Genomic DNA, 86,332 nt, shown 5'->3' with positions numbered 1-86,332 from the left:
CTGCTCCCGTTGCGCCTGTCGCTCCTGCTGCTCCCGTTGCGCCTGTCGCTCCTGCTGCTCCCGTTGCGCCTGTCGCTCCTGCTGCTCCCGTTGCGCCTGTCGCTCCTGCTGCTCCCGTTGCGCCTGTCGCTCCTGCTGCTCCCGTTGCGCCTGTCGCTCCTGCTGCTCCCGTTGCGCCTGTCGCTCCTGCTGCTCCCGTTGCGCCTGTTGCTCCTGCTGCTCCCGTTGCGCCTGTCGCTCCTGCTGCTCCCGTTGCGCCTGTCGCTCCTGCTGCTCCGGTCGCTCCTGTAATTCCTACAGGCCCTACTGGATTAAGTTCTGCGGGTACCAGTCTGTGCGCGGCAACCAATGCCCCAGCAGCATTTTTCCCCCATACGGATATCTCCACAGCATCGGAACTGGTTACGAATTCAAATTCGAATTCATCGAATTGCGCGAAGTAAACTCTTGTAACAACATCCCCCGGTGCCAAAGCCAGCAATTCTTGAACATAAAGTGCCTTTGTGGTTCCCGTCACGTGAAACCCTAAAATTTCTACGTTCGCAGGAGCTGTATTATCGTTAGTAATTTTCACAGTAACTGTTACCGTCGGTCTCACACCGGCAACCGGTGTATTTTCGATGATTCCAGTGGTCAATAAAGCCACTCTCTCCATCTCCTTTCATCAGTTTAAATTCTTTAGTAGTTTTTAAAATCGCGTCTAAAAGGGATTAACCTCCTGAGCGACCAAGCGCTGCGCTGTTGTAAGGTTTCCTGCTGAATCTTTTCCCCAAGCCGATACATTGACGGCTGAAGAACTTACGATAAACTGAAATTCAAAAGCATCAAATTGAACATTGTAATTTCTTGAAGCTACGCCCCCCGCAGGCAGTAAAAAGAGTTCTTGGACATACTGTACTTTAGTACTTCCGCTTTGGAAAAATCCTTCAATTTGAATTGAAGCACTTGTAATATCGTCGTTTGATATTAATACCGAAAGCGTTGTACTTGGTCTGACACCCGATACCGCAGTGTTATCTATCACACCAGTTGTTAATGAAGCCATTCCCAGCACCTCCTTGTTTGCGGTACTTTATATTACGCAGCTTGTACACAATTTGTTACAGATGCCCCTCAACTTCATCTATTGATGATCTTTTAATCGAATTCAATTCCGAAGAAATCAGGGGCAAGACCGGTGTAACCTGTCCGTTTGCTTCCTTTCCCCGGATGGAAACATGGGCATCACAAGAACTTACAAATACCTGAAATTCGATGGCATCATAAATGCTGTTGAAACTTCTTTGGTCCACAATTCCTGCAGAAATGACAAAGAATTCATCAACATACTTGAATTTTTGTTGTCCTTTATAAAATGAACCATCAATTTGAACTGCCACAATCGATGTATCCTCATTAGAAATTTCTATAATGAGGCTTACAGTCTTTTTTCCGGGACCAGTCCAGGAATTATTAATTAATCCTGTTGTAAAATAAGGCAAGCAATTTCACCTCCTGGTTTAGTAAGCTTCTTTATTATATTGATTTTGTCCGCTTTTGGTTACAACTTATGGTTAGATTAGCTTATTATCCCAAATGCGAATTACTATTGGCTCCAAAGTCAGAAGACAACAAAGGTTGGCGAAGAAGAAAAGCCAGCTTTTGCGAAATTAACTTATCTGCAAATAAAGCATCGACTGCTAACAGCAGCCGATGCTTCAATATTTTATAATTTCCCCCACTCTCTGCCCTCGTTCCGAACAACTTTACCAACTCTGGTAAAATAGAGATTCTTGTTATAATCCCATTCCGGAGGACCTCCGCCTTCATAATAGCCCTCTGCTCTCGGATGGTACAAATGCACCGTTACCGCATCCGTCGGACAATATCTACAGCCATTCAGCAATAAGCGATCGATCAAATCCCGATCATCGTAGGCAACCCCTACAAAGTCCTCATCGTAGCCCCCTATTTCTATAAATTGACTGCGGTGGAGAGCCATCAAAAATGGCATCCTTGTATCTAACCCGACGCAGCCGGCGAAAACTTCCGGTTCAAAGATTCCATTATTTCTGTCGACACTTGCCAATAAAGCGCCCGTACGGTCATCTTTTCCCACAGGAATACCTAACAGTTTCGGATTATCCAAGATCCGCTTGGTGAGCTTAGCAATAGTTCCATTGACATGAAACATTTCAGCGCAGCACATAACCAAAATGTCTCCGGTAGCTTGCTTTACCCCGATATTTATCGCGAAACCGGGCACTCTCCAAACCGGATCATTGCCAACATTTCTTTGCCCGGTAAAAATATACTTCAAGTTAAGCTTTTCCTTAAACTCGCTGCAGATCGTTTCCGTTTCGTCCTCTATACCGTCATTTACTACGATGGTTTCAAACTCATAAGGTATTTTCTGGAGGGATAAGGAATAAAGCCCCCACCTTAACAAATGGGTTCTCTGGAAGGTAGTAATTATGATGGACACCTTATGCCCCGGGGCTTTCCTTTGTGAGTTGACCTTTTTTATCATAAGTTCTTTAAAAACAGCCTGCAGTAACTGCCGCCATTTTGGGGTCGCATCAACACCATCGGAAATAATTTCGAAGTCATACTCCGGATAAGCTAAGGCCGTCTGGATAGAATTCGTCACAAGTCTATCGGCCCGCCTCAGATTTTCCTCTTGCTGCTCATTGTCTATATTCTGGGATCGAACATTATCTTGCAGGAAGGCAATTGTATAACGTGATTTATCAATGGTATTAATAAATGTTGCATTTTGGAGAATCACTTCGACTTCCGGATGATGTTGATTAATATAGTTACGACTATTGTCTGTATAGTTTCCCTTTAGCCCGGTAATTTGCTGGTGAACATCAACTGAAGCAGGCAGGGATTTTTGCAAAGCGGTCCAGAAAACTTTTTCCTGCATCGATCCTAAGGATAAATCATTGCAGACGGCAATTTTAATCTCTCCCGGTACTGCCGACGCGGTTTTCAGACTGTCAATTTCCCCCCATTGAAAATGGTAGACGATGCTGTCAAAGGCTGTTTGATGTTTTATTCCCAGTACCTTAAGTTTTAACGTTAAAACGGTATCTCCGGATATACAAGCTTCTCCCCGTCGGGCAATAACCGGATGATTTAAATCACTGCCCATCAGAACCTGCCCCTCCGGATAGCCCCCGACACCTTCGAAATGTTCCTTACGGATTAAAAGGGGCATAAACAGACCGCCATCCATCACTCTTGATTCCGAGAGTTCTCGGGCAAATTTTAAAAATTCATCTTCCCGATACGTGGAATAATCTCGGCCGTAGTCTCTTTCCACCCCGAACTGACCGCTGGGCAATTTCCCGGATTCCACTAAACGCGAGGCAACACAATTCTTTCCGTCATATGCCTGCCAAAGATGATCAAACCAACCTGGTGAAAAGGCCATATCTGTATTGATAAAAATAACAAAATCCCCCTGAGCTTTGGCAGCTGCAAAATTGTAGGCACGATAAACATTATTGACATACCATTCCTTTTGCTGCTCGGGAGTATTGGTAAAAACATAATGGGGAATGTAATGGTCGGCTAAATAATTCAGCACGGAGGCGTTGGCATCATTGGCCACAAAGAAAAATTCTTTGTCACTCATATCAGTAAACTTAAAGACCTGTTCATAAACAAATTTCAACCATTCTACACTCTTATAGACCAAACAAACAATAGAAAATCTCGGCCGGAACACTTCTTCCCGATAGTTTTCCACATAGGCAAGGGATTCCTCAAAGGTCAAGGGCTGCGGTTTTTCATCATCGATCCACAAACCTTCCGGAAAGAGTTCCTGAGGGACTCTTTCCGTGACAAGTTTTTCTTCGCTGATTAAACGGTCCAGCATATCATAGCCCCGTTGTCCATGGGACTTATAAATAAGATACTTATAAGCCAGACGCTGCTCTGAAGAAAAACCGTAGTGCAAAACTTGAACGTCAAGGGTCCATTTTACACTCCGGATCGTTGAAGGGAAAAGCGGTTGATGAAGTCCAGGCTTAGTGTCGTGAAAACAGATTCCGGGGACAACCCGCCAGAGTCGGCAAAACCAGCCTTGATCATACAAACTGTCCAGCCTTTGCCAGGAATTGCTGCGCCAGATATTTATCTCGTGCATATTGACAGCATCGATCTGATTTTCAGCACACTCTCGGCATAACTCTTGAAGTTTCTCAGCGGCGTTAGCAGTCAGCACTTCATCCGCATCCAACCACAAGATAAAATCCGGGTCCAGCTTTAAGGCCTCCTCCAAGAGGAGCTGCTTGTGGCTTCGCTCGTTAACAAAGTCATTCTTTGTACCTCTAATGACATAGGGTGTTCGTTGAAGCAAATATTCGTAGCTGCCATCCGTACTGCCGTCATCGTAAACCACCAAATGATTCACCAAAGGGAGAACATAGTTCACAAACCGTTCCAGGTTGTCCTTGCACAGTTCATTATAGATTTGGCATATACAAACGATGCTGTAGTTCTTCAACGTAAAAATTCTCCTTCTTCTTGAGATTGATCAACCAAAAGTTGTTGCTTTCTCAGCAAAGCAACCGTTTCTTCGAAGGTCATGAGAAAATCTCCGGAACTATACTCCTTTACTAAAGCCTGTTGATCCGGTTCAGGGACAAAGAGTTCAGGAAGCATCGGCTTGATGGCATAATAAGCGCCTCGATCATAGGCCCTCCAGGCCTCTTCTTCAGAAATTAGGACTTCATGGACTTTTTCCCCTGGCCGAATTCCCGTATAGCTTATAGAGACTGGCCGTTTTTCTATGAGTGCTTTTGCAACATCTTCAATCCGCGCGGCAGGGATTTTGGGAATATAGATTTCACCGGCTTTTGCCCCGGCAAGAGCCGCGAAAATGGTATCCACAGCACTTTCTAAGGGCAATAAAAATCTGGTCATTTCTTTAGTCGTAATCGTAACCGGACCGCCATGCTTAATCTGCTCATGGAATAAAGGAATTACCGAACCTCTGGAAGCCAGGACATTGCCATAGCGCACACATATAAATTTTGTCTTAGGAATTACAACATTGGCAGTGATAAAAATTCTTTCCTGCATGGCTTTGGAAATTCCCATGGCATTTACCGGTTTACAAGCCTTATCCGTCGATACTCCGACAACTGTTTCCACTGAAAGATTATTTTCGGCAATTCCTCGTACGATATTTTCCGCTCCAAGGATATTAGTTCGCACTGCCTCAAAGGGAAAATACTCACAAGACGGAACCTGCTTTAAAGCTGCCGCGTTAATAACAATGTCTGCATCCTTTAACACTGAACAAACAGAGGAATAGTCCCGAATATCCCCAATGCGAAATTCAATTAAACGAGCGAAATTGTCATAGATCACTTCATCCGTGACCTTCTTTTTGTTCTGGTACTCAACTCTCATAGTATGCTGCTTGGCTTCATCCCGCGAAAAAATAACAATTTTCTTTGGAGAGCCAAGTTCCTTCTTTAATAACCGTCGGGTTAACACCTTTCCAAGTGAACCTGTCCCCCCGGTAATAACAATAACTTTATTATCAAAAAGCTTCATATTTATCCCCCTAAAACCTATTACCGAATTTGATATGGGCCTTGCAAATAATGGTTATACATCTCACGAACCAGTTCAGTCCATCCAGGCGGATTATACCCCGTAAGAGAACGGAATTTTGAAGAGTCCAATGATCGGTCGACCCGAACGCTATTGTCGGGTTCAATATCGATGGTTTTGTTGTACTGGGCGGCTATTAATTTAAGCAACTCATATTTTGAGATAGGATTCGCTGATACATGATAAAGACCGTTCATTTCCGGATTCGGAATTACATAATCACGAATAATTCGTGAAAATTCTATGGTTGGAAACCCGGAATAATTGACTTTCCTAAAACCCCGGACCTTTTCTTTTTGACTCAAAAACCATCCAACCAGTCCATAATTTCCTTTTAACTCATGACCAATAATTGAAGTACGAAGCGTTATACAATGAGGATAAGTGACTTCTCCGAGGAATTTAGTCCTTCCGTAAAGATCGGCGGCATTAGAAAAATCATGTTCACCATAATTCCCCTTTGCACCATCGAACACACAATCTGAACTGACATGGATAAATCGTGCACCTGAGACACTACAAAGCCGTGCTATGCGGTGGGGTAAAAGTGCGTTAGCCGTTATCGTCGTGATGGGGTCTTGGGCTTCGGGAAGCTGCTTAATAATTCCAATGCAATTCACAACGATATCAGGGTTAACCTCTGCGAAAACCCTGACCAGACGATCTGTGTGCAGAATATCGATATCAGAGTATACCTTCTTCACTCTGGCAATGGGCAGCCAGCCAGATAATTCCTTTCCTGAACGGACCGTTGCATAAACATCAAACCACGGAACTTCAGAAAGAGAATTGAAGAGGGTATGCCCTAACATCCCTGTTGCCCCTAGGACCAAGACTTTTTTCATACCCTGCTCTCGCTCCTTACTTAAACCTAACAGTGTTCGAATTGTTCCTTGGCTTTTTCCAGATCAGCGAGAGTCCCAATGTCAAACCATAAATCCTGACTTTCATAGCTAACGACATTAGCTTGTTCTAAAAGAAGACGCTGAACCAGATCTGGCATATCAAAACGTTGATTCTCAGGAATCAAGGGGAGAACCCCTTTGTTAATGACATAAATCCCCATACTTGCCCAATAGTCTATGGTTGGTTTTTCCGAGTAAGATATGATTTTACCATCCTTCGTTTCCAGGACTCCAAAGGATGAACTGATAGATTTCTGATGCACAGACACAGTCATATCGGCTTTCATTGCTAAATGGTGTTTATACAAAGCCCCAAAGTCTAAGGTTGTTAGTTCATCCCCGTTGACCACCAAAAAATTATCATCCAGCATATCAACCATTCGTAAGGGACCTGCCGTTCCTAAAGGATCTTTTTCCACCGAATAGCGTATGCTCAAGCCATAATAACTTCCGTCTTGGAAGTAAAGCTTCATTAAATCAGCGAGATACCCTAAACACATGACGATTTCATGAGCACCTGCTAGTTTAAGCTGTTCCACAAGAATCTCTGCAATGGGTTTATCCCCAATCGGAAAAAGAGGTTTGGGTAAAATTCGGGAAAATGGATCCAAACGTATTCCCCGTCCACCTGCTAACATAATGGTTTGCATTGCATTCCCCTCTTCACCTTTATATCTGGTATTTACCGATTTGGAAGCGGTCTAAATGAACGGCAATCCATTCCATGGTCCTTTTTATCCCATCTTCCAAAGGAACACACGGTTCCCACTCGAGTACTTCCCTGGCTAAATGATTATCCGCCAAAAGACGGTTGACCTCACTGCGGCTCGGTCGAATCCTTGACTCATCCACAGCAATGTTTGCCGTACTGCCTAAGGTTTTCTTAATTACGTGAGCTAACTCTCCAATTGATATTTCTTTTCCTGAACCTACATTAATGACCTTGCCAAGAGCTGCCTGCTTCTGAGATGCTCTTATAAAGCCCTGGACCGTATCAGTAACATACGTAAAGTCGCGTAACGTCTCTATATTGCCCAGACGTATTTCTTTACTGGCCATAGCCTGAGTAATTAATGTTGGAATGACAGCCCTCGCAGACTGCCGCGGCCCGTAACAATTAAACGGTCTTACAGTAACGACAGGTAACTCATAGGAAGCGTAAAAACTTTCGGCTAATTTATCCGCTCCGATCTTACTGGCGGAATACGGTGACTGGCCTTGAAGGGGATGATTTTCGTCAATGGGCACATAGCGTGCAGACCCATAGACTTCACTGGTTGATGTATGAACAATTCGGCTTACACCAAGATCCCGGGCAGCCGTCAGAACGTTAAATGTCCCCATGATATTCGTCTCAACGACCTCGCGAGGATTTTTATAAGAATAAGGAATTCCCACTAACGCCCCTAAATGAAATACTGTGTCGCAGCCTTTCAGCGAACGTTCAATGACATCTGCATCGCGCAGATCACCGGCAACAATTTCAATTTCATCAAGAACTTTTGGATCCAAATCCTCTAAATTTCCTCGGCCATCACGGGAATTATAGCGAATAAAGACGCGAACCTTAGCCCCATTTTTAACTAATGTTTCAGTCAGGTGACTGCCAATAAACCCACCTGCACCTGTGACCAAAACCTGCTTCTGTTCCAACACGTTCCCCCATTCCCCCTTCAACAATGATTGCTATATCCTATGTCATCCTCCGTATATCTGACACACGTTGTACAATGAAGATAATAATAACTTGTCATCATACAATAACTGATTGCCTGTAAGCTGCATTCCCTTCGCACTTAATTCATTCCATAGGAAAGGAGCCCTCTGAATCAGCCAAAGGACTCCCTTTGAACGTTATTTAAGTTTCAGCATTTGTTATGGGCTAGGCGCTCGGCGAAAGTGTCCGCAGGACACTTTCGTCACCGAAGCCCCGATGTTCAGCTTTAGCTGAACATGTTCACTCACTTCTTGGCTTGTTCCAAAAGCATCATATATTTGGGAGCAAGCCGTCCCCATTCCAGACTCGTTGCCTTCTCCTGGCCTTTGGCAGCGAGATGCCGCAGTATTGCAGGATTGTCAATAGCTTTTTGTAAAGTGTTTGCCAGTTGTTTGATATTCCCCGGTTCAAAGGTAAGAGCACAAGAATCAGAAACCAATTCTGCAAGCCCCCCGGCACTGGAAGTAATTACTGGAACACCAATGGCCATGCCCTCCAAAGCCACGAGGCCAAAAGCCTCACGTCTGCTGGGAACCACCAGTCCCGCAGCCCTGCTCATCCAGCCCCATACTTCTGAACTACTTGGCAGCCAACCCTGAAATTTGACCAAAGCTCCTAGTTTTCTTGCCTCAACAAGTCTTCTCAAATGGGATTCATAAGTGTAATCCGGTGCCTTTCCGATAATATTAAGCCGAACTTGCCGTCCTTTTTGTCTTACCAGGTGGACCGCCTGAATTAAATCTTCAATTCCTTTATAAGCCAACAATCTGCCGACAAAGAGAAACTCATTGGTGTTTTTCGGTTCCCAGCGTTTGGTAGGCCAGGAAATGCCGAGAGGCAGAACTTCCGTTTTCGATAAATATTGAGGAAAATTTTCCTGTAAATAATTCCTTTCGTTCTGACTTATTAGATGAAGCTGTCGGCAGCGCAGCAAAAGATCTTCTTGAATTTTAAATTGCGCCTGCAGCTCAGGCTCCGCAATATCTCCTAATTCCTGACGCAAAAAGGAATAAACAGAATAAATAATTGGGATTATTCCGCCCGAAAGTGTATAAGCCAAAGACGTGAAATTAATGGCATGGCAATGAATTAAGTCCCATTCCTGATGAAGCTCAGGAAATTCCCGAACTACCGTCTCCGCTTTGATCATACCTAAATTACCAATATAATGACCGTTACGAGGCAAGCCTAAAACTTTAATCTGTAATCCTCTTAGATCCCATCTAGGTTCAGCTAAATCACTGCGCGGTACAATAATGGTCTGACGCACTCCTGAACGATCAAGCATATGAACCATACCACTGACCGCTGTACCGGCTCCGCCAAAACTCTCTGCTTCAAATTCATTGGTTAAGGATAACACATCCATAACAGTTACCTCCACACTCCATCCTATGCGACAAGCCTGGGCGGGTGCCGAAACAGAGAACAGGAACCACTCCCACTTGTAAAAGTGGGGTCTCACGATTGGATGAAAATTAAGAATTGAATTTAGTACTTACAAGTTTTTACAAGCTTTTATCTCGTTTCAATGATATAGTATTAACTTTATTATAATAATTTTACTATTTTTAGACGCTTATCCTATTTATTGGTTAGTTTTAATTAAACTAGTTCAAATTATTTCCAAAAAACAAACTTCTTTCTGTTTAAACTTAAGTTTTATGTTATAATATGCAAAAAGAAGACGAATTGGTCAATTTATTAAAACTATTATAATAAGGACTTTGAGAGGAATGTGTGTATGAGCGCAGCTAAAGTAATGATCGTCGATGACTCATTTTTTTCTCGAACGCTTATTGCCGAAACTTTGCAGCTTGGGGGATGTGAAGTTGTAGGAGAAGCGGATTCATTCGATTCCTTAATTGAAACTTATAACAATTGCCAACCTGACATTGTAACTATGGACATTGTCATGCCCGGAACTGACGGATTCGAATGCAGCAGAGCACTTCTGATGAATGACCCCTCAGCTAAAATAATACTTGTAAGTTCAATGAAGGATGAAGAGACAGAGGCGGAGGCCAGACGGATAGGCATTGCCGGATATGTCCAAAAGCCCATTGACGGCGAGCATCTTATGAATATCATTAAGAACATACTGTCACCGGACACTCTTTATGAAGAACTTATTGAATCAGCTCCCGGAATTTTCAATGAAGCGCTTTCGCAAAATATTACACGTATGACTAAGACACCGGTATCTTTCGAATCTATGGACACCTTCGATGACACTTATGTATCCCAAGGGATTACAACAGTTATCGGTATCATTGGACGATATTCCGGATCTATGATTTTGGATTTATCCAGTGAAGCTGCCGAGCAAATTGTTGAAATCCTTTTACATCGTCCCAGCAAGAACCACGAAGAAGTATTGGCAATGGTTGCAGAACTCGCCAATATCATTGCTGGCGTCGCTTGCTCAATGCTCAATAAAAAGGATAAATCCTACAGCTTACGCGTATCTCCTCCCAGCGTCTTTTTTAGCTCAAATTCGGAAATTGCCAGTCCAAATTTAAAAATTCAAGCCGCCTATGCCCAAACGACCTTTGGATCTATATTTCTTGGAATTGGTTTTAAAAAAGGAGCTGCATCATGGATATAAATCTCATTAACCCACTTATCCTTTCATTTATAGACATCCTTCCGCAAATCGGTTTTCAATCGGTGGAACGCAAAGGTCTCTCCTTAGTCGCGTCAACCTTGGATTACGATGGAGTTCTGGTAAATATTTCTTTGGTCGGAGTGTTAAAAGGTGCCGTTTTAATTGGTATGAGTTTGGATTCCGCCAAACTATTTGCATCTAAAATGATGATGGGGATGCCTGTAGAGGACTTTGATTCCCTGGCCCAAAGCGCAATCTCCGAAATGGGGAATATGATATGTGCGAATACTTGTACTCAATTTAGCAAAATAGGCATTAACGGGCTTGATATTTCTCCGCCGGTCCTGCTTATTGGCCATAACGGACAAGCTACTTTACCGGTCCCTCAAACAATAGCGGTTCAATTTCTCGTTGATGGTATTGAAGTTAATGTTTATGTTGGATTGATTGAAGTTAATGGTTAATATCCCTCGAAAAGAGCATTATGCCCAAGTATTTTTTAGAATGAAGTATAGGAAAAGCCCGAAAGGCGTTCTCAAAGACGGCCTCTCGGGCTATTTTTTTTGGGGCGAATTTATTTAGAAGTCTGTAACATACCTTTATTTCTAAACTTTAACTACACTAGACCCAGACTTGGGAGCTGTACTCCGCCCCCAAAGTCTCCTTTGATACCTATGCCCATTTAATAATAACCAGCATATCCTAAATAAATAGTTAATATTTTTAGCCAAACCATGAGGAGGTAACTCATGCCGACCTTTATCTATCCTCCCTCAATCCCTTGGAACTGGATGTTTCAACGTCCGCAACAGCTTCTAAGCCAGTTTTCCTTATCTGGCCATACGGTTCTTTATGAAGACCTGGGTAACTTCCCTCAACCCAAAATCAAAACACTATTTCCAAATCTGCATCTTTGTCAGGGAATTCCCGCCATGAATATTCCTCATCCCCGACCTCGCCTTCTTTGGTTAACGGTTCCCTCACATATCAACTCAATAGCCGATTATAATCCGGATTTAATTATATATGATGCTGTTGATGAGCCCAAAGATGAGTTTGCCAGCTGGGCACCCTACTATCCCTCAATTATTCAAAAGGCGAACCTTATCTTCTGCAGCAGTCAAAGCATCTATGATTATTTTTCTCCAAGACATCCCAGAGTTTATCTCGTCCCCAACGGCGTCGATTATGTTCATTTTTCGCCGAAACCCTCGCTGCGACCCAAGGATCTCCCCGAAGGCAAGCCAATCATTGGATACAGCGGAGCAATAGCTCCCTGGATCGACTGGGAATTGCTAAAGGCTGTGATTAAACAGAATCCCGGTATTAACTTTGTATTTATCGGGGCCTTTTTTCAACTTCATAAATTTCCCTTAAGAAATTACAAAAATGTTTATTATTTAGGCTTGAAATCCTATTATGACCTTCCGGCATATCTCCATCACTTCGACGTAGGACTAATTCCATTTCTGCAAACGGATATGACAAAAGGGTGTAACCCCATCAAACTTTTCGAATATTATGCCTCAGGGATCCCAGTTCTGGCAACACCGCTGCCTGAATTGCTGTCCATCCCGAAAATTAATCTGGAAAGTGACACTTATCGTTTCTCTCTCCGTATACAACATTTATTGGAAACAAAAGACTCCGACAAGGCAGAACGAATGGCCTATGCTCAAGCTAATGACTGGGCAGAACGAAGCGGGAGAATCCTTCAGCAAATTTTAATCAAGGACAGCCGAAATCAAGAAAGCGTGTAACACCCTACGCGGCGACAGAATACAATACCTTGAAAGTCCACAGTCTAACTATTTCTCGATTCAAATAAGGGGGGGAATACACAGATGCTATTTGAAACCCATGCTTGGGTAACTCTAGACAACGCAGTCGCCATATACAACGTATATAGCGATGCGCTCGTCGCTACCATCCCTGTCGGCATTGCACCAGCTTTCCCACAACGGACACCGGATGGTACGAGAGTTCTAGTCCCTAATCAAGGGAGTAACACCGTCTCAATCTTATGTACTTCCAGTAATCGGGTCCTTGCTACTATTCCTGTAGGAATTGCTCCTACGGCAGTGGCCATTGACCCAACCAGCACAACAGCTTATGTGACAAACTCTGGAAGCGGAACGGTTTCTGTCATCAGCATTCCAACAGATACTGTTGTTGCGACCATCACCGTCGGCACGAACCCAGTGGATGTCGCTGTTGCCCGTGACGGCAGCCGTGTTTACGTCAGTAATGCCGGAAGCAACTCGGTTTCCGTAATTAATCCTATTACAAACACTGTAATCGCTACAATTCCCGTCGGTACTTCACCGAACGGTTTAGCTCTTAGCTTAGACAATTCCAAGCTCTTTGTCGTCAACAGCGGAGATAATACGGTCAGTGTTATCAACACATCGAACAATACCTTAATCAGCACAATCCCGGTCGGTACAAATCCACAAAAAATTGCAGCCAACCCGGTAAATCCAGTCTTCATGTACGTTACTAACTTCGGTTCTAACAGTGTCAGTGTTATCTCAACCACAGGACTTAACGTTGTTACAACTGTTCCTGTTGGTGTTAATCCTCTGGGTATTGCCGTTACTGGAGATGGGACTCAAGTTTGGGTTACTAATGAAGGCGACAGCTCTATCAGCATTATTAATACCACAACCAATACAATTGCAGCTGCGCTCCCCACATCCTTCCCTCCTCGCGGAGTAACTGTGGGCAGGGTAGGATCGGCTCTATCTCCAAGTGAGCCTATTGATTTAACAGACCCATATCAGTTGGAAGAAATCACGGAATCAGTTTGTATCATTGTAGAAAAAGTATATGCCAGCTGTGTGCAAAGGGAATGCTTCCCGGCCTTTACCGTCACTTTGCCAACAGGAGTACCTCCATTTACCTTTGTTAGTATGACGTTCACTAACGGAGTAATTGTTCCCGGAAGCATCGTTATTACACCGATTCCTTCCCGCCCGAACTTCTCCAGAGTACAATTTACAATTCAGATTCCTTACACCTTGACCTTACGGGATTCAACAGGAGCTCTCTTCACGGTTACGGGAAATCTTCCAGATATTAACAAAGACATTGTTATGTACTTCCCACCGACGCGACCGGAATTCGACTTTAATTTAAGGGTTGAAACGAGAACAGAGGTTTTAACAAGTCCTGTGTTTACGACGGCTTCAATCCAATTGGCCATCGGCAGTTTCGTCATCACCAAGGTTACTGGAGTTGTTCAGCTCCTCGTTCCAGCGTTCGGCTTCTGCCCAGAACCTCCGGCTTGTGAGGAGTTCCCTGTTATTCCAGAAAATCCTTGTCTCAACTTCTTTGACTCCACTCTCACACCTTTCCCGAGCGACTTCTTCCCTCCGCAACAGGATAATTGCTAATCTTCTAAAATCTCATCTTATGAATAAACAATTTGCCCTTCTAGTTAAGAAAAGGGCCGTCTTCACGGCCTTTTCTTTACATACCTAAAACAAGGAAGTGATACTATGGCTCACTTAAGCAAGCCCGCGAACACCCCTCGTCTCCTTACCTATGAGGATGAATCCGTCTATCTGCATATGGCTTCCCAAGGATGTGCCCTATTCAAACAAGAAAGTACAGAACCGTTTTACAGCATTCAAGAACCCTTGATTTTGGCCGAAGGAATTATGACCGATTATAAAACTGTTCATCTTGTCATTCTCAAAACGAGCGGAGAATTGTGCTATACTCTGATTTCCGGATTTTCCAATGCCCAAACAACACTGATCGCTAAGTTAGATGTTCGTACAGCTAAATACCGCCGCTTCTTTATCTTCCCACAAGGCAAGATGGTACATATTTTTTATGCTTATTCTCATCAGGCCATTCGCGATCTTTGGCGCATTGAACATCGTTTTTGGAACGGAAGTACCTGGAACAGTGTTCATATGGGAGAGGTCGTTCATCCTCGTGAACCTCTTTATCACGTTAATCTCGACCAGCAGGGCAACCTTCATTTTTTAACAATGACCTTCCAAGGGCGACATTCTCTTCTATTAACCAATCGTTTTAATGGAACATTTCACATCTGGGGTTCTCCCACTGAGACATTGAAAATTCCAGGTGAAGTAATCGATATGACAGCACTTATGACCACTGACAATGTTCATCATCTCTTTTGGGTCATAAAGACCTCTAATGGTCAATATGAAGTGCGCTGGGCCCAGCAAACTAATGCCTTGGAATTAACAAGCAACTGGCAGCCCTCACCGGCACCCATTAAGACCTTTTCTCCTCCATGGAAAAATTTAGGCACTATGGAGATCAACGGAGTCCTTTGGCTGCTTGCTCATACGGGAGAGGAGACATTGTTATTAAACGATGGCACTGGTTGGAAGTCTGTTCTCAGCAACAACCTAACACAACAGCCAATGAAATGGATTTTTAAAAACAAACGAAATTTCCAGCAGAGCTACTGGCTTGAAGACAGAATAGTTCCGCGGTCTCCTGCCTATTGCCAGGAGTTAGGTATTACTTTGACCCAGACGATTGCCCTAATACAAAATACGCCTTATATCACGCCGAATAATCCGGCACCGCTCCCACCACCTGTTCCTGCTTTTCATCCTGAGGTTATTTCTTTATCATCAAATCCCTATCCGCTGTCACCTTCTGGACAAGAGCAAACTATTCCTCCGCCCCTTTCTTTTGAAGAAAGCGAAAAACCCCAAATTGCCCTTGAAGCAACGGCTATCAGCCAAAATAATGATGATAGTTCCGTTGAAATAGTGGAAGACCAAACTCCTGCAATCTCCGAATTGCCGGCAGAGGAGTCCGAGTCCTCACCACCTCCTCCCCTACAAGAAAATCCGGAACTTGATCGTCTAATTGCCACCGTTGCTAACCTGGAACAAGAAAATTCCAATTTAAATCTTGCTCTTCAGACCATGATCTCAAAGTTTGATCAAATCCTGGATGCTCTTGCCGAAAATACTCGCCAAAGTAAGCAAGCAGCAAATCCCTTGCCGCAAATACCTGAAGAGCAATCCACAGCAGAAATTCCGCTCGAGGAGCTTGAACCCGTTATAGAAGCTATGGCCAATCTGGAAAAGGAAACTCAAAGCATATCCCAAGTTTTGCAAACAGTGCTTGTCAAACAAGAAGAAAGTGACTCTTCACTCGAAACCTTAGGCCAGCAACTAAATCAACTCCAAGAAGAGAAACGATCTGAGCGCTCTAAAGGAGGCTTTTGGAACAAATGGATCACCTAAATTTAAAAACAAATATAGGAGAAATTATGTCCTTATATCCTCAAGCCGTAACTGTTTTACGAAAATTTGGTATTTCAGCCTATGGCTGAGGTGCTAAAAGTTTACTCAATATGAGTGTTGAGCAGGCTGCTCAACGATATCATCTCAATACAGCATCTTTGCTTAAATCCCTGGAGGTTGTGATCGAACAAACCAATCATCAATGGAGATCCGAGTAATGAAATTATTGCTTCTTAACGATTCCCCTCTGCTAAACTATGGATTGGCCTCAGGATTTTCGGCCAACGATGATATCCGCTTTTTACCTGTGCACCTGCCAAACTGGGATAACCTATTTGAAGACCTAATGAGAACCTGGAAGCCAGACTATGCTTTAGCGGAAGGAGTTTCCATATCCACCGTGGCCCGAAATCTCTTTCCGCTGCTGCGGCGTCACTCGCTGCCCCTGATCTATTGGGCTATTGATGATCCTCCAGACTGGCATCGTATGTCCCGTCCTTTGGCTCGAGGAGCCCGCCTTGTTCTCACTCCTGCAAAAGAATGTCTCCCGCTTTATCAGCGGGAAAAAATACGGGCCTATTACTTTCACTTTGCCTGTAACCCTTCTTTTCACAGCCCTAGGCAGCCTTTGCCTGAATATACTTGTGATTTGCTGTTAGTGGCCAATTACTATACCTCCTACCCTCAACGTAAGGTTGGTATTGAAACAATCCTTACACCCTTATTAAGAGGGGAATTCAAATTAAACGTATTTGGCAACGAGCATTGGCTTTCAAATACTGATCACTATACCCTGTCTCAGAACATTTATCATGGGTATCTGCCCTATGCCCGGCTCCCTTCCGCTTACTCCTCAGCCAAGATCGTTTTAGGCCTTCATTCGGTGACAAACTCTCCCACAATGATGAGCATGCGCACCTTTGAAGTCCTCGGAACCCGTGCCTTTTTTCTGACCCATTGGACTCCGGCCATTGAAGGGCTTTTCAAAAACCATGTCCATTTAGTCTGGAGCCGCCATCCAGATGAAACCTTAGAGCTGGTACGATTTTATTTAAAACGGGACGACCTCAGAGCAAAAATTGCGCGTCAAGGTCAAGAAGAAGTCTACCGAAATCACACCTACCATCAGCGCATAGAGTCAATACGTGCGCTGATCGAAAAGAAATAACCTAGGAGGGGTTTTTTTGAGAGTCCTTTTTCAAGTTCGCCCAGATTTCCTAAAAAACCCTGCGGGAGATTCCGTTCAGATCGTTTCCACCGGGCAAGAGCTCAAAAAACTCGGCGTCGAGGTTCATTTGTCTACAGACCCCAATATCGAGCTTACGCCTTATGACCTTATTCACATTTTCAACATTACCCGTGTCAAGGAAAGCTACATGTACTTTTATAATGCTCAGAAACAAAAAAAGAAGGTCATTATCTCACCCATTTATTGGCCGCCCAATGATTACTTAAAACGCGAAGGAGTCAGTTCGAATGCCCTCGCTGCTTGGAATCACATGCAGCCTATGCGCGAACGACTGGTTGGAGGTGCTGATCTCCTGCTGCCAAACAGCCAGCTCGAAATGGAAGTCCTTCGCCGCGATTTTCCTAAAGCCGCTCCATATCAAGTGGTTGCCAATGGTTTTCCGGATTCCTTCATTGGAGCAACCCCTGATCAGTTCCGAGAACAATTTCCCAATCTGCCCCAAGAATTTGTGCTGTGTGCCGCCCGTATCTCGCCAAGAAAAAACCAGCATTGGTTAGCGGAAATTTGCCAAGGACTCCATCTGCCGCTGCTTCTGCTGGGACCCGTTAATGATCCCCAATACTATAAACGAGTTACCGCTTTTGCCAACGTGCACCATCTTGGTACGCTTCAAGGACCTCTTCTCGCCTCGGCTTATGCAGCGGCTAAAGTCCATGCTTTGCCAAGTTGGTTCGAAACCCCGGGCTTATCGAGCATAGAGGCAGGAGCCTGTGGTTCTGTCGTCATCTCTACTGACCAAGGAAGCCCCAAAGAATACTTCCAGGACATGGCCCTTTATGTGCATCCCCTTGACGATAACAGCTTGCGCAGGGCACTTGAACAATCCTTTGACGCTTACCCAGTCCCGCTGATGAAACATATCCAGCAATGGTTTACTTGGGCCAAGGCTGCGGAAAAAACTTTACAAGCTTACAGAACAATTATCGAGAATAATCCTGAAGAATAATACTTCATAAATTATCTTAAATTATCTTTTTCTATCTTGATTTATCTTAGTCCCCATTAATTCCTCATTCTTCTTATTACCCTTTTCTTTAGAATTAGCTGTTGAGTTGACTCCAGATGATTCCAAGTTTGCTTCTTAAATCATTCTTCATCCGTTCCGCTTGCACACTTATATTCAGAAAATCCAAGACTCCGATCACAGACCCGCAATCTGTGCATTGTACAAAAAGCACGGCTCGTGTGGTTCCTTCCAAATTATTAGCGTGGACAACCTCAAAACGGTCGTTGCCGCATTTCATGCAGCGAGATTGTGCCATACTCACACCACCTTTCCTCTGTACTAACGTATGCCAAGATTGCAAAATTGCTCAAGGAGCCCGGGGCATCCGGACTCCTCACATAATAGTTAATAATATAACGGAAGTCTCTTACGCAGCATTCCTTTTTGGATTTTGTCCAACGGTATGAAAAAAATCATGAGCAAAATTGGCCCCTTTGCCAATGACCAAGCCGGTTATAACGACTCCGGTTATGGGATTGATCGTATTAACATTAAGCAATTGCAAAGCATTAACATTGCTCTGAAAAGCAAGAATTAATCCAAACGTTAAACTCAACAATTCCAGCGTTAACGGTCTGAACTTATTCGGAAAAACCGGAATCGCGTATACGATATCCTTAAAGATCTCAACCAATTTTTCGACCACTACGGCCAAAATAGATATTAAAGCTAAGCCATCCACCGCAAGCACCCCTCTAGATACGAATCTCATGTAATTCAGTATATTTAGAGGGATGACAATCCGTTCTTTTATTACCTAATTTTGGGCCTGAACCCAAACTCTCAGGGAGGTTAAACCTTCGGCCTCAAAGCACAACCTGGCATAGCGCAAAAAATCTTCCGGAGCAACCATAATTACTGCTTCTGGTTCCACGTTTCTTCGTTTACCGATATTCAGCCAATGAAGGCCATCAGGGCTTAGTTGAGCCTGCACATAGGCGAGTTCAGATCCCATATTATATACGGCAAAGGAATAGCGGGAAAGGGCAGAAACATCACGAATGGTTGAATAGCACATAACCTCGCCGACCGAAACTTCTTCGATACTCTCTTGAAATCCATGACCGCTGATTTCGACTTGAGCCCGTCCAGTACTGGTTGTAGCCAAAGGTACTTGATTACTTCCATAGATTTGCACTTTGTCACGTTGTGGTGTTAAATTTCGAATATCTCCATGGACTTGCGCTTGAACATTAACAGGAATGTTTAAAGGAATCGGAGTCGCAAGCTGGACTGGTTTTAAAATTTCCCCAATGGAATGAATATGTTCGATCGAGGGACTTATTGGTTTATTATTGATTATTCTCTTGAAACGTTTAGGGGTAAGTGGGTGGGCCACTAATTTATAGATTGATAATTGGCCAGAGCCCATGATTCCTGTTTCCAGACGCAAACCTTTAATCTCCGGCTCGATGCTTATTAATTTCCTAAATTGCACAATTTCTTTAGTGTTTAACTCTGAATTAAAGCAAAACATCCTGGGCAGTAAAACATTTCCATTCGCAAGAATTGGATAGAGATACATAAATACTTGCAATGCAGGTTCTCGACATTGGAAAGCAACTTTTACCAGCCAATGCTTCTTGCCGTCAACCTCTATGACTTTGTCATTTGCTTGGATAATTCCCGCCTTAACGCTTGCTGAATTAATAATTTCCACCCCAGCCCTGCCTTGAGATTCCCGTATATAATTCCAACTCGAAGCATAATTTCCGCCAATGGGCAGCCAGTCTTGTGGAAAATCTTCATGTTCACAAGCCTTTAGGAAATTGCCATTACAAATTTGATTGGACACTGTCATTTTCATATTTAGCCCCCTGTCTTGGGCAATTGTTTCAATTTATCCTATCGATTAATTGGCATAAATAGCACTTAAACCAGGTCAAACCGTAAAATAATATTTTTTTATCTTTTAAATATCAACAATATTCATTTGTTATCGTGAGATTAATGATCCAAAAAATGGGCATTGATTCCTTTCGTATTTCGTGCTAAATTAGGGTTGTACAAGGGAATTAATAAGAAGATAAAGATAATTGCGCAAAACTAAAACCTCCCGACGGGGAGGTTTCTTTTTTTCTTTTTTTCTTTTTTTCTTTTTTTCTTTCTCTTCTTCTACCTCTTCTACTTCTTTTATTTCTTTTACTTCTTTTATTTCTTTTACTTCTTTTACTTCTTTTACTTCTTCTATTTCTTCTACTTCTTCTACTTCTTCTATTTCTTCTATTTCTTCTACTTCTTTTATTTCTTTCATACTGTCTCGAAACTGGCTGAATCGATAGGTTTAACCTTGCTTAGAAAGTAATTTTGATATATTACACGTTCATTGGCACTAATTTTATAGCGCCCCAGGCAGCTAATTGGTCATTCTTGATTGCCAGACATCCCTTGATTCCTGGAATCTGAGAGGCAAATTCAATAGTTTTTTCTAAATCCTGCTCCGATTGTATTAAATTCCCGCAAGCAGTTGCTACAGCATCCGCCAAAGCTGTGGAAGAAGAAAGAACAACTACGGCATCAGCTTTGCCAAAACTTAACGAAGGACCCACTTTTCCGGAGGACGTACATATTCCTAGGGGGGTTTGTTCCGGATGGATTTCAAGGGCTACTCGGTTGGATAAAGGGGAATCCCCGGCAAAGATTCCAACGTTACGAAAGCGAGTCGTTTTCATAAAAATATCTCCGCCGTTTTCCACGATAACATCCCGGGAGCGTTTAGCTATCGCTTTTCCCACCCACTCAGCTACAGCCCCCGCCACAGCCGCCATAGGTCCTACCCCAGCTAAACGACCGGCTTCAGACATGGTTTTAACGATCAATGGAGCATCCTCGGGTACATCATAAGGAATTAAAGCTTTTTGAAACCCCGGGTCTTTTTGAAGATACTCCTCCAAGGGCTTGCGGCAGGAACGGATCGTATCCTCGATCCATTCCACCAATTCTGGAGAAAAACGTTCTTTACGAATCCCGATATCCAGATCCGTTTCTTGCACCATCACTTGAAAATGCTGCAGGTCATCTTGGCGATGCAACTGCCGGTAAGTACGTTCTAAAAAGTCCACTTAGAGATGAACCTCCATTGCCCGCATCGGGCAAATTTTCGTACATAGCATACAAACGATGCACTGGTCTTCATCAAAATGAACCTCCATAGAGGGACGCTCAATATATAAAGCCCCTGTTGGGCAAAGTCCCGTACAAGCTCCGCACATGACACACTTTTCTTCATTGCGGACAATTCCCTGTTTAAGATCTTGTACGGATACTCCCAACTCACGCAAATAAGCGAGTCCTTTTTCGCTCTGATCTCCCGTGACCTCTAAAACCATTGTTCCCTCTTTTTGAGGATTAACATCTGCTCTAACAATATTAACAACCAAGTCAAAGTCCTTAACGAGACGATAGACGATAGGCTTTACCGAGATATCGGATCCAAAGCGCAAAACAATTCTTTTCGGTGCCATAATCAAACCTCCTTAATACTATGAGCCACAATTCCATCTGCGGGGGACGGGAGGGACTTAACTGGCTCAGTTAATAAGAAGTCACCCTTCTGGATCCATTCTTTGAGCGTCGCGGCAACTTCCCGAGCTCTTGGCATACTTGACAACGGTGAGGTTTGAATTTCTTTGCCCTGTACCGTAATCTTGCCGCTTTTCAGTTCAGCATAACTGACGTACCCCAAGTTACCAGGAGTAAAGGAGGGATATGCTTCTCCGTAGTCTACTATGGGGGCAAACAGATCTTCATCCTTCATGGCAGCATAGCGGGTAATTTCTTCATTGAGCAGCGGAATTGGTATCCCAATTCCCACGCTAAGTGTCGCTCCGTAACCTAGAAAGCTGGTACCAACCAGCCACTTAGGACTCATTTGTTTCAAATCACCAATAACAGCAAGGGTACCCCCTGCGCCGCCAAGCTCTTTTCCGTCGACATTTGTCATGGCCGGAAAATGCTGAGTCCCGTTCCAGGCCACATACCCCACACCGCCGCCGAGGAAAATCTTCGTACCTACACCAATCGTTTTAAAATGAGGATCCTTTAGAAGAGGACTCAGTTCTCCTGAGGTGGAATAGTTTGCATTTCCCAATTGGGGTTTCAACATGCCCATGTAAGTGTAAACTGTCCGATCGGTTAAATTCACCGCACAGTTATAATTCTGATAGGCGTTCCGTGGATTAAAAAGAATAGCCTCATTGATCTCATCAAGCGTTATCATAGTTTCCACGCTCTTGCGGGGATAACAATTCGTTCCATAGGCTATAGCTTTTAGTTTAACAGGTTTGCGAGCTACCAAGTCTTGTATGACATGTCCTCCGCCATAGCGGAACTCACCGGGAAAATTATTATTTAAAGGATCATCCTCAGGCAGCTCTGCTGCCCCAAGGTAAGCATCAACTGCCGCAATTCCAGCATAAGCTGCCACACCGTTGAGCCAGACCTTCTGCATTTTCATGCGCGGCTTCGTATGTCCAAAACTCAAAAAAGCTCCTGAGGAACACATTGGGGCAAAGGTTCCCGTTGTAACAACATCAACCTCGCGGGTTGCCTCTGTAAGCCCTTTTTCTTCTACCAACGCTATTAGTTCCTCTGCTGTCACAACAACAGCTTTCCCAGTCTTGATCTTAGCGTTAATCTCTGCGTATGTTTTCTCAATACTCATAAAAGACCCCACCTCCAGATTTTGTTCCGCTTTATCCTTGTATTCTTTAAGAAATTCCCCTTCTAAATAGAGTGATCTAGAGTCAGGACCTGAAAAATCCCTTTCGAAAACCTTTTCATAGGCATCGAAAAGGCCTCTTCTAGTTCGAAGAGGCCTAATTATTCATCGACACTCCTCTTATCTATCAGAAGAATTCACTCCTGCAAGAATTAGCACCATGCCTTGCGTAGACAACAATGTCACAGCAAAGCGGGTTGCCGGGTTTCATTGGGCTAGTCCCTCCACCACTCCGGATAAGAGCATACTTATTAAATTCACTACGCTGAGTCTAACATGTGTTACATACCATGTCAATACGATCTCTGTATATTAATACAGAAGTTACCTGTTCGATTCTCCGTATAAATTAATGATTTACCAGGGAACTATAAATGCATAAGCGAGGAGGGATACAATGGAACAGCAGGATCAGTCGAAAGCTAAAAAACGGCCATTTCCTAAACGTGAAGATCTACCCTGCGGCCATTCAGCAGACCAGGATGGGCGCACAGATTACGGCAAAGACAAAGAAACTACCTTTCCCCAGTAACTGTTTGATTTAGGATTCGCCTTGCCTTAATGTTGAAAATCCCGGAGCCTCAAAACTCTAACGGCAAGAAACTAATATACAAGGATTAAGGAGGTCTATTTGACATGTCCAATAAAGCGGCAGATTCAACAAAAACAGGAAAACCCGATCGCGGCAAAAATTCACCCTTTAAGAAGAAGACACCACAAAACCGGGTTTAAGACCCGGTTTTCGTTATGATGCAGTCGTTGTGTTAGTTTAACCCATACAGCACACCTAGCCATCACAACGTTAATGAACTTAAGTCTCTATTAAAATCTATGATGCTCGTACCTGAGGATATTATCCCAAATGGCTTTCTGTTATAATAAAGAGGACTGTATCCTCACAGAACCATGAACAGGCGGTGACAATCATGAAAAAAATCGAAGCTATAATTCGTCCAGAAAAACTAAATGATGTTAAAACAGCTCTTTCAGATCTAGGGATCAATGGGATGACGGTCTCAAATGTCTCAGGATTTGGAAACCAAAAAGGGTATACCCAAATTTATCGCGGACAAGAAATTGTCTCTAAGCTCTTGCCGAAAATTAAACTTGAGGTTGTCGTTAGTTCTGCCAGGATTGATGATGTAATCTCATCCATCGTTGAATCTTCTAAAACCGGTAAATTTGGCGATGGTAAAATCTTTGTTTACGACGTAGCTGATGCAATCCGGATCAGGACAGGTGAACATGGCGAAGAAGCTCTCTGACCTTTTGAAACTTTTTAACTTTTTGGGAGAAACTATTTAAGAAGTGTAAAATGTAAAATGGGATTATTATCTTAAACTTAAACTAAAACTTAAATATAAACATTCTCTGTTAGTTCAAAATCAGGATAGGCATTTTCTCGATGTTGAGTTAAATCTAAGCCATTGACTTGTTCATCATCTGTTGCCCTTAGTGATGTAAACAAAGCAACCACTTTTAAAATCGCAAATGTCATAACGCTGGTAAAGGCATAGGTGGCAACTATCGCAAGCAGCTGAATGAGAACAGGATGAATTCCGCCGCCATTGAGCAAACCATTATGGCCTTGGGGATTAAGACGTATATCTGCAAAAATTCCAGTAGCCAGGGTACCCCATGTGCCTCCAATACCATGAATACCAAAAACGTCGAGAGCATCATCGTAACCTAACTTATCCTTAAGTACACTAACCCCTAAATAGCAAACCCCTCCCGCGACAAATCCAATCAGCAGAGAACTCCCGGTGGATACAAATCCTGCAGCAGGCGTAATAGCAACTAATGCAGCAATAATACCGCTGATAGCTCCAAAAACTGTAATTTGACGGCGGTGGAACCATTCCAGGAGCGCCCAGCCAATCATTCCGGCTGCTCCTGCTATTTGGGTTGTGGTCAAAGCTAAAACAGCCAGTCCATTAGCCCCCATAGCCCCTCCGGCATTAAAGCCAAACCAGCCGAACCACAATAGTCCTCCTCCCAAGAGAACATTGGGCATGTTATGAGGAATATTAAACTCGTACCCTACTTTCAGACGTTTCCCGAGGATTAGGGCTGCAACCAGTCCAGATACTCCTGACGCCATTTCTACAACCGTTCCGCCTGCAAAGTCCATGACGCCGAGATTCTTCATCCAGCCTCCTACACCCCAAACCCAATGGGCCAGAGGAATATACACAAATGTACTCCAAAAAAACATGAATAAGAGAAAAGCGGGAAAACGCATTCTTTCTGCAGTAGCGCCACTGACAACCGCTGGAGTAATGATGGCAAACATAAGCTGAAACATAAAGAACAATAGATGAGGGATCGTAGGTGCATAATCAGGGTTAGGAGAAAGTCCCACATTTTTTAAGGCAAACCAATCCAACCCTCCAATGATATGGCCATGATCGGGCCCAAAGGCTAAAGAGTACCCGAATACTACCCAGACAATGGTAACCAGCCCTATTGCAGCAAAACTTTGCATCATTATTGAAAGAACATTTCGTTTTCTGACCATTCCTCCATAAAACAACGCCAATCCTGGAGTCATTAAAAATACTAAGATGGTCGATAAAAAAACAAATGCAATATCCCCAGAGTTTAGAGTCATTAATTATGCCTCCTGCCTAAATATTACTTCTCTATATAAAATGTTGAAAATTGTATGCCAGCAATGGCAAAGAGGCTCTAAAATGGCGTTACTAAGAACGCCGTTTTAGAGCCTCTTTGCTCACTTCTAACGACAAAACTGTATTTCAATTATAACTGTGTTCTCTATAACTGTCTAGCAATTTTAATACTTAATATTGTATACAGTTATCTATAATTTGCTGCTGAGTCTGTATTTCGTTCAAATATGAAATCTTACAGCAATTTTTCACAGGTTTAGCAGTTATTTTGCTATCAACCTGCTAATAAAATGATTGACAGTATTGATAATTGTTATTGCAACAGTCGCAGCCCCAATTACAAAGGTTGCCCACCACCGGCGACTTCTTATTTCCTTCTCCTTATAGGCCTCAAACTCTTTTCTGGTCACATAGTTTTCGACCATAAGCAGATGTAAGCGGGCAACAGCATCTTTGACTTCCTTAACATCACCTTTTATCTCCGTAATATCTTCTTTGAGAGCCTGAATTTCAGCATCCCCCATCGCAACTCCCCCGTGCCTCGCTTTATTTGAGTCTCTATACCTCTCTCTGTATTCTTTTCTTAGTTCAATTTATGCTGCGAAATCAACATATGTTCACAGTTTGTCCCGATCCCTTTTCTAAAGATTAGTTCGGTATGAATATCGGTTAATGAAATAATCCAAATACAAACTATGATATCCCGGAAAAGAAAAAGTCCCCTATCCAGAGGGGATTTAAAAAGGTGGAAAATGAAATGAAAATACTACAAACATAACTGAAGTATTGAGCTAATAGTAAAGTCTATTCAGCAATAAGTCAAATTGATTATAGTAAACATTATTGTGAGTTTATGTCATAGTTAACTATTTCAAAATTATAACCTACATCATTCGTTAAAAGCAAAATTCTTTAATAAGGTAAATAATATTCCACATGATACCAAGGTAATAATTAGTCTCATTGCTCGTTCACCTCATTATTTTTATTTAATAATTATTTTAATTACCATAGTTATATTATTATATTTATAATAATATAACTATAGTAATTTTTCAATATGCAATGAGCAGGTTTTTATGCCCTTATGTCGAATGTGACATTAGAATAGCAAGCCATATACCATATATAAAAGATCATTTTAATTAAGCAATAGTGAACTCGTTCAGCTAAAGCTGATCACCGAGGCTTCAAGACTCAATGGAAATATTGGCTTCTAATAGCCCAAATAGTGGAGTGTTAAAGGAGAGATGCACATTGAGAACTCCATCACTAATTTTAGACTACATAACTATGTTGCTTATAAATGATCTAAATATGTTAACTGTCGAATTAAGACAAGGAATCACCAAAATATCTGATGGGCAAGATCAACGTCTGCCAATAATTGAAATTACCTTTGAGAACATCAATAAGTCCGATTGGTTTGAAACCCTAAATGTTAAACTGAAGGAATTCCTCCAAGGCCAAGAATTTCTGATAACTAAAGGAGAAGAAAACAATATGTTTGTCTTCCTTTTTTAGAATATGGAGCATATGTAGAGTAACGTAATGAAATGAAGCAACATAATATTTAATGTGCTTAATTAAGCGGTCCTTGGACAGCGTCATAATTATCTTATCTCATTAGCCCTCATCGCTTTGGATGAGGGATCTTTTTTTGTAAATTTAAAGTTTTATAAGTAATTGGATAGCCTTAAGGCGAAGATCGGATTAATATTTTCGGATAAAAATTTTTGTCGTAATTTATACTTTTACTCATTGACAATAGTCCTGAATCTTGGTAAAATAATTTTCGTCTCAATGCATATGCCGATGTAGCTCAATTGGTAGAGCAGCTGATTTGTAATCAGCAGGTTACAGGTTCGAGTCCTGCCATCGGCTCCATCTTTATAGATTAAAGGCGCTTGTAGTAAGCGCCTTTTTTGATGCCGTTCTTTAAAAAAATATGTTCATGGCCAAAAACTGCAAGGTTTACTAAAATCGGGACTGAACAATTAGAAAAATACTGCTATCAACGATGATATAATTAACAATACCTTAACTTCAGTAGATGCTGAATAAATTTAACAATACAGATGAAGCAATGAACTGGCTAGAAACAGTAAAAGACTAAAGAGGGCTTCCTCCTTTTTAGTCTTTTTATTTTCATTAATTCTCAGGGGAGTGATGAAAACATTTCAATCCACGCTCCCGTACAGGGAGCGACCCTTGACGGCGAGTGTATTGATTTAGAGATGAAGATATTTCAATCCACGCTCCCGTACAGGGAGCGACACGCGAGCATTAGCACAAACAACGGCAGAAAAACAATTTCAATCCACGCTCCCGTACAGGGAGCGACGTTTAGTATGGGGGACTTGCCGCCGTTGGAGACAATTTCAATCCACGCTCCCGTACAGGGAGCGACCATCGACGGAACAACCTAATGCATGAGCCAAGGCATTTCAATCCACGCTCCCGTACAGGGAGCGACTGGCAGACATCTTTTCAAGTTCCCCATCAGTTTTAATTTCAATCCACGCTCCCGTACAGGGAGCGACGTAGCCATTTGACGCAAGGTCTTTCTGTAATTGAGACATTTCAATCCACGCTCCCGTACAGGGAGCGACTTTCGTAAAGCCAAGTCGCGTGGTAATGCCGGAATTTCAATCCACGCTCCCGTACAGGGAGCGACGTAGAGTTGTTGGGCTTGGGTTTCGGAGAATAGATTTCAATCCACGCTCCCGTACAGGGAGCGACTGATGCGCTCCGCGAACTAGCGGCCACATGGGAAATTTCAATCCACGCTCCCGTACAGGGAGCGACCCTTGTTTATGCACGGATTAAGAGGAATGTTGGATTTCAATCCACGCTCCCGTACAGGGAGCGACCTAACCGAACTGACAAAACAGTTGTTTGATTGTATTTCAATCCACGCTCCCGTACAGGGAGCGACGTAAGGATGACTTACAAGTTCATCATTTCGGTGCAATTTCAATCCACGCTCCCGTACAGGGAGCGACGCTCTTAAGAGGTGAATGGTGGGAAGACACAAGTGATTTCAATCCACGCTCCCGTACAGGGAGCGACGTGCCGCATAATTCCAAATCAGAGCAATTGCGAGAAATTTCAATCCACGCTCCCGTACAGGGAGCGACCCGGTCAGCGAGAAGCACCAGAAAGCTGCTAGGGGAATTTCAATCCACGCTCCCGTACAGGGAGCGACGCTACCCCCGCTACCCCTGCTGCTACCTCTGATATTTCAATCCACGCTCCCGTACAGGGAGCGACGCAAGGATAAGAGTTCATGCAGGTAATTCGTTTATTTCAATCCACGCTCCCGTACAGGGAGCGACGATATTCTCTTTTGCTAGTAGGGAGAGCGTTTCGATTTCAATCCACGCTCCCGTACAGGGAGCGACGGTTACGGGAGGGAGACATATGATCGCAATAGAAATTTCAATCCACGCTCCCGTACAGGGAGCGACGTCCAATCGACTTGGTCAACGTGATCTTTAGCCTATTTCAATCCACGCTCCCGTACAGGGAGCGACGACGGATTCCATGGTCGTTAAAGAATCGGTTACTTATTTCAATCCACGCTCCCGTACAGGGAGCGACTCGATATTAGGAGCTTGAGCCAAAAACCTAAAGAAATTTCAATCCACGCTCCCGTACAGGGAGCGACATGATGGATTACGCAGGGGTTGAGTTAGCGAGGGGATTTCAATCCACGCTCCCGTACAGGGAGCGACGTTCCGAAAGGGGCGCTTTTTCCGCATACAAAAAAATTTCAATCCACGCTCCCGTACAGGGAGCGACAAAAATAATCCCGTTTTATGTTTACTACGATATTATTTCAATCCACGCTCCCGTACAGGGAGCGACCGAACATAAAGGGAACCTTCGTAAAATTGAGCATTTCAATCCACGCTCCCGTACAGGGAGCGACTTTCCGGCCAAAACCATAACCGCATTTAAGGCGCATTTCAATCCACGCTCCCGTACAGGGAGCGACCTCTTTATGGATGCGATTAGTGATTGTTTGTATATTTCAATCCACGCTCCCGTACAGGGAGCGACGTCATCCCGTTGCAACTGTTGCCCCTAAAAAGCTTATTTCAATCCACGCTCCCGTACAGGGAGCGACAAGATAAGAATTCTAATTGTTTAGCCATAAATTTGCATTTCAATCCACGCTCCCGTACAGGGAGCGACCCGACCAGAGAATTACCAGGGATTACCAAATATGTCATTTCAATCCACGCTCCCGTACAGGGAGCGACAGCAAAAATTAACAATAACTAATCTTATACGGAATAATTAACCCTATTTACTTCCATTTAATATACAAAGCAACATACTTACTGCAACATTCTCGCATATTTATTCATATTCCCTTACATTTCGCGGTGCGAATCCCCCAGGGATTTTATGTTCGCTTCACATTCGCACTAAATAATCAAAGTATCCTCAACATCAAAAGAAGCCTTTGCACCTATATGCTCAACCTTGTTCTTGTAATTATTCCCCAAGAAATAAAACCTCAAACTATCTTTCTCTATATCAATAATCTTCTCCAACTTATGCTGAACCTCGCGGAACTTAGCCGCATCCAGCACGCATTCAAAAACTGAATTCTGAACACGCTGCCCATAATTCGCACATTGCTTGGCCACTTGACGCAGCCGCTTTCTCCCTGCCGGTGTTTGCGTATTAACGTCATACGTGATGAGTACTAAAATAACCTTTCACCTACTTCCACATAAAAGCCGGGTACCCGTCCAAGTCCCCCCGGATAAACCTGGCCAACAGCATGGCCTGGGCATAAGGTACCAATCCCCATTCCATTTTTTCCTGCAGAAAGGGATGCCGGATCTCCTCCTGCTTCCTGCTTTGCCAGGCCTTAAGAAGAGCTTTTCTCGTATCATCATCCATAATGACCGCTCCATTTTCCATCCGGGTAAAGCCGCTGCCATTAACCTCCCTTTTGTTAATTAAAGAAATAACAAAACGATCTGCATACACGGCCCGCAACTCTTCCATCAGATCCAGAGCCAAAGAAATTCTTCCCGGTCTATCCCGGTGCAGAAATCCCACATAGGGGTCCAGTCCCACTGTTTCCAAGGCCGCCGCTGCATCATGGGCCAAAAGGGTATAGACAAAAGATAGCATGGCATTGACATTATCCAGGGGAGGTCGTTTATTCCGAGTCTTAAAATAAAAGTCATCCTTTTGCTGCAGAATCAAATCGTCCAATACGCGAAAATATTGAACCGCCGCTTCCCCTTCAAAACCCCGCAGTTGCTCTAAATCAAGGCTTTTTTCAACCAACTTCAAAGCGTTGGCTAGGGTTTGGCAGACCCCTTTCAATTTATCTACATCCAACCTGGCCCCATGATCCCTGGTTGCCCGCTCCACCACCCAGCGGGCGTTATATATTTTCCCTAAGATAAAGGATTGAGCAATTTTATGGCTCGCCGCCGCATCCTCGGATAACTTGTACTGAGCCTTGCGCAAGGTAACATTGCCCCTAACTTCGCCGACCACCCTGCCCAGGAATTTTCCGCTGGGCTTCATAAAACTTAAGGCAATATTGCGCTTTGCGCAAGCGCCCATAAGAGCCGGACTGGCGCCGGTATAACCAAAAGCAATAATACCCTCCAGATTATGCAAGGGAACTCTCAGTAATTCTGCCTCATCCCTTAAAACCACTATGTTTTCGCCATCCAGGGATAAATAAGTATCGGGCGATGTCACATAGAGAGTATTCAATAATTTTCTCATTCATCAACCTCAATTTCCGCAATCGTCTTTTTCATATAGGCTAGAGCCGAAGGATTTTTACACAGCTTAGGCAGGCAAAGCTCACTGAGGGAACAGGCTTTGCAGCCTTTGGTCGGCTTTACTTTGGGTGTATACCTTCGGTCGTACAGCTCATGCATCTCTCTACAAATAGCCTTAACCTGTCCCCGGATCTCCTCATCAAGCACCACTTTAAGCCTACGTTTCGGTTCCCCATAAAACAAAAATCCTTCGGGAATCGTACACAAGAGCATTTCTTCCAAACACAAAGCCTGAGCGCATAATTGCAAGACATCCGCATTGTCCTGCTTAGGCTTGCCCCGTTTATACTCCACGGGAACAGGTATGTAGGTTCCCTCCCGACCATAGAGGGTGACTCCGTCCCGGGACTTGTGGAATTCCACCACATCACAAGCCCCGGTAATACCTAAGTTACGGGAAAAGATTCCCATGCTCCTGGATATGATCAAATCTCCCCGCTTTTCCTTGATGGAACTGTCATGGGTTTTCTCATGCATAATTCCACCCTCAACAGTGCGCAAATTCTCCTGCCACTGCTGTTCAATGTGGATCAAAGCCCACTGGCGCTTGCAAAAGACAAAGTGCTGTATCCCGGATAAGAGCAGGAAGTCGTCTTCTCTATATTCTTTACTCATATCATGCGCAAACACTGTACTTCACCAGGAACTTTTTCGACGTCAACTCTTACGTCATAATCGGCATATGTTCTGGCTGGCATTGTTTTATCTTTGCGTTCAACCGTTATCGTATCAAACAGCTTATAGGCTTGAGTATTGCCAAATTCGCTTTCATGTTTAAAAACGATTAACTCTCTGACATTCATTTTCCCTCTTGCAGCAGAGTGATCATGCTCAAACATATTAATGATGGCTTCCCACAGAAGCTGTAAATCGTCTTCAGAAAATCTAGTTACATTTTTCGCTAGGTTGGCAGATATATAACCTTCTGCCCGATAAAGAGCATAAGGTACAATGTACTTTCTGCCCATTTCCGTTTCTTTCTTCTTAAAATCTTCTTCTGTCGTGATCGCGACCCTGGTTATCGTAACTTCTTGTTGAACGATGGGGTCTATGCTTCTGGCAAATCCGATCTGCACAGGGCCCCTGACTTGCCCGCAGTTTAGTTTGGCCTTGACGAAAGTTGTCATAACAGCGCCAAAAGTCCTGATATCAAAAAAGTTCTCACACATGAAATCCCGAATCTGGTTGTCTTTTTCACCCTTGCTTTTTTGTGCTTCTTCCTCCTTGATGCCCAAATATTCATAAGCCGACTTATCACTGGTGTTCAAGGGGACACCGTCTTTGATGTATATTTTGTAACCTTTACTGTCTCCTTTTACAGTCTCAACATAATTTCTGATTTTTCTTTTAAGGCAGACATCAGTAACAATTCCGTAACCCGTTTCAGCATCAATTCTAGGCATATTACCGGCATCAGGATCTCCGTTTGGATTGCCGTTTTCGACTTCGAATAAAATGACAAATTCATACCTGTTATTAATTGCCTCATTCATTATTCATTCGCCTCACTTTTTTTATTATTTTTTTGATAGAATGCATTTCTTTGGTGGTAGTAACCTAAAACAAACACGCCTTGCTGCTCTAACGACAAATTTGTCGGGAACGGGTTATTGGCTATATCCATTTTTTCTAAAATATCGCCGATTCTTCTATCACTGGTATATCCATAGTCCGATTTTGAAATATGGTGCTGCGTCAATCGCAGCAGAACAGGAAAAACTGAGGCCGGCGTAGCACAAGCCGACGTAAAATACCGATCTTTAATGGTTGCACTTATCCCCGGATTGGCATCCTGCTGTGCCTTTTCCAGCACCGCGAATAATCTTCCCAAGACATAAGCGCTGTTTTCACTTTGCTCATTTAGGGCCATTGTTAATACCTCCTTGAATTCTTCTGTTTTTCTGGATAAATACGCTTTGATTATTGACGCTTTATAATAACTGATCTCTTTTTCTGCTTTAATCCTCAGCAATATGGAATTATACAGACTTACAGGATATTGGGTACCTGTAATAATCGCCTTCAGCACATCACCGGCAAGTAATGGTGAAGCTGCCTTATCCTTGGACATGGGGGATACTGTTTCGTTTAACAATCTCCACAGAGAAAAGACATCCGGATCGGTAGGATATTGTTTTTCTATCCTTAAATCTTGGTAATGTTTTCCGACTTTTTTCACAAATTCCCCAAAAGAATTAGAAAAGAAAAACCTGACCGCTAACCTCGCCGCGTTTGGAGATATTGCCAGGATATAAAAGTTTGTTTCTTGATCAAAGACATCCGATAAATCTCCAATGGGTTTTCCCTGCGCTATTTTTTCAAAGGCAGATTTTATTTCTATTACCGCTGCTTCATCCTGCGCAAGATCCTCTCCGTTATTCACTGTTCCGCCGTTCAGATAGAGAGCCATAAAATCCTGATAAATTCTCTTGGGGCTTTCCGCCCAAAATACAATCGTTGAATCACCTAAATTCAGTTTATGGGCATTGTCCGCCAAGAGGAAATTTAACACGGTGGTGTAGGCAAAGGTTGCGTATTCACTCACCGGAGCATTCAAGCCCTGTTCTTTTTCGCGTCCATAAGACTCATAAGCCCGTTCATTGAACGAAACGAGAGATCCCCCTACTGATTGGGCACCCCGGACCCCCTTGATACTGGGGTGCAATCTGGCAATCGGACTATCTTGGCCGGTTACTAGGCATCGCATAGTATTTTTGTTGTCTGAATTGCTTTTATAGGTTTCCCAAGCTTGTCTGATCTCCGGGTTTTGATGAACAAATTCTCCACCATTAATCTTGAATACAAAGTTGGCACCTGATAAAATTTCATCCAGATATTCGGCAAGTGCAGAATGTTCCAGTGCGTGATCAACATCCCAACAGCTAACGTAATTGACGACCGCCTGTGCCGTTGCATTGTTAATATCCTTCAGTATTTGCAAGTGCAATTGTTTAAAAGCCTCAAAACATGCTTTGGCTCTTTCGGGTTTTCCTTTATTGTCTACGCCGAATACATAGCTTGCGTTTTCACAAAGAAAATTGGATTTTGCTCCAATTCCAGCTTTCTTTTCCTGCTCCGGCACTTCCATGCTTTGCGGAATTTCCACCATTTTTTTGCCGCGCTGGGCACTAATTTTAAGAGGAATAATGTTTAACAGTTCTCCTTTTAAGGAGAGATTAACTGCATAAGATACATTCGCTTTGCCATACCCCAATCTGGGAATACCGCTGTCCTCATCATTAGCTAGGATTTCATAATACTTGACGAGTGATTGTAAAATCATCTAACCACCTCGCAAGCTGACAAATCAATAATACCGTTACGCATTACAGCTCTGAAAAACATAGGCTTGATATTTTCCGGGTCTGTAAAGTCCATATCATAAAGCATATAGCCAAAGTCAGTTTCTCCGGTCAGTCCGAACTCAGGCAACTTGCTCTCAAGAAGTCGGAACCTTGCCGGAAATTCTCTGCAACCAAAGCAAGGCTGATGATAACACTGGCCTTTTCTCATCCTCCGAAGTGCAATATTATAATGTTTTTCGATGGTATCCGTTTCTCCGGCCTTGTCCGTTAATTCAAAGTGCGCTTCAATAATATAATGGACATTCTTGAGAATCACTGAGGCTCTTTGTTGTCTGTCCTCATTCGTGTTGATGTGGAGGGGCTTGGCAGCGCCGTTCATTACTGAATCAACGGATCTTGCCGATATCTTAGAGCTGACTTCATTTCTTCTGATATTGGTAAATTCGATCGGATTGCAAACATGTATCTTGTCTATACGCCAGATAATTGCTGGCTTCCAGTATATGGCATCAATGATGCCACGGGCTGCCGACGGTGTGATGACATCATAACTTACTCGCTCCACTTTCATCTCGGGTCTCGAGAAGAGCGCATAATCGCCCCACGTCTCCAAGCAAATTCCATACCCCATTTCGCCACTCCTTTATTTTTTTATTATAGTTTTTAATAAGTATGTATTGCTAATTTAATCCATATCATTGGCTGCCCGGCGTTTTAGGCGAAGATCGCCACACCGGATTCCGTAGTGAACTCAAGGCCTGTTTTTTTATTGTACTTTTTGATATCCCGCAGAATATAAATGCCGTCATTAACAATTTCTATCAAGCCTGCTCCGTTCATCGCATTAAACTCATTTTCAAAAATATTGACGCTATACGGCTGTATCGCCCTCAAGATGCCCCTAAACTCGCTGACATAACGCAACTTATAAATTAGCTCTTCAGCCTTCTCGTCCAATCCAATAATAAGCGGCACCGTGTTTTCATCAATCAATTTAAACTGACCGGCTACTTGCTTGAAATTGAAATTAAAGTTGCAGCCCTCCGCTCCGCTTTCCATCATTTTAAAAATATTATGTATATCCAGTCCTGCCTCGCCTTCAAAGTCATATAATTCTTCAAAGTAGGACTTTATGGCTTGTGGAGAAAGAATGTCCTCATATCTTGTCATAATGCTTTTCGCTACCTCAATGGGCCGCTTTATTGAACTTGGCATATTTTGGGCATATCTGCTTTCCGGTTCGAAAACATTGACGATGCCGACTTCAAGCTTATTCTCCCTGTTACACCGCCCTGCAGCTTGCACAATGGAATCAATTCCAGCCATTGCGCGGTAGACCACAGGGAAATCCACATCGACACCAGCCTCAATTAACTGAGTGGAAACCACTTTACAAGGCTGCCCGTCTTTCAGCCTTTGTTTTATTTCCTCTAATACGTCGCTCCGATGTTTGGGGCACATTCTAGTTGATAAGTGAAAAATCCCCTCTCCCCGAAGCGCCGAGTATATTTCTCCAGCATGTTTTTTGTTGTTGACGATGCACAACGCCTGATCGCAGCTGTTCAGTTCTGCTGCAATTTGCGTTGTTTCCATTTGTCCTATATAGATAACTTGGGTGCGTCTGAAGAACTCATATAAGGCGTCCGTGTTTTCACATATTTCACTTATAGCTATTTCTTTCGGGAACCTGTCCTTTAAAGAAGGTTGGGTAGCACTGCATAATACACAGGTTGAGCGATAATTCCTGACCAATTCGGAAATTGCCATCAGACAAGGTATAAGAAACGGTGTAGGCAACATTTGGGCTTCATCAAAAATGATGACACTGTTAGCAATGTTATGGATTTTTCTGCACCGTGAAGGCTTATGGGCAAACAAGGATTCGAAAAACTGTACGTTCGTCGTTACAACAACCGGAATATCCCAGTTCTCCGAAGCCAGCTTCAGTTTGTGCAATATCGAGTCTTCATCATCCTTAAAATCAAAGTTCGAATGATGCTCCAGAACATTCCCCTGCCCCAATATTTCTTTAAAGACTTTTCCGGTTTGTTCGATGATACTTGTGTACGGAATCACATAAATAATTCGCTCCATATCATGATTCAGTACATGCTTCATGGCAAATGCCAGAGAGGAAATGGTTTTCCCCCCACCAGTTGGGACAGTAAGGGTGTACAAACCTCTTTCGCTCTGCGCTTTTTCACGGCAACAATTTAATATTTCAGCCCTTTTTTGATTGATTTCACGTTCCATATCTTTGAACTCATTTATATAGGTGTTTAGTTTCTCATTGAAAAACGGATAATCGTAATTCGCGCTTCGAACCACTTTGCCCATGCTCATGAATCTTTCCGTATCGAGGAAATCAGCATCCACCAGGCACGAATAAATCATTCTTGCGAAAAAAGACAGTGAAAAGCCACCCTTATTTAGGGGTTTTATATTAGGAATTCTTCCCGGTAAACATTCACTAATATTAATCTCGTTTTTAAAATACGAATAATCATGAAGCTGCATTGCTCTTTTTAACCGTCCGTTTAATGTTGTTTCAATTGCGGTGTCGCTTTTACTCCCACCGTCCGGAAGGCCGCCATGATGACCGGCAATACAATAGGCCAGCAACTTCCCCAGTGAAACAAAGGCTTTGTTAATTTCAATTGCACCCGCAGTCGAATGGTCTACTCGGGCGTTCGAGTTATTGATAACTTTATCTTGAAATTCCATCGCATACTTTCCTATATCATGCATCATTCCACATGCGTAGGCATAATCGCCATTATGAAAGCAGTTGGCAAACTTCTTGGCCTGATTGGCGGTATTTTCTAAATGAGTTATCAATCTTTGGAATCCCGAATCATCTTCTTTTCGATGAGCAATATGCATGATAGCTTTTCTCCTTTTTCGCTAGGGACACTTTGGGTCCACATTTCATGAAATACTCCATCTTTCCAAGCAACCCACTGATCCCATAGCATAAGTTATCATTTTAATTCAAAGGGATTTCTCAAAAATTTGCCTGATATTTCCTTTATAAAAAAGATAATTTCGCTCCCACGCTGGGAGCGACGACGATTTTGACGCATCAAAAGATCAAATATCACCTATTTCAATCCACGCTCCCACGCTGGGAGCGACCGAAGGAGTTCTTAGAAAATATCCCGAATGGTTGATTTCAATCCACGCTCCCACGCTGGGAGCGACCAGAGTCGTGAATTAAAGAAACTTTTAAGTCATATTTCAATCCACGCTCCCACGCTGGGAGCGACCATAGAGCCGGAGGCATCCTGGCTAATATCGGCATTTCAATCCACGCTCCCACGCTGGGAGCGACAAGGCAATACTCGAAGATCGTAAGTCTATGACGCATTTCAATCCACGCTCCCACGCTGGGAGCGACAATGTAAATAGAATGAACACAGACGTAAAAGATTATTTCAATCCACGCTCCCACGCTGGGAGCGACAATACAGTAGTCTATAACAATGGTCCTAGTGGATGATTTCAATCCACGCTCCCACGCTGGGAGCGACGACTCAATCATAGCATCGTTTATATAAGGGACCTATTTCAATCCACGCTCCCACGCTGGGAGCGACTTGCAACAAACTTTGCTCCTGCTAATCCGTTAGAATTTCAATCCACGCTCCCACGCTGGGAGCGACGGTACCCAGACAAACAAAACTTAGCGACAGGAGAATTTCAATCCACGCTCCCACGCTGGGAGCGACCTCCCTTGGTGTTTCTGGGATTTTACGAACTTAAAGATTTCAATCCACGCTCCCACGCTGGGAGCGACATTGAAACAGGCAAATAAAGATTACTAGGAGTAAATTTCAATCCACGCTCCCACGCTGGGAGCGACCTAGCAGCACCTTAGTTGTTAAAATGTTGGAGGTATTTCAATCCACGCTCCCACGCTGGGAGCGACTAAGTTACATTAACCATCACATAGGTTGTATTTCCGCATTTCAATCCACGCTCCCACGCTGGGAGCGACTATTAACCGGTCAGATTGTTGATTCAGCTGAAAACATTTCAATCCACGCTCCCACGCTGGGAGCGACAGCAAAAAATAATAAAAACAATCTTTTATATAGATAGATTTCATTCATATTCTTCCATTTTCCACAAAATACTCCGTTATCATCCTGGGGATCTTGCAAATTTCGATAAATATCCTCACATCTCGCGGTGCGAATCCTCTAGGAATTTTATGTTTGCTTCACATTCGCACTAAATTATCAAGGTCCCTCAACATCACAAGAAGGCTCCTATATGTTCATCCTTATCCTTATAATTACTTCCCTCTTTAATCTTCGCAAAGGTCCTCCATAGTTGGTACAATAAGAGTGGTATTGTATAGGCTACATAGCTTCACTTTTGCCCCCTTCATTTAATCAGGTGACGATATAAATTACCTACTCTTGTTCTAATTTTTCCTTCCATACAACAAGCGTTACATATGATCATGGAAGTCTTTCCTTAATGCTTTCCACATTATTCCTTAATTTCCTCCCAAGATCGAGAAATTAATCCAATATCAAACACAAGGTCAAACTGTCCTTTGATGGCTTGACTTTTCAACCTTCTAATTGCCTTCCTGATGAGCCAACCTGAACAGAATTTTGGTCGTAAATTTACTTATAACGACTATCTAACTTGGTCAGAAGAAGAACAGTGGGAGCTCATTAACGGTATTCCTTATAATATGACTCCCGCTCCATCGACACAACACCAGAAAATTGTTGCAACGCTCATCGCTCAATTTTACTACGCCCTTAAAGACAGTCCCTGCCAAGTTTTTAGTGCCCCTTTTGATGTAAGGCTAACCGAACCAGAGAACAATAGTGACGATATCTTCACGGTTGTACAACCTGATCTGACTATTATCTGCGATCGAAATAAGCTGGACAGCAGAGGATGTGTTGGCGGACCTGATCTCGTTATTGAAGTAACATCCCCATCAACTCTGCGTAAAGACATTAAGGATAAGTTTTATCTATATGAAAAGGCAGGGGTAAATCAATATTGGATCATCTATCCCGAACAGAAAACTGTCGTAGTTTTTGGGCTAGACCAAAAGGGTAAATTCGGTCGCCCTGACATCTATTGTGAGACTGATGTAATACAAACAGAGATATTTAAGTCAATACGTCTAGATTTATCTGAGATATTCCAAGAGTATTGACAAAAATCCCCTAAAGAAATTTCTTTTCTCTAGGGGATTTTCAGCTCGCAAATGCTTCAGGAACCATAGCGCCACGTTACCGAGCGTCTACCCTCATCATACTTTGAACATTCAATAGCTGAGGGCAAAAAAGAAACTCCCATCGCGAAGAATAGGAGCAGAAGAGAGATTTAACTCGCAGTGCAAGATAAGGATTGTAAAAAGATTACCACTACCCAAGCACCATGTCCATAGAATTCATGTATGTTACTGATACGTCTTTATTATGACAAGCAAAAAGCACTCCATAACCAAGGATGAGGAATCATCTCCAATCAAGAAAGTAGGCTTTCTTTCTTCTAGCGTCGGCCAACACCGACGCTTTTATCATGCTATTTGCCGAGAAGATCGAAGATCGTCTGTGTGCTCTTAGGCGCTTTTTTGAGGGTCACAAAGACTCCTTCAACCCGTATGGACCAGTTTGCTCTGAGCAGTATTCCCTCTTAAGTTTGTTGTTTTTTGTACTGGCGTTTGGACACAAACGTTTTGGAAAGAGGCATGTTCTAAAAGGGGCGAGTTTTGGGACAAATAATATTCAGAATAGTATAGAGACCGGAACGGTTCTTGTCTCAAAGTATATATTATATATAACTCATATTTCTAGCGAAAGCGTGTGTGACTAATCCCTATGGATAACAAATTAGCGATTTTTATTCCCAACCTTATTAACTGGTACGGAGACAAACAAATCATCGGCGGTTTAGAAAGATACATGATTGCCTTGGCAGAAACTATGACAGAAATGGGTTATGACCTTTCCTTTCATCAATTTGCTCATTATGATTTCTGTAATTACAGTTTAGATTGGCCGGTTTACGGTTACCAAACAGGCTCCCTGGATTTTCATAAAACATTAGAACGAATGGAAAAAGAAGTCAATGGAAGAGTCTTATATTCTTCCATTGTTCAGCAAACCTTTTATAGGCCCCAGTCTATTTGTATTTCCCATGGCGTTTGGTGGGAAGTGCCCGGTTCCTCCCCCTTGCAAGCGAAAAAATACTATGACAGCCATGTATCCAGCGCATTGGAACAAGCTAGTTTAATCGTCTCCTGTGATTATAATTTTCTTAATGTGACTCGAGCTATTTATCCCCATTTGGCCGATCAAAAAGTCAGGGTGATTCCCAACTTCGCAGATCCCAGGCATTACCATCCGCGAAAACCAAAGAATACCGACTATGTCCGCATTCTTTATCCTCGGAGGTTGTCACCTGAAAGGGGCTTCGGGATTTTAAAAGAAGTTATCCCATCGTTATTAGCCGATCTCCCTCAAGTGGAATTTGAGTTTGCCATTGATACCAATAAGCCGGAATATGTCGATCTTTTTTATAAATGGAGAGAAACCGTGACGGGCAAGGAACGTATTCTCTATTGCCATCCCGATTATCAGTCCATGCCGGACGTATATGCTAGAGCAGATATCGTCGTTATTCCCAGTATTTATTCCGAAGGAACAAGCTTTTCCTGTCTGGAAGCGATGGCCATGGGCAAGGCGGTTATTGCCACCAATGTTGGCGGTCTCACCAATCTCATTATCAACGGTTATAATGGCCTCCTTATACATCCGGCAAAAGAAAGTCTGTATCAGGCTATTCTGTTTCTGATAGGGAATCCGGCAGTCCGCACTCGTTTGGGAGAGTACGCCTATACCACTTCCCAAGCCTTTACCCGCCAAGCATGGGAAGACCGCTGGCGTCAATGCATGCAAAAGATTTATCCTCTGTCTTAAGTAATCGAACTATTCTGGATAAAGAGCAGGTGAACGATGTATGCCTAAACTTACAGCGATGATGATTGTTCGCAACGAAGCAGACCGCTATTTAAGGCGCTGTTTGGAATCTTTGCATACTTTCGTAGATGATATTGTCATTTTAGACGACGCCTCAGACGATGATACTCCCGAGATTTGTCTCAGTTATCCTTGTGTTAAGCTTTATCGTCAACCACACTCCATGTTTTTAACAGATGAGGCAGAAATGCGCCGGAAATTATGGCATTATACGATGGAAAATAAAGCTGAATGGATTTTAGCAATCGATGCCGACGAGTTTTTGGAAGAGAGTTTCTTGAAGGAAGTTCCTTATTTATTAAATCAAAACAAATTTAGAGCAATAGGTTTTCGTCTTTTTGATTGTTGGGGGGATGAGGATCATTACCGGATCGACGGTCTATGGAATCCATGGCTGCGCGGTTTTTCCATCTATTTAATTAAGTGTCAGCCTCAATTGGCTTCTGACTGGCCAGCTTTAAAATTCCATTGTGGACGTCTCCCCCTGGCTTATCGGCGATTGGTTCATTATGAAAGTGCGATTAGAATCAAACACTTAGGTTGGGCTAATCCATTGGATATAAAAGCTAAATACGAACGTGCTGTCCGTCAGGACCCTGATAACAACTATATGAAGCGTGAACACTACGAAAGCATACTTTGGTCACCAGAAAAAATAATAACTGAAAAATGGCTGTAGCAGTTGTCCACTTAAATTCATATACAGTTATAGAGGAATTCAATTTAAAAGAAAAGGAGTTTTGAACATGCCCTTTACAATAAGTAGTTCCCTAAGCGGCAGCACTGCCGGAACAGCCGATGTATCCTTGACTCTGAGCCCTAATGCGGCTTTGTTTTCCCCGACTGCTCTTGTTCCCGGAGAATCCCTGGGCTCGCCACAGCTTAATGTTGCCAACTCTGGTACTGCTGATGCTTACTATTTTATTTATGCCGATTGGAGCGGGGCTGGAACAACCACTTCTCCTAGTGCCCAAATTTTGGCTGACCGCTTAAACATTAACATTGCGCAGGGTACCACACCGATTTATAACGGTGCTATTTCCGGGCTGATCGAACAGCCGTCAGGCGGCCGGTTATTAGATGCTACTACGAACGAGGACTTAACTTTTGTTGTCAGTTTGCCGTCTGCCACCGGCAATATTGTACAGAATCTAGACCTTAACGTAGACCTGGTATTTGTTTCCCAAGCTTCCCCTATAAGTTAATATTTCTGTAAAATTCAGTTTGGGGGTAAGATAGATTATTTAGGTGTTAAAGCAGCTAACTCAGCTGGTTTAACACCCAGAAATTCCAAATAAAATGTATTAGAGGTGCATTCAAGTAAATGACGAAAAAAGCAGCTCTGCTAACAACAAATTTTTTTCACCCCAAAGGTGAGCGAATCATTATGGGAGGAGCCGAACGCTACCAGGTGGACTTTTGTCGTCTACTACGGGAAATGGGCTTTAATGTGGAAGTATGGCAAATGGGAGACAACTGGACAAAAGAATTTGACGGTATAAAAATACACGGACTTTCTGCTAATAAGACTGAATATCATACTTTTCCTGAACTGAATATGGCTTTTTATGAAAACGCCATGTCTTTTGATTACACGTTATATTTTATTCTATCCTTAGCTTATCCTTTAGTTCGTGAAAAAAGTATCGGGCTAAGTCATGGTGTATATTGGGATTGGCCTGGATTTGACACAACCACCGGAAAACAGGAAAGCAAGCAAGAATGGTTAAGGCGTATGGAAATTTCACTGGCTGGCCCGCAAAAACTTGTGTCTGTGGATACCAACACCATCAATTATTTTAATGCTACTTTACCGAGCTTTTGTAATAAGTGGGAGTATATCCCCAATTATGTGGATATTGATCTCTTCTGTCCTCTTGAAGAAGATTTGACGAACGATAAAATTCGTATTCTGTTTCCCCGCCGGATGGTTCCAGTGCGTGGAATCAATGAAACAATGCGGGCGGCAGAGATATTAACGAAGAAATACCCATCAATTGAATTTCATTTTTGTGGCAGAGGTCATGATGACACACTAGAAATGCTGATGTCCCAATGGGCGGAAAAACAGGAACGCTGTTATTATTACTGGAAGCCTTTTGAGATGATGCCTAAAATTTATCAGATGGCAGATATCGTCCTTATTCCCTCCCGTTCCACTGAAGGAACAAGTCTCGCCGCCTTGGAATCCATGGCCTGCGGCAAGCCTGTAATCGCCGGAATGGCTGGTGGTTTGTCTGATATTGTTATTGATGGATACAACGGTTACCTCATAAAACCCTCCGTCCAAAACCTGGTATCGAGTATCGAAGAGCTCGTGAAGGATCCAAATAAGAGAAGACGCATGGGCGAAAGAGGTAGGGAGATCGCCGCAAGCTTCAATAAAAAGAGATGGGACGAAAGATGGGCAAACGTTATCACAGAAGTGTTCAGGTGAAATGAGAGAAAAATAGGAGATAATATCCATAAAGAAGGTTTTTACTATGTCTTTCTCGTCTCCAAGTGTGGCCAACAGAAATAATTTATTTCTCATTAGATCGAAAAAAACGGGCATTGACCTTACAACTGGTTTATTTGAGAATACACCGGTTAATGGCGTTAGGCCAACTGCCAGCGTAGCGATACTAATAGACAACGAAGATATTACTGAGGTGACTGTCCAAATTACAGGATACTATTTGAGCGATAGTACGAAGGTCGCGTACGTTTTGGAGTTATTTATAATGAACCCCGGTGAAGTGGCAACACGCAGCTATTATGCTCAATTTAATGCTTTCAAGTTTCAGTTTAAATCTAGTTCTCAAGCTGTTGAAATTACTGTTTGGGGTATAGACTTGGCAGGAAATTTAGTCGCCGCGCATCGTGTTTTACCTTCGGAACTTACGCTAATTCCAACTGCTAATGACCTATAAGGGCCCGCCAGAAATCATCACCCAATGCAAAAACCCCGCAATCACTTGCGGGGTCTTACTTTCCAATGGAGCCGATGGTCGGAATCGAACCGACGACCTGCTCATTACGAGTCGTTTCCTGTTATTTTAGCTGTCAAAGCAGTGTCATTACTGAATAGCAACTGATTTTTTCTGTAGCTGAGCAACTAATTACTTACTATTTATTACTTACTATTTAATTTTATCAGTCTGAGTCAGTAATTACAAGTTCAACACAGAAAATCATTAAGTATGCATGTTGCATTTGCTGTAAATCGATAAGAGTAGTATTCCTGCGGTTTGCAAAGGTATTCAAATGTTAATAATGGCAACTAAATGAAACCAGAAAATATATTTACCAACTATTGGTCTGTCACAAAATCGATTCTATTCCTACATTTCGTATGGAAGAGGTTTGCTTCGGCTCTTTCTTTTTGTTTCTAAACGATAATGTAGGAGGTAATTTAAATGTCTAACAGGAACTATGAAAAAGTAGTGGTTTTGGAAACAGGCGAAGTTATTCAATTACCCACAGGTTACATCGATAACCCCCATAATTACTACATTCGCTCGAAGAGTCAGGACAAGGCTTATAGGAAATGTCAAAATAGGTCGCAGCGAGCCACAGAGAAGTTCTATTGGAGCAATTTAGACAATATCAGCAATCTTATTGCAGAAAGGAAGCTGTCGACCTCCACTCTTGGTCTGCTCTTGCTGTTAGGTTGTCACTTGCAAAATGGCTCAGATATCCTCTGTAACCAGAAAAAGAACCCTTACACAACAGCGCAACTGGTCGAAAAAACTGGAGTACCAAAAAGAACCTTCGTTAGAGCAATGGACGAATTGAAGGCTTGCGGAATTATCATAATTGAAGGCACTGCTAAAAAGCCTGTTTACAAGCTAAACACTGATTACCACTTTGTCGGTACTAATCCACAGGCTAGTAAGTCAGCTAGAACCTATGTTAACGGTGTGAAAGCATTGCAGGAATCTGGACTGTCCCTCTCTGAAATAGGCTTTATCTACGCTGTGCTTCCGCTATTGGCTTATGACAGATGTGTACTGGTTAAAGACAGGGGTACTGGCGAGGAACTCGATAATCCGCATGATATTTCCAGCCTTTGCGAATATATCGGAATCACCAGAAGAAACCTGTCCAACTACCTTAATATGACTTTTGAGTATGAGTTCAAGGATGGACGGTACAAAGTGCCAGTGTTTGGCAAGTTCTCTGCTGGTGGTAGTAGGGTCTATGCTTATTTGATGAATCCAGTTATTGTCCGTAGAGCGGTTAAGGCTGATTTAAGCAATTATGACAGCTTAGAAGCTATGTTCAAGATATACCGGAAAAAAGTTGCCTAAATGAGAAAAAGCCAGTGGGATTAACTGTTCCTACTGGCTTAGTAAGTTTTTTATAAGGAAGTAATTTTAAGGCAATACATCGATTCCCATTTCAGAAATTCGTTGATATAGTTCGTCGGTCTCATCAAGAGTAAAGTTATTCGACTCAACAGTATTCGCTACATCATGGTACTTCAAGCTCCCCTGTTTAAGTCCTTTCTCAATTAATTCATCTACTGAAAGTATCTCGTAATCCATCGATTCTTCTACTATCTTCAATATTTCGTCTTTGGAGTATTGAATACTATCGGTAACTAAATCAGTATGAATATTACCATTTCTACCAACTGAAAAAATAAGTTTCCCTAATTCATCGCCATCATAAAAGATAAGTGTAATCTCTTTATCACTCACCTCATACGCTACGATTTCGTTCTTATTCCTAATCATATAATCAATTTTCTTCTCAGCATTACTCTTCATAGTTACTCCTTTAAATAAAGAAAATACAATTTTCAGGATACGCATAACAGCTATACTCTTTATAATTAAAGAATTCTACTAAGAAATCAAAAAACCTGCACTCTGTATGCCTCATTCAAAATTTACATCTAAAGAACATCTCCATACTTTAATGCAATAAAGCTTTGGTACTAGCTTTTCTGGGAGTCCTTGACATTGATATTCTGTGAAACAACTGGTGAGCAGATGATGAAAGGTTAAGGCAGTCAGTGACAAAAATGAGTGTGTCGATTTTGGCATTATCTTTGGCTTGAATGTGTCGATTTTGGCACTATCTGAAAATGCCACTCATCCTTAGGGCCATGCGGGTTCGATGGTGTTTTTTGAAAACATTTGCTATTATATTAGAGAGTTCTTGGCATAACAGGAATTGGCAGTTGAGTAACAGTATTTAGGGTAGCGGTGCTGTAATAATTTCCATTAACCGTTAATGACTGCTTATCTGCCTTCGGCAGTGTCCAAGTGTCCGGTACTGTCGTACCTCCCACTTGTCCAATTCTGCTGTAATATAATGGAATAAACTCTTGCTAGTATTTCAGTGTTGGGTAGGACTTGAGCGGAGCGAAAGGACTACGAGGATTGTTAAGGATACCTCCTAACCAGTTAATTACAGTTATAGCAGTCATACTTGCCAGTAATCCCCAGTACCATGCCGTAGTCATCGTCTCAATAATTAAAAGTTCTGAGACTGCAATCTTGCTGTGATGAATAGCGGTCTGTGACTGTCTCAATAATCTGTGTCAAAAGTGTATTGCAGTTTGTGACTGATTCTGAATAGTGTTGGCAAGTATTGGCAGTAAGTTCCTGTCCTGTGGCAGACTCTGTGAGCAACCAGTTATTTCCTGTTTGTTTCATTGTAATATTTGCCTGTAAATATCTGTTAATGCTGAAGCAACTGGAAATCGCAGGAAATCACTGTGGCAACAGGTAAGCATAGCCAGTTCTTCCAGCATCGAGCCACCTGAGAATATACACAGTGATTCTAAAGTCAGTATAAACAGTATAGTCCTTGTCTCAAAAATCAGTTCGTAAAAAGACATAGAAAAGAGGATACCCCCACCCAAGGAAGTACCCTTCTTTGTAAGCCAAAGTTTGCCTAGAAAATTTTTTCGTCGTTCCCAAAAAACCGTTTTAAAATTATAGTCGTTCACTCATTCTCTAACAAGACCGTTATACTTTCTTTCCATGGACAACTTATATTTTAAAATCAACTGTTTTAGATTCTCATAAGCTAATAGATATGGTTTTTCGTCAATTATTATTTTTTCGTCAAACTCGGTATTCTCATCTAACTCCATATTCTCTATTTCATCCTGATACTTCTTATTCAACGCTTTTAAAAATCTAAAGATTTCTATTGCCGTTCTACCACCTATTACATTGTAAATGATTTCATTATAGTGTTTGGTATATAGGCTCTTAATAATCCTCTTCAATCGTCCCGCCTCTATTTGATTCTCATCTTCTGTAAGTATTCCAATCACTCGTGAAATTTCATCCAGAACGCTATCAATGGCTAACATTTTTGAGACATATGTATCTATAAATTTCTGGTTTTCTTGAATTTGTATGGTAAACCATATACCAGCTAATGTAAACAATCCACCGAATATTGCTCCTAGAAAACTGCCAAAAAATCCTATCCAAACAATTTTATCTCCTACTGTGAGTGGCGTGCTTACCAACATCAACAAATTTACTGATATTGGGGTTAACACCATTAGAACGACTCCTATTGTAAGTATAATTTTAAATAATCTTCTATCAATCAACTGAATTTCCCCCCAGGTAATCCTTTACAGTTTACTATTTCTTGATACTTTCCAAGTACAAACATCAAATTTATAGTCATTATTGTTTGTAATATCTTGGATAATCTCATATGTAATGTCGCTTTTATTCTCCGCTAAAATATTATGTACTCTATATATCAGATACTTTTTACGCTCACTTTTTAGTCTTTGAGCCGTTTTCAATTCATTATCAGACAGATAAAAAGCACTATCTTCTTTTGTTTCCGTTTTGACCTCAATATAAAGTTCGGTTCCATCTAAATCATAAGAAAATATGTCATAACCATTTGTATGGTCTCTAGCAGGTAAATTCGAGACATATTCTTCATATTTTGTTCCGGCAAGCTTTCTTTTTTCAAGGTCATATACAAATGCTTCACCTAAGTTTCCAATCTCCATTAAGAACTTATGTAGATTCAAATAGTCTACCTTTTTGTTTAGCTTCTTTTTGAGTTCATCAAAGGTATATATGATTGGTGCAATTTCTAGGTTTTCAGTAATTTGCTCATCACTGATATTTTGATTCTCAAAAGTCTCTATTGTAATATTAGTGTTTTTTTTTAAGTTTTCACCGCAGTTAACGCAGACTATTCTATTATTTATAGAAACCCAATTTTCTTTTATGTTAGTGTAGTTAATTCCGCATAGACTGCACCTAATCATGTTTTCCTTTCGTGCAATTTTAATCATCTGGGGAGTTATCTTCTTCATACCCATGATGGTACTTAGTTCAGTTATATATTCATTAACAGTGTTAAACCCTGAGAAGGTTCTGTCCTTCAAGTAATCAAACAAGACTATATACTTATCTGGTACATAATACTCCTTTCCAATATGTGATTTTATGGTATGGCTATTATAATCATAGTCACCAGCTACCATCTTTATTATTTCATTGACTGTACAGTCTGTTTGAAATATCAAATACCAGCAAAAGGATATTTTAAGCATTTTCATATTGTCTTGATAATCTAAATCCATCAACTGTTGAATATTTGTTATTTCTTCAAGGGTTAAAGCGGGAGAATACTCTTTTTCGACTTCATTAGTTTTCTTTGAAAGCCCATTAAAATGACTGATTAACTTTTCTTTAATCCATATTTTCTCGAATCCAGCGGGATTTTTAATAATGTTAAAAGCATAGATATACTTGAAAAATGATTCGGAATATTTATCATTAGAACCTTTGTTCTCTCTAATCTTAAGGAACTCTTGAATTTCTCTTAAATCATTTATATCAAGTAAAGCAACATCGTCTTTTCCCAAAACATAGAACAAGTTCGAAATGGCACTTATGTATTGAGCATGAGATATCGGTTTGTAGTATTGTAAGAAATTACTTACTACTTTCTGTGTTTGCTCCGTTAATACGCTCAACATTTCTTTAGTATCAAGCTTCTGTCTTGCCATTGTGATTATCCCCCCCCCTTTGAATTAGATTCTTCAAAGACTACGGGGTTCCCTGCCTAAAATCCCATATAAGAAACCAAAATCGTAAAATATTACCTCCAACTCAAAACCACTGTTAACTTGAGAAAAAAGTAAAAATATGATTAATTCCTTCTTGTATTACCGGTACTTTAGCCTTGGCAAACTCGATAAATTGTTCTTTTGCTACAGTCTTGGCGGGGTCGGTTAGAACCTCTTTTACCATACTTTGGAGAAAGGTAAGAGAAGCTTTAATAATACCTTTTCTTGGTTCTGGACGGTTTAATTCAGAATCCAGTTGTTCTAGTATTTCTTTTGATTCGCTTGACCTCTCTTCAGTTAAAATCTCAAACAATTCCTTCATATCCGCAATTAATTGGGAATATTCTCCAGGGCTAAGCCCGGTATTGCTTGTTATATTTTGGTAGCCAACAGAATGTCCATAATTATTCTGCATATTCTGGATATTACTATTTTGAATTAATGTATTAATTTGATTTATGACTTCAGGCTTATCCTCCATTAAACTTACTAGTTTTTCCAATGTTGAAACCATAGCTTTTTCGCGTTCAACTTTTTCTCTATTTGCTTGGTAAACTGGAGCCATTGTTTTTTCAAAATCAATATTTTGCATAAGTTTAGGATAATTAGTCCATGAAACTTCAGTGTCCTTAATGAATTTTGAAATATCAATCTTTGAAAAGTCATTATCTTTTATCATTTTACTCATCTCTCCTCTTAATAAAATCTTTCCAAATGTATCCTGTACTTTTTTCACAGCTTACTATTTACATTGATGAATTGTCAAACATTTCTTTCAAAAGAAAAAGCACCTCCACCTAGGAAGTGCCTTTTTTGTGCTTCATGCTGATTGTGAAGTTAAACCCAGTTCCTTCAACCGTCTACACAGCGTTGCACGCGAGACCCCTGTGACATCACAAATGTCCTTCAGACTCATTGTCCTACCTTTATATAGTTGAATAGCGTGTTCTAAAGGTTTCCCACCCTTACGAGGACGACCAAATTGGACACCATTTGTGATAGCCACTGCTCGACCTTCGTTACAGCGTTGTAGCAATAGTTTCCGCTCAAACTGTGCCAATCCAGCAAATATGGTCAGCATTAACTCACCAGCAGGGGAAGAAGTGTCCAGCCAACTCTCATTAAGGGACTTAATATGACAGCCTTTGGAGGTAATCTCAGCCACTAGCTGTAACATATCTTGTGTGCTTCTGGAAACCCTCGTCAGTTCTTTGACTATCACAATATCCCCAGCTTGTAACTCTGAGAGCAGTTTGCTCAACTCCGGTCTGTCCTTCTTAGTACCGGAGATTTTTTCTGCATAAATGACTTCACAGCCAGCTTCTTGAACTGCTTGTATTTGCCTGTCTAAATTCTGGTCTACGGTACTAACTCTGCAATAACCTCTAATCATTTCTGTCAGCACCTACCCCTTGGTTATTGTCCTGCTCTTTGTTCTTACGCTCTCCACACTGCCGTACTATTCTTACCATTGTCTCAGCACACCTTTTAATGGCTTCTGGGGATGGTCTGTTAGCCTTAAAATGAACAGTAACCCACTTACCGTTAATCAACTCTTTTTTCGTTATATCCGTTACCCATTCAGTCATTACTTAGCACCTCCTGACACCTTGCCAAACTTAATCTTATCTGCCTTGAGCCGTGATAACAGATTGAAGTCCTCAAAGTTATGCTTTAAGTCAGTACCATAGAGGTTTGAGTAATGCTGAGTCATCGCCAATGTCGAATGTCCGAGTACCTTCTGTAACCGGAGAGGGTCTCCACCCTGTAGTATCCAGTTTTTAACGAATGTATGCCGGAATAAGTGGCAGGAAGTCTTTAATACCCCTCGCTCTCTATTGTACTTTGCAATGTCGTGAGCAATGGAAGTTGTCAGTAGTTTAGTGTTGGTCTCTGAAGGAAATAGTAAGTCATCGGACTCCCCACCTCTATGCCTGAGATATTCCTGTAGTACCTGTCCTAATTGCCTTGAAAGCGGAACAAACTGCCCCTTTTTATTCTTCGTATGTGCATATCTTATAAGTTCATTTTCAAAGTCAATATCACCAATTCTAACCGCTACAAGTGTCCCTAACCGACATCCAGTACCTATAAGAAAATTCACTATAACCCAAGTTCTGTACACTGGAAAGCTGACTTTCTTGATATCTGGTTTTTTCAGTAGTTTAGATATTTCTGCGTCAGTATAAGTGTCCTTAATTGTTTCATTGGCTCTTTGCAACTTGACTTTAATTGGCTTTATATAACCCTGTTCATTCCAGTAATTCAATACCACTCTCAAAACTCTCAGAGCAGTATTAACTGAAGCTGTGGAGATATCCTGTCCTGACGGAGTTACCTTGTCCTGTAGATGTTCAGTATAAGCCAAAACAGTATTACCAGAGATATCCTGTAAGTCACCGTCATACCATTGATGAAAGTGCTTAAATTCCCTCTGATAATTCCTGATTGTACTTGATGATAGATTTTTTGCTTTGCTAAACCGGATAAACTCCTCGAAAGATGACTCTAATTCATGTGTCGCTGTAGCCTTCAAACTGATTTTTTTAGATTTTGCCACTGTAAAAACCTCCAGATAATAAAAAATATTGAGCAAGTAATTACCTGCCCAATACTTTAAAATCATCTGCTATGCAACTTTGACAAAACTGGCTAAATACCAGAAAAATAAACTGTGGAGCCGATGGTCGGAATCGAACCGACGACCTGCTCATTACGAGTGAGCTGCTCTACCTCTGAGCCACATCGGCAATTACGGACGAGAGTTATAATACCCTATTTTTGCCGTTTCGTCAAATATTTTTTTTATAATATATTCGAAATATACTCTTGAAATGTATAACTATTTCTTCCTTTTTGAGTGAATTACTATTTTTTGGGAAATAATACCCTCTCAGGGGGTGTGTCATACTGGATCGTCGTGAATTTCTAAAATTAATCGTTAAAGGAGCAATTTTAGGGAATTTTTATCAACTTATTACCCCTCACCTTTCTCGAGCGATTGCGGCAGGTGACATTAAGAAAAAGTTACCGGTTATTATGATCGAAACAGGCACATGTACCGGAGACAGTATCTCCTTCGATAATATTTGGACCCCCACGTTCTCCGATATTCTCTCAAACATTCTCGATTGGCGTTACGATTGGAGCATGAATCAAGCTCAAGGGAATGCTGTCTATCAAGTCCTTCTGGATACCTATTCTAAACTTCCCAACGAATATATTCTACTCGTCCAGGGATCAATGATTCACAGTGATTCCGGACATTACGACCATGTCGCCTATGAACAAGGCAAGCTCATTACGGGAATCGACCTGGTCCGACGCATCGGCCTCAAAGCTAAGTACGTTGTAGCTATAGGGAGCTGCGCCACCTTTGGGGGACCTGTTTCCGGTTATCCCAATCCAACTCGATCGACAGGAGTACAGGATGTCCTGCCCGAGAGAAGGGTTATCAATGTCTCAGGCTGCCCCGCTCACCCGGATTGGATCATGGGGACCTTACTTCACCTGGCCTTATATGGTGAACCAGAGCTGGAAAAGTACGGACGACCAAAGATGTTTTACGGAGAAACCATTCATAATCGCTGTCCAAGGAGATACTATTATGATCAAGGGATTTTTGCTACGGACATTGGGCAGAAAGAATGCCTTTACCGGGTAGGCTGTAAAGGACCTGTCACCTATGCTGATTGTCCAATCCGCCGCTGGAACGATCGCTTAAATTGGCCTATAGGCTGCAATACTCCTTGTATTGGCTGTACGGAACCTGGCTATCCTGATCTTATGTCCCCATTTACCGTTCACTCACCCGACATTCCTTTACCCGGCGGAACAAAGATCGCGACAGATTCTGTTGCCCTGGGAGTATTAGGTTTTACCTCGGCAGCAATTATTGGTCATGCCGCGGCTTCCCTGTATAAGGGGAGAATTCAAAGAAATCTCCTCAAGTCCACAGTTCGGGGGAAGCATCGTCTTTCCCTCAATAAGGTTAAAACGTTCCACATCTATCGGGTCAAGAAAAACGCCGAAAAGGAGTGACCAATGCTGGAAAAAAAGGTCATCTTTCCTGTAACTCGTATTCATAATCCTATGTTGTTGGAAGCTTGGTTAGAAAATGGGATAATCAAAGATGCCTACATTTCTGATACCCTCTACAGAGGATTTGAGCAAATTTTAATTGGCCGCTCCCCCATGGATATGCCATATTACACACAACGTATCTGCGGCATTTGTTCTTCTGCTCACGCCATTACCGCCGCCTCTGCAGTAGAACAAGCCTTAGGAATGCAAGTTCCGCCCAATGGTCATTTAATCCGCAACTTGATCTTAGCCAGTGATGTCATTCAAAACCATATTCGTCACCTCTACTTATATGCCTTGCCGGATTATTTCCGCGGCCCTGACCTTGCTCCCTTTATTCCCCATTCGGAATCCGACCTTCGTGTATCAAAACAAGAAAATGATTCTCTTACCGAACATTATTTCAAAGCTCTGGAAATTTCCCGAGCGGCCCATGCTGCATTTGCCGTCTTTGGAGGAAAAGCGCCTCATGGTCATGGAATCGTACCTGGCGGAGCCAGTATGGAAGTGGACGCCGACAAGGTCAATCGCTATCGTGGATATATGATGGAAATCTTAAGCTTTGTTGAGGATACACTCCTGCCGGATGTGGACTTAATCATTAAACGCTATCCTGATTATGTGGATTTAGGTGAAGGAATAGGAAATTATATGTCGGTGGGGGGATTCTCGAGTCCAGAGGGATCACTGCTGTATCACCAAGGGATCATTCTTCAGGATAAGCGTGAAAGCTTTAATGAAAAATACATTACTGAAGATGTAACCAGAGCCTGGTATAAACCCCACGGGCCGCTGCATCCTACAGAAGAGGAAACAATTCCTGATCGCAGCCAGCCTAAAGGATACACCTGGGTCAAATCTCCGCGCTATCACGGACAACCTATGGAAGTTGGTCCTTTAGCACGAGCAATCATCAATAAAGATAACGTCATCGGTCACGGAGCGCTGGCACGGATATGGGCTCGCTCTAATGAAATCAAAAAACTCGCCGAAGCAACGTTAGGATGGCTTAATCGTCTGGAACCTGGGGCAGATACCCTTAATCGAAAAATAAACTCTGATTCAGGAAGCGGTGTTGGGCTCCACGAAGTTATGCGTGGAGTCTTAGGTCATTGGCTTAGCGTGAAAAAAGGCCGAGTGCAGCATTATCAAATCGTTACTCCTTCTGCCTTTAATTTTGGCGCCCGGGACGAATCAGGTACTCGCAGCGTAGGAGAATCCTCACTGCTTGGTTTGAAGGTTCAATCAGAAGATCTTAAAGAAGCGGGCAGGATTATTCGTTCTTTCGATCCCTGCTTTTCTTGTAGTGTTCATCTTATAAACGGTGAACGTATTCAGGCGTTACGAATTGAATGAGGACTTATCTTAGCCAGTTAAATCTGAGGTTTAACAGCATGAAGAAAAAAAATGAGTTAAGGAAAAAATTTTTTAAAGAACTTCAAAAGGGAAATGTAAAGGGAGAAATTATCCTCTTCCAACCTCTATGGGTCAGGATTTTTCATTGGGGATTTGCCCTCAGTCTGACTGGAATCTTGTTAAGCGGTTTAGAATTGCATAAGCCTGCAAAATTTTTTGCAGTTTCCTATGGCGATATGTTCAAAATTCATGTAATATCAAGTTGGTTCGCCCTTGGATTTGTGGCCTTGCGCTGTACGGATGCTATTCTCCGGCGCGATCAATCGCTTATTCCTAAATTAAGTGATATTAAACTATTTCCCAAGCTGTTAGCATACTACCTGTTCCTGCGCTCCGCTCCTCCCCCCAATCGCAAATATAACAGCGGGCAAAGTCTTGTCTATTCGTCATGGGTCCTTCTTTTTCTGATAGCAAGTCTGCTCGGCTTATCTTCCTATTGGCAGGGAGAGCATCTCATTTGGTTATGGAGATTAGTGGGCGGTTTCCAGCGTCTCAGGTGGATCAAATTTATGATCACCATTTACTTTCTGGCAACAATTCCTCTGCACATTTACCTTAGTATGACAGAGAACCTTAGTCATCTCCAGGCTATGGTTTCGGGTTATGAACGAAAACCACCTCCCGAAAAAAGTTAGAAGATTTTTCCTTGTATATTTATGATACCTTTTCGTATAAGTTTGGGTATAATGAGAGATAGAGTTATACATAGAAGGGACGATTTATTTTGGGATTGCATATTCATTTTGTTGGCATAAAGGGCACAGGTATGAGCGCCTTAGCTCAAATTAGCGCTCGAATAGAAGGAGCTACCATCTCTGGTTCTGATGTAGAAGAGAGTTTTTTTACAGATAGTGTTTTAAAACGTGCCCAAATTCCTGTTTTAAGCTTTTCTCCCAGTAATGTGGAAAAGGCTGATTTAGTTGTTGCTTCTGCCGCCTATACAAATCAACACCCGGAAATCGCTCGTGCTTTAGAGCTAAATATTCCTGTTCTGACCTATCCTCAGTTTCTCGGACGATTGCTTTCCAAAAAACGTGGCATTTCAGTCTCCGGAACTCATGGCAAGACAACAACAACTGCCATGTTGGGTATGGTTATGCTTAATGCCAGCTTCGATCCTACAATTGTTGTGGGCAGCGATGTTCCCAGCATTGGCGGCAACGCCCATTCGGGAACGGGTGAATTTTTTGTGGCGGAGTCCTGTGAATATCGGCGCCACTTTCTTAACTATTCACCCGAGCATCTCATAATTACAAATATAGAATTTGATCATCCGGATTATTTCCAAGACCTCGATGATGTCATCTCTGCTTTTTCCGAACTCGCTCAGAAGATACCTGAACACGGTCATATTTACATCTGGGCTGAGGACCCAAATTGTCAGGCGATCCACGGATCTGCGCCTATTACTACCTTTGGCCTTTCCGAGGCCGCGGATGTTCGTGCTACGGAAATTCTCTTTCGCGATGAGCAAAGTTCAATGAAAATTATGCTAAAGGGGCAATATGTCGGCGATTTGGACCTTCATGTTGCAGGCCGTCATAATATTCTTAACGCCTTGGCAACTATCGCAGTCTGTCACGAAATCGGCATTCCCATTAAGGAAGTGCTCGACAGCTTAAGTAAGTTTACTGGGACAAAACGCCGCTTTGAGCATCTTGGCTGTAATACGAACGGAGCTCTTATTGTTGATGACTATGCTCATCACCCAACAGAAATCCGCACGACCTTAGAAGGTGCCCGGTTATCCTTCCCGGATCGTCGTATCCGTGCTGTGTTCCAGCCCCATACCTTTAGCCGCACGGAAAAACTTCTCCAGGAATTTTCTTTGGCTTTTCAAAGTGCAGATGAAGTCGTTATTGCTGATGTTTTTGCTTCCGCACGCGAGCAAGGGAATCAAACAGTCTCCGCTCATACTTTAGCTGAGCTGATTCAAAAGCAAGGAATACAGGCACGCTACATTGGAACCTTGGACGATATTAAACACTATCTTGCCCAAACACTAGCTCCCGAAGACCTCGTCCTAACCTTAGGGGCGGGAGACGTTTATAAAGTTGGTTTAGGCATCGTCAGCTAAACATAAAATACGAATGAACTCGTTCAGCTAAAGCTGAACATCGAGGCTTCAGATACAATAATGTCCAGTGGACATTATTGCCGGGCCGCCTTTCCCAATAGGACTACTTAGCGGCGAAGGAGGACTCTACCCCACCTGAAGTTAACGAAGGCCCCCCCACTTATAGAAGTGGGGGGCTTAAAAATTAAATAAAAAAGCAGAGCAGTAACAAACGTCGAGTTGTTATCTGCTCTGCTTTTTTAAAACTGACTTTTAACCCTTCAGAGGGTCCTTTAATTCTCGAATTCCCTCCACAATATCTTTCCAGCTCTGACATCGTTTGATGCCTTGGGAAAGCTCCCCATGGTTCAGATTATAACTGGTTGTCAAAAGGAAAACAGGAACTCCGATTGCGGCAATCTCCTGAGCATTCACATGATAATCCTCAATAAAAGCCTCGATACCCCATTCCTTGACTAAGTCTACTTTACTGTTAAAGCCTGAAAAGAGCACGTGTTCATGGGGAATCTCACCCTTCGCCAGCCAGCGAATGGTAACGTCTTTCTCTTCAGGTGTACGGGCAGTCACATAAATAATCTCATGGCCCTCTTTGATTAGGGCTTCTATTCCTTCTTTTGCTCCCGCCACAATATCCGGCATAAACAGCAGCCGTTCCGCATTACCTACAAAAAAGTCATTCATATCGGATCTGGGAACTTCAAAGTCTCTATGCATATCGTAATTTGTAATCGTCTTGACGTCCTTGCCAAAGTATTGATTCAGTTCCTGCATCCAATATGGATAACTATCGGAAACGACGCCATCGATATCGACTCCGATTCGCACCTTAATCTAACCTTTCAAGTTTGGGAAGTTCAAGGCTGGGGGGAAGATGTCGTTTGTGCTCGCTTTGACGATGTAACTTCTCGATTCGTTCTTTGACTTCGGCCGGGACGTCTTCCCCGAGCAAATAACGATCGATTAAATCATAGGTTAAGCCCATCTCTGCTTCATCGGTTTGTCCCGGCCAAAGGCCTGCTGTTGGCACACGCATGGCAATTTTTTGCGGCAGACCAAGCATCCAGGCCCAAGCTCTTACCTCACTTTTGGTAAGGGAACTGATTGGCAAAAGATCAACGCCGCCATCACCGTACTTAGTAAAATATCCGGTATAACTTTCTGGGGCATTGTCTGTTCCGACGACTAAATAATTCATAGCATTAGCTACAGAATATAATGTTGACATACGCAAACGAGCCTTTAAATTTCCTTGACTCATTGTTTCTCCAACAATTTGACTGCCTTGCGCGGAGGAAGGCAATCCTTGCTTAACTTGGTTGAAGATTAATGTATGAGCCTCGCCAAGGTCAATTTCTAACGGCCTAAGTTCAAACCCTTCGGCAATCCAGAGGGCATCCTCCCGATCTTCAGGATTCGAGTGACTGGGCATGATTACTCCGATGCAATTATCCGGAAAAGCACGCACACAAAGCCCTGTAACCACTGCCGAATCCACGCCGCCGGAGATTCCGACGACAACCCCTTTGGCATTAGCCTCGGCAACTTTGGTACGGAGCCATTCCACAGCAGTGTTAATCCGGATGGCCAATTCCTTTTCAGTCCACATTTATTCTTCCTCCCGACTCTGATTTGATTTTATTTCATTGTGAATGGTCAAAAGTAACTGCTGCTTTAAATCGTAAAGCTTCGGCGAAAGATCGACAATGTAGCGATGGGGGTTCGCCAAGCGCTTCACTTCATCCCAAAAGGTATCCAGTTCCTGGCGCGAATACTTTTGTATATCTAACAGTGTAGGCAATTGACAAACCCGTTTTCCCTTGCGGAAAATAGGAATTAACAACTCCCTGGTCCGAAAATTCACCAGTGTTTTTCTCTTCCAGGTCTGAATTGGATCAAAAATAGTCAGAGATTTTTGGTCGCTGAATTGTTCATCATCTAAAGCGATTAAATCGGCCATAGCTTTTCCCGCTCGGTCATAAAAACGAACAACCTTTTTGATTCCGGGATTGGTAATCTTAGAGATGTTTTCGGAAACTTTAAGACGAGGGTGAAAAACTCCGTTTTCTCCCTCCGCAGCCAGCTTATAGACGCCGCCTAAGGACGGACTGTCTTTGGAAGTTATGAGATGGGTTCCAACTCCCCAAGCATTAATAGCAGCTCCCTGAGCCCTTATTGAAAAGATTGTCTCTTCATCAAGATCATTGGAGCCAACGATAATGGCCTTTGTCAGTCCTGCCTCGTCCAACATCCGACGAGCTTTCTTCGACAAATAGGTCAAATCGCCGCTGTCAATCCGTATCCCCTGAAAATGATACCCTTCAGCTTCAAGCTCCAGCCCTACTTTAATGGCGTTCGGAACGCCGGATTCCAGGGCGCTGTAGGTATCCACTAATAACAAACAATTATCCGGAAAAGTCCGGGCATAGGCTCGAAATGCCTCTAACTCTGAGGGAAAACACTGAACCCAGCTATGGGCTTGGGTACCCGAAACAGGGATTCCATAGCGTTCTCCAGCCAGAATATTCGAAGTCGATTGACATCCACCGATAAAAGCTGCTCTGGCCCCTAATATTCCCGCGTCCGGTCCTTGAGCTCTTCTCAACCCGAACTCCATAACCGGGCCCTGTCCCGCCGCTGCAACTACCCTAGAGGCCTTTGTCGCAATAAGAGTTTCAAAGTTTACCAGATTTAAAATGGCAGTTTCTAAAAGCTGCGTTTCCAAAATACGTCCTTTGACTCGCATGATCGGCTCGTAGGGAAAAACAGGAGTTCCTTCCTGTATAGCATCAATATCACCGGTAAAATGAAAATGCCGCAGCTCCTTAAGGAAATCGTCCTGAAAAATATTAAGGCTTTTGAGATAAGCTAAATCCTCTTCTTGAAATCTTAAGTTTTCAATAAATTCTACGACCTGTTCAAGTCCGGCTGCTACCGCATACCCTCCATCGAAGGGCAAGGAACGAAAAAAAACGTCAAAGACTGCTTCTTTATCGCGATAGCCATTAATAAAGTATCCTTGCATCATGGTTAACTGGTATAGATCTGTTAACATTGTTAGATTTTCCATTTATCCTTTACCTCGCCACTCTCACCTACAGGTTTTGTGTTCCTAAATCTTAGGATTTAATCGTTGCCTAAAATTCATGTGTGAGAATTTCTACCTTTGAAGTAACATTTCCTTCTTTGACAACGGAAATAATTGTTTTATCTTAATAATACTATCCTTAAAGACTGGGTTTGTCGTATTTGCTCGAAAATAGCAAAGTAGTTATCCACAGATTAGGAGAGCTTATCCCCTGTTTATCTAGAGGTTATCCACTCGAAAAGCCCATCTATTTCGATATTATCCACAGAGTTATCCACACTATGCACAGTTTTGTGTCACTTTATCCTATAATTAAAGGATAAAATCCTAGAAACTAAGCAAGATACGCTAACAGCTCTAAACCCTATACCCGTATTGATCCTTTTTTAATTCTCAAATTTCAAAATTAACCACTTATTCACTGGTAATACTCGCTAAAAAAGTCTTTTCCTTTGAATTTTCGACATATTCCTTTTATCCAGTCATAAGACTCCCTCTTCTATCCGCAGGAATAGTTCCCATACCTTCACTCAGCCAACAATTGTTTTAGAGTTTCAAGACCTATCTGAATACCCTGAGCAACAGTTTCCGGGGAAGGGCCTCCTATGAGCTTACGCGCACGCACGCAGTGTTCAATCCCAATGGCGGCAAAAAGATCCTCGCCAAACACCGGTGACAGGGCCTGATAGTCACTAAGAGCCAGCTCTTCCAGTCCTATTCCTTTTTTGGTGCAGTGCAGAACAATTCGCCCTACGAGCTCATGAGCTTCACGGAAAGGCACTCCTTTTTTCGCCAGGTAATCCGCCAAATCCGTAGCATTTGTAAATCCTCCTTTAGCTCCCCAAGCCATAGCGTCTTTATGGACTTGCATGGTTCTAAGCATAGGTTCTACAACGATTAAGCACTTTTGTAAGGTATCGACAGCATCAAAAACCTGCTCTTTATCCTCTTGCATGTCTTTATTGTAGGCAAGGGGCAGCCCCTTCATCACTGTTAAGAGCGCAATCAGATCCCCGTAAACACGTCCGGTCTTTCCTCGCACTAATTCCGCCACATCCGGATTTTTCTTTTGCGGCATAATACTCGATCCAGTAGAATAGCCGTCATCCATAGAAATGAATTGAAACTCCCCGCTCGACCAAAGGACGAGTTCCTCACACAAGCGGCTAAGATGCATCATCATGATCGATGCGCCGGATAAAAATTCTAAAGCAAAATCCCGGTCGCTGACACCGTCTAAACTGTTCAGGGTAACACCGGCAAACCCTAAGTCCTGGGCAACCTTCTCGCGATCAAGGGGAAAAGTCGTTCCGGCCATCGCTCCTGAACCGAGCGGTGACACATTCAAACGTTTACGAGTATCATTCAGCCGTCCGAGGTCACGCAAAAACATCTGGCTATAAGCCATTAGATGATGGGCTAAGGTTATGGGCTGTGCTTTTTGCAAATGGGTATACCCGGGCATCCATGTTTCAAGATGTTCTTGAGCTATGTTCAGCAGCGTCCTGACCAGATTTCCGACATATGTTTTTGTCTGGTCAATCTCCTCTCTGAGATAAAGCCTTAAATCCAGGGCTACCTGATCGTTCCGGCTCCGTCCGGTATGTAACTTTTTCCCTGTTGGTCCGATTTTTTCAGTTAATAGTTTTTCGACATTCATATGAATATCTTCGGCACCAATTTCAAATTCTACGTTGCCTGCTTGGATTTCCGCCAGGATTCCTTGCAGACCTTCAATCAATTGTGCTGCTTCACCTTCCGTGATTACCCCCACGCTGCCCAGCATTCTGGCGTGAGCTATGCTTCCCTGAATATCTTGTTTGTACAAGCGTTGGTCAAAACGAATTGAAGAATGAAAATCCTCCACTAACGCATCTGTTGTTTTTTCAAAGCGTCCGCCCCAAAGTTTCACAAGTCATCTTCCTTTCGTAGTTGATAATAAACAAGCAGGGGAGCAATGCCCCCCTACGTGAGATAAGCGCCGAAAGTTTCGGCGCCCATTTGCGGTCTTATTTACGCAGTCCTGACTGTTTTTCCATTAAGGCCCTAACCTTAAGCGGCAGACCAAAAAGATTTATAAATCCTGCCGCATCCTTTTGATCATATACTCCATCTTCTCCAAAAGTGGCATAAGCTTCATTATAGAGAGAATAGGGCGATTTCGTACCTGCTAAAGAGCAATTTCCTTTGTATAATTTCAAGCGCACAGTCCCTGTAACGTTCTTCTGAGTTACATTAACGAAGGCATCAAGGGCCTCGCGCAGGGGAGAATACCAAACTCCATCATAGACAATTTCAGCATATTTTAGAGCAACTTGCTCTTTATAGTGGAGGGTGAGCCGATCCAGAGTCAGATGCTCCAAAGCTTTATGTGCAGTATAGAGGATCGTTCCACCCGGTGTTTCATAAACACCCCGGGATTTCATGCCCACCAGCCGGTTTTCTACCATATCCACAATGCCAATTCCATTTTTTCCGCCTAAGTCATTAAGAGTTTCCAATAATTTAACAGGCGCAACCTTCTCACCATTTAATGTGGTAGGAATCCCTTGCTCAAAGCCAAGTTCCAGATAAGTCGCTTCATCCGGAGCATCTTCCGGGGCAACGCCAAGTAAATAGAGGTCTCGTTTAGGTTCATTCCAGGGGTTTTCCAGGTCCCCGCCTTCATGGCTTAGGTGCCATAAGTTGCGGTCCATACTATAGGGGCGATCTTTCGTCACAGGAACGGGAATTCCGCGCGCTGCCGCATAATCAATGCAGTCCTCGCGGGATTTAAGGTTCCACTGCCGCCAGGGAGCGATAATTTCCAAATCCGGATTTAAGGCTTTAACACTCAGCTCAAAACGAACTTGATCGTTACCCTTACCCGTAGCTCCATGGGCTATGGCCACAGCGCCTTCCTTCTCTGCAATCTCCACGAGACGACGGGCAATAAGAGGGCGAGCGAAGGATGTCCCCAGGAGATAATCACCTTCGTAAACTGCTCCGGCTTTCAAGGTCTGAAAAATAAACTCAGTCACGAATGGTTCTCTGAGATCTTCAATGTATAATTTACTTGCTCCACTCTTTGTAGCCTTTTCCTGAAGAGGAGCCAATTCTTCACCTTGCCCAAGATCGGCAACCATAGCAATTACTTCATATCCATAGGTCTCCTTCAACCAGGGAATAATAATAGATGTATCCAAGCCACCGGAATATGCTAAAACAACCTTTTTCATACCCTATTCTCCTTTTCATTCAATACATCATTAAAAATCATATATAACCAAGGAAGCTAAGTCAAGCAGTATGCTCTTACATCACTAAAGCCATAATTGCCTTCTGGGCATGTAAACGATTTTCTGCTTCATCAAAAACAACGGAATGAGGACCTTCGATAACTTCATCAGTAATTTCCTCGCCGCGATGAGCCGGCAAACAGTGCAGAACAATTGAAGACGGATGGGCAAGTTTAAGAGACTCAGCATTGAGCTGGTAGCCTTGAAAAGCCTTCATGCGTTCACTGGCTTCCGCCTCCTGCCCCATACTAGCCCAAACATCGGTATAAAGAACATCCGCACCTTGCACCGCTTCTAAGGGATCATCCATAATTTCTACACTGCCGCCATTCTCTTTAGCATCTTCCTGGGCTAAAGCAACCAGAGCAGGATCTGGCTTATAACCCTGAGGAGAAGCAATCACAACTTGTAACCCCATTTTAGCTCCCCCGAACATCAGCGAATGGGCCATATTGTTGCCATCCCCGACATAAGCCAATTTTAACCCCGCCAAGCGTCCTTTATGCTCCTGAATTGTCATAAGATCTGCCAGCACTTGACAGGGGTGCAGCAAATCCGTCAGGCCATTGATGATAGGAATTGTCGCGTATTGAGCCAGGTCTAGAACTTCCTGATGGCTAAAAGTACGGATCATAATGCCATCGACCATACGGGAGAGTACCCGAGCCGTATCAGCGATTGTTTCCCCCCTGCCGAGCTGAATGTCTCGACCGCTTAAAAAGAGGCCCTGTCCCCCGAGTTGATATATTCCTACTTCAAATGAAACCCTGGTCCGTGTTGAAGATTTTGTAAAAATCATACCCAAGGTTTTGCCTTGAAGAATTGGTTGCGGCCGTCCGGCCTTTTGTTCTTTTTTAAGCTCAGCAGCAACATCTAAAAAACATTTTAATTCTTTTTGAGTAAAGTCATGTAAAGAAATAAAATCCCGACCCTTAAACTGTGAACGATCAATTGTTATCATATCTCTTCCACCCCTTCAATGTGTATTATTATACTTATTAATGCATAAAAATGCAATAGTTAAAATGTATAGTTTTTTGCCCAAATAACTTAGTATTGCGAAGGGTATTAACAACGTTGCTCATGTTATCATGCCCCAATTTCTAAATTCGATGGACCATATTTGAAAGAATATGATTATGGGGTACAAAACTATAATAATTGAATATTATAAAACTCCTGTTTGACTAAAGTGTCATCCAGGAGTTTTTTGTATCCAATCGTAAGACTCCCACTTCTAAAGTGGGAGCGGCCCCGTTCTCCGCTTCGGTGGGGATAGAGTCCATCTTTCAGCGCCATAGCATATGGGCTAGGTGCTTTCGGCGAAAGCGTCCACAGGACACTTTCGCCGCCAAAGCCCCGATGTTCAGCTTTAGCTGAAGAAAATTCGCTTCCGATTATTGCAAGCAACTAAGCTAAATATTCCTGCAGCGAAAGCACTTGCGGTTTTGTCTGGCTTCTAATCTCCTGCAGCGCACGCACAACTGCTTTTGCAGTATCCATTGAGGAAAAACAGGGTACGCCATGTTCAACAGCTAAACGTCTTAACAAATAACCTGTATGTTCCGGAGTCGTTCCTTTTGTCGGTGTGCTAAGGATAAATGAAAACTCGCGCTGTCGAATAGCTTCCTGTAAAGCCTGACTTGATTCACTGACAACGTCAGCCTCTACACCGCAGAGGGCTAAAGCCTTGGCCGTATCGCCGATCCCCTTAACCCCAAAACCAAGCTGAGACAGTTGCCGGGCAAGAGTAATAGCCTCAGGACGGTCCTTTTCAGCCACAGATACTAATATGCTGCCATCCTGCGGCAGAGGAATTCGCGAGGCTGCAAAGGCTTTGGCCAAAGCATGGCCGAACTGAGTGTCCATTCCCAGGACTTCCCCCGTTGATTTCATTTCCGGTCCCAGGGAAGTTTCAACTTTGGTCAGTTTTTCGAAGGAAAAAACCGGGGCTTTAACGACAACATAGGGCATCTCGGGAGCAAGGCCATGTTTGCAGCCCAGTTCCTGCAATGACTTGCCTAAGGCAACCTGAACCGCTAAATTCACAAGAGGAATTCCCGTAACCTTAGAAAGAATGGGCACCGTTCGGCTTGCTCTGGGATTAACCTCCAAGACATACACTTTGCCGCGGACAACGACAAATTGTATATTGATGAGTCCTCGAATGCCGATTCCAGAAGCTAAGCGGCAAGTATAATCCTGAATCTGGTCAATTTCGGAAGGAGTCAAGCTTTGGGGAGGGTAGACCGCTAAGCTATCCCCGGAATGGACACCGGCGCGTTCTATATGCTCCATAATTCCGGCGATCACCGTGGTCTCTCCGTCGGAAACGGCATCAATTTCGACTTCTTTGCCATCTAAATAGCGATCCACTAAGATCGGATGTTCCGGTGAGAGGTAGATAGCCCGACGCAAGTAGTCTTTCAGTTCTTCAAGAGTATAGACGACTTGCATGGCACGTCCTCCAATGACATAGGAGGGGCGGACAATCACCGGAAATTCCAGTTCCTCCGCAACAGTGGCAGCCTGAGTAATAGAGGTCACACTGCGGCCTTCAGACTGGGGGATTCCTAAGCGGCATAACAGCTCGGCGAAACGTTCCCGATCCTCAGCCAGGTCAATGGAATCTACCGGTGTACCAAAAATCTTTACTCCAGCGCCTTCAAGCCGGCCAGCCAAATTAATGGCTGTTTGTCCGCCAAATTGAACAAGCACGCCGTCTGCTTGCTCTTTATGCAAAACATGAAGCACATCTTCGACAGTTAAAGGCTCAAAATAGAGTTTATCCGCCGTATCAAAATCCGTAGAAACTGTTTCAGGATTATTATTAACCATGATTGCTTCTACACCGGCCCCTTGCAAAGCCATAAGAGCATGGACGGAGCAATAATCGAACTCAATCCCTTGCCCAATCCTAATCGGTCCAGAACCCAAAACAACAATTTTAGGACCGGAAGTTACCTCGCCCTCATCTTCTTCTTCATAAGAAGAATAATAGTAAGGAGTTGCCGAGGCGAATTCCGCGGCACAAGTGTCTACAGTTTTGAAGACGGGGATTATCCCCAGTTCCATCCGCAAATTCCTTACCGCTTCCTCCGTCCGCCCCGTCAGCTTGGCAACGGCTAAATCCGAAAACCCTTTGACCTTAGCCAGGCGCAGCAATTCCGAAGTTAAGGGCTCACCTTGAAGGCGGCGTTCCAAAGATACCAGTTCCTTAATTTTAGCTAAATAGAAGGGATCAATTTGCGTAAGCATTTGAACTTCTAAACTCGTCCAATCCCGGCGAAAAGCTTCGGCAATCGCAAAAAAACGTTCATGGTCTGTTGAAGCCAGCTTGTCTTCAATTTCCATCTCTGTCCAGCCCCCGGAAGCAGCAATACGAAGGCCTACACTTCCGATTTCCAAGGAACGGGCTGCTTTTAAGAGAGCACCTTCCAAGGTTCGTTCCATCGCCATAACTTCGCCCGTTGCTTTCATTTGTGTGCCCAAGCGATGGTCTGCCGCCGGAAACTTATCAAAGGGCCAGCGCGGAAATTTAACAACAACATAATCCAAGGCCGGCTCAAAGCAGGCGCTCGTGTGCCCGGTAACAGGATTCGTTAATTCCGGAAGCGTAAAACCGACAGAGAGCAGGGCAGCCATTTTGGCAATGGGATAGCCCGTTGCTTTGGAGGCCAGAGCACTGGACCGGCTCACCCGAGGATTAACCTCGATGACCACATACTCCCGGCTCACCGGATTCAAGGCAAACTGAACATTACACCCTCCGTTGACACCTAAAGCCCGAATAATTTTTAAGGACGATGATCGCAGCATTTGGTATTCCACATCACTCAACGTTTGCGAAGGTGCTACGACAATGCTGTCTCCCGTATGGATACCGACGGGATCTATATTTTCCATATTACAAATTGTAATACAGTTGTCAGCGTCGTCCCGCATGACTTCATATTCAATTTCCTTCCAACCCGCTACACTTCGCTCAAGAAGGCATTGACCTATGGGGCTGGCTTGCAGTCCTCGATGTAAAATTTCTTCTAATTGTTTGGAATTCTTAGCAATTCCGCCGCCTGTTCCACCTAAAGTATAGGCAGGCCGAATAATCAGCGGGAAGCCTTGGCCCCGGGCGAAGTTTTTCCCTTCATCAAGGGTTGTCACAATCGTACTTTCAGCTACAGGCTCACCAAGAGCAAGCATAGTTTCTTTAAAGGCATCACGGTCTTCCGCCTTATAAATCGTTTCCGCATTGCAGCCAATCAAATCAACACCGTATTTTTTTAACACGCCGCTGCGTTCCAACTCCATGGCTAGGTTAAGACCCGTTTGCCCCCCCAGAGTTGGCAGCAAGGCGTCGGGATTTTCCTTTTCAATAATTCTGGCTAGGGATTCAGGCAAAAGTGGTTCGATGTACGTAAGATCAGCCATTGTAACATCAGTCATAATCGTGGCCGGATTACTGTTTGCTAAAACCACCTCTAAGCCCACTTCCCGTAAAGCTTTGCAGGCTTGAGTACCGGCATAATCAAATTCTGCGGCTTGCCCGATGACAATCGGCCCTGACCCAATGACAAGGACCTTTTTCCAAGCCGGATTAAGAGGCATGCTGAGCCCTCCATTCCTGCATTAATTGCGCAAACTCATCAAATAAATATAGAGATTCACTCGGGCCGGGACCGGCTTCCGGATGATATTGAACAGAAAATACGGGTAAATCCTGATGTTTAACCCCTTCAACACTTTGGTCGTTGAGATTGCGATGGGTTACATATAAAGGAGTCTGAGCTAAACTGTCCTCAGAAATCGCATAACCGTGATTCTGGGAAGTAATCGTTACCCGCTTCGTCTCAAGTTCCTGTACAGGTTGGTTTCCTCCCCGGTGTCCAAACTTCATCTTATAGGTATCGCCTCCTAAGGCCAACGACAAGAGTTGATGGCCGAGACAAATACCGAAAATAGGACGTTGGTTAATCAAGTTACGAATTGTTTCGATCCCTGCCTGAACACATTTAGGATCACCTGGACCATTGGAAAGGAATACCCCATCAGGACGCCGCTTGAGGATCTGCTCTGCCGAGGTGTTGTAGGGAACAACCGTCAACTGAAATCCCTGAGCCTGCATGGCCTGCAGAATATTTTTTTTGATCCCGAAATCCATAACCACAACATGAAAGGAGCCTTTTTCTGATTTCGTAGGCGGCAAGGTATATATTTTCTTGGTGCTGACGTCTGCTACAACGTTCTCCGGAACTTGCCAGGTTTTTAGATTGGCGGTTATCTCGTTAAGGTGTTCCAGGCGGGTTGTGATCACACCACGCAGAACCCCATATTCGCGAATAATTCTGGTCAGGGCACGGGTATCAATCCCTTTAATCCCTACAACGCCGGCTTGTGCCAATGTTCTCGAGATATTTTTTTCGAGCTGCCAATGATTGGGATTAAGGGCGGCCTCTTTGACGATAAATCCCTGTACTTGGACTTTTTCAGACTGATTATCCTGCTTGTTGATTCCGTAATTTCCGATGAGAGGATAGGTCATACAGACCATCTGCCCGGCATATGAGGGGTCTGTCAGTACCTCCTGGTAACCCGTCATTCCTGTGTTAAAGACCACTTCACCCCAGGTCTCGCCAGAAGCTCCAAAGGATTCCCCCATAAAAACTTTGCCTGTCTCAAGAACGAGTGCTGCCTTCATTTCATCCCTCCTCGGATCATCAATAAATTCGTTCTGCCTTGTCTCTACATGTTGCACAATAAATCTTCTTTTTCCGGACTACTTCCAAAGTTCAGCAAACACTTCGTCTAATAGTTGCAAAGCCTCATCAATTTCAGGTTTTTCCGCGATCAGTGGAGGAAGAAAACGCAGAGTCTTGCCGCCTACACAGTTAATGAGTAATCCTTTTTGGAGACAACGAGCTACTATTTCCGGGCCAAACTTAGAGACCGGCCAGCCAAGGATAAAGCCTTGCCCTCGGATAGGGTCTCCTGTTTGATACTTCTGTGCCAGATGTTCCAGTCCTTGTCGAAAATAGTTTGCTCTTTCTTGAACACCCGCAAAAAATCCGTCTTGAAGCATAATGTCTAAAACTGCACATCCGACTGCTGTAGCCAAAGGATTGCCGCCAAAGGTTGAAGCATGGTCTCCAGGCTGAAACACATTTGCGACCTTATCGGTGGCCAGCATTGCACCCATGGGAACACCGCCCCCTAAAGCCTTGGCCAAAGTCATAATATCGGGAGTCACTCCGCTCCACTCGTAGGCAAAGAGCTTACCGGTTCTTCCTACGCCGCACTGTACTTCATCAAAAATTAGCAAGGCGCCGTGTTGATCACACAGGTCCCGCGCAGCTTGGAGAAACTCCTTGGAACAAGGAATAACTCCTCCTTCACCTTGAATTGGTTCAATAAAGACCGCAGCCGTATTTTCGTTGACTTTAGCCTTTAACCCTTCCAAATCGTTAAGAGCCGTGTAACTTAAACCGACAGGCAAAGGAGCATACCCTTTTTGATACTTAGTTTGGCCTGTTAGGGTTAAGGTTGCCAAAGTACGCCCATGAAAAGAGTTTTCCAGGGATATTACTTCATATTTATGATCGCCGTGCATTTCTTTGGCATATTTGCGAGCCAGCTTAAAAGCCGCTTCATTGGCTTCAGCCCCGCTATTGCAGAAGAACACTTTGTCAGCAAAGGAATGCTTCACTAAACGCTCTGCGAGAGCAACTTGATTGGGAATCCAATATAAATTTGAAGTATGCAATAGTTCTTCAGCCTGTTCTTGAATAGCCTGCACAATCGCCGGATGGCTGTGTCCCAAAGAATTGACGGCTAACCCCGTTAAAAAATCCAAGTAGCGTTTTCCTTCAGTATCCCAAACCCAAACGCCTTTCCCTTTAACGATGGTCATAGGCAAGCGGCCATAAGTATTCATAACCACGTTTTTCCCACGCTCAATGATGGCCTCTGTGGATAAACCTTCTAACTGTGTCATTGTCTCATTCCTCCCTATCTCGATTTCAAATTCGGCATTTCATATAGTCTCTTAGTCCTTAAACATTGTTCCTATACCGCCGTCAGTAAATAGTTCCAGGAGAATAGCATGGCGTATTCGCCCATCGAGGATATGGACACTGCCTACCCCTTGTTCTAAGGCGGACACAGCACACTCAACTTTAGGCAGCATTCCGCCTTGCAAAACTCCTTCTTCAATCAGCGTATCTACTTCATCGCGAGTAACAGTTGAGATTAGTGAACCCGGATCTCCCACATCACGGAGAATACCACGCACATCGGTCAACAACAGCATTTTGTCTGCTTTCAGGGCTTCCGCGATTTTTCCCGCGGCGGTATCCGCATTGACATTGAAGGTTTCCCCGTTTTCACCGCTGGCGACCGGAGAGATTACAGGAATATATCCTTGCTCTAACAGAGTATTTAAAATACTAGGTGTCACTGTTTGGATCTCACCGACAAGGCCTAAATCGATTTCTTCCATGGTTCCGTCACTATTTTCCATTTTAAGAGGTTTCTTGGTTGCCATTAAGAGCTGAGCATCTTTTCCGGATAAGCCAACACTTTTGCCGCCAAAACGGTTCAACATAGCGACGATCTCTGTGTTCAGCTTCCCTACTAAAACCATTTGGGCTATTTCCATCGTTTGCGCATCGGTAACTCGCAAGCCCTTGATAAAATGGCTCTCAATGCCCACCTTTTTCAGCATTGAATTAATCTCAGGTCCGCCGCCATGAACCAAAACCGGACGGATCCCCACGGAATGCAAAAGCAAAATATCTAACATGACAGATTCCTTGAGTAACGGATCTACCATAGCATGCCCACCATATTTAATGACGACTGTCTTCCCTGCGAATTTTTGAATATAGGGCAGAGCCTCCACCAAAACACCGGCTTTGCCAATTCCCTCTTCAATCGGGGTCATTTCCTCCGCCTCCGCTCTTAGGTTCTATAACTCCCATTGATCGTGACATACTCATGGGTAAGGTCACAACCCCAGGCTGTAGCATTTTCCGATCCATCATTTAAAACTAACCGTATTTCTACTTCTTTGTGCTGTAAAATTTCTTTTGCGGTTTCTTCGGAAAAAGAAATCCCTTTCCCTGCTTGAGCTACGGCCAAACTACCCAGGAAAATATCAACACTGTTCGGATTAAAGTCTGCACCGGAATAACCTGCGGCAGTCAAAATCCTTCCCCAGTTGGCATCTTCCCCGAACAAAGCGGCTTTGACCAAACTGGATCCGCAAATACTGCGAGCAATTTTACGGGCATCCTCCTTTGTTTTAGCACCAGTAACCTCTACTTCCATAAACTTACTGGCACCCTCCCCATCACGGGCAATATCTTTAGCCAGTTGTATGCACATCGCCTTGACCATAGCTTCAAAGTTAACCATATCGTCGCCATTTGGTGCAATCCCAGACACACCATTGGCTAAAATCAACACCATATCATTGGTACTCGTATCTCCATCCACAGTCACCATATTGAAACTCTCTTCAACCGCTTCACGGAGAAGACGCTGCAAAACCGACGAGGGAACCGCTGCATCGGTTGTCAGAAACCCTAACATCGTTCCCATGTTCGGGTGAATCATTCCGGAACCTTTAGCCATGGCCCCAAGTTTGATAATCCCTCCTTGAGAACAAGGAAGTTCATAAGCATATTCTTTCACGACGGTATCTGTTGTCATAATAGCTAAGGCTGCTCGATGAGCTCCTTCCGTTAAAGAAGCATCAAGTTTTCCTTTGGAAGCCTTCTCCATAGTATTGAACAACTCCGTACCGGCGTTTTTAATACCGGTTAACACTCGTTCAAGGGGCATTTCAACACCAATCACGCCGGTTGAGGCCACAAGCACATCGTCCGGAGGAATTGCTGCAGCTTTTGCTACTGCCTCAGCCATTGCTTCAGCAGATTGGTCTCCAAACGCACCGACGCAGGCATTGGCATTGCCGCTATTAATGACAATACCTTGAGCCACTCCATTCTGTAGATGACGCTGATTTAAATAAAGAGGATGGGCCTTAACCAAATTTTTGGTATAGACCCCTGCAGCTTGAGCTTGAACTTTTGAATAAATTAACGCCACATCATATTTGTCCGGATATTTAATCTCTGCTTTTACACCTTCGGCATAGAATCCCTGCGCTGCCGCGATACCGCCCGCAATTTGTTTCCAAGGTTCAACCGTATTATTCATAGTCTCATACTCCTTCACTTAGGGCCAGAGCGCTGTCCCGCTTATTCCCTGTTCTTCCGCCCATCCCATGATCAGATTCATATTTTGCACTGCCTGCCCTGCAGCGCCTTTCATCAAATTATCGATAGTAGATACTATAACTGCATTACCGGTTCTTCGATCTACAGTTAATTGCAAAAAGGCGTGATTGCTGCCGCTGGAAAATTTCGTCTGAGGCCAGGTTCCTTGCGGCAAAAGGTGAACAAACTGTTCGTTCTCATAGTGTTTTAACCAGCAGTTCCTCAAGTCTGGTTCATTGATTCCCTCTTTAACCTTGGCATAGATGGTGATTAACATTCCCCGTGTCATGGGCACCAGGTGAGGGGTGAAATTTATCGTTAATGGCTGACCGGCCGCCCGGGAAAGTTCTTGCTCTATTTCAGGAGTATGGCGATGGCTAGCCACTCCATAGGCTTTAAAATTTTCGTTAACCTCTGAAAAGTGATTGCCTAAAGAAACCCCTCGACCTGCACCCGAAACACCCGATTTAGCATCGATGACCAACATTTCCGTCTGAAGCAGACGCTCTTTCAGCAGAGGGACAAGGGCCAATAAGGTCGCCGTAGGATAACAGCCAGGATTGGCAATTAAAGATTGACCTTTAATTTTCTCGCGGTATAACTCTGGTAAACCATACACCGCCTTACTAAGCAAATCTGCGTCGGGATGCTTTAACTTGTACCATTCCTCATAAACTTGGGCTGAATTCAAGCGAAAATCCGCTCCTAAGTCAACAACCTTTATATGGCGATCAAGAAATGCTCTTGCCCTGGAAGCTGTCAAGCCATGAGGAAGAGCACAGAATAAAACATCAAGATCAGGAACATCTTCATCTTGCAAAATACCAATATTTTGACCGCTCCAGTGCGGATAAACTTCCTCATACCCTTGACCTGCCACACTAGACGATGAAAGAACAATCTCACCAACTTCTTCATGGCGACGCAAGAGCCGTACCAATTCCTGTCCTGCATACCCCGTGGCCCCTAGTACACCAACTCTCATTGTCATTTCCTCCACTCATGTTTTGTTTTCATAATTATACATTTGTACGTATAATAATTCAATGCCCCCCATTAAAAAAGAGCCTGTCTTAACCAGCCTCTTTTTCTTTAAATCGTTGATCAGGGTTAACTTGCCTTAGTTTATGACAATTTATCCCCAATTATTATTCATTATTCTTGCTGAACAGATTCAACTTTTGGATCGAAACTCTTTCTTAATTTGCTGCAGCAGTTTTTTGTCCCGCAGTACATCGGATCCAGTAAAAGCAAGAATTTGCATTGCCAGCATAACAAGCTTTTCCCCTTCCGAAGACAGAGCCGCCTTCGCAAATTCTTTAGTATGTGGTATCTCTGTCCCGCTGCCCAAGGCTAAATAAGGATGAATTGCTGGAACCGCCCGACTGACATTGCCCATATCCACTGAACCCATTGCCGTCTGAGGAGGAGCAATATGATGAATCCCTAATTCTCGCAGATTTTTTGTAAAGCAATCTGCCAAGGTTAAATTTGTGCGCATTTCGTCGTAAGAAAATTCGAATTTCTTCCAAGTCATTTTGGCAGAAACCATCGCTGCTGCCCCTTCGGCGCAGCGAATGACTTGCTCCCGCAGTTCATCAAGGTCTTTTCGCTTCCGCGCCCGGAGGTAAAAGCGAGCAACGGCGCGATCCGGAATAATATTGGGAACCGTGCCTCCTTCAGTAATAACTCCATTGATCTTCATGTCCTGAGGGATTTGCTTTTTGAGAGAATTAATACCCACAAAGAAATTGATCACTGCATCGAGGGCATTTATTCCAAAATAGGAGGCCGCAACCGCATGAGCAGCCCTGCCATGAAAGGTAAATTCCAAAGCATCCAAAGCCAGGCTGGAAATCACAGGAACATTTTGACTTCCGGGATGAAACATTATGGCGGCATCGACACCTTTGAACATTCCTTCTTCGACCAGTGTCACTTTAGCTCCGCTGGTTTCTTCGGCCGGGCTGCCAACCACAATAATTTCCCCAGGGAGTTCCAAACTCTTGCTTAATACTACAGCCGCTCCGGCACTGGCGGCACCAATTAAATTATGTCCACAGCCGTGGCCAACCCCGGGCAAAGCGTCATACTCGGCCAGAAAGGCAATCTTAGGTCCGGGAATATTGCTTTTAAAACAAGCCAAGAAAGCAGTTTCTACTCCCGCAACTCCTTTCTTCACCTCAAACTCATGCTTTTTCAGGAAATTACTTAACACCTCAGAAGCGAAGTATTCTTTATATCCGAGTTCCGGGTGCTCACCGATCTGACGAGCAATTTCCCACACTTCTTTGTGCAGATGCTGTGCCTGATCTCGATAAAAAGCCTTTATGGCATCCATGCACATCCCATCTCTCTGCTTATTTTTTCAGTCCCTTGATATCTCCCCTAAATCTCTAAGGCTTACTGCATACCTATTCAAAAAGTATTTTGTTTAAACCTTGCTTCCGGCGACAAATACGAACGATTGTTAATTTCGTTTCTAATACTATTTTACCTACAATTCATTTTCGGCGCAACGAATATTCTGTTTCTTCCTCGACTTCTTTAGCGAAGTCTCACGTTGTTCAGTTTAAACTGAACGAGTAGAACGATGTCCAAGTCTTGATTCAATTCTGAGTTGCCTTTTGTTTACTGAAATACTCATTTAATCCTTGATAAATTGCGACAGCCAATGTCTCCTGATACTCCGGAGTCGTTAATAATTTCTCTTCTGCAGGGTTCGATAAGAAACCAACTTCAACGGTGACAGCTGCCTGATGTGCCTTTTTGAGAATATAGATATCCTTATTTGCTTTAATAACCCGTTTCCCCTTTGTCATAAGATTCAATTTTTCTTGAATAGCTTGCGCTAATAACTTTCCTTCCGCTGAATCTGCATTATAAAACGTTTGAGCTCCAGTCAATTTTTCATTGGGAAAACTATTAGCATGAATACTAATAAATACATTGGCCTGAGCTTCCAGTGCCAATTGAATTCGTTGAGCTAAATCTTCTCGTTTCCGTTTTAAAAGTCCTTGGGATGTTCCTAAATCTTTATCTTCTTCACGTACCATAATTGTTTTTGCGCCGCTTTGCTGAATATGAGCTTGCAGACGTTTCGCTATCGCTAAGGTAATATCTTTTTCTAAGACTTTGTTCTTTCCTACGGCCCCGGGATCAACTCCGCCATGACCTGCGTCAATAACAACCACTCGATGACCAAGGGTCCAGCTCCAAATTTTCTGGTTTGTGCCTTCAAATTTCCAAGTCGCAGCAAGAATTAGACAAACCATTAGAATGCTGCCTATGATTAACACTTTGCGAGGCCTAAAAGCAACTACCCGGATTGTTTTCATTTTTTCACCCTCCCCATCTATTCCGTCACTACAATATGGGGAGAGGGAGAAAAATATTCGTTGAGTAGGTTACTTTAGATTAAAAAGACAAAACCCCCCAAACCAAGAAGGTCTGAGGGGTTCTGATGATTAACGTTTGGAGAATTGTGGAGCCTTACGGGCTTTCTTCAAGCCGTATTTACGACGTTCCTTCATTCGTGGGTCACGAGTCAGGAAACCGGCGCGTTTCAAGCTTGGACGAAGACTTGCATCAGCCTTCAATAAAGCGCGGGCTATTCCGAGACGAATTGCACCGGCTTGACCGGTAGTTCCGCCTCCGTGAGCAAGGGCGATAACATCATATTTAGCAAGAGTATCCGTTATATTAAAAGGTTGCTGAACAATCATTTCTAAAGTTTTCTTACCGAAGTACTCCGATAATTCACGTTTGTTGATCGTAAATTTCCCTTCACCGGGAATAAGACGAACGCGAGCAATAGCGTTCTTGCGGCGGCCTGTTGCCGCATATTGTAATTGAGTTGCCATAGTTATTCTTCCTCCTTCCTATACCTACTGTATTGTCCAAACTTCAGGTTGTTGAGCTTGATGAGGGTGTGATTCTCCCTTATACACTTTTAACTTAGTGTACATTTGAGCGCCCAACTTGTTATGAGGAAGCATTCCCTTAACAGCATGTTCCATCGCACGTTCAGGCATTGTTTTCATCAGCTTCTTGTAAGGGATCTCTTTCAATCCGCCAGGAAAGCCGGAGTGACGACGATAAAGTTTAGCATTTAGTTTATTACCCGTAAGTAATAACTTTTCTGCATTAATGATAATAACGTGATCCCCTGTATCGACATTCGGGGTAAAAGTTGGTTTATGTTTACCTCTTAGGATACGTGCCGCTTCTGTGGCAACACGGCCCAAAGGGATACCTGCAGCGTCAATGATATACCATTTGCGCTCTTGGTCCTGCGCCTTCGCAAAAAACGTAGTCATGACTTTCCCTCCAAAAATTATCAGTTTTCCGTTTTGTTTCACGCTCATGGGGCTCAATCATGCTCGTGATATGCCAAAGTTATGGGGCTCAAGCACAACCATGACATAAAAACTCATAATGCTATTTTATTTAGATTTTCTTTTCTTGTCAAGTCAATTCCTTGTCAAGTTCAATTTGAAAGACGATTTTCCTCTTCCAGACTCTGATACGACGATTCACGCCGACAAAAGAGCGTTCATAAGGTCAAAACGGCAAGCAATCTGGAAGTTCACTTAGAATTAAGATCGGGAAATACTTCAAAAGGGCTTTCCTCAGTATAATTCACATGGGTCAGAAACAAACCATGAGCGGGAGCAATCAAGCGGGCACGTCTCCGCTCCTGACTCCGAATAATATCCGGTATCTCTTCCGGGACAATTCGCCCTTTTCCCACATCAACGAGTGTACCAACAATAATTCGTACCATATGATACAAAAATCCGTCTCCAACACAAGTTACATAGATCAAATCCTGATCAAACCGTACCTGACAGCGATAAAGCGTTCTTTCAAAAGTTTTGCTGTCACCTCCGGCGGCAGCGAAGGTTTTAAAATTATGCCTTCCTTCCAGAAAATTTGCTGCCGCTTGCATGTTGGAACTATTAAGAGGTACGGGAATGTGCCAGGTATATAACCGTTTAAAAACCTCCGGTATCCGCCGATTATCAATCTGGTAATCATAGCGCTTCCACATAGCAGACCAGCGCGCATTAAAATCGAAAGGGACATTCTCTGCCAGAAGAATACGTATATCCTTAGGCAGCAAACTATTAAAAGCCTTAGGAATTTTATCTTCCGGTATTCTTGCTTCTGTTTCGAAATTAACAATCTGGCCGGAGGCATGAACACCGGCGTCAGTCCGTCCAGCCATAGCTAGAGTCACCTTTTCATCCACCAGTCGTTTCCATACGTCTTCTAAGGTTCCTTGGATCGTAGGACCGGCTGTCTCGATCTGGCGCTGAAAACCATGATAATTTGTACCGTCATAGGCTACCTTGAGCCGTATGTTTCGCATCGTATGCCACCAACCTCCACGAAGTCCCGTTTTAGTGCCAGATTAACAGCAGCAATCCCCATAGTCCAACAGCAATTCCGCCCCAACGGTCAGTAGCGGTTCTTTCATGAATTAAGAAGGTTCTAAAGCTGCCTGAACCATATCCGCGGGCTAACATAGTTTCCCCAAGTTCTTCTGCTCGCTTTAAACTAATAAGAATTATGGGAACAACAAGCTGGCATATCTCCCATGAGCGCTGCAGCCATGTGACTGGCCAATTTCCCTTTATCATTCTCGCCTTCCAGATTAACGCAGCTTCTTCACCCAGGAGCGGAATAAAACGCAAGGTCAGAGTCAGCAAGAGGGCAAATTCTGCTGCTTTAGTTGAAAGTCTAGTCAGTGGTGCGAAATAATAAACAATTCCCAGGCCTTGTTCCATAGGAAGGGTTACTGCCGCAAAAAGCCTGGTCAAACCAAAAATTAAGGTTATTCGCCAGAGCATTAGAACAGCCTGCAATAAACCAACCTTCGACCAGTGCCCCTGCCAGAAGGAAGCTGATTGACCCCAGACCCACCCCGCAGCAAAGCCATAAAATAGCCCTAACCAGATGAGGACAAAAGTCATCCCCCGAAATAACCTCAAAGGCGTATGACTTATGATCACCAGCCCCATTAGTGCCAATGACGTCAGAACTAACCCCTGCCAGCGAGTCAGCGTCAGGAGGAGTGACAAGATCGCCAATCCACCCACCTTTAGCCTTGGGTCCAGCCGATGGAGAACACTATCGCTGAACCAATAGAGTTCATGAGAATTCATCGCCTCTCCTCCTCTTAACAACGAACCCCAGAACAGATGAATTTGTCCTGATAGCTGCTCCACTCCTCGACGGGGCAGTCAAGCGCCACTTCGCCGTTCTCGACGAGCCAAATCCTGTCTGCTGCTCCCAACACGTCTCTAAGATCATGGGTTACGAAAAGAATTGTAATGTCCTGGAGAGAGAAAATCAGCCTCTGGATACTCTCCCTGCTCTTAGCATCCAGGCCAAGCAACGGTTCATCCAGAAGCAGAATCTCCGGTAAGGTCCTCATGGCGGCTGCCAAAGCTACTTTTTGTCGCTCGCCTCCGCTTAGCCTTTCAGGAGCAACCCTTGCCAGATAATCAGGGATCCCATAGCGGTTCAAATACAATCCCTGCTCTAGGCTGAGAGATTTTGGAGCAGACTTTTGCTGGTCGTAAAATATTTCTCCGCAAACACTGCGGCCGATTAGATATTCTCCCGCCTCTTGCAGGACGAAGCCCATTTTTCGTCGCAAATCGCCGATATTATGCTTGTTCATTACTTTTCCGTTAACCGATAAGCGCCCTTCTGACGGCAGGGTAAAGCCATAAACGCTTTCTAAAATTGTTGTTTTACCAGCTCCCGAAGGTCCCACAATTGCCAAAAATTCACCGGGTCTTATAGACTTATCAATCTTTAGACGTGAAAAAAAATCTGCCTCTTCCCATACTAAAATCGGACGTTGATCCTCTTTCATTGGTCTGGCTTTCAACTCTGAAGATCCTTGATTTTGCAGCTTCGTTTCAAACATTGAGAGTTCAGCATAATAATGCTTAAAAGCATCTCTGGGGTTGCCCCAATCAACAAGAAATCCATCAGCAAGAACAAGCAATCTGTCTGCCTGTCGTGCCAGTTCCGAATCGTGGGTAATCCATAGCTGTCCTGTCGTAGGCCGCGCTTTTCTTAGGAGCTCTAAAATTCTCTCTTGAGCTTTGGCATCAAGCATGCTTAACGCTTCATCCAAAATTAAAAAGGATGGTTGAAGTGCTAGGATCGCTGCTGTGACAAGTCTTTGTCGTTGTCCGCCGGATAGTGTCGCGGGTGATTGATTCTCTTTTCCCTGCAGCCCAATCTCGTTTGTCAATTGGGACACATGTTGACGCACAGTTTCTTGATCCATTCCGAGGTTAATTAAACCGAAACCCAACTCTTCAGCAACTGTTGCCCCGATTGTCTGACGCCGTGGATGTTGGCCTATAAAAGCTATCTCCCGCCATCGTTCAACACTCTCCCAGGGAAGAACACTTCCATTTTGCTGTAAGCGGATCTCACCTTTATTGGGTACAATTAGACCAGCAAACAAACGGGCAATAGTCGATTTACCGGCACCGTTCAAACCCATCAGGGCAATGATTTCCCCTTGCCGCCAGTTCATGGTAACTCCTTTGAGGATGTTACCATAGCAAACGTTTTGAAGTTCAAGAACCTTCGGTGAGTTCAAGATACCACTCCCTAAAGTTAGCAAAGGCCGGGTGCTTAACCTGTAAGCAACCCGGCCTTTAGCAACTCGCTTCTAGACGAGTTCAACGATAACCAATGACGCAGCATCTCCTCGGCGCATGCCGAGTTTCATAATACGAGTATAGCCTCCCTGACGGTCAGCATACTTTGGCGCAATGGTATCAAATAATTTTTTAACGACATCCTCATCCATCAGATAAGACATCGTTAAGCGACGTGCTGCCAGATCGCCTTGCTTTCCAAGCGTAATCATCTTTTCAGCAATTGAACTAAGTTCCTTGGCGCGTGCTTCGGTCGTTTCAATACGTTCGTGTTGTAATAGGGAAGTGACAATGTTACGTAACATTGCTCCGCGATGACCTGAATTTCTTCCCAACTTGCGGTAAGGCATTACTTTCCCTCCTTTTGCACCGAATTAGTCCTCAGATGGGCGGAACGATAAACCTAAGTCTTTAAGCTTGAATTCCACTTCTTCTAAAGATTTACGACCAAGGTTACGTACTTTAATCATGTCTTCTTCCGTTTTCTGAGTTAACTCTTCAACGGAGTTAATTCCTGCACGTTTCAAGCAATTGTAAGAACGGACAGACAGATCCAATTCCTCAATGGTCATTTCGAGGATTTTATCTTTAGCTTCTTCTTCTTTTTCTACCATGATTTCAACATTATTGAGTTTATCTGTAAGTCCCATAAAGAGGCGCAAATGGTCGCTCAAAATTTTTGCAGCCGAACTTGTAGCCTCTTCTGGAGAAATACTGCCATTAGACCATACTTCAAGGGTTAACTTGTCATAATCCGTAGTTTGCCCTACCCGAGTGTCCTCTACGGTATAGTTAACCTTGTAAATAGGAGCAAAGATAGAGTCAATAGGGATAACTCCTATAACTTGATCAGGCTTTTTATTTCGGTCTGCAGAAACGTAACCACGTCCGCGTTCTACAGTCATTTCCATAAATAATCGGCCATCATGGTCTAAAGTAGCAATTTTTAAGTCACGGTTTAGAATCTCAATATCTGGGTCGGTTATGATATCTCCCGCCGTCACAATCCCTTCATGTTGGGATTCTAAACGAATGACTCTGGGTTCGTCAGTATAGCCTTTTAAGGCTAAGGACTTTAAATTAAGAATGATGTCAGTGACATCTTCTAAGACACCCGGAATCGTGGAAAACTCATGGAGTACCCCTTCAATTTTGACTGATGTAACCGCTGACCCTTCAAGAGAGGATAACAGGATCCGTCTTAGTGAGTTTCCTAAGGTGATCCCGTAACCCCTTTCCAAAGGCTCAACTACAAATTTTGCATAGGAGTCATCTTCAGAACGCTCGACACACTCGATTCTGGGCTTCTCGATTTCTAACATCGGAATGCACCTTCTTTCTCGAGAACTTGATATACAAACCATCCGACCCATAAGGGCAGAACGTCAACATTAACGGGAGTATTTCTCCACGATGAGGTGTTCTTGAATTGGAAGTTGAATATCTTCACGAGTAGGAAGCGCAACAATGGTTCCTGTAGCTGCATTTGCATCCAGGCTTAACCATCCCGGTACAGAACGTGATCCCAAGTTTTCCAGAAGTTGTTTCACTCTGGGTGAACTCTTACTGCCTTCTTTGACAGCAACAACTTCACCAACACGTACTGAATAGGAAGGTATATCGACTCGTTTACCATTCACGGTAAAGTGACCATGACTCACGAGTTGACGGGCTTCCGGACGGGATGAAGCAAAACCCAAGTGGAATACGACATTATCCAAGCGTCGTTCTAACAAGACTAATAAGTTCTCACCGGTAACTCCTTTGCGGCGAGCTGCCTCATCAAAATAGTGTTGGAATTGTTTTTCCATGACACCATATAAACGACGGGCTTTTTGTTTTTCACGCAACTGAAGACCATACTCAGTAGGCTTCTTGCCACGAGCCTGACCGTGTTGTCCGGGGGCGTAAGCACGACGGTCAATAGCACATTTTCCAGTATAGCAACGTTCCCCTTTAAGGAACAACTTCATACCTTCACGCCGACATAAGCGACAAACTGGTCCAGTATATCTAGCCATGATTACACACCTCCTATACCCTTCTGCGTTTTGGTGGCCGACAACCATTATGTGGAATCGGTGTCACATCTTTAATCAAATTAACTTCTAAGCCTGCAGCTTGCAGAGCACGAATGGCAGCCTCACGTCCTGCTCCAGGACCTTTTACATAACATTCAACATCTTTCAAACCATGTTCCATTGCAGCCTTTGCACAAGTCTCAGCAGCCATTTGTGCTGCAAATGGTGTGCTTTTACGTGAACCTTTAAACCCTAAGGAACCTGCACTTGACCAGGAGAGTGCGTTCCCGCTGGTATCCGTAATGGTCACCATGGTGTTGTTGAAGGTGGACTTGATATGGGCAATTCCACTGTCAATATTCTTACGTTCCCGGCGCTTTGTCCGGACAACTTTACGTGCCATCTCGGTTATCCCTCCTTATTACTTCTTACGTTTTGCTCCGACAGTTTTAGCCGGACCCTTGCGAGTACGAGCATTGGTTTTCGTGCGTTGTCCTCTTACGGGAAGTCCCCGACGATGACGCAAACCACGATAGCAACCAATTTCCATCAGACGCTTGATATTGAGGGAAACTTCGCGACGCAAATCGCCTTCAATTTTAAACTCTTTATCAATAACTTCCCGAAGCTTGCCGACTTCGTCCTCTGACAAGTCACGCACTCGGACATCTGGACTCACACCTGTTTTGGCGAGAATCTTATGTGAAGTCGGAAGCCCAATGCCATAAATATAGGTCAAGGCAACTTCTATGCGTTTCTCGCGCGGTAAATCAACCCCAGCGATACGTGCCATCTAAAATTTACACCTCCAATGTTTTCAGCTCTTACCATTATAAAAATCGGTGCATTAGAGAAAATCTCCAATCAGCCGCGCAACCGAAACTGTTTACCCTTGGCGTTGTTTGTGCTTTGGGTTTTCGCAAATGACCATGATCTTGCCATGTCTGCGAATAATTTTACATTTTTCGCAGATGGTTTTAACAGAAGGCTTTACTTTCACCGTAATCCCTCCCTTGACTTACTTAAACCTATAAGTGATTCTGCCCCGTGACAGGTCATAGGGAGAAAGTTCCACCGTCACCCGATCACCAGGAAGAATCCTAATAAAATTCATGCGTATTTTACCTGAGACATGGGCCAATACTTTGTGTCCGTTGGGCAATTCCACGGAAAACATCGCATTTGGCAATGGCTCTAATACTTTACCTTCTACTTCAATAACGTCTTCTTTAGACATACTTAAATTCCCCTCCTCTGACAATCCTACGGTATAGACCTAACTTCGAGTCAGAATTTCCAAGCCATTTTCCGTAATTGCGACTGTGTGCTCGAAATGAGACGACGGCTTCTTGTCTTTCGTGACCACAGTCCAGTGATCCTTCAGCGTCAGCACTTCATACGTCCCCATGTTCACCATGGGCTCAATAGCCAAGGCCATACCTACCTCGAGTCGTGGCCCCCGGCCAGGCTTGCCAAAATTAGGGATCTGCGGATCCTCGTGCATGGCTCGGCCAATTCCGTGCCCGACATAATCACGCACAACCGAAAAGCCGTTGTCTTCCACATGCTTTTGAACTGCGTGTGATATATCATAAAGTCGATTTCCAACTTTCGCCTGAGCAATACCGAACATTAATGATTCTTCAGTTACCTTCAAGAGTTTTAGGAGATTTTCATCAACATCTCCGATTGGCAGAGTAACAGCAGCATCTCCGAAATATCCATCAATGACCGCTCCGCAATCAATACTGATAATATCTCCAGATTCTAAACTCCTTAAACTTGGTATTCCATGAACAACCTGTTCATTAACCGATGTGCAGAGTGTTGCCGGAAACCCATTGTAACCTTTAAATGCAGGAATTGCACCTTGAGCACGAATATATTCCTCTGCCTTGCGATCCAATTCAAGAGTTGTAATCCCAGGCCTTGCGACCTCACGCATTAATGCGAGGGTATCTGCCACAATTTTTCCTGCCTTACGCATCCTCTTAAACTGGCTTGCATTTTTAAGCTCTATCATGGTTAATTAGCCCAAGGCCTTGAGAATATCCGCAAAGACCTTATCGATTGGCTGATCGCCATTGATGCGTTTCAGCAGTCCTTGTTGTTGATAGAAATTAATCAAGGGTTCTGTCTGTTGATTATAAACGTTTAAGCGATTCTTGGCAGTTTCCACAGTATCGTCTGAGCGTTGATAAAGCTCTCCGCCGCACTGACCACAGACGCCTTCCTGTTGGGGAGGATTGAAAACCATATGATATGAAGCTCCGCATTTGCGGCAGACACGGCGGCCGGTTAGACGCGGAATTAAGACATCCTCGGCTACTTCGATATTGATGACGCCATCAAGCTTCATGCCAAGACGATCCAAGATCTCATTTAAAGCATTCCCTTGAGCCAGTGTACGAGGGAACCCATCAAGAAGGAACCCTTCAGCACAATCCGGCTGTGCTAATCGTTCAGCAACAATTCCAATGGTAACTTCATCCGGAACTAATCCGCCGGCATCCATATAAGATTTCGCTTTTAGACCTAAAGCAGTTCCTTCTTTAATTGCTGCACGGAACATATCACCTGTGGAGATATGAGGAAAATGGAATTTTTCCACCAGTGGATTTGCTTGAGTACCTTTACCTGCTCCTGGACCGCCCATTAATATAATTTTCATCTCTATTCCTCCTTTACTTCATAAACCCTTGATAATGCCTTGACATAAGCTGGGATTCGATCTGTTTCATCGTTTCAAGCGCAACCCCAACTACGATCAAAAGGGAAGTACCACCAAAATAGATGTTTTTAAGACCCGTCAGTCCCATGACTATTGTCGGTAGAATTGCTATCAATGCAAGGAATATGCCGCCTGCCAGCGTAATGCGGCTAAGAATCTTGGACAGATATTCAGCCGTAGGACGCCCAGGACGAAGGCCAGGGATAAATCCTCCATACTTCTTCAAGTTGTCTGCTACATCCACTGGATTAAAGGTAACAGCCGTGTAGAAGTAAGTAAAGAATATTATGAGCACTGCGTAGACCAGCAAATACGGAATGGACTGAACCGAGCCATTCATGCTGAACCAAGTGTTGACAAATCTCGCAAATCCAGAAGTTGGCATCCATGTTGCAATCGTCTGCGGAAACGCGAGCAAAGAAATCGCGAAGATAACCGGAATAACACCGGCTTGATTAACCTTCAAGGGGATGTGACTGCTTTGTCCTCCATAGACCCGGCGACCAACAACTCGTTTCGCATATTGAACCGACACTCGTCGAGTTCCTTCCTGAACATAGACAACTCCTGCAATAATAAATACCACAATGACTGCCAGTCCAAGAAGCGAAAAGACGTTGATCTCATTGACCGTAAACAAACTATACAAGTATTTTAGAGCATCAGGTACACGAGAAACAATACCTGCAAAAATAATCAGCGAGATACCATTTCCGACACCGTTTTCTGTTATCGCTTCACCAAGCCACATTAAAAATGCTGTACCCGCA

At 43.4% G+C, this 86,332-nt stretch carries 83 protein-coding genes, 2 tRNA genes, 1 pseudogene, 2 CRISPR repeat arrays and 1 riboswitch (1 of these 89 running past the window's edge); of the genes and pseudogenes, 22 read left to right on the top strand and 64 right to left on the bottom strand.

Features of this window, described 5'->3' with window-relative positions; translation table 11 throughout:
- From ACPUYX_RS08635 to ACPUYX_RS08595, 9 genes and pseudogenes are all read right to left on the bottom strand, one after another.
- Positions 1-646: pseudogene (locus ACPUYX_RS08635) on the bottom strand (hypothetical protein); the annotation flags it as partial.
- Positions 647-700: 54 nt separating this feature from the next.
- Positions 701-1,045, bottom strand: a complete 345-nt coding sequence (locus ACPUYX_RS08630; RefSeq protein ID WP_426379280.1) for a hypothetical protein — start codon at positions 1,043-1,045, stop codon at positions 701-703.
- Between the two features lie 55 nt (positions 1,046-1,100).
- Positions 1,101-1,481, bottom strand: a complete 381-nt coding sequence (locus tag ACPUYX_RS08625; RefSeq protein ID WP_426379279.1) for a hypothetical protein — start codon at positions 1,479-1,481, stop codon at positions 1,101-1,103.
- Between the two features lie 224 nt (positions 1,482-1,705).
- Positions 1,706-4,495: a glycosyltransferase family 2 protein gene (locus tag ACPUYX_RS08620; RefSeq protein WP_426379278.1), complete on the bottom strand. Its 2,790-nt coding sequence runs from the start codon at positions 4,493-4,495 to the stop codon at positions 1,706-1,708.
- Positions 4,492-5,553 (bottom strand): polysaccharide biosynthesis protein, encoded by a 1,062-nt coding sequence (locus ACPUYX_RS08615; protein WP_426379277.1) that lies wholly within the window; start codon positions 5,551-5,553, stop codon positions 4,492-4,494. The genes ACPUYX_RS08620 and ACPUYX_RS08615 overlap by 4 nt, the downstream gene beginning before the upstream one ends.
- A 20-nt stretch (positions 5,554-5,573) precedes the next feature.
- Entirely contained in the window at positions 5,574-6,458 is an 885-nt protein-coding gene (locus ACPUYX_RS08610) for a dTDP-4-dehydrorhamnose reductase family protein (RefSeq protein ID WP_426379276.1), read from the bottom strand.
- Positions 6,459-6,484: 26 nt separating this feature from the next.
- Complete coding sequence (locus tag ACPUYX_RS08605; protein ID WP_426379275.1) at positions 6,485-7,168, bottom strand: sugar phosphate nucleotidyltransferase; 684 nt, start codon at positions 7,166-7,168, stop codon at positions 6,485-6,487.
- A gap of 19 nt (positions 7,169-7,187) precedes the next feature.
- Positions 7,188-8,174: an SDR family NAD(P)-dependent oxidoreductase gene (locus ACPUYX_RS08600; RefSeq protein ID WP_426379274.1), complete on the bottom strand. Its 987-nt coding sequence runs from the start codon at positions 8,172-8,174 to the stop codon at positions 7,188-7,190.
- A gap of 305 nt (positions 8,175-8,479) precedes the next feature.
- Positions 8,480-9,604 (bottom strand): glycosyltransferase family 4 protein, encoded by a 1,125-nt coding sequence (locus ACPUYX_RS08595; RefSeq protein ID WP_426379273.1) that lies wholly within the window; start codon positions 9,602-9,604, stop codon positions 8,480-8,482.
- Between the two features lie 375 nt (positions 9,605-9,979).
- Between ACPUYX_RS08595 and ACPUYX_RS08590 the strand changes: the two genes are divergently transcribed.
- The 7 genes from ACPUYX_RS08590 to ACPUYX_RS08560 all read left to right on the top strand — a co-directional run bounded on the left by ACPUYX_RS08590 (position 9,980) and on the right by ACPUYX_RS08560 (position 18,284).
- Positions 9,980-10,843: a response regulator gene (locus ACPUYX_RS08590; RefSeq protein WP_426379272.1), complete on the top strand. Its 864-nt coding sequence runs from the start codon at positions 9,980-9,982 to the stop codon at positions 10,841-10,843.
- The gene (locus ACPUYX_RS08585; RefSeq protein ID WP_426379271.1) at positions 10,834-11,307 is read left to right on the top strand and encodes a chemotaxis protein CheX; all 474 of its coding nucleotides are present in this window, start codon (positions 10,834-10,836) and stop codon (positions 11,305-11,307) included. Before ACPUYX_RS08590 ends, ACPUYX_RS08585 begins: the two co-directional genes overlap by 10 nt.
- A 285-nt stretch (positions 11,308-11,592) precedes the next feature.
- A complete protein-coding gene (locus ACPUYX_RS08580; RefSeq protein WP_426379270.1) occupies positions 11,593-12,603 on the top strand; it encodes a glycosyltransferase family protein in 1,011 nt (336 codons plus the stop codon).
- An 84-nt stretch (positions 12,604-12,687) separates the two neighbouring features.
- Positions 12,688-14,238: a beta-propeller fold lactonase family protein gene (locus ACPUYX_RS08575; RefSeq protein ID WP_426379269.1), complete on the top strand. Its 1,551-nt coding sequence runs from the start codon at positions 12,688-12,690 to the stop codon at positions 14,236-14,238.
- Positions 14,239-14,343: 105 nt separating this feature from the next.
- Complete coding sequence (locus ACPUYX_RS08570) at positions 14,344-16,089, top strand: hypothetical protein (RefSeq protein WP_426379268.1); 1,746 nt, start codon at positions 14,344-14,346, stop codon at positions 16,087-16,089.
- Between the two features lie 217 nt (positions 16,090-16,306).
- Positions 16,307-17,257 carry a CgeB family protein gene (locus ACPUYX_RS08565; RefSeq protein WP_426379267.1) on the top strand — a complete coding sequence of 317 codons (951 nt, stop codon included), beginning with the start codon at positions 16,307-16,309 and terminating at the stop codon, positions 17,255-17,257.
- A 16-nt stretch (positions 17,258-17,273) separates the two neighbouring features.
- Complete coding sequence (locus tag ACPUYX_RS08560) at positions 17,274-18,284, top strand: glycosyltransferase family 4 protein (protein ID WP_426379266.1); 1,011 nt, start codon at positions 17,274-17,276, stop codon at positions 18,282-18,284.
- A 94-nt stretch (positions 18,285-18,378) separates the two neighbouring features.
- Here the strand turns inward: ACPUYX_RS08560 and ACPUYX_RS08555 are convergent, their stop codons facing one another.
- The 7 genes from ACPUYX_RS08555 to ACPUYX_RS08525 all read right to left on the bottom strand — a co-directional run bounded on the left by ACPUYX_RS08555 (position 18,379) and on the right by ACPUYX_RS08525 (position 23,007).
- On the bottom strand, positions 18,379-18,600 hold the full coding sequence (locus ACPUYX_RS08555; protein WP_426379265.1) for a hypothetical protein: 222 nt from the start codon (positions 18,598-18,600) through the stop codon (positions 18,379-18,381).
- A 111-nt stretch (positions 18,601-18,711) separates the two neighbouring features.
- Positions 18,712-19,026, bottom strand: a complete 315-nt coding sequence (locus tag ACPUYX_RS08550; RefSeq protein ID WP_426379264.1) for a hypothetical protein — start codon at positions 19,024-19,026, stop codon at positions 18,712-18,714.
- A gap of 75 nt (positions 19,027-19,101) precedes the next feature.
- Positions 19,102-20,151, bottom strand: coding sequence for a DUF6385 domain-containing protein (locus tag ACPUYX_RS08545; protein WP_426379263.1), 1,050 nt, complete (start codon positions 20,149-20,151; stop codon positions 19,102-19,104).
- 189 nt (positions 20,152-20,340) lie between these two features.
- The gene (locus ACPUYX_RS08540) at positions 20,341-20,598 is read right to left on the bottom strand and encodes a hypothetical protein (protein WP_426379262.1); all 258 of its coding nucleotides are present in this window, start codon (positions 20,596-20,598) and stop codon (positions 20,341-20,343) included.
- A 61-nt stretch (positions 20,599-20,659) separates the two neighbouring features.
- Positions 20,660-21,406 carry a UPF0280 family protein gene (locus tag ACPUYX_RS08535; protein ID WP_426379261.1) on the bottom strand — a complete coding sequence of 249 codons (747 nt, stop codon included), beginning with the start codon at positions 21,404-21,406 and terminating at the stop codon, positions 20,660-20,662.
- Positions 21,407-21,808 carry an NIL domain-containing protein gene (locus ACPUYX_RS08530; RefSeq protein WP_088228099.1) on the bottom strand — a complete coding sequence of 134 codons (402 nt, stop codon included), beginning with the start codon at positions 21,806-21,808 and terminating at the stop codon, positions 21,407-21,409.
- Positions 21,809-21,810: 2 nt separating this feature from the next.
- Positions 21,811-23,007, bottom strand: a complete 1,197-nt coding sequence (locus tag ACPUYX_RS08525) for a homocysteine biosynthesis protein (RefSeq protein ID WP_088228100.1) — start codon at positions 23,005-23,007, stop codon at positions 21,811-21,813.
- Positions 23,008-23,181: 174 nt separating this feature from the next.
- A riboswitch (SAM riboswitch) is annotated at positions 23,182-23,307 on the bottom strand.
- 154 nt (positions 23,308-23,461) lie between these two features.
- On the opposite strand from ACPUYX_RS08525, the gene ACPUYX_RS08520 reads away from it, so the two are divergent.
- The gene (locus ACPUYX_RS08520) at positions 23,462-23,596 is read left to right on the top strand and encodes a hypothetical protein (RefSeq protein ID WP_426379260.1); all 135 of its coding nucleotides are present in this window, start codon (positions 23,462-23,464) and stop codon (positions 23,594-23,596) included.
- Between the two features lie 394 nt (positions 23,597-23,990).
- Positions 23,991-24,329 (top strand): P-II family nitrogen regulator, encoded by a 339-nt coding sequence (locus tag ACPUYX_RS08515; RefSeq protein WP_426379259.1) that lies wholly within the window; start codon positions 23,991-23,993, stop codon positions 24,327-24,329.
- 89 nt (positions 24,330-24,418) lie between these two features.
- Here the strand turns inward: ACPUYX_RS08515 and ACPUYX_RS08510 are convergent, their stop codons facing one another.
- Positions 24,419-25,678, bottom strand: a complete 1,260-nt coding sequence (locus tag ACPUYX_RS08510; protein ID WP_426379258.1) for an ammonium transporter — start codon at positions 25,676-25,678, stop codon at positions 24,419-24,421.
- Between the two features lie 282 nt (positions 25,679-25,960).
- Positions 25,961-26,221: a hypothetical protein gene (locus ACPUYX_RS08505; protein ID WP_426379257.1), complete on the bottom strand. Its 261-nt coding sequence runs from the start codon at positions 26,219-26,221 to the stop codon at positions 25,961-25,963.
- A gap of 733 nt (positions 26,222-26,954) precedes the next feature.
- On the opposite strand from ACPUYX_RS08505, the gene ACPUYX_RS08500 reads away from it, so the two are divergent.
- Together ACPUYX_RS08500 and ACPUYX_RS08495 are read left to right on the top strand one after the other, a co-directional pair.
- Entirely contained in the window at positions 26,955-27,221 is a 267-nt protein-coding gene (locus ACPUYX_RS08500; RefSeq protein WP_426379256.1) for a hypothetical protein, read from the top strand.
- Positions 27,222-27,508: 287 nt separating this feature from the next.
- Positions 27,509-27,584 (top strand) — tRNA-Thr (locus tag ACPUYX_RS08495).
- A gap of 290 nt (positions 27,585-27,874) precedes the next feature.
- A CRISPR array of direct repeats spans positions 27,875-29,965; the repeat unit is 32 nt; unit sequence ATTTCAATCCACGCTCCCGTACAGGGAGCGAC.
- 168 nt (positions 29,966-30,133) lie between these two features.
- Here the strand turns inward: ACPUYX_RS08495 and cas2 are convergent.
- The 7 genes from cas2 to cas3 form a co-directional block, all read right to left on the bottom strand.
- Positions 30,134-30,424, bottom strand: coding sequence for a CRISPR-associated endonuclease Cas2 (gene cas2, locus ACPUYX_RS08490; protein WP_426379292.1), 291 nt, complete (start codon positions 30,422-30,424; stop codon positions 30,134-30,136).
- A 10-nt stretch (positions 30,425-30,434) separates the two neighbouring features.
- The gene (cas1c, locus tag ACPUYX_RS08485) at positions 30,435-31,466 is read right to left on the bottom strand and encodes a type I-C CRISPR-associated endonuclease Cas1c (RefSeq protein ID WP_426379255.1); all 1,032 of its coding nucleotides are present in this window, start codon (positions 31,464-31,466) and stop codon (positions 30,435-30,437) included.
- On the bottom strand, positions 31,463-32,140 hold the full coding sequence (gene cas4, locus ACPUYX_RS08480; RefSeq protein WP_426379291.1) for a CRISPR-associated protein Cas4: 678 nt from the start codon (positions 32,138-32,140) through the stop codon (positions 31,463-31,465). Before cas4 ends, cas1c begins: the two co-directional genes overlap by 4 nt.
- Positions 32,137-33,018, bottom strand: a complete 882-nt coding sequence (gene cas7c / locus ACPUYX_RS08475; protein ID WP_426379254.1) for a type I-C CRISPR-associated protein Cas7/Csd2 — start codon at positions 33,016-33,018, stop codon at positions 32,137-32,139. The genes cas4 and cas7c overlap by 4 nt, the downstream gene beginning before the upstream one ends.
- Entirely contained in the window at positions 33,018-34,808 is a 1,791-nt protein-coding gene (gene cas8c / locus ACPUYX_RS08470; protein WP_426379253.1) for a type I-C CRISPR-associated protein Cas8c/Csd1, read from the bottom strand. Before cas8c ends, cas7c begins: the two co-directional genes overlap by 1 nt.
- The gene (gene cas5c / locus ACPUYX_RS08465; protein ID WP_426379252.1) at positions 34,805-35,461 is read right to left on the bottom strand and encodes a type I-C CRISPR-associated protein Cas5c; all 657 of its coding nucleotides are present in this window, start codon (positions 35,459-35,461) and stop codon (positions 34,805-34,807) included. The genes cas8c and cas5c overlap by 4 nt, the downstream gene beginning before the upstream one ends.
- Before the next feature lie 83 nt (positions 35,462-35,544).
- Positions 35,545-37,713 carry a CRISPR-associated helicase Cas3' gene (gene cas3, locus ACPUYX_RS08460; protein WP_426379251.1) on the bottom strand — a complete coding sequence of 723 codons (2,169 nt, stop codon included), beginning with the start codon at positions 37,711-37,713 and terminating at the stop codon, positions 35,545-35,547.
- A 220-nt stretch (positions 37,714-37,933) separates the two neighbouring features.
- Positions 37,934-38,894: direct repeats of the CRISPR family, unit length 32 nt; unit sequence ATTTCAATCCACGCTCCCACGCTGGGAGCGAC.
- A 539-nt stretch (positions 38,895-39,433) separates the two neighbouring features.
- Here cas3 and ACPUYX_RS08455 point away from each other — a divergent pair.
- From ACPUYX_RS08455 to ACPUYX_RS08425, 7 genes are all read left to right on the top strand, one after another.
- Positions 39,434-40,018, top strand: coding sequence for a Uma2 family endonuclease (locus tag ACPUYX_RS08455; protein WP_426379250.1), 585 nt, complete (start codon positions 39,434-39,436; stop codon positions 40,016-40,018).
- 667 nt (positions 40,019-40,685) lie between these two features.
- Positions 40,686-41,786 (top strand): glycosyltransferase family 4 protein, encoded by a 1,101-nt coding sequence (locus tag ACPUYX_RS08450; RefSeq protein WP_426379249.1) that lies wholly within the window; start codon positions 40,686-40,688, stop codon positions 41,784-41,786.
- Positions 41,787-41,826: 40 nt separating this feature from the next.
- Positions 41,827-42,525, top strand: a complete 699-nt coding sequence (locus ACPUYX_RS08445) for a glycosyltransferase family 2 protein (RefSeq protein ID WP_426379248.1) — start codon at positions 41,827-41,829, stop codon at positions 42,523-42,525.
- Between the two features lie 67 nt (positions 42,526-42,592).
- Positions 42,593-43,051, top strand: coding sequence for a hypothetical protein (locus ACPUYX_RS08440; protein ID WP_426379247.1), 459 nt, complete (start codon positions 42,593-42,595; stop codon positions 43,049-43,051).
- Positions 43,052-43,170: 119 nt separating this feature from the next.
- Positions 43,171-44,283: a glycosyltransferase family 4 protein gene (locus ACPUYX_RS08435; protein WP_426379246.1), complete on the top strand. Its 1,113-nt coding sequence runs from the start codon at positions 43,171-43,173 to the stop codon at positions 44,281-44,283.
- A gap of 46 nt (positions 44,284-44,329) precedes the next feature.
- Positions 44,330-44,758 (top strand): hypothetical protein, encoded by a 429-nt coding sequence (locus ACPUYX_RS08430; RefSeq protein WP_426379245.1) that lies wholly within the window; start codon positions 44,330-44,332, stop codon positions 44,756-44,758.
- A 486-nt stretch (positions 44,759-45,244) separates the two neighbouring features.
- Positions 45,245-46,138 carry a hypothetical protein gene (locus tag ACPUYX_RS08425; RefSeq protein ID WP_426379244.1) on the top strand — a complete coding sequence of 298 codons (894 nt, stop codon included), beginning with the start codon at positions 45,245-45,247 and terminating at the stop codon, positions 46,136-46,138.
- 66 nt (positions 46,139-46,204) lie between these two features.
- Here the strand turns inward: ACPUYX_RS08425 and ACPUYX_RS08420 are convergent, their stop codons facing one another.
- From ACPUYX_RS08420 to ACPUYX_RS08380, 9 genes are all read right to left on the bottom strand, one after another.
- The gene (locus ACPUYX_RS08420; RefSeq protein WP_426379243.1) at positions 46,205-46,645 is read right to left on the bottom strand and encodes an RNA polymerase sigma factor region1.1 domain-containing protein; all 441 of its coding nucleotides are present in this window, start codon (positions 46,643-46,645) and stop codon (positions 46,205-46,207) included.
- A gap of 338 nt (positions 46,646-46,983) precedes the next feature.
- Entirely contained in the window at positions 46,984-47,127 is a 144-nt protein-coding gene (locus ACPUYX_RS08415) for a hypothetical protein (RefSeq protein WP_426379242.1), read from the bottom strand.
- A 663-nt stretch (positions 47,128-47,790) separates the two neighbouring features.
- Positions 47,791-48,411 carry a hypothetical protein gene (locus ACPUYX_RS08410; RefSeq protein ID WP_426379241.1) on the bottom strand — a complete coding sequence of 207 codons (621 nt, stop codon included), beginning with the start codon at positions 48,409-48,411 and terminating at the stop codon, positions 47,791-47,793.
- A 24-nt stretch (positions 48,412-48,435) separates the two neighbouring features.
- Positions 48,436-49,842: a DUF3883 domain-containing protein gene (locus ACPUYX_RS08405; RefSeq protein WP_426379240.1), complete on the bottom strand. Its 1,407-nt coding sequence runs from the start codon at positions 49,840-49,842 to the stop codon at positions 48,436-48,438.
- 115 nt (positions 49,843-49,957) lie between these two features.
- Positions 49,958-50,581, bottom strand: a complete 624-nt coding sequence (locus tag ACPUYX_RS08400) for a hypothetical protein (protein ID WP_426379239.1) — start codon at positions 50,579-50,581, stop codon at positions 49,958-49,960.
- 141 nt (positions 50,582-50,722) lie between these two features.
- A complete protein-coding gene (locus ACPUYX_RS08395; protein WP_426379238.1) occupies positions 50,723-51,295 on the bottom strand; it encodes a recombinase family protein in 573 nt (190 codons plus the stop codon).
- On the bottom strand, positions 51,288-51,491 hold the full coding sequence (locus ACPUYX_RS08390) for a hypothetical protein (protein WP_426379237.1): 204 nt from the start codon (positions 51,489-51,491) through the stop codon (positions 51,288-51,290). Before ACPUYX_RS08390 ends, ACPUYX_RS08395 begins: the two co-directional genes overlap by 8 nt.
- Positions 51,491-52,462, bottom strand: coding sequence for a tyrosine-type recombinase/integrase (locus tag ACPUYX_RS08385; RefSeq protein ID WP_426379236.1), 972 nt, complete (start codon positions 52,460-52,462; stop codon positions 51,491-51,493). The genes ACPUYX_RS08390 and ACPUYX_RS08385 overlap by 1 nt, the downstream gene beginning before the upstream one ends.
- Before the next feature lie 115 nt (positions 52,463-52,577).
- Positions 52,578-52,652: transfer RNA gene (locus ACPUYX_RS08380), tRNA-Thr, on the bottom strand.
- A 157-nt stretch (positions 52,653-52,809) separates the two neighbouring features.
- Between ACPUYX_RS08380 and ACPUYX_RS08375 the strand changes: the two genes are divergently transcribed.
- The 4 genes from ACPUYX_RS08375 (at position 52,810) to murC (ending at position 57,478) form a co-directional block, all read left to right on the top strand.
- Positions 52,810-53,943: a hydrogenase small subunit gene (locus ACPUYX_RS08375; RefSeq protein WP_426379290.1), complete on the top strand. Its 1,134-nt coding sequence runs from the start codon at positions 52,810-52,812 to the stop codon at positions 53,941-53,943.
- Positions 53,944-53,946: 3 nt separating this feature from the next.
- Positions 53,947-55,341 (top strand): nickel-dependent hydrogenase large subunit, encoded by a 1,395-nt coding sequence (locus ACPUYX_RS08370; protein WP_426379235.1) that lies wholly within the window; start codon positions 53,947-53,949, stop codon positions 55,339-55,341.
- A gap of 38 nt (positions 55,342-55,379) precedes the next feature.
- Positions 55,380-56,036 carry a cytochrome b/b6 domain-containing protein gene (locus ACPUYX_RS08365; RefSeq protein ID WP_426379234.1) on the top strand — a complete coding sequence of 219 codons (657 nt, stop codon included), beginning with the start codon at positions 55,380-55,382 and terminating at the stop codon, positions 56,034-56,036.
- Positions 56,037-56,125: 89 nt separating this feature from the next.
- A complete protein-coding gene (murC, locus tag ACPUYX_RS08360) occupies positions 56,126-57,478 on the top strand; it encodes a UDP-N-acetylmuramate--L-alanine ligase (RefSeq protein ID WP_426379233.1) in 1,353 nt (450 codons plus the stop codon).
- 252 nt (positions 57,479-57,730) lie between these two features.
- Here the strand turns inward: murC and ACPUYX_RS08355 are convergent, their stop codons facing one another.
- From ACPUYX_RS08355 to secY, 30 genes are all read right to left on the bottom strand, one after another.
- Positions 57,731-58,303, bottom strand: coding sequence for a 5' nucleotidase, NT5C type (locus ACPUYX_RS08355; protein WP_426379232.1), 573 nt, complete (start codon positions 58,301-58,303; stop codon positions 57,731-57,733).
- A gap of 1 nt (position 58,304) precedes the next feature.
- Positions 58,305-59,084, bottom strand: coding sequence for an NAD(+) synthase (nadE, locus tag ACPUYX_RS08350; protein WP_426379231.1), 780 nt, complete (start codon positions 59,082-59,084; stop codon positions 58,305-58,307).
- Positions 59,085-60,545 (bottom strand): nicotinate phosphoribosyltransferase, encoded by a 1,461-nt coding sequence (locus ACPUYX_RS08345; RefSeq protein ID WP_426379230.1) that lies wholly within the window; start codon positions 60,543-60,545, stop codon positions 59,085-59,087.
- A 544-nt stretch (positions 60,546-61,089) separates the two neighbouring features.
- Positions 61,090-62,475: an argininosuccinate lyase gene (gene argH / locus ACPUYX_RS08340; RefSeq protein WP_426379229.1), complete on the bottom strand. Its 1,386-nt coding sequence runs from the start codon at positions 62,473-62,475 to the stop codon at positions 61,090-61,092.
- Between the two features lie 97 nt (positions 62,476-62,572).
- Positions 62,573-63,781, bottom strand: coding sequence for an argininosuccinate synthase (locus tag ACPUYX_RS08335; protein ID WP_088228126.1), 1,209 nt, complete (start codon positions 63,779-63,781; stop codon positions 62,573-62,575).
- Positions 63,782-63,857: 76 nt separating this feature from the next.
- On the bottom strand, positions 63,858-64,802 hold the full coding sequence (gene argF / locus ACPUYX_RS08330) for an ornithine carbamoyltransferase (protein WP_426379228.1): 945 nt from the start codon (positions 64,800-64,802) through the stop codon (positions 63,858-63,860).
- Positions 64,803-64,993: 191 nt separating this feature from the next.
- Positions 64,994-65,251, bottom strand: coding sequence for a hypothetical protein (locus ACPUYX_RS08325; protein ID WP_426379227.1), 258 nt, complete (start codon positions 65,249-65,251; stop codon positions 64,994-64,996).
- Positions 65,252-68,446 (bottom strand): carbamoyl-phosphate synthase large subunit, encoded by a 3,195-nt coding sequence (carB, locus tag ACPUYX_RS08320; protein ID WP_426379226.1) that lies wholly within the window; start codon positions 68,444-68,446, stop codon positions 65,252-65,254.
- A complete protein-coding gene (gene carA, locus ACPUYX_RS08315) occupies positions 68,436-69,536 on the bottom strand; it encodes a glutamine-hydrolyzing carbamoyl-phosphate synthase small subunit (protein WP_426379225.1) in 1,101 nt (366 codons plus the stop codon). The genes carB and carA overlap by 11 nt, the downstream gene beginning before the upstream one ends.
- A gap of 78 nt (positions 69,537-69,614) precedes the next feature.
- A complete protein-coding gene (locus tag ACPUYX_RS08310; protein WP_426379224.1) occupies positions 69,615-70,829 on the bottom strand; it encodes an acetylornithine transaminase in 1,215 nt (404 codons plus the stop codon).
- A 51-nt stretch (positions 70,830-70,880) separates the two neighbouring features.
- The gene (gene argB, locus ACPUYX_RS08305) at positions 70,881-71,777 is read right to left on the bottom strand and encodes an acetylglutamate kinase (RefSeq protein WP_426379223.1); all 897 of its coding nucleotides are present in this window, start codon (positions 71,775-71,777) and stop codon (positions 70,881-70,883) included.
- 17 nt (positions 71,778-71,794) lie between these two features.
- Positions 71,795-73,057, bottom strand: coding sequence for a bifunctional glutamate N-acetyltransferase/amino-acid acetyltransferase ArgJ (gene argJ, locus ACPUYX_RS08300; RefSeq protein WP_426379222.1), 1,263 nt, complete (start codon positions 73,055-73,057; stop codon positions 71,795-71,797).
- An 18-nt stretch (positions 73,058-73,075) separates the two neighbouring features.
- A complete protein-coding gene (gene argC / locus ACPUYX_RS08295; protein WP_426379221.1) occupies positions 73,076-74,101 on the bottom strand; it encodes an N-acetyl-gamma-glutamyl-phosphate reductase in 1,026 nt (341 codons plus the stop codon).
- Between the two features lie 189 nt (positions 74,102-74,290).
- Complete coding sequence (locus ACPUYX_RS08290; protein WP_426379220.1) at positions 74,291-75,457, bottom strand: M20 family metallopeptidase; 1,167 nt, start codon at positions 75,455-75,457, stop codon at positions 74,291-74,293.
- Positions 75,458-75,725: 268 nt separating this feature from the next.
- Positions 75,726-76,454 (bottom strand): N-acetylmuramoyl-L-alanine amidase, encoded by a 729-nt coding sequence (locus ACPUYX_RS08285; RefSeq protein ID WP_426379219.1) that lies wholly within the window; start codon positions 76,452-76,454, stop codon positions 75,726-75,728.
- 129 nt (positions 76,455-76,583) lie between these two features.
- Positions 76,584-76,979, bottom strand: coding sequence for a 30S ribosomal protein S9 (rpsI, locus tag ACPUYX_RS08280; protein WP_047808654.1), 396 nt, complete (start codon positions 76,977-76,979; stop codon positions 76,584-76,586).
- Positions 76,980-77,003: 24 nt separating this feature from the next.
- Positions 77,004-77,435: a 50S ribosomal protein L13 gene (gene rplM, locus ACPUYX_RS08275; RefSeq protein ID WP_426379218.1), complete on the bottom strand. Its 432-nt coding sequence runs from the start codon at positions 77,433-77,435 to the stop codon at positions 77,004-77,006.
- A gap of 269 nt (positions 77,436-77,704) precedes the next feature.
- Entirely contained in the window at positions 77,705-78,490 is a 786-nt protein-coding gene (truA, locus tag ACPUYX_RS08270) for a tRNA pseudouridine(38-40) synthase TruA (RefSeq protein WP_426379217.1), read from the bottom strand.
- Between the two features lie 31 nt (positions 78,491-78,521).
- Positions 78,522-79,286: an energy-coupling factor transporter transmembrane component T family protein gene (locus ACPUYX_RS08265; RefSeq protein WP_426379216.1), complete on the bottom strand. Its 765-nt coding sequence runs from the start codon at positions 79,284-79,286 to the stop codon at positions 78,522-78,524.
- Positions 79,287-79,300: 14 nt separating this feature from the next.
- The gene (locus tag ACPUYX_RS08260) at positions 79,301-80,749 is read right to left on the bottom strand and encodes an ABC transporter ATP-binding protein (RefSeq protein WP_426379215.1); all 1,449 of its coding nucleotides are present in this window, start codon (positions 80,747-80,749) and stop codon (positions 79,301-79,303) included.
- 72 nt (positions 80,750-80,821) lie between these two features.
- The gene (gene rplQ / locus ACPUYX_RS08255) at positions 80,822-81,160 is read right to left on the bottom strand and encodes a 50S ribosomal protein L17 (protein ID WP_426379214.1); all 339 of its coding nucleotides are present in this window, start codon (positions 81,158-81,160) and stop codon (positions 80,822-80,824) included.
- 24 nt (positions 81,161-81,184) lie between these two features.
- Positions 81,185-82,132 (bottom strand): DNA-directed RNA polymerase subunit alpha, encoded by a 948-nt coding sequence (locus tag ACPUYX_RS08250; RefSeq protein ID WP_047808649.1) that lies wholly within the window; start codon positions 82,130-82,132, stop codon positions 81,185-81,187.
- Positions 82,133-82,201: 69 nt separating this feature from the next.
- Complete coding sequence (rpsD, locus tag ACPUYX_RS08245; RefSeq protein ID WP_426379213.1) at positions 82,202-82,831, bottom strand: 30S ribosomal protein S4; 630 nt, start codon at positions 82,829-82,831, stop codon at positions 82,202-82,204.
- A 13-nt stretch (positions 82,832-82,844) separates the two neighbouring features.
- On the bottom strand, positions 82,845-83,234 hold the full coding sequence (gene rpsK, locus ACPUYX_RS08240) for a 30S ribosomal protein S11 (RefSeq protein WP_308894339.1): 390 nt from the start codon (positions 83,232-83,234) through the stop codon (positions 82,845-82,847).
- 18 nt (positions 83,235-83,252) lie between these two features.
- A complete protein-coding gene (gene rpsM, locus ACPUYX_RS08235; protein ID WP_047808647.1) occupies positions 83,253-83,624 on the bottom strand; it encodes a 30S ribosomal protein S13 in 372 nt (123 codons plus the stop codon).
- Between the two features lie 93 nt (positions 83,625-83,717).
- The gene (gene rpmJ / locus ACPUYX_RS08230; RefSeq protein WP_083995862.1) at positions 83,718-83,831 is read right to left on the bottom strand and encodes a 50S ribosomal protein L36; all 114 of its coding nucleotides are present in this window, start codon (positions 83,829-83,831) and stop codon (positions 83,718-83,720) included.
- 18 nt (positions 83,832-83,849) lie between these two features.
- A complete protein-coding gene (gene infA / locus ACPUYX_RS08225) occupies positions 83,850-84,068 on the bottom strand; it encodes a translation initiation factor IF-1 (RefSeq protein ID WP_014825592.1) in 219 nt (72 codons plus the stop codon).
- 39 nt (positions 84,069-84,107) lie between these two features.
- Entirely contained in the window at positions 84,108-84,854 is a 747-nt protein-coding gene (gene map / locus ACPUYX_RS08220; RefSeq protein ID WP_426379212.1) for a type I methionyl aminopeptidase, read from the bottom strand.
- Positions 84,855-84,860: 6 nt separating this feature from the next.
- Positions 84,861-85,502, bottom strand: coding sequence for an adenylate kinase (locus ACPUYX_RS08215; protein WP_426379211.1), 642 nt, complete (start codon positions 85,500-85,502; stop codon positions 84,861-84,863).
- A 13-nt stretch (positions 85,503-85,515) separates the two neighbouring features.
- On the bottom strand, positions 85,516-86,332 hold the 3' portion of the coding sequence (gene secY / locus ACPUYX_RS08210; protein ID WP_426379210.1) for a preprotein translocase subunit SecY. The gene runs 470 nt beyond the window's last position; only the last 817 of its 1,287 coding nucleotides appear in the window; its start codon lies beyond the right edge, outside the window; it ends in the stop codon at positions 85,516-85,518.

This window comes from Desulfosporosinus sp. SYSU MS00001, assembly GCF_049943955.1.
GTDB lineage: Bacteria > Bacillota > Desulfitobacteriia > Desulfitobacteriales > Desulfitobacteriaceae > Desulfosporosinus.
The sequence above is the reverse complement of the archived record's forward strand: the minus strand, read 5'-3'. Positions and strand labels throughout refer to the sequence as shown.

What these genes read in the sequence shown, in the direction of transcription:
- ACPUYX_RS08630 (WP_426379280.1), bottom strand. Translation starts at nt 1,045, where the DNA reads ATGGCTTCATTAACAACTGGTGTGATAGATAACACTGCGGTATCGGGT.
- ACPUYX_RS08615 (WP_426379277.1), bottom strand. Translation starts at nt 5,553, where the DNA reads ATGAAGCTTTTTGATAATAAAGTTATTGTTATTACCGGGGGGACAGGT.
- ACPUYX_RS08610 (WP_426379276.1), bottom strand. Translation starts at nt 6,458, where the DNA reads ATGAAAAAAGTCTTGGTCCTAGGGGCAACAGGGATGTTAGGGCATACC.
- ACPUYX_RS08605 (WP_426379275.1), bottom strand. Translation starts at nt 7,168, where the DNA reads ATGCAAACCATTATGTTAGCAGGTGGACGGGGAATACGTTTGGATCCA.
- ACPUYX_RS08595 (WP_426379273.1), bottom strand. Translation starts at nt 9,604, where the DNA reads ATGGATGTGTTATCCTTAACCAATGAATTTGAAGCAGAGAGTTTTGGC.
- ACPUYX_RS08590 (WP_426379272.1), top strand. Translation starts at nt 9,980, where the DNA reads ATGAGCGCAGCTAAAGTAATGATCGTCGATGACTCATTTTTTTCTCGA.
- ACPUYX_RS08585 (WP_426379271.1), top strand. Translation starts at nt 10,834, where the DNA reads ATGGATATAAATCTCATTAACCCACTTATCCTTTCATTTATAGACATC.
- ACPUYX_RS08580 (WP_426379270.1), top strand. Translation starts at nt 11,593, where the DNA reads ATGCCGACCTTTATCTATCCTCCCTCAATCCCTTGGAACTGGATGTTT.
- ACPUYX_RS08575 (WP_426379269.1), top strand. Translation starts at nt 12,688, where the DNA reads ATGCTATTTGAAACCCATGCTTGGGTAACTCTAGACAACGCAGTCGCC.
- ACPUYX_RS08570 (WP_426379268.1), top strand. Translation starts at nt 14,344, where the DNA reads ATGGCTCACTTAAGCAAGCCCGCGAACACCCCTCGTCTCCTTACCTAT.
- ACPUYX_RS08565 (WP_426379267.1), top strand. Translation starts at nt 16,307, where the DNA reads ATGAAATTATTGCTTCTTAACGATTCCCCTCTGCTAAACTATGGATTG.
- ACPUYX_RS08555 (WP_426379265.1), bottom strand. Translation starts at nt 18,600, where the DNA reads ATGGCACAATCTCGCTGCATGAAATGCGGCAACGACCGTTTTGAGGTT.
- ACPUYX_RS08545 (WP_426379263.1), bottom strand. Translation starts at nt 20,151, where the DNA reads ATGAAAATGACAGTGTCCAATCAAATTTGTAATGGCAATTTCCTAAAG.
- ACPUYX_RS08540 (WP_426379262.1), bottom strand. Translation starts at nt 20,598, where the DNA reads ATGAAAGAAATAAAAGAAGTAGAAGAAATAGAAGAAATAGAAGAAGTA.
- ACPUYX_RS08530 (WP_088228099.1), bottom strand. Translation starts at nt 21,808, where the DNA reads ATGGCACCGAAAAGAATTGTTTTGCGCTTTGGATCCGATATCTCGGTA.
- ACPUYX_RS08525 (WP_088228100.1), bottom strand. Translation starts at nt 23,007, where the DNA reads ATGAGTATTGAGAAAACATACGCAGAGATTAACGCTAAGATCAAGACT.
- ACPUYX_RS08520 (WP_426379260.1), top strand. Translation starts at nt 23,462, where the DNA reads ATGGAACAGCAGGATCAGTCGAAAGCTAAAAAACGGCCATTTCCTAAA.
- ACPUYX_RS08515 (WP_426379259.1), top strand. Translation starts at nt 23,991, where the DNA reads ATGAAAAAAATCGAAGCTATAATTCGTCCAGAAAAACTAAATGATGTT.
- ACPUYX_RS08510 (WP_426379258.1), bottom strand. Translation starts at nt 25,678, where the DNA reads ATGACTCTAAACTCTGGGGATATTGCATTTGTTTTTTTATCGACCATC.
- ACPUYX_RS08505 (WP_426379257.1), bottom strand. Translation starts at nt 26,221, where the DNA reads ATGGGGGATGCTGAAATTCAGGCTCTCAAAGAAGATATTACGGAGATA.
- cas1c (WP_426379255.1), bottom strand. Translation starts at nt 31,466, where the DNA reads ATGAGAAAATTATTGAATACTCTCTATGTGACATCGCCCGATACTTAT.
- cas4 (WP_426379291.1), bottom strand. Translation starts at nt 32,140, where the DNA reads ATGAGTAAAGAATATAGAGAAGACGACTTCCTGCTCTTATCCGGGATA.
- cas7c (WP_426379254.1), bottom strand. Translation starts at nt 33,018, where the DNA reads ATGAATGAGGCAATTAATAACAGGTATGAATTTGTCATTTTATTCGAA.
- cas8c (WP_426379253.1), bottom strand. Translation starts at nt 34,808, where the DNA reads ATGATTTTACAATCACTCGTCAAGTATTATGAAATCCTAGCTAATGAT.
- cas5c (WP_426379252.1), bottom strand. Translation starts at nt 35,461, where the DNA reads ATGGGGTATGGAATTTGCTTGGAGACGTGGGGCGATTATGCGCTCTTC.
- cas3 (WP_426379251.1), bottom strand. Translation starts at nt 37,713, where the DNA reads ATGCATATTGCTCATCGAAAAGAAGATGATTCGGGATTCCAAAGATTG.
- ACPUYX_RS08455 (WP_426379250.1), top strand. Translation starts at nt 39,434, where the DNA reads ATGAGCCAACCTGAACAGAATTTTGGTCGTAAATTTACTTATAACGAC.
- ACPUYX_RS08450 (WP_426379249.1), top strand. Translation starts at nt 40,686, where the DNA reads ATGGATAACAAATTAGCGATTTTTATTCCCAACCTTATTAACTGGTAC.
- ACPUYX_RS08445 (WP_426379248.1), top strand. Translation starts at nt 41,827, where the DNA reads ATGCCTAAACTTACAGCGATGATGATTGTTCGCAACGAAGCAGACCGC.
- ACPUYX_RS08440 (WP_426379247.1), top strand. Translation starts at nt 42,593, where the DNA reads ATGCCCTTTACAATAAGTAGTTCCCTAAGCGGCAGCACTGCCGGAACA.
- ACPUYX_RS08435 (WP_426379246.1), top strand. Translation starts at nt 43,171, where the DNA reads ATGACGAAAAAAGCAGCTCTGCTAACAACAAATTTTTTTCACCCCAAA.
- ACPUYX_RS08430 (WP_426379245.1), top strand. Translation starts at nt 44,330, where the DNA reads ATGTCTTTCTCGTCTCCAAGTGTGGCCAACAGAAATAATTTATTTCTC.
- ACPUYX_RS08425 (WP_426379244.1), top strand. Translation starts at nt 45,245, where the DNA reads ATGTCTAACAGGAACTATGAAAAAGTAGTGGTTTTGGAAACAGGCGAA.
- ACPUYX_RS08420 (WP_426379243.1), bottom strand. Translation starts at nt 46,645, where the DNA reads ATGCGTATCCTGAAAATTGTATTTTCTTTATTTAAAGGAGTAACTATG.
- ACPUYX_RS08405 (WP_426379240.1), bottom strand. Translation starts at nt 49,842, where the DNA reads ATGGCAAGACAGAAGCTTGATACTAAAGAAATGTTGAGCGTATTAACG.
- ACPUYX_RS08400 (WP_426379239.1), bottom strand. Translation starts at nt 50,581, where the DNA reads ATGATAAAAGATAATGACTTTTCAAAGATTGATATTTCAAAATTCATT.
- ACPUYX_RS08395 (WP_426379238.1), bottom strand. Translation starts at nt 51,295, where the DNA reads ATGATTAGAGGTTATTGCAGAGTTAGTACCGTAGACCAGAATTTAGAC.
- ACPUYX_RS08390 (WP_426379237.1), bottom strand. Translation starts at nt 51,491, where the DNA reads ATGACTGAATGGGTAACGGATATAACGAAAAAAGAGTTGATTAACGGT.
- ACPUYX_RS08370 (WP_426379235.1), top strand. Translation starts at nt 53,947, where the DNA reads ATGCTGGAAAAAAAGGTCATCTTTCCTGTAACTCGTATTCATAATCCT.
- ACPUYX_RS08365 (WP_426379234.1), top strand. Translation starts at nt 55,380, where the DNA reads ATGAAGAAAAAAAATGAGTTAAGGAAAAAATTTTTTAAAGAACTTCAA.
- nadE (WP_426379231.1), bottom strand. Translation starts at nt 59,084, where the DNA reads ATGTGGACTGAAAAGGAATTGGCCATCCGGATTAACACTGCTGTGGAA.
- ACPUYX_RS08345 (WP_426379230.1), bottom strand. Translation starts at nt 60,545, where the DNA reads ATGGAAAATCTAACAATGTTAACAGATCTATACCAGTTAACCATGATG.
- ACPUYX_RS08335 (WP_088228126.1), bottom strand. Translation starts at nt 63,781, where the DNA reads ATGAAAAAGGTTGTTTTAGCATATTCCGGTGGCTTGGATACATCTATT.
- argF (WP_426379228.1), bottom strand. Translation starts at nt 64,802, where the DNA reads ATGATAACAATTGATCGTTCACAGTTTAAGGGTCGGGATTTTATTTCT.
- carB (WP_426379226.1), bottom strand. Translation starts at nt 68,446, where the DNA reads ATGCCTCTTAATCCGGCTTGGAAAAAGGTCCTTGTCATTGGGTCAGGG.
- carA (WP_426379225.1), bottom strand. Translation starts at nt 69,536, where the DNA reads ATGAAGGCAGCACTCGTTCTTGAGACAGGCAAAGTTTTTATGGGGGAA.
- ACPUYX_RS08310 (WP_426379224.1), bottom strand. Translation starts at nt 70,829, where the DNA reads ATGACACAGTTAGAAGGTTTATCCACAGAGGCCATCATTGAGCGTGGG.
- argB (WP_426379223.1), bottom strand. Translation starts at nt 71,777, where the DNA reads ATGACCCCGATTGAAGAGGGAATTGGCAAAGCCGGTGTTTTGGTGGAG.
- argJ (WP_426379222.1), bottom strand. Translation starts at nt 73,057, where the DNA reads ATGAATAATACGGTTGAACCTTGGAAACAAATTGCGGGCGGTATCGCG.
- argC (WP_426379221.1), bottom strand. Translation starts at nt 74,101, where the DNA reads ATGAGAGTTGGTGTACTAGGGGCCACGGGGTATGCAGGACAGGAATTG.
- ACPUYX_RS08290 (WP_426379220.1), bottom strand. Translation starts at nt 75,457, where the DNA reads ATGGATGCCATAAAGGCTTTTTATCGAGATCAGGCACAGCATCTGCAC.
- ACPUYX_RS08285 (WP_426379219.1), bottom strand. Translation starts at nt 76,454, where the DNA reads ATGAAAACAATCCGGGTAGTTGCTTTTAGGCCTCGCAAAGTGTTAATC.
- rpsI (WP_047808654.1), bottom strand. Translation starts at nt 76,979, where the DNA reads ATGGCAACTCAATTACAATATGCGGCAACAGGCCGCCGCAAGAACGCT.
- rplM (WP_426379218.1), bottom strand. Translation starts at nt 77,435, where the DNA reads ATGACTACGTTTTTTGCGAAGGCGCAGGACCAAGAGCGCAAATGGTAT.
- truA (WP_426379217.1), bottom strand. Translation starts at nt 78,490, where the DNA reads ATGCGAAACATACGGCTCAAGGTAGCCTATGACGGTACAAATTATCAT.
- ACPUYX_RS08265 (WP_426379216.1), bottom strand. Translation starts at nt 79,286, where the DNA reads ATGAATTCTCATGAACTCTATTGGTTCAGCGATAGTGTTCTCCATCGG.
- rplQ (WP_426379214.1), bottom strand. Translation starts at nt 81,160, where the DNA reads ATGCCTTACCGCAAGTTGGGAAGAAATTCAGGTCATCGCGGAGCAATG.
- ACPUYX_RS08250 (WP_047808649.1), bottom strand. Translation starts at nt 82,132, where the DNA reads ATGTTAGAAATCGAGAAGCCCAGAATCGAGTGTGTCGAGCGTTCTGAA.
- rpsD (WP_426379213.1), bottom strand. Translation starts at nt 82,831, where the DNA reads ATGGCTAGATATACTGGACCAGTTTGTCGCTTATGTCGGCGTGAAGGT.
- rpsK (WP_308894339.1), bottom strand. Translation starts at nt 83,234, where the DNA reads ATGGCACGTAAAGTTGTCCGGACAAAGCGCCGGGAACGTAAGAATATT.
- rpsM (WP_047808647.1), bottom strand. Translation starts at nt 83,624, where the DNA reads ATGGCACGTATCGCTGGGGTTGATTTACCGCGCGAGAAACGCATAGAA.
- infA (WP_014825592.1), bottom strand. Translation starts at nt 84,068, where the DNA reads ATGTCTAAAGAAGACGTTATTGAAGTAGAAGGTAAAGTATTAGAGCCA.
- map (WP_426379212.1), bottom strand. Translation starts at nt 84,854, where the DNA reads ATGATAGAGCTTAAAAATGCAAGCCAGTTTAAGAGGATGCGTAAGGCA.
- ACPUYX_RS08215 (WP_426379211.1), bottom strand. Translation starts at nt 85,502, where the DNA reads ATGAAAATTATATTAATGGGCGGTCCAGGAGCAGGTAAAGGTACTCAA.